Here is a 99166-nt window from a genome sequence, read left to right as displayed (position 1 = left end):
CCCTCGAAAAGCTCTGGGTCCACTGCAACGTCAAACGCATCGGCGGATACGCCGCGTAAGGCGCGACAAGGCCGAGACGTCAAAGCCTTCGGGGGCGACCTCGGAGGCTTTTCTCGTCGGGTATGCGACAAAGCGCGCTGCGGCAGCTTGGCACAACGTGTGCGTGCGCAAATCGTGACCTACTCGTCGGCGGATCGGTTCTCCCACCAGCCCGACAACTGGGCCGATCTTCGGAGCGCCCCCGTCGAGACGGGGGCGTTCTACGTCGGGCTACTTTCGCCGGCGAACGCCGCGGCCAAGGCCGATCTTCTTGGCGAAATCCGAACGGCGGGCGGCGTAGGCCGGCGCGACCATCGGATAGTCGGGCGCGAGTCCCCAGCGGCGGCGGTAGTCATCCGGACTCATGTTGTAGCGAGACCGCAGGTACCGCTTGAGCATCTTCAGCCTCTTCCCGTCTTCCAGGCAGACGATGTAGTCGTGCTGCACCGACCGCCCGATCGGAACGGCGGGTTTAGGGCGCTCCTCGGGTTGAGCGGCGGGCGCCGCGCCGGTGAGCCCGGTCAGGGCCTGATGCACCGTGCGGATGATATCGGGCACAGCGTCGGCGGTGACGGCATTGCGGCTGACATAGGCGGCTACGATTCCCGCGCCTAGGCGCATCAGATCTTCGCCCGAGGGGCCCTCGGAATCGGGTCCTACGCTCATGCTCACCCCTTCTCGATACGCGGAAACGACCGTTGACGCGGCAAGGCGCGGCCGGCCTTTGCCGGAAAACGCGCGGGACGTGAGAACGGTTCCCAGAATTACTGGATGACGGCGCGGTTGGAGGGGGGCTGGATCAGGAGTAAAGGAGGCGCCTTCGCCAGACTCGTCGCCCCAACGAAAGGCCTTGCCCTTGAACCTGCACGTGCAAACCCAGCCCTCCACTGAAGACTTTTTCAAGGCCGGCGTCGGCCAGGCCGATCCGGCGATCGCCGCGATCCTGGACGGGGAGCTGAAGCGCCAGCAGGACCAGATCGAGCTGATCGCCTCGGAGAACATCGTCTCGAAGGCGGTGCTGGAAGCCCAGGGCTCGGTGCTGACGAACAAGTACGCCGAGGGCTATCCGGGCAAGCGCTACTACGGCGGCTGCGAAGTGGTCGACGAGGCCGAGGTCCTGGCCATCGACCGCGCCAAGCAGCTGTTCGGCTGCGAATACGCCAACGTCCAGCCGCACTCGGGCAGCCAGGCGAACCAGGCGGTGTTCATGGTCACCATGAAGCCGGGCGACACCTTCATGGGCATGAACCTGGACCACGGCGGCCACTTGACGCACGGCAAGAGCGTCAACCAGTCGGGCAAGTGGTTCAGCCCCGTGGCTTACGGCGTCCGCGCTCAAGACCACCTGATCGACTACGACGAGGCCCGTGAGGTCGCCAAGGCCAACAATCCGAAGGTGATCATCGCCGGCGGCTCGGCCTATTCGCGCCACATCGACTTCAAGGCGTTCCGCGACATCGCCGACGAGGTCGGGGCGATCCTCATGTGCGACGTCGCCCACTACGCGGGCCTGATCGTGGCGGGGGAATATCCGAACCCGTTCCCGCACGCCCACATCGTCACGACCACAACCCACAAGACCCTGCGCGGCCCGCGTGGCGGCCTGATCCTCACCAACGACAAGAAGCTGGCGACCAAGATCAACAGCGCGGTGTTCCCGGGCCTTCAGGGCGGCCCGCTGATGCACGTGATCGCCGCCAAGGCCGTGGCTTTCGGCGAGGCGTTGCGTCCGGAATTCAAGACCTATGCGAAGCAGGTGATCGAGAACGCGCGGGCGCTCGCCGACAGCCTGCAGGCGGCGGGCTTCAAGATCGTGTCCAACGGCACCGACAGCCATCTGATGCTGGTGGACCTGACGCCAAAGAACGTCTCGGGCGCCCAGGCCGAGATCGCGCTGGAACGCGCCGGGATCACCACCAACAAGAACTCGATCCCGGGCGATCCGCTGCCCGCCATGCAGACGTCCGGCCTGCGGGTCGGCACCCCGGCCGGCACCACCCGAGGCTTCGGCCCAGCCGAGTTCCGGCAAGTCGGCAAGTGGATGGGCGAGGTCCTGGACGCCGTCTCCACCGGCGAAGACTCGACGGCGGTGGAACAGAAGGTGCGCGGCGAGGTCCTGGCGCTGACCGAGAGCTTCCCCATATACGCCTAATAGCGTTAAGTGGCCGGGAAGGGGGCTAGATATGCGGTGCCCGTTCTGTGGCCACGACGAAACCCAGGTGAAGGACAGCCGCCCATCCGAGGATGGCGCGGCGATCCGGCGCCGTCGGCTGTGCCCAGCCTGCGAAGGCCGGTTCACGACCTTCGAGCGCGTGCAGCTTCGTGAACTGACGATCCTGAAGCGCTCGGGCCGCCGCGCGCCGTTCGATCGCGACAAGCTGGCCCGCTCGCTCTCGGTGGCGCTGCGCAAGCGTCCGGTGGAGCCGGAGCGCGTGGAACGGATGATCTCCACGATCACCCGCCAGCTCGAGAGCATGGGCGAGACGGAACTCCCGTCGTCGACCATCGGCGAGCTGATCATGAAGCACCTGAAGCAACTCGATGACGTGGCCTACGTCCGCTACGCCTCGGTCTATCGCGACTTCAAGGAGACCGAGGACTTCGCCCGGTTCCTCGGCGAAGAAGGCTTGGCGGAAGCCGCCGAGGAGCGCTGAGGCGCGCCACCCGCTGCCACGATCGACTTCGGATTGAGTCCGCGGATGCCTGTTCGCCGGTCGAGAGGTGTTGGCGCGTTGCGCCCAGGTCGCTTTTCGATCGGGTGAGGCGGCGTCAAGCTCCGAAAGGGCGGGTTGGTTGGCCTGCGGAACGAGACAGGGGGCTTCCACGATGAGCGAACTGATCATCTGGACCTACGATTGGACGCCGGAGGGGCCCCGTGGGTTTGTCCGCGATCTGCGGTTGCGATGGGCGTGCGAGGAAGCCGGACTAGCCTACGCGGTCCGGACCGTTCCCTTCGACGGTCGCGAGACCAATCACCTCGATCGCCAGCCCTTTGGCCAGGTTCCGTTCCTCGATGATGGGGACCTGCAGATCTTCGAGAGCGGCGCGTGTCTGCTGCATCTGGCGCGGAAGAGTGAGCGGCTGATGCCGCGGGATCCGGTCGGAGAGGCGGAAACGCTGCAATGGACGATCGCAGCGCTCAACTCGATCGAGATGGTCACGGTCCCCTGGTGGTTCCTGAACATCTGCGGCGACGAGGAAAACGGCCTGACCGGTTGGCTGGCCCAGCGCCTCGACCATGTGGAGAGAATCCTCCGCGAACGGGAGTGGCTGGCGGCCGGCCGGTTCACTGTTGCGGACCTCATGATGGCGGACGCCCTACGCGTCCCGAAGGTCCGCGCCTTCGGCGACCGGCCCGCCACCGAGGCCTACGTGGCCCGGGCGACCGCTCGCCCCGCGTTCATCAAGGCGCAGGCCGACCAGCTCCGTCTGTTCGAGGCCGCCGACGCCACGAGACCGGCCTAGGGGACGGACCCAGGCGACGCGGACCGTGAGGCCCTCGAGCGCCTGGGCCGCGCGCCTCAGCGGAAGGCCGGGGCGATCGCTTCGAGCCGGGTGCGGCCCTCCGGGCTGACTTCGCCGAGCGCCTTCAGGAAGCCCTGGTTGGCCAGGGCCGAGCCTAGGAACGTCCAGCGTTGCGCCTGGTGCTGGCGCGCCAGGAACTGCTCGCGATGCGCGCCGGGCAGCCTGCGCCCGATCGCGGCCTCCAGGGACGCCAGGTCCAGCGCCGTCTGCTGGCCGAGACCCCCGTCGATGAAGGCTCCGATCTCGAGGAACTCCTCCACGGCGTGCTTCACCTTCTCCGGCCCGGCCTTCGCGGCCAGTTCGTAGAAAACCAAGGCGTCCAGCTTGGCGTGCTGGGACTCTTCCATCCAGTGGTGCTTGAGCAGGCTCTTGAACTGAGGATCCAAGCCCTCGTCGTCCTGCACGCTCTCCAGCCAATGCTGCTGCGTGGCCCACTCGATGGCGAGCACGAACAGGGCGACGCCCAGCTTGCCGTGGCCTCGGATCGCCGCTCCGATGTCTTCCACCGGTCCGATCACGCCGCAGGTCACGTCGAAGCCCTCGGTGAAGGCCTTTCGGAACTGCACGAACAGCTCGATGTGCTTGGCCTCCTCGGCGGCGAAGTTGTCGAGGGCTGCGGTGCGGTGCGGGTCCTGGCCCGGCTTCGAGGGCGCGTGCTCCTCGATCACGGGCAAGATGCAGCGCTCGACCAGCTCGAACATGGCCAGGTAGCCGAAGCCTCGGATCTGGTTGAGCTTGAGCCGCTCGGCCGTGCTGAGGAACGGCAGCTCCGCCGTCCGGGCAAAACTCTCGGGGAGGAAGGGCTTGGTGAAGTCCATCGGCTTGTCAGGTCCGATGATGTCCTCCACGCGCCAGTTCACGCGCTTCGAGATCTCGAGCAGACGCTCGTAGTTGTGGCCTTGGATCATGTCTTCTCCTCGCGCGGGACCGCGCCCTTCGGGGCGCAGGCCACGAGGGATGAAGGTCCCGCCGCTAGTTGTTGGCGGTTGTCGGGTCGATGATCTGCGGCGTCTCGGTGATGCGCGTCACCGGGAAGCCGCTGAGTTCCGCGTGGGCACGGATCGTGTCCTCGCAGTCCGCGAGGTAGATGCAGTACGTCCGGTCACCGGCGACATAGCTGTGCTGCCACTGGATGGACCCGCCGATCTTGTCGACCGCCTGGTTCGAGGCGCGGGCCACCCCGCATAGTTCGACAATGGACATGCCGCCTATGCCGGGAACCTCCCGCTCGACCAGGAAACGTCTGAGTTGGCCCATGGCGCCGCCCCCTGCATTTCCTCGATGGCTGCAGTGTGGTCGTGGGACCGCCGAGGGACAATCTAAACAATCTGGCGCTGGCTAAAGGTTTTGCTTAGTAAGGCGCATGGTCGCGCCCACCTATCTCCGGTCTCTGCAGGCGCTGGAACTGGCCGTGCGCAAGGGGTCCTTCGTGGGCGCCGCCGAGGTGTTGGGCATCACGCCGGCCGCGGTCGGCCAGCGGGTAAAGGCCCTGGAAGACTATCTGGGCGTCGAACTCCTCTCGCGCGGACGCGCCGGACTGCGCGCGGCGCCGGGCCTGCAGACGGCCTTGCCGCACCTCGCGCGCGCGTTCGTGGAACTGGAAGCCGCCGCGAGAGAGCTGGAACTGCAGCGCGGGCACGAACTGCACGTGGCGGCCGCCTCGGACTTCGTCGAGTTGTGGCTCCGGCCGCGCCTGGAGCGCTTCCGCGCCGAACACCCCAACATCCGCTTCAACATCAACGGCGAGGGGGACGCGCCGCTGCGGCTGGGTCGGGTCGACTGCGAGATCAGCTACGGCGGCCCGCGCGAGGGGGTGAAGGCCGACCTGCTGTTCCGGGATTTCGTGGCGCCGATCACCTCGCCCGTGAACCTGACGCGGACGGCCGGGATCCCGCTGAAACGCCGGCTGGAAGGCTTCCCGCTGGTGCATCTCGACTTCTACAAGGACGACCCCGCCGGCCTGTCCTGGCCGGAGTGGGTGGCGCGCAACGGGATGGACCGAACAGCGCCCGAGCGCGGCATGCGCTTCCGCCGCATCACTGCGGCCCTGGACGCGGTGGCCGCCGATGCCGGCGTGACTCTGTGCGGGCTGGCGCTGATCGGCGACCTGCTGGAAAGCGGCCAAGTCGGCTTGCCCTATCCGCTGTCCATGGGCTGCTGGAGCGAGCATGGCTTCCGCGCCCGCTTCCGGGCCGACATCGACGGCCGCCGGCACGTCCAACGGTTCCGCGACTGGCTGCTGCACGAGAGCCGCGGCACCGCCGAGGCGCTGGCCCGCACCGTCGGCGGCGCACCGGACTAGCGCCGCTTGGCGCCCCGGCGCTTCTCGGCCATGTACGGCGGATAATGACGGTTACCCTCAAACTCGCGACGTCGATGGACGGCCGGATCGCCACCGCGGCCGGGGAAAGCCGCTGGATCACGGGGGAACAGAGTCGGGAGCAGGTTCACCGCCTGCGGGCCGCGCACGACGGGGTCCTGATCGGTATCGAGACCGCCCTGGCCGACGATCCCGAGCTGACCGTGCGCCTTCCCGGCTACAATGGGCGCCAGCCCGCCCGCGTGGTGCTGGATAGCCGCCAGCGGCTGACCCCTGAATGCAAGTTGGTGCGATCGGCGCGCGAGATCCCGACCTATGTGGTCGCCACCGAGGACCCGTCTCGGGCGCTCGTCGAGGCGGGCGTCAAGGTGTTGACCGTCCGCGCGGTCGGTGAAGATCGGCCGGAGCTGAGGTCGGTCGTCCAAGCCCTGGCCGCCGAGGGCCTGTCCGATCTGTTCGTCGAAGGCGGCGGCCAGGTGGCCGGCAGCTTCCTGCGCTGTGGCCTGGTGGACGCGATCGAGTGGTTCCGGGCGCCGATCCTGATCGGCGGGGAAGGCCGGCCGGGCGTGGGCGCCCTGGCGGTTGCGGCCCTGGCCGAGGCGCCCCATTTCCGGCGGGTGGAGGTCAGCCAACTCGGCGAAGACCTCTGGGAACGTTATTCGAGGGGCTAGATGTTCACCGGCATCGTCACCGACGTGGGGCGCGTGCGCGCCGTCCGCGACACCAACCGCGACCGCCGGTTCGAGGTGGAGACCCGCTTCGACCTCTCGACCGTGGACATCGGCGCTTCGATCAGTCACGCGGGGTGCTGCCTGACCGTTGTGGAGAAGGGCGAGGGCTGGTTCGCCGTCGAGGTTTCCGGTGAGACGCTGTCGCTGACCACCCTTTCGGACTGGCATGAGGGGCGCCCGGTGAACCTGGAGCGCGCCGCCAAGGTCGGCGATGAACTCGGAGGACACATCGTCTCCGGCCATGTGGACGGCGTGGGAGAGGTCCTCTCCATCGAGAGCGAGGGCGGGTCGCACCGGGTCAAGATCCGCGCGCCGCGGCCGCTGCACCGGTTCATCGCGCCGAAGGGATCGATCGCGGTGGAAGGCGTCTCCCTGACCGTCAACGAAGTCGAGGATGATGTCTTCGGGATCAACCTGATCCCCCATACCTGGGAGGTTACGACCCTCGGGACGCTTAAGGTGGGCTCTCGGGTCAACCTCGAGATCGACATGCTGGCGCGGTATCTCGCCCGTTGGCGCGAAACGGCCTAAGAGCACCTTCCGACTAGCGAAAGACGACCTATGAGCGACGAGCCCATCCGCATCCTGATCGTGGAGGCGCGCTTCTATGACGACCTGGCCGACGCCCTGCTGGAGGGCGCGACCCAGGCCCTGAGCGCCTTCGGAGCGGAATACGACGTGGTCACGGTGCCGGGCGCTCTGGAGATCCCGGGCGCCATCGCCATGGCCGAAGAAGCGGGCCACAAGCCGACAGGCAAGCACTACGACGGCTATGTGGCGCTCGGCTGCGTGATCCGGGGTGAGACCTATCACTTCGAGATCGTCTCGAACGAAAGCGCCCGCGGGATCATGGACCTGACGGTGAACAAGCGCCTGTGCATCGGCAACGGCGTGCTCACGACCGAGGATGACGAGCAGGCCTGGGCGCGCGCCAGGATCAGCGAGGGCGACAAGGGGGGCGGCGCGGCGCGCGCGGCGCTGACCATGATCGAGCTGAAGCACCAATTCTCGGGCGCCAAGCGATGAGCGCGCACGCGTCTCGGTCCGTCGCGCGCCTGGCCGCCGTGCAGGCGCTCTACCAGATGGAAGTGTCCTCCATCGGCGTGGAAAGCGTGATCCGCGAGTTTACCGACCATCGCTTCGATCGCGCACTGGAGGGCGTGGAGGGGGAGGGCGACACCCTCGCGTCGGCCGACGAGGGGTTCTTCGCCGAACTGGTGCGCGGCGTCGTGGCGGAGCAGAAGAGGGTGGATGCCGCCATCGCCAAGCGCCTCGCCGAAAACTGGCGGCTGGAGCGGGTGGATGCGACGGTCCGCGCCATCCTGCGCGCCGGCGCCTACGAACTCATCTACCGCGCCGATGTCCCGACCGAGGTGGCCATCGATGAGTACGTCGATGTGGCGAAAAGCTTCTTCGAAGGCGCCGAGCCTGGCTTCGTGAACGGCGCGCTGGACGCCGTGGCGCGGGATGTCCGAACCGGCTCCTGACAAGCTCGATGAGTTCGGAGAGATCGCGCGTCTCTTCCGGCCGCTGACCCGCGGCGCCGCCGGCGCGTTTGAACTCAAGGACGACGCGGCGGTCATCCCGCAGCGGCCGGGCTTCGACCTAGTGGTCACCAAGGACGCCATCGTCGAAGGCGTCCATTTCCCTGAGGGGGAAGCGCCCGAAATGGTGGCGCGCAAGCTGGCCCGGGTGAATCTGTCCGATCTCGCCGCCAAGGCCGCCGAACCCTTCGCCGCCTTCCTGGCGGTGGCCTGGCCCGCGAGCTTCACGAGGCGCGACCGTGAACACTTCGCCATGGGGCTGGCCGCCGACCTGGAGGCCTTCGGCGTCGACCTGCTGGGCGGCGACACGGTCAAGACGTCGGGTCCCTTCACCTGCACCCTGACCGCCATGGGATGGGTTCCCGCCGGCCGCATGGTGCGCCGGGCCGGCGCGCGGCCGGGCGACAAGTTGCTGGTCAGCGGGACCATCGGCGACGCGACCCTCGGGCTGGCCGCCGTGAAGGACGAGATCGAGGATCCGGACGGGCGATTGGCCTATCGCTACCGCTTGCCTGAGCCTCGGCTGGACCTCCGCGAGACCCTGCGGCGCCACGCCACCGCGGCCGCCGATGTTTCTGACGGGTTGGTCGCGGACGCCCGGCACATCGCCGAGGCCAGCGGCGTCGGCTTGCTGATCGACCTGGACCGCATTCCGCTTTCCGGCGCAGCCGCCACATGGCTCGAGGGGCAACCGGACCTGGGCGCGGCCCTGCTGCGGCTGGGGAGCGGGGGTGACGATTACGAGGTGGTCTGCACGATGGCCTCGGGGGTTCGAAAGCCGCCCGGGTTCACCGTGATCGGCGAGGTTCGGGAAGGCGAGGGCGTGGACGTGGTCGCCGCCGGCCGCGTCGTCGATCCGGGCGCAGGCGGCTGGCGTCACGGCTGATCCGGGCTTACGTCGACCGGAAGTGGAGACAGCATGCGGCAGCCGAACGTCATCGTCATCCTGGCCGACGATCTGGGCTATGGCGATCTGGGCTGCGACGGCGGCCGGCACATCCGGACGCCGAACCTGGACCGCATGGCGGCGGAAGGCGTGCGGTTCACCGACTTCTATGCCTCGGCCAATGTCTGCACGCCGTCGCGCGCAGGGCTGCTGACCGGGCGCTACGCCATTCGTTCAGGCCTGGCGCACGAGGTGATCCAGCCTGCCGACACAACGGGCCTGCCGCGGAGCGAGATCACCGTCGCGCAGGCGCTGAAGCCCGACTACGCCACGGCCCTGATCGGCAAGTGGCACCTGGGCCACGTGACGCCCCACTGGCCGCCGACGGTCTACGGCTTCGACCGGTTCTATGGACTGCCCTACAGCCACGACATGCGTCCGCTGACGCTCTACGAGGGTCAGGGCGGCGAGGTCTCCGCCCACGATGGCAAGGTCGATTTCGCGACGCTAACCCAGCGATTCTTCGAACAGACGACCGCCTTCGCGGAGGCCAATCGGGATCGTCCCTTCTTCGTCCTGCTGGCCCTCACCGCGCCGCACATCCCGCTGGTACCCAACCCGGCCGATCCGATGGGGTCGCCCGCCGGCTCCTATGGCGAGGTGGTGGAGGAGGTCGACGCCAACGTCGGCCGGCTGCTGGATCGTCTCAAGGCGCTGGGGATCGACGACGACACCCTGGTGATTTTCACCTCGGACAACGGACCCTGGTTCGAAGGTTCGTCAGGGCCGTTCCGCGATCGCAAGGGCGGCTCGGCCTGGGACGGAGGCTTCCGCGTGCCCTTCGTCGCGCGCCAGCCTGGCCGGATCCCGGCGGGCCTGGTGGCGGACGGGCTCTCGAGCAATCTCGACTTGCTGCCGACGATCATGGCCCTGGCCGGCCTGCCGCTGCCCGGCGTGGACCTGGACGGCCGCGACATCTCCGACATGCTGACGACGGGGAGGGGCTCGCCGCACGACGAGATCCTGTTGTTCAACAATAACGATGTGGCGGCGGTGCGGACCGCGCGCTGGAAGCTGGTCGCCCGGTCCTATTACCGGACCTACGACATTCCTCTGGATCGGCTGCCGCTGCTCTTCGACATGACGAACGACCCCGGGGAGACCTACAGCCTGGCCAGCCTTCAGCCCGAGGTGTTGGCGGACATGAGGTCACGGCTGGAGCGCGCGCGCGCCAAGTTCGACCCTATCGGCAAGCAGTTTCCGCCGCACATCGCGCCCGCGAGCGCCGAGGCCCATCCCGACTAGACGAAGTCGAAGCGGACCTGCGAGCGGCCGAAGTCGAGCGCGACCTGTTCGAACTGGCTGAGCAGGTCCATCCCGATCACCAGGGCCGGGCTGTCCTTCAGGCCCCAGATGTCGAAGACGTGCATGTCGGCGTAGGTGACGGGAACATTGCCCAGGTGCAGCCCGCCCAGCCGCAGGAACGGCAGGAAGACCGCCTCGCCGGTGAAGACTTCGCCCGCCAGCGATTCCATCCGCACGTAGCGCGGCGCCTCATGCTGGCCGCTCCGGGCCTCCTGGCTCCGCACGAGGTCGCGGAGTTTCTGGTTGCAGAGGGTGCCCTGGGCGCCGGAATCGATGATGGCGCTGATGCGTTTGCCGCTCAGGTCGGCGTCCACGATGGTGAGCTGGCCGTGGCGCCGACGGGCCGGAACGACCACGACCCTGCCTGGTTCGGCTCGATCCTGTTGCGAGCGGGTGATCTCGAGCTTGCGGGCCTTGAAGTCGAGGACCAGCCGCTGGCCCTTCAGCCAGTCGACCCCCAGCACGCCGTCCACTTCCGGCCCCTTGAGGGGCAGGGCGGGGGCGCGGACCTTGCGCCGATCGCGCGGGCCCACCTGCAGGCGTTCCAGGGTGACGATCGGGCGCTGGCGAACGCCGACGACCGTGTGCACGGGGGCGCTCTCGACCGAGGTGAGCTCCAACCGCTCCATAAGGCGGTGCGAGACGCAGCTGATGTTGGCGCCAGTGTCGAGCAGGAAGTTGAACGGGCCCTGGTCGTTGATGGTGACGGGCGCCAGCATGTGCTCGTACTTGTCCTGGCCGGTGTCCAGCTTGGTCGGCGGGTCGTCCTCGTCGGGCAATTCCAGGGCGGCGACGGCGGCGGCGTTGTCCTGTGCAAAGGCGCGGGCCGCGGGCAGGGCGGCTCCGCCGGCGGCCAGCAGGCCGAGGGCGGCGTGGCGACGGGTCGGAGACATGCTCCGCACTCCTCCCTTTATGTCATTGTTGTGAAGCTATCACCGTTCGCCGAGCATCGCCACGCAACCCGTGGTGAACGGCGTGAACCTTGCGGCAACAGAATGCCGCGATGCTGACCGACATGATTCGCCGCGCCATGCTCGCCGCCGTCTTCCTCTCGCTCGCCGCCGGGGGCGCCTACGCCGCCGAGGGCAAGAAGGAGGGCAATGGGGATGTGGGCCAGTATGTCGACCTGCAGCCGGTGGGCCTGCCGATCGTGAGCGGCGGCCAGCTGGTCAACTACATCTTCGTCTCCGTCCGCATCAATCTGACCAGTCGCGCCAACGCGGCCCTACTGCGCGAGAAGGAGCCATACTTCCGCGACGCCCTGGTGCGCGCGGGCCATCGGACCCCCTTCACCGATCCCAAGAACCTCACGGTGATCAACGCGCCGATGCTTACGGCGACGCTCGGGCGGGAGGCCGCCCGGATCGCGGGGCCGGGCCAGATCCTCTCCGTCGTCGTGACGTCGCAGGCTCCGCGTCGCCGCCTGGGCGTCCACGCGCCCCCCGCCTGACCGCCGAACCGGCTTCCCCTGCGTCGCCGGTTGCACGCCCCTTGAAAACCTGACTACGTTCGCTGGTCTTTCCGGCGGCGCATTCACGCGCCCGGGAACAGGTTGGGGAAACGCGACGGGGGATGGGAGCCACCGACGTACCGCCCGACAGAGGCGGCCGCCGGTCACCCCCGCGATCAATTCGCAAAGGGGCGATTCAATATGAGTTCGGTTCTACTGTTGGTGATCGGCGCAGGCGCGCTGGCGGTGCTTTACGGCATCCTCCAGACGCTCTCGCTCCTGCGCGCCTCGCCGGGTAACGCCCGCATGCAGGAGATCGCCGCGGCGATCCAAGAGGGCGCGCAGGCCTATCTGAACAAGCAATACACCGCCATCGGGATCGTCGGCGTGGTGATCCTGATCGCCGGCTTCTTCCTGCTGGGCGCGTTGCCGGCCGTGGGCTTCGCCATCGGCGCGATCCTGTCCGGACTCGCCGGGTTCGCCGGGATGCTGATCTCGGTTCGCGCCAACGTCCGCACGGCTCAGGCCGCGTCGGAAGGCCTGGGCAAAGGCCTGTCGCTCGCGTTCCGCTCGGGCGCGATCACCGGCATGCTCGTGGCGGGCTTCGCGCTGCTCGGGGTGGCCGGCTACTTCTATGTGCTGACCGTGGGCATGGGGCTCGAAGCCACCAGCCGTGAGGTCGTCGACAGCCTCGTCGCCCTCGGCTTCGGCGCCTCGCTGATCTCCATCTTCGCCCGCCTGGGCGGGGGTATCTTCACCAAGGGCGCCGACGTCGGCGGCGACATGGTGGGCAAGGTCGAGGCCGGGATTCCGGAAGATGACCCGCGAAACGCCGCCACCATCGCGGACAACGTGGGCGACAACGTCGGCGACTGCGCCGGCATGGCCGCCGACCTGTTCGAGACCTACGCGGTGACCACGGTCGCCACCATGGTCCTGGCCGCGATCTTCTTCCGCGCCATGCCTGACGTGGTGGGGCCGATGATGCTGTTGCCGCTGGCCATCTGCGGGGTCTGCATCGTCACCTCGATCCTGGGCACCTTCGCGGTCCGCCTCGGCAAGTCGAACAACATCATGGGCGCGCTCTACCAGGGCCTGATCGTCACCGGCGTCCTGTCGGTCGGCGCGCTCTACTGGGTGATCACCAGCCTCGTGACCTCGGACGTCGAGGTCGCCGGCAAGGTGTTCGGCGCCATGCAGCTGTTCTACTGCGGCCTCGTGGGTCTGGTGGTCACGGCGCTGATCGTGGTCATCACCGAGTACTACACCGGCACGGGCTTCCGGCCGGTGAAGTCGGTGGCCAAGGCCTCGGTTTCCGGTCACGGCACCAACGTCATCCAGGGCCTCGCCATGAGCCTGGAGTCGACGGCGGCGCCGGCGCTGGTCATCATCGCCGGCATCATCGTCACCTACGGACTGGCGGGCCTGTTCGGCATCGCCATCGCCACGACGGCCATGCTGTCGCTGGCGGGCTTCATCGTGGCGCTCGACGCCTTCGGCCCGGTCACGGACAACGCCGGCGGCATTGCCGAAATGGCCGGCCTGCCGCCGGACGTGCGCGTCACCACCGATGCGCTCGACGCAGTGGGCAACACCACCAAGGCGGTGACCAAGGGCTACGCGATCGGCTCGGCCGGCCTGGGCGCCCTCGTGCTCTTCGCCGCCTATACCGAGGACCTGAAGTTCTTCGCCGCCAACGCCGAGCCGGGCTCGTTCTTCGAAGGCCTGGGCGCGGTGACGTTCGACCTCTCCAATCCGTATGTGGTGGTCGGCCTGTTGTTCGGGGGGCTGCTGCCCTACCTGTTCGGCGGCATGTCGATGACCGCCGTCGGGCGGGCGGCCGAGGCGGTCGTCGCGGAGGTGCGCCGTCAGTTCCGGGAGAACCCCGGCATCATGACCGGCGAGGTCAAGCCCGAGTACGGTCGCGCCGTGGGCATTCTCACCACCGCCGCCATCCGGGAAATGATCGTGCCCTCGCTGCTTCCGGTCGTTTCGCCGGTGCTGCTGTTCTTCCTCATCAATGCGATCGCCGGGCCCGTGAACGGCTTCGCCGCCCTGGGCGCCATGCTCATGGGCGTGATCGTGAACGGCCTGTTCGTCGCCATCTCGATGACCTCGGGCGGCGGCGCTTGGGACAACGCCAAGAAGCTGATCGAGGAAGGCCACCACGGCGGCAAGGGCTCGGAGGCTCACAAGGCCGCCGTGACCGGCGACACCGTCGGCGACCCCTACAAGGACACGGCGGGTCCCGCAGTGAACCCGATGATCAAGATCACCAACATCGTGGCGCTGCTGCTGCTGGCGATCCTCGCCCACGGCGCGGTCGGCTAGTCCGCTCCCGCCTCAGGCGCAAAGGAAAGGGCCCCGGAGAGCGATCTCCGGGGCCCTGTTCTTTTCGGCGCCGTGGCCGACTTAGCGGCGATCGCCCGGACGGTTGCCGGGGACGCCCTCGTCGTCCTGCGGAAGCATGGTGCCGCGGCCCACGCTGCCCAGCAGCTGTTCCAGCACCGTCATCTCGCGGCCGCGGGTCGGCGTCTCGCGGTTGTTGTAGGCGATCACCTTGCCGTCCTTGAGGGTGTAGACGTTCACCGTTTCCACCATCTCGGTTTCCTTGTTGAAGGCGATGGCGGTGACGTTGCGTTGGGTGACGCGGGGCCTGCGGAAAGCCACGCGCTCCTTCACCTGGTTCACGTAGAACCAGATGTTGGGATCGAAGGTGGACTGCACCGAGGGCGAACCCAGCTTGGCGCGAACGGTGGACTTGGTGTCCGTCCCCACCTTTACATCCTTGGGATCGCTGTCGATCGCCTGGAAGCCGGAATAGCTGGTGATCGGCGAGCACGCCGAGAGCCCGGCGGCCGTCAGGGACACGGCGGCGAAGGCGGCGAGGGCGGCTTTGCGTGACATCAGGACTCGTTTCTGGGCGCCAAGCGGGCAAGAGCCTTTGACCTATCGCCGGCCGCCCCTTAGTTCAATGCCGCCTTTAGCCGCCCCTTCTGGCGAAATCGAGGCCACGCCATGTTGAAGCGCCTGTTCAAATCCCGGCCGACCCAGGTCGCGGCCGAGGCGCTCTACGCCGCGATGGTCGCCCAGGCTCGCCAGCCGGCGCTCTACGCCAAACTGGGCGCCCCTGACACCGCCGAGGGCCGGTTCGAGATATACACCCTGCACACCTACCTGATCCTGGAACGGCTGAAGGGGCAGGGGCCGCATGCCGCCGATACGGCGCAGGTGCTGTTCGACACCTTCCTGAGCGGCCTGGACCATGGCCTGCGCGAGCTGGGCGTGGGCGACCTGTCCGTCGGCAAGCGGATGCGCAAGCTGGGCGAAGCCTTCTACGGGCGGGTCCATTCGTACGAGGCGGCGCTGGCCGCGCTCCCGGACCGCGCTGAGTTGGAGGCGGTGCTGGCGCGGACTGTCTATGCCAACGCCGACGCGGCGAGGGCGCCGGAACTCGCCACCTACCTGCTGGATCAACGCGAGGCGCTGGCGGCCCAGGACCTCGACCGGCTGAACGCCGGAGAACTCGCGTGGAGGCCGGTGTGAGCTGGAACAAGCCGGTCAAGCTGCACGAGGTCGGCCGCGGGCCGGTCCGGCTGAAACTCGCGCCCGACGAGGCTGAGCGCGCGGCGATCGCCAAGCGCCTGGGTCTGCGCAGCCTTCCAAGGCTGACGGCCGACGTCACGGTGAAGCCGTGGCTGGACGGGGTCGAACTGACGGGGCGCTTCCAGGCGGTCGTGGAACAGGTCTGCGGCGTGTCGCTGGACCCGTTCGAGCAACCGCTGGAGGGCGAAATCGAGGTCCGCGCTGTCCCGGCCGGCAGTCCGCATGCCACTTCGCCCGAGGGTGGCGAACTGGAGCTGGATCCGGACGCGCCCGACCCGCCCGACGTGTTGGAGACCGACGCCGTCGACGTGGCCGGCTATGTGGTCGAGCACCTGGCCCTTGAGATCGATCCGTTTCCGCGAAAGCCGGGCGTGACCTTCGACTATCAGCCGCCGGAGGAGGAAACATCTCCCTTCGCCGCGCTGAAGAAGCTCCAGGAACCAAAGGCCTAGTTTCCAGTCTTCTGCGGGCGGGAGTAAGGTCGCGCCGCGAATCCGGTTCGCCGAGGGACGAAAGCACCTAATTTGACCCAATCCCTGGTGATTTCCGTCGACGCCATGGGCGGCGACCACGGGCCGTCTGTGGTCGTTCCGGCCTGCGCGGCCGCCCTCGACGATCTGCCCGCCGCGGCCCGGCTGCTCATCCACGGCGACGAGGCCGCGATCCGCGGCGAGCTGTCCCGGTGCCGCGTCCCGGAAGGGCGCGTCGATGTGCGCCACGCCGATCGCGTCATCGCCATGGACGAGAAGCCGGCCCAGGCCATGCGCCGAGGGAAGGGCAGTTCCATGTGGAACGCCGTCGAGGCCATCCGCGAGGGTCAGGCGGTCGCCGCCGTCTCGGCCGGCAACACCGGCGCCCTGATGGCGATCTCCAAGCTGATCCTGCGGATGAGCGCCGACCTGGACCGCCCGGCGCTCGTCGCCAGCATTCCGCACGCCCGCGGCGTCACCACCTTCCTGGACGTCGGCGCCAACGTGGACTGCGACGCCGAGCGCTTGGTCGAGTTCGCCATCATGGGCGAGGCCTATCACCGCGCCGCCCACGGCGTGGCCAAGCCCACCGTCGGCCTGCTGAACGTGGGTTCCGAGGAGATGAAAGGTCACGAGGAGGTTCGCGAGGCCAACCGCATCCTCCGCGAAGGCAGGATCGAACTCGACTACAAGGGTTTCGTCGAGGGCGACGACCTCACCCACGGCTCGGTCGACGTCGTGGTCACGGATGGCTTCACCGGCAACGTGGCCCTGAAGGCCATGGAGGGCGCGGCAACCTTCATGTACGGCGAGCTGCGCGCCGCCTTGTCTTCGGGGCCCCTCGCGACCCTGGGCTTCTTGCTGGCGCGGCCGTCGCTGCGGCGCTTCCGCGACAAGATCAGCCCGCCGCCGGCCGCGCCACTGCTCGGGTTGAACGGGCTGGTGCTCAAGTGCCACGGCGGCGCGGACGCCCGCGACTTCGCGAAAGCCATCCGCGCGGCGGCGGATGTGGCGCAAAGCGGGTTTGCCTCGGAGATCGAACGGAATATGAGGCGGCTTCCCGCCGCCCTTGCGCCGGCGAACCCCGCACCCGCGGACGGAGCCGTCTGAATTGTCAAAAGTCCTGCGTAGCGTCGTGACCGGGGTCGGCGGCTATCTGCCCGACCGCATCGTGACGAACGACGAGCTCGCCAAGATCGTCGACACCTCCGATGAATGGATCCGCGAGCGCACCGGCATCCGCCAGCGCCGCCAGGCCGACGACGACACGCCGGTCTCCGACCTTGCCGTCCAGGCCGCGCGTCGGGCCCTGGAGGCCGCGGGCCGCACGCCGGACGATGTCGACCTAATCATCGTCGCCACGACGACGCCGGACCTTACATTCCCGGCGGTCGCCACCATCGTGCAGCGCAAGCTGGGCTGCCCCGTGGGCATCGCCTTCGACATTCAGGCGGTCTGCTCGGGCTTCGTCTACGCGCTGTCGACCGCCGACGGCTTCGTGGCGCGGGGCCGCAGCAAGTGCGCCCTGGTGATCGGCGCCGAGACGATGACGCGTCTCATGGACTGGACCGACCGCGGCACCTGCGTTCTGTTCGGCGACGGCGCCGGTGCGGTCGTGCTGGAGCCGGGCGAGGGCGAGGGGACCACGGCCGACCGTGGCCTACTGGGCTTTGCGCTCCGCGCCGACGGGACCAAGCAGGAGCTGCTCTACGTCGACGGCGGCGTCTCAACGAACCGCCAGACGGGCTATCTGCGCATGCAGGGCAACCAGGTGTTCCGCCACGCCGTGGTGAACATCTCCGAGGCCGTGCGCGCCGCCGCGGCGGACGCCGGCGTCGAGGTGCCGGAGGTGGACTGGTTCATCCCGCACCAGGCCAACCAGCGGATCCTTGAAGGCGTGGCCAAGCGCCTGGGCATCGACGAGCACAAGGTGATCTCCACCGTCGCCGAGCACGCCAACACCTCGGCGGCCTCGATTCCGCTTGCGCTCGACCAGGGCGTGAAGGACGGTCGCATCCAACCGGGGCAGCTGTTGCTGCTTGAGGCGATGGGCGGCGGCCTGACGTGGGGCGCCTGCGTCCTGCGCCTTTGACGGCCAGTTAGGCTTAAGCTGTAAAGCGTGACTTGAAGTCTTTGTGGCAATGGGACAATCAAGGCGCATGAACGACGTTTCTGCGGGGACAATGGCGATCATGAAGGGCGCGACCGTGACGCGGGCCGACCTGTGCGAGTCCGTGCACGAGCAGGTGGGTCTCACCCGTCAGGATTGCTCCGAGCTCGTCGAGCGCGTGCTTGAGCTGATGTGCCAGGCGCTGGAGCGCGGCGAACAGGTCAAGCTCTCCGGCTTCGGCGTGTTCCAGGTGCGGGCCAAGCGCGCCCGTATGGGCCGCAATCCCAAGACCGGCGAGCCCGCCGCCATCGATCCGCGTCGCGTCATCGGCTTCCGTGCGTCGCAGGTGATGAAGGCGCGCGTCGACCGAGCCCTCCAGCGGTGACGGCCGCGTAGCCCGGTGGCCAAGGGGCCCGAAGCCTTCCGGACGATCTCCGAAGCGGCGGACGAGCTTCACGTGCCCCAGCACGTCCTACGGTTCTGGGAGACCAAGTTCAGTTTCATCAAGCCCATGAAGCGGGCCGGCGGCCGGCGCTTCTACCGCCCCGCCGACATCGCGGTGCTGCGCGGCGTGCGCCGCCTGCTCCACGACGAGGGCTACACCATCAAGGGCGTCCAGAAGCTCCACCGCGAGCAGGGGCTGAAGCGCCTTGTGGCGGCGGGCGAGGGCGCGTCCCAGGTCCCGGCCGCTGCGCCGGCTCCCGTTCCCGTCGAGGCGCCGAAGCCGAAAGGCGAGAGCTCGGCGCTGCTCGACGCCCTGCGCGACCTGGAAACGGCCAAGGCCCGATTAGACGGGCTGCTCAAGGACTGAGGGAATTCTCGCCGCCGGCCGCTGGTCGGAGCGACAGGATTTGAACCTGCGACCCCTTGACCCCCAGTCAAGTGCGCTACCAAGCTGCGCCACGCTCCGAAGGGCCAGGCGGCGAGGGGCGTCTTCTAGCGGATAGACGCACGACCGCAAGCGCCAAGTTCAGCCCGCATCGCGATCAGGCCTTGGGCGGCGGCTCGCGGTTCATCCAGCGTATCAACGGGAACAGCGGAACGCCCCAGAGCGTCCCGGCCACGGCGTAGTAGAGCAGGCGCACCGCCCAATGGTCCGGGACGTAGTCCCCCAGTGTGGCGACGGCGGCTACATAGAAGCCGCAGAACGCCAGGATGCCGATCAGGCCGATGAATTTGCGCAGGCGCGGTGACATGGCCGCGTCATAGAGCGCTGGAGGCCCGGGCGGAAGCCGGGTAGACAGCCCGCCAAAGTTCAGCCCAGAAGCTGCGCCACCGCCCATCGATGACTTCCTTCCTGCGTTCCGACCGTTCCAAGCCCGTGGCCATCTGGCTGCTCGTTGTGGCCGCCATGGTGCTGGCCATGGTGATCGTTGGCGGCGCCACGCGCCTCACCGACAGCGGCCTGTCGATCACGCAGTGGAAGCCCGTGACGGGCGCGATCCCGCCGCTGAGCGACGCCGACTGGCGGCGCGAGTTCGCCCTCTACCAGCAGATACCCCAGTACAGCCAGCTCAACGCCGGCATGAGCTTGGCCGCGTTCAAGTCGATCTACTGGTGGGAATGGTCGCACCGCCTGTTGGGCCGCCTCCTGGGCATCGTCTTCTTCGTGCCGTTCGTGGTGTTCGCCATCCGGCGCGAACTGCCGCGCAGGCTGTTCCTGCGCCTGGGCGGCATCTTCGTGCTGGGAGGCCTGCAGGGCGCGGTGGGCTGGTGGATGGTCTCCAGCGGCCTGGCCGAACGGGTTTCGGTGGCGCCGGAGCGGCTCATGGTCCACCTGGGCCTGGCCTTCGCCCTGCTGGGGCTCTTGCTGTGGACCGCGTTCGACGCCTGGTCGGGCGCGGCGCGGCAGACGCTGCCCAGCCCCTGGGGACGGCGGGCCTCGTGGCTGATCGGCCTGATCTATCTGCAGATCCTGCTTGGGGCTCTCGTCGCCGGCAACGACGCGGGGCTGGTCTACAACGACTGGCCGCTGATGAACGGGGCGCTGCTTCCCGATGACTACGGCTCGGGTTCGGGCCTCTGGGCGACGCTGGCCCACGTCCAGGGCGCCGTGCAACTGCATCACCGGCTCGTGGCCTACCTGCTGACCGGCGTGGCCGTGGCGATCGGCGTGGCGGCCTGGCGGTCGAACTATCTGACGCGCGAGTCCAAGCTGCTGGCCGTCGCCGTGGCGGCCGCAGTTGTGGTTCAGGCGCTGTTGGGAATCGGCACTCTGATGATGCACGCGCCGGTCGGCATGAGCATCGTCCACCAGCTCATGGCGGCCCTGGTGCTCAGCCTGGCGGTGGCCTTCGCGTGGCGAGTCCGACGAGTCTGAGCGAAGAAAATAACGGTATCATATTACCGCGTCGACTATGGTATTGTTTTATCGATGCTTTTGGGGAAGTCTGCGGCGTTCTGATTGTTGACTTTCGCCCTCATCGCCTGCATATGCCGCGCCTCACGTCGGGGACGCATCCGCGAACCCGCTTAGGTTCTATTGGATCGTCCCTCATGCTGAAGAGCACCACGGCTTCGCTGAAGCCCGCCGAGGTCGAGAAGAAGTGGATCGTGATCGACGCCCAGGACGCCGTTGTCGGCCGCCTGGCTTCGTTCATCGCCATGCGTCTTCGCGGCAAGCATCGCGCTGATTACACCCCGCACGTCGACTGCGGCGACTTCGTCGTCGTCGTGAACGCTCACAAGGTGAAGTTCACCGGCAAGAAGGCCACCGACGAGGTCTACTACTGGCACACCGGCCACCCGGGCGGCGTGAAGCAGCGGACCCCGGCCCAGATCCTGGCCGGCAAGTATCCCGAGCGCGTCCTGGAAAAGGCCGTCGAGCGCATGCTGCCGAAGGAAAGCCCGCTGGCCCGCAAGCAGATGACGCACCTGCGCATCTACAACAGCGCCGAGCATCCGCACGCCGCTCAGAACCCCGAGACCATCGCGTTCGCCGAGCTGAACGCCAAGAACGTGCGGAGCGCGTAATGAGCGAAGCCAACACGACCGAAGCCACCGGCTTCGACGCCCTGAAGGGCATGGGCACGCAAGCGGCCGAGGAAATCGTCCGCGAGCCCAAGATCGACGCCCAAGGCCGCGCCTATGCCACCGGCAAGCGCAAGAACGCCGTGGCGCGGGTCTGGATCAAGCCGGGCTCCGGCAAGATCACGATCAACGGCCGCGACCAGGAAATCTATTTCGCGCGTCCCGTGCTGCGCATGATGATCGCCCAGCCGATGGAGCTGACCGATCGCGCCGGTCAGTTCGACGTCGACTGCACCGTGGAAGGCTCGGGCCTTTCGGGTCAGGCCGGCGCCGTGCGTCACGCCATCTCCAAGGCCCTGACCTACTATGAGCCGGGCCTGCGCAAGGTCCTGAAGCCGCACGGCCTCCTGACCCGCGACCCGCGCGTCGTGGAGCGCAAGAAGTACGGCAAGGCCAAGGCCCGACGCAGCTTCCAGTTCTCGAAGCGCTAACTCCGACGCTTCAATTTGTTGAATAAAAACAGGCGCCTAACGCAAGTTGGGCGCCTGTTTTGCCATTCACAAATGACTCACAAGCGGTTGTATTTTCCGCAGTTTCCAGTTAGCGTTTTGCACAGTTCCTTCACAGGAATTGGCGAGGCGCGTAATGCCCGGCAGCTTCTATCAAGAGGTCCACCGCCTGCGTGACGGGGCCGTCATGGTCTACCGCCGCGGCGACACCAAGCAGCAGGTCTATCAGGCCCGCCTGAAGGTCCCGGGCGTCAGCGGCTACGTCATCCGCTCCCTCAAGACCCGCGACCTCCCCACCGCCCTCAACCAGGCCGAGGACCTCTTCTACGAGATGCGCGCCGAGCAGAAGCTCGGCATGGACGTGCGCGTTTCCGGGAACCTCAAGTTCAAGGACCTGTGGAAGCGGTTCTACGCGGCCCACGAGAGCGGGCTGTCGGTTCACCGCCAGCGGCTGCACCGGTTCATGGCGGAGAAGTACTTCAACCCGTACTTCGGCGACGCCCGCGTCAACGACATGCCGGACGCCTTCGTGGAGCGGTACTGGGATTGGCGCATCAACTACCACAATCCCGACCGCTGGGACGGCGATGAGGAGATCCCCGCCAACGCCGTCAAGGTTCCCGCGCAGAAGACCCTCGACATGGAAGCCGGCATGCTCCGGCAGATCTTCCGCTGGGGTAAGCGGATCGGCTTCGTCAAGCGCGAGCCCTGGGTCAAGGCCACCAAGGTGAAGCACACCAAGGGCGTGGAGCGCCGGCCGACCTTCGACGAGACCGAGTGGAAGGCGATCTACACGTTCCTACGGGACTGGGTGAAGGAGGACATGGTCTCGGCGGCCGGGGAGGGTGGCGGCCGGCTGCATCGTTCCGGGCCCAACGCCATGCACCGCTATCAGCGCGAGCTGCTGCGGGACTATCTTCTGTTCATGGCGAATTCGGGCCTTCGCCCCAACGAGGCCCGCCAACTCTGCTGGCGGGACCTGCGGATCGAGAAGGACGCCGAGAACAAGCCGGCGCTTGTCGTGGAGGTGGCGCCGACGACGAAGACGGGCGCCCGCACCGTCGTCTGCCGCGAAGGCACGCAGACGTACCTGGACCGGCTGAAGAAGCTGTCGCGGCACAGCGCGCCGGACGACCTCGTGTTCTGCGGCTATGACGGCAAGCCCGTGGAGAACTTCAACAAGACCTTCGCGAGCGTCCTGTCGCGGCTGAAACTCCTGGACGACCGCTGGGGCAAGCGGCGGACGGTCTACAGCCTGCGTCACTTCTATTGCACGCAATGCCTGCTTTCCGGGATTCCGGTCCACGTCCTGGCCAAGAACATGGGGACCTCGATCACCTACATCGAGAAGCACTACAGCCACGTGCTCACCGTGATGCAGGCGAAGGAATTGCGGACCAAGAAGTTCAAGGCCAAGGCGTAGCTCGTTCAGCCGTAGGCGAGGGCGTCAGATGACGCCTCGCCCTCGCCGCCATGAAGATGGCGGCTGTCAGGCGCCGCCCGGAGGGGTGGCGCGGATTGGGCAGGGAGGCCCACTTATGAAACGGCTGCGAGCGCATCAGTCGGCGCGGAAGCAGTGGGACGTGGCGAAGGCGAAGACCTGACTCATTGGCGAAGTTCGGAACGTCCGCTCTCGGTTACGCGCGACCGGGCGTTCGGCATAGCTAGGGGTTCGCGCAACCCTGTGGCTCACAGCGGACCCGGCAATCCCCACTCCGCGGCGAACCAGCGTTGCATCCCCGAAAATGGGCGCTGCGCACGCTGCATGTCGCGCATCTGCCGCTCTACCTGTCGCCGCGTTTCGTCCTGAAGCCGTGGATCGCCCAGCACGTCACGAAAGACCATGAAGGGGGCATAGGCCGCAAACCGGTCGCGCCTGAGAGTCTCGCGGTTCAGACCCAGGTAGGCCTCGGCCGCAGCCACGGCGCGGTCCGCTCGATCACCGCCGGCGGATCGGATCCAGATCTCCTCGTTCGCAGGGTCCACTTCGTAAGAGAAAAGCGGAGCCGGGTCCTCGAAGTAGGGATTGACCAGATTGGCGTCTTCGGGTGCCCACAGTGCGACTAGGTGATCGTCCTGTAGAGTCTCGGCGTCCAGCGTGAGCTGCGCAACAAGCGCGTCGAGGCCCGCGCCGGCGGGCTTCACGGCCGGCAGCGGCGGCGCGGTCGCAGCCACGCCGACCAGCGGGAAGTTGTCGCCCTTATAGGTCTGGTTGCAGAGCTGGCAGGCGAACAGGTAGTTGTCGAAACAGAAGGCCAGCCACCAATAGATTGATTTGGGCCGGAAGTGCTCGACGTCGCCGTGCGCCACCGTCTCGGTGCTGGCCTCGCAATAGGCGCACTTGCTGTGGCTTTCGCGCTTCATCGCACCCTTGGCCGGCTTCCAGGTGCTCGATTTGAAGGCCCACTTCCCGCCATTGGATTGGGCGGCGTAGTAGAGATCGATGAGCGCAAGCGCCTTCTCGCGCAGCTTCGCGCCGCGGAAGCTTGCGGGGATGGCGGTGGCGGAGCGATCCCGCTGAAGCTTGATCACCGGCGGCGAGGGCGCAGCGGCCGCTTCGCCTGGGCCAGGCGCTTGATCGGCTCGGGTTCGTCGGAGCCGGCGAGCTCGCGGGCGACCTTCTCCATGAGTTCGTTGGTGCGCGACATATAGGGCGGCGTCTCGCGCCAGTTCGGCACGTCCGCGAGGGTCGCGGAAATATCCCGAATGCGCCGCTGACTGACCGTGCTGTTGACCTGCGCCACCCCACCAACGCCTTGCAGTTCACGCAGCTCTTGGCGCGCTGCGGCGACCTGGGGCGAGTCCAACGTCTCCAGGCCGAAGATCGGGCTCTGCAGCAACTGGTGGAGCATCAACTTGTTCGGAGCACCCCTGTAGTGCTCCATGACCGTCCCACCCTCCGGTGCGCGGCGCATGATGTGGAGTTCGCCCTCGTCGGCCGAGTGGACCGTCAGCGGGGAATGGGTGGTCAGGACCACCTGAAGGTTGGGCAAGGTCTCGCGCAGGAATTCCACCAGCCGTCGCTGCCAGATGGGGTGCAGGTGCAGGTCGATCTCGTCGATGAGCAGCACGCCGCGCGCCTGCAGCGGATCCTGGTAATTCGCGAAGGTCTCGGTGATCCGATACAGAAGGTCGCCGCACCACGCCGCCATCGCCTGGTAGCCGTCAGAGAGCGCCGCCAGCGGGAGTTCGCCGTCCGGGGTGGCGAACAGGACCTGCCGCCGCTCCCGGTCGATCCGTGCGAAATCGACGTCGGGGAGGAGGGTGTGGAAGGCCCGCTTTACAACGGCCAGACCGCCGTCGCCGCGACGATAGTCAAGGTCCATCGCCCAGCGCTCGAACGAAACCAGGGGCGCCTCACCCGAGAACAGGGTCGCCATGGACTGCGCCCGCGTACTCTCGAAAGGAGAGCCTCGTGAGGTGGAGAGCTTGTCGTTTGAGGCGCGGCGCGTGACGCCGTAGCCCACGACGAAATAGTTGCGATCGGCATGAGCGACGGCCGCATCGATTTCGCGGAGCGCCGCGCGGTTGCGATCGAGGAAGTCGAAGCGCCCCTGGCCCCGCGTGAAATTGAGGGCGGCGTGGCGGGTCTGATTGTTGGCCGTGGCGAAGACGACATCGATCGAGGCCTCCGCCTCGCCAAGCCGGATCCAGTCGTTCGGATCGCCAACTAGCTCGGAGACCGCATCGGCACCGGCCATGACCAGGGCGATGGCGCGCAGCACGGAACTCTTGCCCGTCCCGTTCTCGCCCAGGAGATAGGTCCAGCGCCGGGCCTTGTCACCGTCCGTGAACGTGAGGTCGAGTTCGCGGATGGACCGGAGATTTCGAAGGGTCAGCTGTCGAAGAAACATTCGGCCGAGTGTCCAGTCTGCGCGGTGAGACTACCGGCCCGAGCGCCTGCCGTCTCTGGTCATGTCTGGCCTGCTCACAACGTCCCCGCATGCTATCGCTTGCCGCCTATCCGATAAGGACAGCGAGCTCCTTGTCGATCAGGACCGTGGACGCCTCGGTGTGTAGATCAATCTCCGCGCCCTCCGCGTCGATGGACAGGATCAAAGCGTAGCGACCCGTGTCGGTGTGGCGGCGTTTGCCGAGATGCGTCTTCCACCACCCCACCGCAGGGTGCACGGCGACCGCGTCATGGTCGACGAGGTCGCAAGCCTTTCCACGCCAGATGTCGCAATGGAGAGACCCCGCCGAGACGGCCTTCGGCCCAAGGAGCCAGTTCTGCGTGGCCACGCCCTTCTCCTCAGACTCTTCCTCTCCGAACGGATCCTCCCCGTCGATTTCACCGTCCAGCTGGAGTTGGCTGAGGCGACTACGGAAATCTTCTTCGCTTTCGTTTCGCTTCTTCAAGGTGAACCGCAGCCCGTAGGACCGATAGGTCTCCGGACGCGTGGCGCCCTTCCCGCTGAGGTTGGGTTCGATGAAGTACGATAACGTCACCCGCATCATGACTGCCTTCTCGCCCAGTTCCCGCAGCTTCTCCTTCGGCCACGGCAGGTCATAGAAGTGGACTTCGTTGTACACCGCCGTTCCCGGAGCTGCCCCCGCGGCGAAGGGCTGTATTTCGGCCTGCGCGATCATCGTGAAGTCGTTCTTCGCGGAATTGACGGCCGCTTCCAGCTGAGGGACGCCAAAGCCCACGTGCCGCAGAACGTTCTGCTTTTCGGACTTGGTGCCCGACTTCCAGACCTTGCCGCGCCCGATCAGCCGTCGCCGGATCGGCGTCGGCCACCTGGCGGAGTGGACAGTGAGGGCCCGGTAGGTCTCGGGCCAATACCCGGGCAAGGTCGCCTGCAGCCGGCCAACGAAATGGCCAGCCATCCCCACTGCGGCGCTTGTCGCCCAGAACGGCAGAAGCGGCTCGGCGCTGACATTGCTGCCCGCAGCCAGGAGCGAGAGGGCGGGGTGCCAGTCGCAATAGCCAAGACTGTCGATGGTCATGTTGCCGGCCTCGAACAGCACCTCGGGCTTCAGCGGGAGGAGGTCGGTCGGCAAATCCCGGCTCGAGGAGCTGTACGGACTGACATCATTGGCCTCCGCCATCGGCACCAGGTCCGACAGACCGGCCCCGAGGTTGGTCTTGGCCGTGTAACCGCCGATGGTCAGGGCGTTCCAGCTCTGGGCGGGGTCGGAGAGACAGGCGCCTTCGGCGACCTCCGTCGCCAGGGCTCCGACGACATTGCCGGCGGCGACGAGCACGAGACGCTTGGGCGTCTGGGCCGCCTTGCTGACGCCCTCGCGTTCACCTTCAAGCGCGCCGGCCGCGATCTGGTCGAGGGCGCCGCTCCAAGTCGACGGACGGCTCGGGTCAATCAAGGGCGTGCAGCTCGCCAGGCAGAAGGTCCGCAGAGCGTCGGGTCGCGAGATCTCGACCAGCGACACGGCGGACTGGGTGACGACGCCGTAACTGGGAGGCGGCGTGGGCGCGGCCCCCCGCGGTGGCAGTAATTTCACCGACTCGACCGTGTGGGTGAGCTCGATCACCCGCTGATCGGACATCGCAAACCCGAGGTCGCCATGGAGGGCAAGGCTCGCGACGCTCGTGCCATGCCCACCGAAAGGGTAGTGGTCGTCTGTCCCCCAGCTTGCATCGACCGCCAGCGCGGCCGAGAGGCCGTCCACGAGCAGCGGGTGGGCAGCCGCGATGCCGGTGTCCAATACGCAGACCGTCGGCGCGTTGGATCGGGCCGGGATCGTTCGGCCGGCGAGGTCACCCACGAAGTCGTGCTGGCTGACGCGGTCCGCGCCGAGGGTCAGGAACGGCTCGATGTTGCCCAGACCGTGGCGCACCTCGGCGACAGCACCGGGGATGCGCGACACGAAGGCCAACAAGGGGCGCGCCGCGGCATGGATGAACAGCACCGTGGTGTCGGGGAAAACGAGCGTCTCGGGATGAACATCGAGGTTCAGTGCGGCCGCGGTGCTGCGGACCGAGGCGGGTATTCCTTGAAGGTCGCGGATCCAGAGCTCCCACCACTTCGGCGCGGCGTCGCTCAGGTCAAAGCCCGAAGGGAAGAGCTTGGCGGTCTCCGCCGCCAGGATCCGTTCCACGCGTTCGAACTGGGCGACGTAAGGGCGATCCCGGTTTCCGAGATTGCGCGATCCATATTCGGCCACCCGACGCTTGAGGCCCTCGCGCGCGTCGTCCGGGACGAACACTACGGATTCCTCCCCGCGATCCGCCGTGCGGTGCGAGCGGAGGATGACGATGTCCTGGCTGGGAGACTCGAAGGCCAGGGGAACTTTACTCGGGCCCTTGCGATCTGTGTCCGGCGGGAGGGTCTCGAGGGTGACCAGGACGCCGGGCTTCAGACCAGCGATCGGGAGCCGGGCGTCAGCGTGACCTAAGGGCAGTCGCGGCAAGGCGTCAGAAAGCTGCTGAAGCAGGCGCTCACCATGCGCCGCGTAGTCGCCCCGGAGGGGTTTGGCGTCCATCTTCCGTTTGGGCGCGGCATAGGCGCCGACGCGGCGCACGCCATCGAGGGAGATGTGCGGCGAGGCGCGCAGATTGTAGTCCGGATCAGGCATTGAACGCTTCGCGCGATTCGCGGGAAGGCGATCATCGGCGGTTGTGACGCTTGCCTCAAGCGGGTCTGTGGAACCGCTCCCGGAAGACCTTGCGATCCCGCAGCATCGCCGTGAGATGCTCGACCGAGACCTCGACCTGGTTGTCGAGAATGGCTTCGCGCAACGCCGAGTCCGTGGCGCGAACGATTTCGCCTTGGCTGAGACCGGTCATCTCGTCCCCGAGGGTCTTCAGCGCCCTTGCCGCCACTTTGAACTTTCCGAGGCGGGATTTGAGGATCGCGACGCCTTCCTTAGGCGACGGGAGGGCGTATTCGATCACTTCGTCAAAGCGACGCGCGAGGGCGTGGTCGAGAATCTCGACGTGATTGGTCGCGGCGACCACCACGCTGTCGGTGCTGTTGGGCTCCTCCATGAACGACAGCACCGCGTTCAGGATGCGCCTCATCTCGCCGACGTCGTTCGGGTCGCCGCGCCGGGCGCCGACGGCATCGAATTCGTCGAGAAGATATACTCCACGCACCTGGGCGACCTGGTCGAACAGCAGCCGCAGCTTTGCCGCGGTCTCACCCATGTAGCGACTGAAGACGGCCTCCAGCTTCACTGTAAAAAGCGGGATGCGAAGCTCCGCCGCCAGCGCGGCCGAGGTCATGGTCTTTCCGGTCCCCGGCGGGCCGATCAGGAGGAGCCGGCTGGCCGGAACCTGACCGTGCTCTCGCAGAGTGGCGCGGGCGGATTGCTGGCGTACCACGCGGTTGAGTTTGTCCGCGGTGTCCGCACCCAGGACCATGTTGGCGAGGCGCGTCTTCGGGTAGGTGCTCTCGACGATGCTCTGAAGCTCACCGCGTGGACGAGCCAGCGGGATCGGCGCGGCCGCCGTCGCCGGTTGCCGATGAAGGTCGCGGACCTTTTGGACGGCGTTCTTGAGTGCCTCGGCGTCGTCGCGACGTCCAGCGCGCGCCTCGTTGGCAGCCATCGAGAGGACGATGGAGAGCAGGCGCTCCTCGTCGCCCTCGGCATGAGAGCTTAGGAGGGCGAGGATGTGCTTGATCGTCATCGCAGCGCCTTCCTCGATGATGCGCAAGTTTAGCGCGAGTCGCAGTTAACGACGCGTTCCCGGACGTGTCGCGCGCCCTTAGCCGATTATTGGGTCGCAAACACGAGCCTATAGTGCGCCTGTGTCAAAATTTGTCAGCAGCGGAACCCGGCTCCTGCGCGCGCGCCGCTGCCGCCACATCAACGAGCACGGATAGCCCGGACGGCTGAAGGTCCGGTTCGCGTCGTGATCCAACGACCGCTCCTGGCGCTCACCGTCACAAACAAGGGTTCCCGAGAGACTCTTGCAAGCGACGCCCGTCCACGCAATGCCAAGCTTCTCCTGCGGGGACCGTTGGTGGCATGGTGCGGGATGCCAGCCGCACGCGAGGTCGCCCAGCTAGACCGCCAGTTTTACCTGCACCACGAAGGCGATCCCGGCGACGATCTCGCGTGGGCGGGGCTGCGGCAGCCCGGGCTGGGCTGGGACGACCTCCTCAAGAAATCGCGGGTCGTGGTGCTGGCCGAGGCGGGCTCGGGGAAGTCCACGGAGCTGCGCTCGACCGCGGCGCGCCTGAAGACCGAGGGCCGCACAGCCTTCTTCGTGACGGTGCAGGCGATCGGTCGGCGCGGATTCCGCGGCGCGCTGGGCCGGCAGGGCGCGGCCGACCTCGACGCGTGGCTGACGTCTGATGGCCCGGCTTGGTTCTTCATCGACTCCATCGACGAGGGGAAGTGGGACCAGACGCGCTTCGACGACGCCGTCGCGCAGATCGCCGACGGCGTGGCGGGCGGCGAGGCCCGCTGTCACGTCATCTTCAGCGGTCGCTACCACGACTGGGACTACGCGGTGGACCTGGCCACCCTCGTCGAACAACTGCCCGTCACGCAGGTCGACGTGCCGACGCCGCCCAGCGCCGACGAGATCCTCGAGAAAGCGTTGCGCAACGTCACGGTCGAGCCGCCGAAGCCGCCGCCCGGGCCGGATGTCGTGATCCTGGCGCCGCTCGATGCCGATCGTGCCCGACGCTACGCGCATGCCAAGGGCGTGACCGACCTCGACGACTTCCTGCAGGCGATAGAGGAGGGCGGCCACTGGCCTTTCGCGCGGCGTCCGCTCGACCTTGGGTGGATGGTCGACTTCTGGCAGGACAAGGGCCGGCTGGGTCGGCTGGAGGAGATGCTGGAGGCAAGCCTAACGGCGCGGTTGCGCGACGAGAATCCCGCCTACCGCCCGGGCGATCCGCTCGACGCGGACACGGCCTGGCGCTCTCTGGAGACAATCGGCGCGGCCCTGGTGCTCGGGCAGGAGGTCGCCGTCGCCCTGCCCAGCGAGGAGGTCCAGGCCGGCGGCTCGGGACTGGACCTGCTGGACATCCTGCCCCGCCTTGGCCGGGAGACGATCGCCCGGCTTCTCAGCCGCCCGGCCTTCGAGCCCGGCGCGATCGGCCGCACGCGCCTCCACGGCGACAACGAGGGCGACGTGCGCAGCTACCTCGCCGCGCGCTGGTTGCTCCGCCTGGGTCGCGCCGGTGAGACCACCCGCCCGATCCGCGACCTTCTCTTCGTCACCCAGTACGGCAACGACCTCGTACGGCCGACCCTGCGCGGCGCCGCGGCCTGGATGTCGCTCTGGGACCCGGAGATCGCCCGCGAGATGGCGCGGCGCGATCCGGAGGCGCTGATCCAGCTCGGCGACCCGGCCGGGCTGAGCCTTCCGGTAAAGCGGGAGGTCCTGCACCTCATCCTGGACGACTATCGGCGCACGCCGCCGCGGTTCCGGTTCTTGCGGCACGACGGCCTCGCCCGTTTCGGATCCGACGAGCTTGCCGACGACATCCGCCACGCCTGGCCCGGCACGGCTGGAGCGCCCGATGCGCGCCACTTCCTCCTGCTCCTGATGTGGCGCGGGCGGATCGCGGGATGCGCGGACCTGGCCGAGGCGGCCGCGATCGACGCCGACGCCGACCTGATCACGCGGCAACTGGCGGTGAACGTCGTGGGCGAAGTGGGAACCGAGTCCCAGCGCCAGCTCGTCGCCGATGCGGTGCTTGGCGATGCGGCCTCGCCGCCGTCGCTCGTGTGGCATTCGGTGGAGGACTTCTTCCCTGCTCACGTCAGCGTGGCGCAGCTGGCCCAGGTGATCGAGACCATACCGGCTGCCGAAACCTATGGGTTTCGCCTCCAGGGACGCAAGCTCATGGAGCGCGCGGAAAGGACCGACGATCTCGTCCCGCTCCTGACGGCGGCGCTCGCGGCGGCCGGAGATCCCGACGACGACCCCGACGAGTATGCGTTGCCGACGGAAGGCGGCCGCGATGGCCTGGTCGCCGGCCTGACCCGCCTCATGCAGCGCGTTCCGGAGGATGAGCTTCCCCCGGTCGCCGTCGCCGTCTACCGCTACCTCAACCGCGGTCGCTTCTTCAGCTCGGACCGAGGCGAGGAGCTCGCCGAGCTCGACGCCCAGATGGCGCGCACCAGCGCGCGGCGGCGCGCGCTTTTCTGGGCCTTCGTCGACGAGCGACGGGCGAGCGCGCCAGGCCAGGCGCCCAGCAACACGCTGCAACTGCAGATTCTCGGCTGGCGCCAGGCCCTGGAGCAGACAGACATCGCGTGGCTCCTAGCGGATGGGCTCGCGCGCGCGGAACCGGACGACGCCCGATTGGCGACGTCCGCGGCGATCGAAACGTGGCGCGCTGTCGACTCCCCGCTGGAGGTCTTGGCTCGAATCCAGGCCGCGGCGGCGGAGCGGGGGGAAATGGCGGCGGTCGTCGAGGCGCAGCTCGCGCCGTGCGTAGAGGACCCGGCGCTCAGTGCGCAGCTCGCCGAGATGGAGGCGACGCGCCAGAAGTGGGCGGCGTCCCGGCACGAGCAGCTTGCCTCGTGGCGGGGCGAGATCGCCGAGGTGCAGGCGGACCCCAACGCCATTCTGCAAAGGGCGGATGACGGTGGGATCAGCCGCAGCTTCTGGCTGATGTGGCGGCTGGCGAGCGGACTGGTCCCCAGTTCCAACCGCTTCGCCATCTCCGACTTCAGTCCTGCGGCCCCGGCGATAGGCGAGATCGTGGTCGACGTCCTGGAGCAGGCGCTCATCGCCAACTGGCGCACCTTCGAGCCGCACCTGCGGAGCACCCGTGACGCCGACACCATCAATTCGATTTTCGACTACGACCGGATGGCGATCGCGGGCATCACGGTGGACGCGCATCGGACGTCCGGCTGGCCGAACGCCCTGAGCCCCGGTGAGGTCCGCAAGGCCACCGGCTTCGCGACGCTGGAACTGAACGGGCTGCCAAAGTGGATGGCGAGCCTGGCGAGCACATGGCCCGAACCTGTGGCTGAGGTCCTACTAGGCGAATTGCGCGCCTATCTCGCCGCAGCCTCGGAAGACGCCTTCGGCCTGCCGCAGGTTCTGGCGTCCGCGCCCATCGAGGTCCAGCGCGCGGTCGCCCCGGGCGTGTTCGAGATCATCCGCGATGAGCCGCCCCTGGCGAAGGCGCAGCTGCGGCCGCTGCTGTCTCTCTTGACCGCCGACCACGAACGCTTCGCCGCTGGGCTGGCGACCCTCCTGGCCGAACGCGCCTCGTCCGCCACTGACCTCGAGATCGCGGCGATCTACTATCGGGCGTGGTTCGTCGTCGCCCCCGACGACAGCCTCGCGCCATTCCTCGAAAGACTCGACGCGCTTGAGCCCGAGATTCAAACGAACCTCGTCGTCCTGGTGCTGCCCGGCGTGCTGGGCGATGCCTTCGGCGCGCGCTCAGAAGGTTTGCCTCTGCCGTTCCAAGTGCTCGTGCAGCTGGTCCTGACCATCTTCGGCGCTGTGCGGCTGGAGGACGACAACCACCGGCCGTCCGGCGAGGTGTTCACGCCGGACCCCCGCGACCATGCCGAGCAGGCGCGGAGCGGCGCGCTGACCCGGCTATGCGACGTCCCGGGGCGGGCAACCTATGAGACGCTTCTGCGGTTCGCCGACGAGAACCTGATCGCGATCCCGCCCGACCGGCTTCGCGACATGGCGCTCGACCGCGCGCTGAAGGACGGTGACATCGCGCGCTGGCCCGCGCGCGCCATCCCGGATTTCGAGCGCCTGCACGAGCACGCGCCGACCAATCCCGCAGATCTCCAAACGCTCGCACTCCAGCGCATGGAGGACATGCAGGCGAGCCTGTTCAAGGACGAGTTCGCCCAAGGGGTGGCCTTTCGGCAGCTGCAGACCGAGGAACTGGTGCAGCTGTGGATCGCTGAGCGCCTGCGGCTGAAGCAGTCGGAGAGCTACTCGGTCGAGCGCGAGTCGGAGCGCGCCACGCGCAAGTCGCCGGACATCACGCTGCGAGCCCGCGCCGTCGCCAATGTCGCTGTGCCCATCGAGATCAAGGTGGTCGACGATATGAGCCTGAGCGAGGTCATCGACGCCCTGCGCGTGCAGCTCTGCGCCAAGTACCTGCCAGGCCCGCCAACTCGGCACGGCGTGCTGTTGCTGGTCCACCAGGCACCGCGTGCGCGAGGATGGACCCATGAGGGCGCGATCCTCGACCTACACGGCATGCTCTCGGTCGTCCAGGCGGAGGCGGTTGCCATCTCTGGCGAGACGGACCTTTCACCCCAGCCCGCCGTGGCCGTCATCGATGTCAGCGCCATCCCGCTGGGCGGTCCTCTCCCGGCGTGACCAAGCCGGCGACCGCGAGGCTCAGCGCGCCAGGGTGTTCGACGTCGCGTCCTCGAGCGGCTTGAGCAGCCTGAACCGCACCAGACGCACTAGCGTGGGTCGTGGGCGTCTCAAGTTCGAGTTGCATCCTCGCGCCCCGGGGCGCGCGGCCCCCGATCATCCTCAGAACGGGTACGGCGTCGGCGCCCAACCAACGGCCTCGTCATAGGGGTAGATGTAGACGTCTGCAGGTGCCCATCTCGGTAGGCCATCGAAGGTGAAGCGGTCCGAAAGCTCGGTTCGCTGGCCAAGGCCATAGGGCGAGCCATATTGGGCGACCACCATTACAACCACCGCAAATACAGCGCTGATCGCGTGCTCCAGGGTGGCGGCGGAGAAGGCTGTTTCGCGGTCGTGCTTGGTGCGGTTGTAGGCCTCGTACCAGCCGAGCGATTGCGTTGGCGCCGCGGGGGCCCAGCTCGCGAACGGCGCGATCCCTTGAAGCCAGGGATAGGCAGTCAACCGGACCCGATAGGCCGCCAGCCGCATTGGCGTCAGTAGTTTCACGTAGTCGATCGTCGTGAAGCGGTCGGACGTCACGCCGTTCGCCGCCAAGATGCCTTTCCACTGAGCTTCTGCCTCCATTGCGGCCAGGATCAGCAAGTTGCGGATGTCGTGCCCAAAGACAGCCAAGTTCTCGCGGCTAGGGTGTACAGTCTCGCAGATGCGGTCGAGTGCTCGCACCAGCACTGCGAGCTGGACGCGCGTCATCGCCAGCGCATCGTGGTCGTGCCGCAGGTCAGGATAGAAGCCGGGCGACTCTAAGGGGTGCTGGTCGTGGGGGCGCGCCATGCGGGGATAGAACTGGCCGGGCGCGAGTGTGACCTCGTGAAAAGGGCTCTCTCCATTCGGTCCAAACCAGCCGTCCGCGCCGCGCCGGATCGCCGCGAAAACGTCCTCGCTGGGTTCCGCGCGAAAATAGCAGCCCGGCCCTTGTTGTGGGTTACTGATGCCCAGTCGGACGGCCTCTGTGGTGGAGATGCGCCAGACGCCCAGCGCTTTGCCAGCTCCGTCGAGGCGCAGGTAGTGGCGCAAGCTGCAGTGCCTCGCTGTTCCTAGGCCCAAGCATGGCGGAAAGGCCGGCCAGCGGATAGTGGCGGCGACAGGCTGGACAATCCCCTCTTCCGGACCGGGTGATAAGTCAGTTGACGCTGCCGTGAAGATTTCCGGATCGAAGGACGATCTCCACGTTCGGAGGTAAAGTATCGCTATGGACTAAGATTTAGGAGCGGCGAGGCGTCTTTCTGGCGTCTCAGGCCAGCTGAGCTCGGCCGAGGTGGCGGGGGCGCGTTGCCTGGGAGGCGAAGCGAGGGCGCGTCCGGGCGGTCCCGATGTGGGGCCGTCTCCGGGAGCGCTCGCCATGTCCTGCCTTCTGCCCGTCGTCGTGGGCGCCGCTTCGGCGCCGGAGCTTTTTCAGAGGTTATCCGCGTCCGGTCCGGAGGGCTTGGACGACGCCGAGGCGCTGCAGTTGGCCAGCGGGGCGTCGCGGGAGCAGGTCCGGGCGCTCCTCGACGAGTTCGGCTCGCTCCCGCAGGTGCTGTCCGCGTCGCCGGCGGCGCTGCGCCGGTTCGTGCGGCCGGCGGCGGCGGCTCGCCTGGCGCTGGCGCGGGACCTTGCACAACGGCTGCTGCGGGCGCCGCTCCGCGAGCGGCCCGTGCTCGGCAGCTGGTCGGCGCTGATGGACTATCTCCGGGCCGGCCTGGCCGGCCGGTCGCGTGAACGGTTCCACGTCCTCTACCTCGACAAGAAGAACCGGCTGATCCGCGACGAGATCGAGGGGGAGGGCACGGTGGACCACGCCCCGGTCTATCCGCGAGAGATCCTGCGTCGCGCGCTGGAGCTCGACGCCAGCGCATTGATCCTGGCCCATAACCATCCCGCCGGGGATCCGACGCCGTCGAGTGCAGACGTCGACATGACCCGGCAAGTGGTCGAGGCGGCGCGGGCGCTCCGGATCAGCGTGCACGACCACGTCGTGGTCGGCGGCGAGGGCGTCGCCAGCTTCCGCGCCCTTGGGCTGCTGTGAGCCGCGGCGGCCTGGCGGCGATCGTGCGGGCGCTGGGCGGCGACCTGTACGCAGACGGCGGCCGCGCCAATGTGCCGGGACCGGGACACAGCGCCGCCGACCGGTCGGTGTCGCTGGTGCTGAGCGACGGTCGGGTGATCGCGCACAGCTTCGCAGGCGACGGCTGGCGCGCGGTGCTCGAAGATCTGGTCGACCGGGGCCTAATCGACCGTGACGGTCGCCTCATGGGCGCCGGCGTCGTATCCGCAGCATCCGGCCCCTCGGCGCGGGCGCGCCGGGCGATCGCGCAGGGTCTGTGGGCGGAGGGCCGTCCGATCATGGGGACCCTGTCGGAGACCCATCTGCGGCGGCGCGGCGTGGTGAGTGCTTCGCCGGCGCTCCGGCATCATCCGGGCGTGCCCGCGGCCGTCTATGCGGCGCGCGGGCTTCGGCGACCCGCGCTGCTGGCGGCCATCACGGCGCCGGCGGGTGAGGTGACCGGCGTGGAGGTGACGTACCTCGCGCCGAATGGCGAGCGGGCCCGCATGAGCTTGGCGCGGAAGACCATCGGCGTGCGGGCGCCGGGCGCGGCCGTCCGGCTGGACCCGCCGGCGCCGCGGATGCTGGTGGGGGAGGGGGTGGCGACCAGCCTGAGCGCGGCGGCGCGCTTCGGCCTGCCGGCCTGGGCGCTGCTGTCCACAGGCAATCTGCGCGCCTGGCGGCCGCCGCCGGGGGTCGAATTCGTGGTGATCGCCGCGGATCGCGGGCGGGACGGCGAGCGATCGGCCCTGGTCCTGGCGGCCGCGCTGCGGGCGATGGGCGTACGGGGTGCGATCCGCTTGCCGCCGGCGCCGTTCGGGGACTGGAACGAGGCGTGGGTGGCGAGCCGGGAGGGGAAGTGAGGTCAGGCCGGGGCGGGCGCGGCGGACGGGTGGTCCGGGCCGCCGGCCCGGAGCGCCTGCCATGACCCCTGTTCCTGTCGATGACACCGGCCTGGTCCTGATCCCCGACGACCTGCGCCCGACCCTGATCGCCAACGGTCTGCGTGACGGCGACCCCGTCCCGGTCCTGAAGCTGTTCAATCCGGTGGGGCCCGGGACCTGGCTGATCACCGAGCTCGGCGATGACGGCGACACCCTGTTCGGGCTCTGCGACCTCGACATGGGCTTCCCGGAGCTGGGCTCCGTCAGCCTGTCGGAGATCAACTCGGTGAAGCTGCCGCTCGGCCTGACCATCGAGCGCGACGTCAGCTTCCAGGGCCGCGTGCCGATCTCGCGGTGGATGGAGCTCGCCCGCAGCGCCGGCTCGATCCGCGCCGCCGAAGCGGTGGTGCGCGCGCTGCCCGCGATCAACGGGACCGCCACGTCCTGACATCGAATTCGCCGGGCTTGTCCCGGCGATCCGCGGTTCGGCGCCGCCCGGCCGCGACCCGCGCCATCCCGGCGCAAGAGCCCTCGCCGTTGTCCCGCTTAGAGCGTGGGTGGCGAGGGCCGACTCACACCCCTGACCCCCAGGAGTCCGACCATGAGACTGGCCTTTGCCGATCCTCGCAACCTGCACCTTTCGCCCCTCAACATGCACCATGGGCGTCCCGACCCGGACGTCTCCGACATCCTGCCCTCGGTGCGCCGGCGCGGCGTGCTGCTCGCCCTCCTGGTGCTGGAGACCATCGCCGACGGCGCGGTGGTCCCGGACCACTACGATGTGGTCGCCGGCCGGCGCCGCTGGACGGCGGCGCTGGCGGCCCTCGCCGAGGGCGTCGAGCTCGACCCCGTGCCGGTCGCCATCCTTGAGCCCGGCGACGACGCCGCGGCGATCGAGGCCTCGCTGATCGAGAACCTCAATCGCCTGCCGCCGGACGAGGTGGCGTGCTGGGAAACCTTCGCGCGCCTGACCAAGGCCGGCCGCACCGTCGAGGCGATCGCCGCCACCTTCGGGATGTCCGAGGCGGTGGTGAGGCGGACCCTGGCGCTGGGCGCGCTGCTGCCGCGGATCCGCGCCCTCTACCGGAACGAAGCGATCGACGTAGCGACGGTGCGGTGCCTCACCCTGGCCAGCAAGGCGCAGCAGAAGGCGTGGCTGGCGCTGTTCGACGATCCGGAGCAGCGAGCGCCGACCGGCGCCCAGCTCAAGGCCTGGCTGTTCGGCGGGGCGTCGATCCCGACCAAACACGCGTTGTTCGCCCTGGACGACTACCCCGGCGAGGTTGTCGCCGACCTGTTCGGGGAGGACAGTTACTTCGCCGACCTCGACCTCTTCTGGACGCACCAGAACGCGGCCATCGCGGCCCGAGTCGAGGCGCTGCAGGCGGCCGGCTGGAGCGAGGTGGTCGTGCTGGACGTCGGGGACCGCTTCGCCACCTGGACGCACCAGCAGGTCGGCAAGCGCGCCGCCGGCAAGGTGTTCATCGAGGTGAGCGGACGCGGTGAGGTCACCGTGCACGAGGGCTGGCTCACGACCAGGGAGGCCCGCAAGGTCCGCGCGGCGGCCGAGAAGGCGGCGCGGGGCGAGGCTGGGGTGACCCCGCCGGCCGTGGTGCGGGCGGAGGTCACCAACGCCCAGGAGACCTACATCGACCTGCACAGGCTGGCGGCCGTGCGGGTCGCCCTGACCGAGGCGCCGGGAGTGGCGCTCCGCCTCCTGGTGGCGCACGCTCTGGTGGGGTCCGCGCACTGGCGGGTGGAGGCGGACGGGCGGCAGGGCGACGCCGCGCTCTCGGCCAGCCTCGCCGCCAACACCGCCACCGCCGCCTTCGCCGGGCGCCGGCAGGCCGTGGCCCGGAGCCTGGGTCTCGATCCGGACCGGCGGGCGCTCGTGGGCCAGCGCCCGGAAGGCGGGGTCAGCAGCGCATTCGTCCGCCTGCTGGCGATGCCGGACGACGAGGTGCTGGGTATCGCGGCGATGGTGATGGCCGAGACCCTGGCGGCCGGCAGCGCCGAGGTGGAGGCCGCCGGCGCCTGGCTCAAGGTCGAGATCGCCCGGTTCTGGTCGCCCGACGAGGCCTTCTTCGACCTGATCCGTGACCGTGAAGCGGTCAACGCCATGCTGCGGGAGGTGGGCGGCAAGAGGGTCGCGGACGGCAACCTCACCGAACGGGTCAAGACCCAGAAGGCGATCATCCGCGACCACCTGGAGGGCGCTCATGACCGGCCAAAGGTCGAGGCGTGGACGCCCCGCTGGATGGCGTTCCCGCCCACCGCCTACACCAAGCGGCCGTTCGCGCCGGCAGCGCGGGCCAGGTCGGTGGCGCTGTTGCTACGGCGGGTGCGGCCGCCCGTCGATCCGACGGCGATCGCCGCCGAATAGCCACGGCCAGATGGCGAGGCCCCCGCGCTGGCGCGGGGGCTTTGTCGTGCTGGCGTGCCGGAGGCGGAGGCAGGGCCGCGGGCGGGCGAGCCGGCCCGTGGTGGGCCGGCGCTGGAGCCCTGCCATGACCGCTTCTGCCCGCGCCGCCCGTTCGCCCGGCGCCTGGACTGACGACGCCGTCGAGACCCTGACCCGGCTGTGGCGTCCGGGCGACCTCAGCGCCGCGATGATCGCCCGCCGGCTCGGCGTCACCCGCAACGCCGTCCTCGGCAAGATCCATCGCCTGGGCTTGTCGCAGCCCCGGCGTCCGCGACCGCCCGCGATCGCGCCGCCACCCCGGCCGGCGAAGCCCAGGCCGGTCGCATCGGCTCGCCGGGCGCCCGCCTCGGCGCCGGTTCGGACGTCGCCGCAGCAGACGGGTGCCGAGATCGGGCCGGGTCTGGTCGCGCGGCTGGAGGACCTGTCGACACGGGCCTGCCACTGGCCGCTCGGCGATCCGCAGGCGGCGGACTTCGCGTTCTGCGGCCGGCGGGCCGAGACGGGGCCGTACTGCCCGGCGCACGCGGGCGTGGCCTACCGCGGCCGGGGCGTCGATGGGGCGGCGCTGTCGCGGCTGTTGCGGCGCTGAGCGGGGCTCTTAGGACCGGCCGAAGCGGAGGGTCGCGACGGAGCGCCACCGCGGCCCGCCGCCGGCAAGGGTGCGCTGGCGCCGCCTGACGGCGCCCTGGCCTGCGCCGGCTCCGCGGCGGCCGGAGGTCGCGAGCTTCGGCTCGGACCCTTTGAGGAGCCCCCCATGCGCACCGCACCTTCCTTCTTCAACACCGCCGACCTCGACGGCTTCGACGCCCGGACCGCCGCCCTGCAGGATCCCAGGCCACATCCCACCGAGCCGCAGCTCGTCCAGCTCGGCCGCAGCGTGGTGACCGAGGTCCTGGACGTGGTCCTGGCGAGCGCGCTCGAGGATCACACGTCCACGATCTGCGAGACCCTGATCGGCGGACTGCACGCCGGCGTGCAGCGGCTCGAGCGCGACGCGGACCGCGAGCGCGAGGCGCTGGCCAACCTGTTGCACGACTTCGACGGCTCGGAAGTGGCCGACGTCGACCTGCAGGAGGCCAAGATGCGGGGCGACGCCCTGGACGTGGCCGCAGCCGCCCTGGAGTTCGTGCGCGATGCCGCGGCCGAGACCTACGCCTCGGCGAGCGGCGAGGTCTGGAGCCCGTGGCGCGGGAGCGTGCGGGGCGGATCCACGAGCGCCGCGCAGATCGATGCGCAGTCGGCGCTCAGGTCGCGGGAGGCCCGGCGGCGTTCGCAGACCGATCCGGGCGACGCCGTGGTGGCGTTCCGGGCCTCGCCGCGGAGCGACGCGCCGGAGGACGCGCGGCGGATCTTCGACGCCCTCAACTGGGCGCGCGCCGAGTGGCCCGACATGAGCCTGGCGCTGACCGACGCCAAGGGCGGCGAGCGGCTGGCCAAGCGCTGGGCGCAGCAGAAGGGCGTGCGCCTCGTGCTCGCCAAGCCGGACTTCGCCCGCTTCGGACGGGCGGCCCCGTTCCGCGCCAACGACCAGCTGCTGGCGCTGCGGCCCGTCTGCGTCCTCGTGCTGCCGGAGAGCCTGGGCCGGGCGGCCGAGGCCGGCGCGCCGCCGTTCGGGCCGGCCATGAACCTGGCCGACGAGGCGCGCCGCCGGGGCCTGCGCTGCGTGCGGATCACTGCTCACCGAAGCTGAGGCCAGATCGCATTCTGGGCTGACAGATCCATGCGAAGGGCTCAGCCTCGCCGGACGAAGAGGTTTTCGCATGCGAGTTGCTCAGTACGTCCGCATGTCCACGGACCATCAGGACTGCTCGATCGCCTACCAAGTGGCGCACAACGCATCTGCGGCGGCTGAGACGGGGTGCGAGATCGTCGAAACCATCGCGGAGGAGGGTATTTCCGGTCTGGAGCTGGAACCCGCGAGGGCCTTCGAAAACTGATTGAGCGGCTCACGGATAGCTCGGCGCGCTTCTTATCGATCCTCGTCTATGACGTCAGCCGCTAGGGGCACTTTCAGACCCCGACAAAGGCACCTACTACGAGTTCCTCTGCGCGCGCGCCGGCAAGGCACCTGAAGGGGGGGACCACCGCCCTGGCGGTGGTCGTTGTGCAAGGCTCCCGTAGGCATGAAGAGTCGTGACTCTGAAGGGACCCTGGGAACGTCCCCATGTGTCAAATTCAAACTCAAACTATGAGTTTGACATTCATAGCTTATCTACAAACGCCTCAAGATGATCCAATGATTCCTTATAGTTTGATTTGGGAATATGGACATCCATGCCGTCGGGCATCTTGTAGGTGGTGTGTTGAGGTAACTTGTGCAGTGGAATGCCCAGGCTCGACGACACTTTACCGGCAGTGTGAAAATCCTTCACATTTGACATAAATATTTCTTCCCACTCCTCGTTATCTGATGGAAGGGTGTTCAGAGACGCAAATACACTTGGATCCGCCTGGTACTGTTGCCAAGCAAAAGCTGATATTTCATTCTTTATCGACGCGTATGCATTGGCCACGCCCAGATTGGCTGTGAAATTGTTGAACGGAAGTTCAAAAATTGTTGGCAAACTTAAGCCAAAATTCTGAATTTGCTTATTGAACGTGAGAACCTTGTCCGCATATGTCTTGGCGGCAGATGAAGGATATTTGCCGTACAGAAGCATCATGATGCCCTTGATGCCTTCGAGCGAGCTATAGTCAGCCATTACCGGAATGACGATCTGATCGGACGATACGAGGGCCATCTGTGTATAGACTGAGAAGCTAGGATTACAGTCGACAAAGACTGTCATTTCTTCGAAGTCAGTTCTTGCGAGCTCAGCTTCGCACAGTCGTCTGATCGCCGTGACGTACTCCGACCACGCATTCACATTGCCTGGGTTCATCGTTGCGAAGTTTAACGCTAGAGACAGAGACTCTAAGAACGAGTCGCCGGCAATCAGATAGAGATTTTCGGCAATTTGACGATTGTATCGCGATACGTGCGTCATGTAGCTGGCGGGGATGCTGGTGAACCCGGAGTTCCCGCCCAGCAGCCAGTCCATGAATCCTACAATATTTCTCCTAGTAGCTTGTGATTGAAGTCGTTGATTTTCGGCATAACCATTCTTTCCGCCTCCCAAAAAGAATTGGGAGATGTTGGCCTGTGGGCAAAGGTCTATAACTAAGATGAGCCTATCGGGGTGTTGCTCCGCGTACAGACTGGCAGCATTCTGGCATAGAGTTGTCTTCCCGACGCCACCCTTGTTGTTGTAAAATGCATATATTACGTTTGACATCGTTCACTTCCCCAACTTTCGTTGATACGATGGCCAAGTAGCAGTCCGATGGCAACCGCCGAGCCGCGAGAGGTTCGTCATGCTCATTGACGCACCCGGTCAGCAGGCGCGGCCGCGCTGCGTTTAGCGCGTCGCCGGGAGCGTTCCGAGGAATCCCACCAGCGCCGATTGCTGCGCGCGCGGCAGCCGGCCGTAGGTCTTCAGCAGCTCCAGCGCGCCGGGTGCGCCCAGCAGGTCGGCGAGCTCGTCCGTGAGGCCGCTCGCGGCGGCGTCGGTCCCGAAGAGCTCGGACACCGAAACCTGCAGGAACGCGGCGATCTCGGCCAGTTTCGAGGCGCTCACCCGGTTGGCGCCGCGCTCGTACTTCTGGATCTGCTGGAAGGTGAGGCCGACCGCCTCGGCGAGCGCCTGCTGGCTGACGCCGCGCGCCTTGCGGGTCAGGCGGATGCGGGCGCCGACGGCCATGTCGACGGGGTGGCGTGGGGTTTCCGGCTTCAGGGGCATGGTCTCATATCGGATTGTGCGCACGGCGCACGCAAGGGTCCGGCCAGCGGTGTGGCGGTCGCTGGGCGAGGTTCACCAGAGGGCCTTGAGGTCGCGGACGGCGGTGTGGAGGAGGCCGTAGATGACCGGGAAGTCCTGCACGAACAGCTCCGCCAGCACCACCTCGAACTTCAGCAGCACGCCTTCGCGTGTGGTCGCCGTAGCCAGGGGAAGGCTGGGGGCGAGCGCCTCGCGTTCGACGTGCAGCTGGTCGAGCCGGGCGTCGATGGCCCGCAGGGGCGCGGCCTGCGGTCCCGCCATCAGGGCGGCGCCCGCGGGCGTGGGGGCCTGGAGCCGCAGCAGCTCGGCCTCGATATCACCCCAGCGTTCCAGGAGGCGCATCGTCTCGGCCTTGTTCGCCAGCCAGGTTCGGCAGAGGGCGACGCTGTCGGCGTCGGCCGGAGCGGGAAGGCCGGGCGCCGCGAGCCCGGCGGCCGGGGCGCCGAGCACGGCCCGCCGCGACAGGCGGGGCGGGCGGAGGTGAGGATCGTCGGTCATCTGCGTCCTCGAGGTTCAGCAATCGCGGTCACGGACGAGGGTGAGATAGGCCTCGGCGGCGGCCAGGGCGCATCGCGGGTCCGGCAGCGGCCAGGACAGGAGCGCCGGGTAGCGGAAGGCCTGGGCGTGGTGCGGACGGCTGAGCTGGCGGATGACGCCGTCGACCGCGCTGGCGCCGGGGACCTCGAAGCCGGCGTCCGGCAGGGTCACGCGCCAGGCCCAGTCGAGGTCGTGGCCCAGCCACATCAGGCGCTCGTCGTCCCAGCCCGCGCGAGCGGCGACACTCTTCAGGGCGAGCTCCATGCCGTGGCCCAGGAGGCCATAGAAGGGCAGCCGCACCTGTTCGAAATCGGGCGCAGCCAGGACGCCGCGCGCCGCCGAGATATAGGCTTCGCCCAGCCGGAGGTAGCGGGCCGCCCGCGTGTTGCCTTGTGGCGTCATCGCCGGTCTAGCGTCATGGGGCCGCCGCTCATCGCGGGGTGTAGATGCGCCAGGGGCCGGCGCAGTGCTGGCGAATGAACTCGCCGACGTGATCCAGGGCGACCAGCTCGTCGTCGTCGCCATTGTTCTTCATGAGCCAGCGCAGGTAGCCGAACTTGGCCCGGATCGCCGGTTCGTCGGTGGACGGCGTGAGCAGGATCAGCCGGTCCAGTTCGTCCACGCGCCGGAAGAGCTGGTCCCGGAGTCCCTCCGGGTCTTCCGGCAGGCTCCAGGCGAGGTCCATGGCGGCGTAGGCCTCGGCGACCCAGCGGTCGAAGGGGTGGGGCAGGGCGCCCACATCCGGAGCGGGCAGGAGCGGTGCGGCCGAGACGCCGGCGAGAACCCCGCGACGGTTCAGGTTGAAAGGCGCTTTCCTGGACTCGCGCGTCATCATACGTCTCCTCTACCTGGACCCGCACAGCGCGGGCCCGGGAACGTGAGGCCGATAGTCGGTACGTTGAGGGCATTGTTGATGTCATTGAGCGCGGAAGTCAACGCCATGAGTGCGTTTTGAGCATTCCATGCTGACCCCGCTGCAAGTCAAGCTCGGCCGGACGGCGGTCGGCCTGGGCCTGCGCGACCTCGCGAAGGCGGCCGGCGTCGCGCCGTCGACGATCACCCGTTTCGAGAACGGCCGGGGCGGCATGCACAGCGGCACGATGGACCGCGTGCAGCAGGTGCTCGAAGACGCCGGCGTGATCTTCATCCGCGCCGACGCCGAGGGCGGGGCCGGTGTTCGGCTGAAGCTGTAGGCCAGGCCCGGCAGAGCCTCCCACACCGCAGGCCGCTGGGATCGAAGGGCCAATCCTCCGGAGCGGCGGCAAGACGTGTTGCGGTCGGGTGACGGCGTGGCGCTTCCGGCGCCGTGCATAGGGGTGGCTGGGCGAAGGCTCCAAGCCCTGGCGGTCGGGCTCATGCCGCGGGCTGGGCTGGGCAGACGTCGCGGGACGGCGCGTTCGGCCGTGGGGGCCATCGGCGCTTCTGGAGACCGGTGGGCGCCGGGCGCGGCTCCGGGTGTCGGCTCGGCCTGCGCGGCCTCTCGTTGGCGAAGGGGTTCAAGGTCCGGCCGGCGGCGCAACGGCGTCCGGCGGCTTTCTTCCCCTGGGCTGACGCCCATTCCTCGCGCCCAAGAAAGCCGCCGGCCGCCATCCTCCGCTGACGCTGCGGGCCTTCGGCTGCGCCGCCCGCCGGCCCTCGACTCCAGGTCCGCCATCGAGGCCACGGCAGGCGCGGCCCGAAACTCAGAGGAGACTTCCCATGGCGACCATCGGCACCTTCATGAAGAGCGGCGACGGCAGCTACAACGGCGCGATCCGGACCCTCAGCCTCAACGTCAAGCAAGCGCAGCTGAAGCCCGTAGCCAAGGAGAGCGAGAACGCCCCGGACTTCCGCATCTTCGCCGCCGGCACCGAGTTCGGGGCGGCCTGGAAGAAGACCAGCCGCGAGAACCGCGACTACCTCTCGGTCAAGCTCGACGACCCCAGCTTCCCGGCGCCGATCTACGCCAACCTGGTGGACGCGGAGGAGGGCTACAGCCTGGTCTGGTCCCGCAACACCCGCCCGGCGAACTGAGGCCTCAGGCGGCGGCGCTTCCGGCGCCGCCGCCGATCTCCGAGCCGGAGCCGCGACGGGCCGCGGGTGCGAGGCGCCGGGGCGGCGATGGGTTGTCGATACGTATGAGTGTACGTATATTGGGCGCAGGGTTCGCCAGCCCTGAAGCGGAGAACACATGTCCACCAGGCCTACGCAGCGGTCCACGTCCCGTGGGGGCGCGACCGGACGTTTCATGGCTCGCGCGCCGGCGGCGGGCGGGATGGACGTTCGCGCCTACAAGGGGAAGGTCACCACGACCGGGAGCTCCAAGGCGGTGCGCCTGGGCAAGCAGTTCTTCACCGACCACCCCGAGTTCGAGGTGAGCGCCGAGGTGAGGGTCCGCTCGGTGTCCCCCGGCTACGTGCTGATGGCCGTCGAGGCGCCGAATTCCACCGGCCGGAAGACCGATGAGCTCGACCCGGTCGTGGGCGCCTTCCTGTCGTTCATGGAAGCCGACCTGAAGGCCAATCCGCACAAGGTACAGCCGCTGGACCTCTCCCGCGTGGCGGCGCTGGTCGAGGGCGTCACGCCGCTCCGCGACGATGAGGATCTGCCCGCCGACTTCACGCTCTGACGATGGGGCAGGGCGCGGCGCCGGTTCGGAACGGCTGGACCCTGCTGGCCACCGAGGAGTTCAACCGGCAGCTCGCGAGCCTCGCCGCCGACGTCGAGGCGCTGCGGGCCGCCGATCCGAACGGGTGGCAGAATCACCCGAAGGCCAAGTTCCTGGCGCGGGTGGTCGACATCCTGCTGAACGAGGCGCCCGCCGATCCGGCGCACAAGGCCTTCCGGCAGGGCGCGACCTTGGGGGACAGCTACAAGCACTGGTTCCGGGTCAAGTTCCTGAGCCGGTTTCGCCTGTTCTTCCGCTGGGACGGCAAGGCGAAGGTGATCATCTACTGCTGGCTGAACGACGAGACGACGCTGCGCAAGGCCGGGTCGAAGACCGATCCCTATGCGATCTTCACCAAGCGCCTGCAGAGCGGCGATCCGCCCGACAGCTGGGCGGATCTGCTCAAGGCGGCGAAGCCGCTGGAGCCTTGAAGGCGCCACTCCGTCGGGCCACGGCACTGGCCGATGAACCAGTCAGGTAGCGGATCAAGTGAACTTCTGCAGGGCGTGGGGAGCGGACTCTGCTTCCCGAGCTAATCGACGCCGACGCCGCGCTCGCGCAGCACCTGCCGAACTAGGGTCGCGTGACCGCCATTGGCTACGAGCCGCCTGCCGGTCGACATCACCTCGCCTCTGAGTCCCGCAAGAAGATCGTCTGTTGAGAGCTTCCGCAGCCACTCAAGGCGGGCAGCCTGCTCGTCGCGTCGCACAAATCTGGTCATTCAGCGCCTTGCGGCTTTGCGCTCGTGTCGGAAGACACTCCTGATGAATTGGAGTGCAGGAGCTGGGCACGCAGCGTGTCCCGCTCTTGCTTCACACCTTCATCGATTGCCGATGGATCATTCGGCGGATTCTTGAATGCGACGGCGAACAGAACATTTCGCAGGGCGGCAATCGGCGCGATCATCACGGTGAATATCAAAGCCGTGGCGGGTTCTTCGCCCAACGCCGCCATGAACGCGAGGCACACCGCGGGGAGCCACGCCAGGTCGGCCAGATAGTCGCGCAGGTAGCTAACCGGGAGGCGACGTATGCGCAACCACGCCACTACACCGGCCAAACTGGCGAGAACCGCCTCTACCCAAGTAAGCCAATGCGGTGACGCCATAGCTAAGGTTCGTCCATCTGCGTAGCGTCCGCAACGGGTCTGAAACCGGAAATCGTTGCCACGCCTCAGATCGGACGCTCGCTGGCCTTTCCGGAAACCAGACCGCGCGAATGTCAGCGCGGGGTGGAAAGGCGACAGCAGTTGAGCTACCCGCCACCCATGGAAACGCCGACCTTCAAGAAGCTCAACGATGGGTGGAACGCCGAACCCAATGATCCAGGCGAGCACGTTGCCGTCGAAGATGAGAGGGTGGAGCTGTCCTTCCGGCTAAATCCTTGGGCGCATGCAGCGGAGGAAGGCGACGTCGCCCGGTTGCTGTTCGACGGCTGCTCGCGATGGAGGCTAGGTCCCACAAATGATGAGGGGTGGTATCGCGGCCGGTGCCGATACAGCAAGACCGCGCCAGGATGGGGCGAGTTCTACGAACTTGAAGGTCCCGACCCGCTAGCTGACCAACCGGACGACTGGCAGGAGCCGCATCCCGCTGGGCGCGGAAGCCGACATTTTATCTTCTATCTAAGGGACTCGACCTTCGAATGCTTTGCAGCCGACTGGTCGTTCAGCCGCTGAAAAGACGTGCCCGAGGGTCCGCAACGGGTCGAAGCGGACGCTGGCGCGTCTGCCGAAACCGGACGTTCGAGGTGTGCGCCTGAAAGCGGACGCGGTGAACTTCCGAGAAGGGTGGAAAGGGGTCCTTCAGCGAGGCAAGCTATACAGGATGATGCGGCCACTTCTCTTGCTGGGTGTGGCGGGGTGCGCGGCACTCCTCGGAGGATGCGTCCTCGAGCTCCGGATTAAGGCCGAGATGCCGGGCGGCGAGCTGACCTTCTATTCCTCTCAGAAGGAACGCCGCCACTGGTGCTTGGACAGACTCACCGTCGCAGATCGGGAGAGCGGGGTGGTGATGTGGCAGATGGAGCCGCACCCGGCGAAGGACCAGCAGCAGTTCTGCGAGACGGACTTCCCGTTGCGCTATGGCCATGCTCCACCGTGGCTAGTCACGACGGTTGGACCGAGGCCTCTCTCGATGAAGCGCGTGTATGTCGTCGAAGGCTGGAGCGGCAACCACTTGCGCGGTGCATTCAGCCTTGAAGGCGCGACCGTAAAGAACGTCCGCTGAGGGTCGGAAGCCCGCATTAGCATGTGATCCAGAAGCGGACGCCTATCTGGCCACAGGTGGATCGCGAAACGGGCGGCGAGTGGACGGGGGGTAGCCGATCACAGCGTACTGCTCAAACGTCGAACAGCCCGGCAAACTCTTGGTCGGCGTAGTGGCGGACCTTGCCGGCGAGGAGCGGGTCGCGGCCGGGGCGTAGCACCAGCATCATGTGGTCGGGGAGTCGGATGACTTCGTCGGGCGTCAGCAGGTCGCGGCGGACCCGCTGCTCGCTCCAGGACTCGCCGTCGCCTGAAGAGCTCGAGCCGCCCTTCAGCGACGTGGTCGAGCCGGCGTTCATCGACGTGCCGTGGGCGATGAAGGTCTCGGTGGTGACGCCGAGCGTGCGCGAGACCCACTGGGCCGTGTCGATGTCCGCGACGTTGAACACCTGGGTGACGGCGGCGTTGGCGAGGAAGGTCCCGTGCCGTTCGCCGTACAGCGCCTTCAGCTGGTGCAGGTCCTGCAGGATGGCCCACAGCTGCACGCCATAGCCGGCCATCAGGCCATAGGCCTGGGCGAGCGGCTCCAGCCGCCCCAGCGTCGCGAACTCGTCCAGCAGGAAGAGGACCGGGGAGGGCTTCGCGCCGCCGCGCGTGGGTCCGCGGGCCAGGCTGTGCAGGGCCTGCGCGACGAGCAGGCGCAGCCAGCGGGCATGCGTGCCGAGCCGTTCGGGCGGCAGCACCAGGAAGACGCTGGCGCGCTGGTCGCGCAGGTCCTCGAAGGCGAAGTCGGCGCGGGCCAGGCTGTCGGTGATGCGGCGGCTGTCGAGGAAATGGGTATGGCGCTGCGCGGCCGAGAGCACACCGGTGGCCTCGCGGTCCGCCTTGCCGAGATGGCGGTTGGCGGCGCGGGCGACGAGGCCGTCGGCGGCGGGGCTGGCTTGCATGGCCTTCAGGGTGGCGGCGAAACGCGCGGGCGCCGCCGTCAGCAGATCACGCACCGCCGCCAGCGTCGCGCCTTCCGGGGGCGGGTGTGTGACGACGTGCATGATCACGCCGGCGATGAGCGCCTTGGCTTCCTCGTTCCAGTGCGCCTCGCTCACCTGCTCCGGTGGATCGTAGACCAGCGCTTCGGCGATCAGCGCGGCGTCTTCGGCCAGGTCGAGGCCGAACGGATCCAGGGCGGCAAGGGGATTGTAGCTCGCGCTCGGCTGGCCCGACGCTTCAATGGGGTCGAGCACGTGCACGGGCCCGAAGCGCGCCCGCGCGCGCGCCGCGATGCGCGCGTTCTCACCCTTGGGATCGACGCAGAGGATCGCGTGGTCGGACGTCAGCAGGTTGGGAAGGACGACGCCGACGCCCTTGCCCGATCGGGTCGGCGCGAAGGTCAGGAGGTGGCCAGGCCCGTCGTAGCGCATGAGCCAGCCGCCGGCGGCGCGGCCGATGATCAGGCCGACCGATCCGCCGAGCGCGCCGCGGGCGCGGCGCTCGTCGGCGAACTGGGCGCTGCCGTGGGTGGTCACCGGACCCGTGGGCCCGTAGCGCCCCAACCAAAGCAGGTAGCCCCACGCGCCGCCCGCGAGCGTCGCCGTCAGTGGGATCACCCATTCGGCGAGAAGGTCGGGCAGGCCGAAGTGATCCCGCACGATCAGGAAGGGAAGGTTGGCGACGACATTTCCCCAGAACGCGCCGACCAGCGTCGGCCAGATCGCGCCGAGTGCGAGCCTCATTCGACGCGTTCCGCTTCGCTGGCGAAGGCGCGCTGGCCGCGCCGCCGCCACAGCAGCTTCGTGCCGTCACCGTCCGGCGCCTGCAGCCGGTCGGCGAGATCCAGAAAGGCGCCATAGAGCGCGGCGCGATCGTCTTGCGTGAGATCGACGAGGCCGGCCTTGGCGACCAGGCCGCCGAGCTCGATCAGCTGATGGGTCCGTTCACGGCGCTGCACGACCCAGGCCCTCGTGTCCGACCTTGCCTGCGCCGCCTCAAGCCGGTGGCGCGCCGCCGCCATCCGCCGAGCGGCCGTGGCCGCTGCGACCAGCGCCGCCGCCAGTCCGGCTCTGTCCCTGAAAGAAGCTGGCGCCGGCGCGCCGCCAGGCCTCCCGCGTGGACGCGTCGGCCTTGGCGGCGGCGACGAGCGCCCCGGCCAGTTCTTCGACGGAAAGGTGGTCGGCGCCGGTGGCGATCACCAGCTCGCCGAACTGCGTGACCCGCCGGCCCTTCAGCGCCTTGGCGCGCTGCTGCAGGGCCTGAAGTTCTGCGTCGAGGTCGCGCGGCTTCTTCATGACGTTGCCTCCGTGCAAACGGAGACCGAACCCTGCGCGGCCGTTTTTCCGGGCGCTATGGGTAAGCTTACGCATGGCGGTCCCGTCACTCACGGCCGAAGGTCTGAGTGCGCGCTTATACGTCGTGACCGACGTCCTTGGGCGCGACGGGCTCGAAGGGCGGAGCGCCGCGATGGCGATCTACCATTTCTCGGCGAAGGTGATCTCGCGGGCCAGGGGCTCGTCGGCCGTCGCCGCGGCTGCCTATCGGTCGGCCTCACGGCTGCATGACGAACGTCTCGATCGCGCCCACGACTTCTCGGCCAAGGCGGGCGTCGTGCATTCGGAGGTCATGCTGCCCGCTGGCGCGCCGGAGCGCTGGCGCGATCGCGAGACGCTCTGGAACGAGGTGGAGGCGAAGGAAGGCCGCAAGGATGCGCAGCTCGCGAGGGAGGTGGAGTTCGCGTTGCCGCGGGAGCTCTCGCAGCGCGACGGCCTCGAGCTCGCCCGCTCGTTCGTGCAGCGCGAGTTCGTGGGCAAGGGCATGGTCGCCGACCTCAATGTGCATTGGGATGTCGGCGCCGACGGCGAGCCCAAGCCGCATGCACACGTCATGCTCGCGTTGCGCTCGGCGGGGCCGGAAGGGTTTGGCGGCAAGGTGCGCGACTGGAACGCCACGGACCAGCTGGTCGCGTGGCGGGAGGCGTGGGCGGACCATGCCAACCGCCGGCTCGCCGAACTTGGCATCGACACGCGGATCGATGCGCGCGCCCTCAAGGACCAGGGCATCGATCTGGAGCCGCAGAACAAGATCGGCGCGTCGGGCGCGCGGCGCGAGATCCATGGCGAGGCCGCTGAGCGTGCGGAAGATCATCGCGCGATCGCGCGGCGCAACGGCGAGCGGATCCTGGCCGAGCCCGAGATCGCGCTGTCGGCCATCACCCACCAGCAGGCGACGTTCACCGACCATGACCTTGCCCGGTTCGTGCACCGGCACACGGACGGCAAGGCGCAGTTCGACGCCGCGCTCGCCAAGGTGCGGGCGAGTTCCGAGACCGTCCGGCTGGGACGGGACGGTCAGGGTCGCGAACGCTTCACCAGCCGCGAGATGCTGCGCGTCGAGCGCGGTCTCGAGCGTGATGCCGACCAGATGGCTGAACGGCCAGGACATGCCGTGACGGGGCGCGACAAGGACGCGGCGCTGGCGCGCTCCTCCGCCGCTGGGCTCGACCTCTCCACCGCGCAGCGCGACGCCGTGGACCACGTCACCCGTCGTGGCGATCTCGCGCTGCTGGTGGGCTATGCGGGCACGGGCAAGAGCGCGCTCCTGGGCGTCGCGCGCGAGGCCTGGGAGGCGCAAGGCTATCGTGTCCGCGGCGCGGCGTTGTCGGGTATGGCCGCCGAGAGTCTCGAAGGGGGCTCCGGGATCCCGTCGCGGACCCTGGCGAGCCTTGAGCATGCGTGGGCGCGGGATCGCGAGACGCTGGGCCCGCGGGACGTGCTGGTGGTGGACGAGGCGGGGCTCGTCGGATCGCGTCAGCTCGCCCGCGTGATGGCGCACGCCCAGGCGTCCGGCGCGAAGGTGGTGATGGTCGGCGACGCCGAGCAACTGCAGGCCATCGAGGCGGGCGCCGCGTTCCGGGCGCTCGCGGAGCGCCACGGCGCCTACGAGCTCACCGAGGTGCGGCGACAGCAGGTCGACTGGCAGCGCGATGCGACACGCCAGCTTGCCACCGGCCGGACCGCGCAGGCCCTTGGAGCTTATGCCGCTGGGGGCGCCGTGCACGGGCACGAGGATGCCGCGGCTGCGCGGGAGGCCGTGGTGGCAGGCTGGTGGGCGGCCAAGCAGGCAGCGCCGGAGACCTCGCAGGTCATGCTGGCCTACACGCGCGACGACGTCTCCGCCCTCAACGGCTTGGCGCGCGAGCGCATGCAGGCGGCCGGAGCGTTCGGACCGGATCACACGGTCGAGACCACCCGCGGCGCACGGTTCTTCGCAGTGGGCGAACGGGTCGTCTTCCTGCGCAATGAGCGCGAGCTCGGCGTAAAGAACGGGACGCTGGGCACGGTCGAGCAACTTGGCGAGACGCGCATGAGCGTGCGCCTGGACGACGGGCGGCGTTTGGCCTTCGACCACAAGGCCTACACGGACCTAGATCACGGCTACGCGACGACGATCCACAAGTCGCAGGGTGTGACGGTCGATCGCGCCCATGTGCTGGCTGGCGGCTACATGGACCGGCACGCGACCTACGTCGCCTTGTCGCGGCATCGCCAGAGTGTGGCGTTGCACTACGACCGCGAGACCTTCGCCGATCAGGCCGAACTCGGGCGGGCGTTGTCGCGGGAGCGGGCCAAGGACTCCACCCTCGACTACCCGGAGCTCTTCACCGAGCGCCGAGGTCTCGCGCAAGTCGCTGGCCGCGCGTTCGAGGCGTTTCGGTCGCACGGATCGGGCCCGGCCGCCGGACCTGAAGTCCGGCAGGACGAACTGGCGCGCGTCCAGGCCTTCGCGCGGGCCTGGCAGGACGGCGTGCGGATCCGCATCGCCGGCCATGATCTGCTCGCCCATCAGCGGGTGGCGTTGGACCGAGCGGCCGGTGCGCTGGACAGGGCGAGCCCTGGTCTGGCCGCGAAGGTGGCTGCGGCGCTGGAGCGCGACCCTGCGCTGGCCGCGCCTGCCGCCCGTGGGCGGCCCCAGGCCTTGCTGCGGGCCGCCGAGCGAACCTCTACCCCGGACCTGCAGCAGGCGCGGGACATCGGGCGCGAGACGAGCCGTGATCGCGGATGGGAGCGATGAGCCTGCAGCCCGGCGATCTGGCGGCGGCCGCCTTCGAGCGTTTGCGAAGCGAGGTGGCGCTCCTTCGGCGCGCGGTCGAGAGTTTGGCCGCAAGTGCGCAAGACGCGTCCGTCGACTACAGCCCGACCCTCGCGGAGCTCTCCGAAGCGATCGCGGCCGTCAGCGCTCAAGCCATGGCGCTGGGCGAGCGCCCGCTCCTGGCCCTCGCCCCGGACCAGCTCGGGTCATTGTTCCAGATCGCCGCGGCCAAGGTGCTGGCGAAGCCGGTGGCGGAGCTCGAACGTGAGCGTATAACCCTCCGCCAGGCAGGGGAGGCGCTCCGCGCGGCTCGTGAGGCTGATCTGGCGAAGTCGCGGTCCTGGCGCCGGACCGCGAGCCTGCTAGGCGGTGGGGCCTTGGCGGGCATTGTTCTGTGGAGCCTCCTCCTGGGGCCGGTCGCCCGCATGCTCCCGGCCAGTTGGGGGACTCCCGAGCGCCTGGCCGCTGCCACCTTGAACCTGCCGATGGCGCCGGCCGGAGACCGGTTGCTTCGGCGCGGCGACCCGCAGGGCTGGACAGCCGTGGAGGTCGCTCGCCGGGTGCCGCGCGAGGAGCTTCTGGCGCTCCACGACTGCATCTCCCGTTCGCGGAAGACATGCACCGTGAAGGTCGGCCGCCAGTAAATGGCGGATTGCGCGCCAAGAAGTTGCGGACAGTCCGCTGGTTTGTGTCGCTCGTGGGTTGTGTTTGTTGAATTGTAGTTCTTGAGGTAGCTTCATCCTGGAGTTGCAAGCGCGCGGTGCGTCATGCGTATGCTTAAGCTTGAAGATGTTGAAGTCAGCCTCAGTCCTCGTCAGCTCGAATGCTTAAGCTGGGCTGAGGCAGGAAAGAGCGCACGGGACATCGGCCAGATCTTGGGAATTTCCCAGCGTACCGTGGAGAAGCATCTCGAACAGGCCTGTGCTTCGCTGGGCGTCCGGACGCGCATACAGGCGGTGGTCGCGGCCCGTGACCTCGGACTGCTCGCCTGAGTGCGAGGTGGGGACGCCTGGTGCGGACCTAAGGGCCACCTCCCGCAACGCTAGGGCGTAGCCGGAAACTCCAATCGATAGGTCCTTCTGGCCAGCCGGATGTCGCCCCGCGGCATGCAGGCGGCGATCGCCGCGAGGGCATTCGCCTCGGACTTCAGTCTCGGTTCGCTGAGCAGGGCGCTGCTGGCGCGGATCACGCTGGGAGGACCGCGGAGCTTGCCGCCGCTGTCGAGCGGCACGTCAATGGTGACGGGCACCTGGCCGCGAAAGCCAAGGTTACGCCAGCAGGGTTCGATCGCGCCCCAAAGGGCTCCGGTGGAGGCGGTCCCGGCGGTCTCACCGTCGGTTCCTTCATCGGTCCTGGCCTTGTTGCGGCGGGCTTCCGACCATCGGTTGGGATCTGGAACGTGGGCTCCGCCTTGCGACGCTGCGGGCGGCGCGGAACGCGAGGTGGGAGACGCGCTTCCCGGGCCCGAGAGACGCGCAGCCAGGTCGGAAAACCGGCGCGCATCGTCGCTTGCGAGCACGGGCACGCCATCCGGCCGCGCCGTGGGGCGAAGCCGCAGGAGGAGTGGCGCGGCGCCGGATGAGTCCGCCGTCGAGGTTTCAGCGACCGACATGGGTGGCCGCACCAGCGTCACCGCAAACACCGGGCCCACCGGCCCACCGCCGGAATCGCCGGCCGAGACAAGCTCTCCGCCGGCGCGGCTGAAGGCGGCGAAGAACAGGCCGATGTGGAAGACGATCGAGGCGGCGAAGACCAAAGCACGCCGCCGCCTTTCCCGATCCGACACTGCCATCCCCATTTGTCGCAACCTAATGATCTAACCGGAGGTTGCGGGTCCGCGTCCATATGCTAACGCTCAAGCTTCAGCGCTTTGGGGGAGTGGCGTTTGAGTTTCGGCGTGTCGCGTCCGCCTTTACCGCGGCCCCTTGTGCGGGGCCCGCAGGCGCCTGCCCCGGAGGCGGGCCATGCCTTGGCGGACGCCTTGGTGGCGATGTTGATCCTGTCCACGACGCTGATCCTGAGCCTTGCCGCTCTCGGTCAGGCGCGCGATGTCGCGACCGTGGCGTTGGAGACTCGTCGTGCTCAGAGCCTGCTGACCTGGCTCTTTGTGTCGCAATCAGCGAGCTTCACGCGCAGCGATGGCATGAGCGATGGCTTCGCCTGGTCGGTGGAGACGAGCACGACCGGGGCAGAACGTCCGATCGAAGTGTGCCGGCGCGCAGTAGCGCTCACCAACCTTCAGAGCGGGCGGGCCTACCAAGCCGCCACGCTCGAACCGTGTCCGCTGGAAGCCGCCCCGTGAGCGAGGCCGGCTACACCCTCACCGAGACTCTGGCGGCCATGGCCGTCATTGGCCTGGGCCTCGGTGGCTTCGGCCTCGGCATGCAGGTCCATGCCGCGCAGCAAGGCGCCGTTGGGGCCGTCGTCTTGCAGGCGCAGACGCCGCGGGCGGTCGAGCAGTGGCTTGAGGGGCGCCTCGAGGAAAACGGTCCCTTCATCGCGGGCCAGGGCGAACGCCTGACGGGCGATCCTTCGGGTCTCCAGTTCGACTGCGAGGGCGAGAGCGTTTGCTCGGCGCGCCTCGAGGGAGAAGATGGCCAGCGCATGCTCAGGCTGGTCAGTGGGAACGAGGCGCCGCTCGTCTATCGCCTGGTCGGCAAGCGAGATCCGCGGTTCGTCTATGATACAGGCGGCGGCCCGACGGATCGGTGGCCACCCTCCGGCGAGGGCGCTCGCCAGCCCCTGAGGTCGGTATACTTGGTCGAGGGTGAGCCATCGTCGCCCGCGCCGATCCTCGTCGCGAGGCTCCACGCCGAACAGCCGCAGGGCTGTCGCTTCGACCCGATCGCGCAGGCCTGCCGGTGAACCTGCCGCTCAGAGAGCTCGATGAGGCGCCGCTGGACTCTCGTCCGGACCCGAAGGTCTTCGTCCGCGCGCTGACCACGCCCCCCGGGGCGCCGTGGGAACAGGCGCGCGCCGCGCGGCTCGACGCGCGCCACGGGGCGCCGCTACCGCTTGCGGAGCTGTTGCATCAGGTCCGGCGGTTGGATCGCTGGGCGCCGGGCCGGCCGGGCCGCTACGCGGCGTTCTACGTGCGCAGGCGGGAGGTGTCGGGAGCTTTCGAGACGACGGCCGAGGTGGACGGCGCCACGCTCACTGTGCGCTTCGGCCAATCGGCGCTCGACCTCGGACGCTTGCGCGGCCCCGCCGCCGCGCTCGCCCTGCTCGTGCTTTCCGGCGCGCTGTTGGGTGGCGGCGCCATGTTGGCGCTCGGCGCGCGCAGTGAGGCGGAGGCCCGGCTCGCGGCCGATGAGACGCTTGCGGCTTCGAAGCTTCGGCTGGCCCAGAAGGTGCGCGATCGGGCCAACCAAGCCCGCGACCTGCGGGCCCTCGTAGGACAGGGTCGCCCGGTGAGCGACGTGGTGGCCGACCTTACCTGGATCGCGACGTCCAAGACGCCCGAAGCGCGGATCGTGGGCGTCCACTGGGAGCAGGGCTTGCTGGCGGTCGAGGCGCGAGGGGAACAGCCGCCGTTCCTGACTACGGATCGCGCAGTCGAGAGATCGGCCAAGCCCCTGCGCGCGGGCGTGTGGCTCTGGGCCATCGGGCGGCCGGACGCTGGCGCGCGTCGTCCGGGCCCGCTCGCTGCGGAGCTCGGACCCTGATGCCGCGGCCAAGCCTGAAGCCCTTTGATGTCGCGGCCGCGATCGGCGTGGGCGCCGGCGCGGCGCTGATCTTTGGAGTCGTCTTGGCAAGCTTGGCGACGCCGAACGACTTCGAGGGGCGGCTGGGCGCGCTCACGGGTGCGGCGGATCGATCGGAAGCGCTCCTAAAGCCGGTACGAGACCGCGGTCCGTTCGGCGCCGAGGCGCTGTGCTCGCGCGATCCGATGGCCCAGGCGAACGATCTGCGCGAGCGGGTGTCCGCACAGGTCACGCAGGCGGGCCTGGTGCTCGACAGCCTGGAGACCCGCGTCGAGCCCACGCCGGACGCGGATACGCGTGTCGTCCCGGTGCGGCTGCGCTTCTCCGTCACCGGCCCGTACGAGGGCGCTGTCGGCGTGCTGGCGCTGCTGTCGCGCGAGCGGCCGCAGCTCTTCGTCGACAGCCTCGACCTGACGCCGAAGGTGTCCAGCGTCACCCTTTCCTTCTCGGGGCGTGTGTTTTGCGGCGTTTAGATCTCATCGGCGCGGCCGCGCCACTCGGTCTCGCCACCGGCCTGGCAGCTTGGCTGCTGGCCGGCGGGATGTCGGTGAAGGCCAACGCGCTCGACGAGGCGCACGCGCGCCTCCTCGGTCTCAAAGCCCCGACGGCCGGCGCCGTAAGGGGCGGCGAGGCGAGCGCCTCGGCCTTGCTGGGCTCGCCGCTCTTCGCCCTCACGACGGGCCCCGGCGCCGTCCGCGAGCCCGCGATCCGGCTCGACGGGGTCTCGGTCTCGCGGCGGCGGCTCGCGGCGCTCGTCTCGATCGACGCCCGGCCCGCCGAATGGCTGGCGGTGGGCGAGATGCGCGATGGCGTGACGCTGCAGGCGGTGACTGCGTCCGGCATCACGCTCGAGACCGCCCTCGGGCCGAAGACCCTGAACCTCGGCGAACAATCGGCCGCCAGTTCGCCCGCGCCCGGGGGCGGCGCGCTCGCGGCCGCGACGCCGACGGTCGAGGATCGAATGCCGCCGGGCTTCCGCGGCCCACCGGAACCGGCGAGTGCACCGGCGGTCGCCCGCTGATGGTCCTGTGCAGATTTCCCACCGCTCTGGTCGCGGGCGTGTTGCTCGCCACAGCGGCGGCGCCCGCAGCCTTGGCGCAGGGCAGGGCCACGGAGTCTTACGCCTTCGCGTTCCAGAATGCGGAGATCGCCCTCGTCGTCCAGGAAGTCCTGGGTCAAGCCGGACAGCCCTACGTCCTCGACCCGGCCGTCAGCGGCAAGATCACGTTCCGCATCGAGCAGCGGCTGACCCGTGACCAGCTCTTGGCGGCGCTCGAGGCGGCGCTGGCGGCCAACAATGTCGCCATGGTGCGCAACGGCGACCAGCTGACGATCACGCCGCAGGCCAAGGCGCGAACCGCCGCGCCCATCCAGCGGAGCGCGGCCGGCTTGCGCGGCGCGGGCTACGAGATGATCGCCGTGCCCCTCGGCTATGCCCAACCGAGCGAGGTGGCGCGCGCGCTGGAGGCGATCGCCGCCGGCGACACGGTCCTCTATTCGAACGACAAGCTGGGTTTGCTGCTGCTCGGCGGTTCCGGCGGCCAGCTAACCGCGGCACTCGAGACGCTCAAAGTCTTCGACCAGAGCGCCTTCCAAGACTCCAAGATCCGCTGGCACGAACTCACGCAGGCGCAGGCGACCACGGTCGCAGGCGAAGTCGACCGGATCGTCCAGGGGGCGGGACTCATCGGGGTGACGATCGTGCCGCTCAAGCGCCTGAACGGCCTCATCGTCTTCGGCCGCTCAGGTGAGGCGCTGGACGAGATCGGTAAGTGGGTGCGCCGCCTGGATACCCCCGGGAACGACCGGTCCTCGACGCTCTTCGTGTACCGGCCGCAGTTCGCTTCCGCCGAAGCCCTGGCGCGGACCCTGGGCAGCGTCGTGGGTGGCGGCGCGGGCGGTCAGGGTCTGGCGCCGCCTACCTCGACATCTACCGCGGGGCGGGAGGTCCAAGGCTCCGCGGCCATGCCCCCGGCGCCCGCGATGGCGCCGATCGGAGGCGGCGCGAGCGGCGGCGACGAAGACGCGCTGCGCGTCGGCCTCGACCGCGAGTCCAACACGCTGCTGGTGTTCGCCTCACCGTCGAAGTGGGTGCAGGTCCAGCGGATCCTGTCCGAGATCGACCGCCCGCAGCGCCAGATCATGATCGAGGCCTCGATCGTCGAGGTGACGCTCGGCAAGACCTTCCAGTTCGGCGTCGACTGGAACGTTTTTTCCGGCGACCTGCGGATCGGCGCGGTGAACAACGGTTCGAGCGCCACGATCGGCCAGTCCTTTCCGGGCTTCTCGGTCAGCTACATCAACAGCGACATCGCCGCCGCGCTGAGCGCGCTCGGCACGCGGACCTCGATCGAGGTAGTCTCGGCGCCCAAGATCATCACCCTCGACAATCGTCCCGCCCGCCTGCAGGTGGGCGACCAGGTGCCAATCGTGACCCAAAGGGCCCAGAGCCGCTCGAGCGACGACGCCCAGCTGATCAACTCCATCGACTATCGCAACACCGGCGTGATCCTCAACGTGACGCCGCGCATCGCCGGCGACGACAGGCTCGTGCTCGACGTCTCCCAGGAAGTGAGTTCGGTAGGGCGCACCAACACCTCCGGCATCGACTCGCCGACCATCCAGCAGCGGCGGTTCGAGAGCACCCTGGTGCTGGAGGACGGCGGCACGGTCGCGCTCGGCGGCCTGATCAGCTCCACGACCTCGGCTGGCGATACCGGGGTCCCGTACCTCAAGGACATTCCCGGCGTGGGATCCCTGTTCCGCAGCAGCAACAAGGACCGTACCCGCAGCGAGCTCATCGTGTTGTTGAGCGCGCGCATCATCGCCGACAAGCCGTCGGCTCAACGCGCCATGGCTGACCTAGCGCGCGACATGCATGAGCTGCAGGCCCGTGGCCGACTGCCCCAGCCCTGACCCCAATGCGGGCTATGCGACCCCGGCCGCGCTCGTCCTGGCGCTGGGCCTTTCGTTGGTGGCGACCGCGATGGTGGCCCGCAGCGTCATGATGCTGCGCCTCGCCAAGGCCGACCTCGCCCGCCGTCAGGTCGAATATGTCCTGGACGGAGCCCACCTCGCCGCAGCGGCGACGATCGTCCGCGCCGGCGACGGCGGTCCCTACCGGTGGGCGCTGCCGACCGACGCCGGCTTTGCCGAGGCGCTTGCCGAGAGCGAGGCCGAAAAGCTTGCCCCAGCCGAGGCCGCGGCGCTGCGGGAGGAGGCCTATGCCGAGATGGGCGTCTCGGACCTGGCCGCGCTCAAGGCGCGCCTGGCGGCGCTGCCGACGCCGGGCTTCGCCGACGTCGCCGGGCTCGACGCCGCGCCGCTCTGGCGGGAGTGCGCGCCGTCCCTGATCTCGCCTCTGGGCCGGGCCACCGAGCCGCCGCGTGCGCCCCAGGAGCCGCGGGCGCGACCGGAGACGCCGGACTGGCGGATCGGCGAGACGTGGCGGGTGCGGGTCACAACCGCAGCGGGTTGGCGCGATGATCGGATTGTGAGATTTACCGGAGACGCGCGCCATCCTGTGGCGGTGGTGCACCGGAAGTTGTCGCGAAGCGACGGGGGGCAGGGGCGATGCGACGCAGTAGAGGCCGCGGCCACCTAGGCCGCGACGCAGGCTATACGCTGACCGAGATCCTCGTGGTGATGGCGATCATCGGCCTGATCGCCGCTGTCCTGACCCCCAACCTCGTGGGTCAGCTCGGCCGCTCCCGCGCCAAGACCGCACAGGTCCAACTCGAGACCGTCGCTGCCGCTGTCGAGATGTTCCGGGCCGACGTGGGCCGCTATCCGACCCAGGCGGAAGGCCTCCAGGCCCTGGTCAGCCAGCCCGCGGATGGGGAAGGTTGGACGGGGCCCTACGTCAAGAATGCGCGGACCTTGCAGGACCCCTGGGGTAACGCCCTCGACTATCGCCGGGCCGAGGACGGGCGCACCTTCGCCGTGGTGAGCTTGGGCGCCGATGGCGTGGCCGAGGGGCAGGGCCTCAACCGAGACCTGAGCGCGCCGGCCGTACGATGATGCCGTCGCTCGCCGCTCTCGCCGTGGCGGCTGTGGCGGGGCTCGCGCTCGGCAGTTTCGCGGTGACCCATGGCCTGCGCGTGAGCCGCGGGGGGACCGCGATTGCGGGACGCTCTCGGTGCGACGGCTGCGGTCAGCCGTTGTCCTTTGCCGCCACCATCCCGCTGCTCGCCTACGCGCGCTTCCGCGGCGCCTGTGCGGCGTGCGGCGGCCGCATCGATCCGCTGCATCTGGCGGGCGAGGCGGGGGGCGCAATCGTTGTCGCCGGCGCCTGCCTAGCGGGCGATCCGATCCGGGCGGTGCTCATCGCCACCCTTGGCTTGGTCCTGATCGCGGCCGCTACGGTCGACCTGAAGGTGAAGCGCCTGCCCGACGCCCTGACAGGGCTCGTGGCGCTCCTCGCGCTCGGCCTTGCCGCGAGCCGATCCGCTGAGGCCCTACTCGCCGGCCTCGCGGCCGCCGCCGTGAGTATCGCGATCCTCCTGGGCCTCCGTGCGGCCGGACAGGCGCGCCGCGGCGAACCGGGCCTGGGTCTGGGCGACGTGAAGCTGGTCGGCGCCGCGAGCCTGTGGCTGGGCGTGTCGACGCCCTGGGCGATCGTCATCTCCGCTCTGCTGGGTCTGGTGACGATGGCGGTGCTGCGCCCGAAGGACGGGCGCGCGCCGTTCGGGCCGGCCCTGGCCGCGGGATTCTGGTTCACCGGCACAACCCTGGAGGCCTGGTCGTGGCCGACGACGATGTGAGCGCCGCCTTCACGCAGGCGGCCCGCTCGCGCCGTGACCAGGTGCGGGATCGGCTGTTGGATCAGGGCATCGTCGATGCCTCCGCGATCGCCCGCGCGGAGATCGTGGCGGCTCGGACGCGCCAGCCGCTCGAGCAGGTGTTGAACCAGCTGGGCGCGCTCTCCGACGACGATCTCGTCGAGGCCTATGCCGCGGTGTGTGGCTGCGAGGTGTGGGAGCCCAGCCGCGCGCCGGCGCAACTGCAGCTGGCCGACGTCGGCGTCTCGGCGGACTTCCTGCGCCGCGCGCGCGTTCTGCCGCTGCGGCGCGAGGGAGGATCGCTCGTGTGCGCGAGCTGCGATCCGCTCGATGACGAGGGTCTGGCGGGGCTCATCTTCGCCACCAGTGCGGACCTGACCATCCTGTCTGCGCGCCCGACGGACTGGGCGCGCGAGTTCGAGAGAGCGTTCGGGGCGCCGCGGGAGATCGCGGCGCGGCCCGACGAGCGCCGGCTGGAGCGCGAGATCGACCTGGTCTCGGACCGTTCGACGGAAGGCGCCGGCGCCCGGATCGTCGCGGCCGCCTTCGAGGCGGCGATCGCGTCCGGCGCCTCCGACATCCACTTCGAGCCGACCCGCAACGACCTGCGCATCCGGCTGCGGGTGGACGGACGGCTTGTGGATCACCAGGTGGTCTCGGCCGACTTGGCGGCGCCGGCGGTCTCGCGCGTGAAGGTGATCGCCAACCTAAACCTCGGCGAGCGACGGCTGCCGCAGGATGGACGCACCACCTTCGTCGTCGAGGGGCGGTCGGTGGATGTCCGCGTCGCGACCTCGCCCACCGTGTTCGGGGAATCCGCCGTGTTGCGGATCCTCAACCGCGATGCGGTGCCGCTCGACATGGACAAGCTCGGTCTCACCTCGGCCGTGGCCGCCGTTCTGGGTCGCGCGGCGCGGACCGCCCACGGGCTCTTCCTGATCACCGGGCCGACAGGGAGCGGCAAGACCACCACCCTCTATGCTCTGCTCCAGGCCTTCGTAGGGTCCGGCAAGAAGGTGCTCTCGGTCGAGGATCCGGTCGAATACCACTTCGAGCACGTCTCGCAGACTCAAGTCGCCGCTCATCTCGGGCTTACCTTCGCCGCGGCGCTGCGGTCGTTTCTGCGGCAAGACCCGGACGTGATCCTGGTGGGCGAGATCCGCGATCCGGAGACGGCCGCCGTCGCGGTGCAGGCCGCCATGACCGGCCACCTCGTGCTCGCATCGGTCCATGCCAACGATGCGCTGGCCGTCCTGCCGCGGCTCCGCGACATGGGCGTCGAACCCTACCAACTGGCGGCCGGCTTCCGCGGCGCCGCCGCCCAGCGGCTGGTCCGACGCCTATGCGGGCGATGCGTGGTCGAGGCCCCGCCGAACGAGGCGGAGCAGCAGTTCGCGCGTGCGCTCGGGCGCGTGCTTCCGCAGACCGTGCGCCATCCTGTCGGCTGCACCTATTGCCGGCGTTCCGGCTTCAAGGGCCGCATCCCCATCAGCGAGGCGTTCCTAGCCAACGACGTTTTGCTGCGCGCCGTGGCGGACCGGGCGTCCGCGCGCGAGATCGAGGCCCTGGCGCGCGAGGCCGGCCTGCGGGGCATGGCGGAGAACGGCTTCGATCTCGCTGTGGAGGGCGCCACGACCCTCGAGGAAGTGGCGGCCGCGATCCATGGCTGACCTGCAGTTCAGCTATGTGGCTGTCGACCGCGAGGGGCGCCGCGTCCGCGGGACCCTGGCGGCCGGCGACGAGGCGGCGGCCTTCGACGCCCTTCGCCGCGACGGCTTCTCCCCGGTCTCCTTGAAGGGGCGGGCGATGCGCCGGCCGAAGGTGCGCGCTCAGCCGTTGCGGGCGCGCGAGACCGCGGAGTTCCTGTCGGGCCTGGCGGACCTGCTCCGTGCGGGTGCCGATATCCGCACCGCACTCAGCATCCTGGGCGCGCGCGTGGAGAGATCGGCCCTCAAGCGGGTGGGCGAGGATCTTTCGTCCGACATCGCTGGCGGCGAGCCCCTAGACAGGGCTTTCGCCCGCGCGTTCCAAGCCTCGCAGCCGTTCGTGGCGCCCATGGTCGCCGCGGGCGAAGCGGCGGGCGACTTGCCGGGCGGGTTGCAGCGGGCGGCGGAGGTTATCAGCGCGCGCCTGAAGCTGCGTGACCAGCTGGTCGGCGTGCTGGCCTATCCCGCCTTCGTGCTGGCGAGCGCCGTCGCAGCTCTCTTCGTGATCCTGCTTTATATCGTCCCCTCGATCGCCCCGCTCGCCAGCGAGCTGGGGTCCGAGCCGCCGCTCAGCCTGCGTCTGATGATCGCTGCGAGCGACGTCCTCCGCGGCAACCTTCGCAACTTGGCGATGGGCCTCGCCAGCATCCTCCTGGGCCTGCTCCTCGCTGGGCGCGCCGGCCTGCTGTCCGGCCCGCTGGACCGTCTGCTGTTGGATGGCCCGCTGCGGCGGACGGTGGCCGGCGTGGTGTTCGGAGGTTTCGCGCAGTCCTTGGGGGCGATGATATCCGCCGGCGCGCCGATTGCCGAGGCGCTGCGGCTGGCGGGCCGCACCGTCGCCGTGAAGGGCGCCCGGACGCGCCTCGAGCCGGTGACCCAGGCCGTGCGGCAGGGGGAGTTCCTCTCGACGGCGTTGGGCGAGGTCCGCGCCTTCCCGTCTGCCATCGTGCGTCTGACCGCCGTCGGCGAGGCGTCGAACAGCCTGGGCCCGATGCTCCAACGCAGCGGACGCATGGAGGAGGAGGCCGCGCTGCGGCGCATCGAGGCGGCCGGCCGCATCGCCGGGCCTGCCCTCATCGTGCTGTTGGGCGCGGTCCTGGGCGTGCTCATGGCCGGGCTGTTGACCGGCGTCAGTCAGATGGGCCAGTCGGCCCTGGAGTAGGGAGGGTTTGCGATGATCTCGATGCGCGGGGGATTCTTGGCCACCGTAATCGCTGCTGCGGCTGCAAGCCCAGTGGCCGCGGCGGAGCCTGAGTCGCTGCTGGTCGCGGCCTATGTCCGCCAGCTGGCCGAGCAGTGCGGCCCCCTTCCGCAAGGCGCCGCCGCGCCGAATTCCGTCGAGCGCATCGATCTCAACGGCGACGGCAAGGCGGAGTGGGTCATCGACGCCGCGCGCTACCCCTGTGGGCGGAAGTCTCCCATGGCGTCTGAGGTGGGCGAGCAGCTCACGGTCTTCGCGGAACAGCAGGGTTCCGTCGTCCCGGTCTTCCAGCGGTTCGCCTTCGGGGTGCGTACCCAGCGCACGGGCCCCGGCGCGCCATTCCTCGTCATCACCCTGGGCGGCCCGGATTGCGGTGGCGCGGATCGCGCGGCGCGCTGCGAGCAGCGCCTCGCCTGGCGATCTGCGGAGAAGCGCTTCCAGCTTGAGAGCCTCTCCGCCAAGCCACCGCGATGACCATTCGCCACGTAAGCCAGCGCCGTGGTGATCGTAGGCCCAGCGGCCCCGGGAGCGCGCAAAGCGCGGCAGGTCATTGCCTGGGTTGACGGCTCACAATCATCTGCGATGGAACGCAGCATTGGGGCAGTGGGATAGGAATGGACGTTGGCAAGCATCAATCCCGTGGCCTACGCCAGAGAACTCGTCGAGCAGCGTCGACATCTCGACGCTACCTATCTCCTCGAGGCGACATTGCTCGTTAATGCGGATGACCACAGCGCTCGTCTGCTGCTCGCAAGGCTCTACATCGTTCTGAAGGAAAATCACTATCGCGCCCGAGCTCGCGTGCATCTCGAGCGACTGGTGAATAGCGGCGCCCCGACCGAGATCGCGAAGGCGGCGGCTGGTTTCCTCATCAAGAACGTCTATCTGACGAACGGGCCAATCGAGAGGGCGCGACCACTGCTCGAGGCGCACCCCGGCTATTTTTCACCGGAAGACGCCATTGGAATTGCAAATAAGATCGACGAGATCGACAAGTACTTGAAGGCGCCGGCCAAAGGGCGCCGGAGATCCGCGCCGCCGGTCTATCCCGCCCAGGTCGCGAATCTCGACGTGGCATTGAAGGGGTTCATCTTCAAAGAATTTGAAGCCCAGGTCGCGGGTAAGGACACTCGCGGAAGCTACTTCACCTTTGGCAGTTGCTTTGCGGGCAATGTCGCGCGCGCGATGAGCGCGGCGGGTGTGAGCGTCGAGAGTTTTTGGGTCGGGGAGGAGGTCAACACCACATTCTCAAACGTAAATCTCCTCCGGTTTATCCTCGGCGAGGAGGTCGAGTATAATGAATACTATCGTAGTGTTCTGGCTGGGCATGACGTGGGAAGGCTCCGCAGCTCCCTCGTGACGGCGCAAAATGTCATCTACACGCTGGGTGTCGCCCTCGCATTCTTTGAAGATGGCGCCCGATATCTTCCGCACACGCCGGCAAATCTACGAACACTTCTGAAAAGCGAAGCGGCTATCTATCGGTTCTCGACGGTTGAGGAGAACGTTCGCGAACTGGAGACGATGGGCGACCTCATACGTAAACACACGCACGTGCGGAACGTCTTCCTCACCGTCTCGCCGGTCCCATTGGCGGCGTCGCTTCAGTCTGCGGCCGCCGCTGTCGACGACTCGGAGAGCAAGGGCATCCTGAGGACCGCCGCGGGTGTCATGTGTCGGAAGGACGCCGAACTCTTCACCTACTTCCCGAGTTTCGAGGCCTTCCGTTGGCTGCCGTCCTTCCGCGGGGAGGCCGCATTCGGGCGCGACGACGGAAGCTTGAGACACGTCAACAGCGACATGGTGGATCGGGTTGTAGCGGCCTTCATGACCAGCGCGAGGGTGTTGCCAAACGTCGCCTGAGACCAGCCTGCAAGCCCGGTGGCGCAGTCCTGGCCATGCCTCGCTCGCCTGTAAGCCCGGTTATCCAGGAACTCTCGGAGCCGACCCTCGGTTGGCGAGCCCGGAGACGGCCACCGGCGGACCTCATGGCGCGAGTCGACCAGCCGCGGTTGCTGGTGCACGCGCTGAAGCGGGGGCCGAGCTTGTCCGACGCCATCCTGTGAGGCGCGGCGGCGAGCGACCTAAGAACTCCATCCGGCGTTGAAGCCCGCCGGCGGCGTACCGACGAACGAAGCTCCCCCGAAGTTGGCGGTGCCCTGGTCGGCCTTCGATGCTCCCGCCGAAGGATAGACCACCGTCGAGCCGCCGAGCGCCACAGGGATGTTGAGTCCTCCCGTGTTCGAGGCGGGATCGGCGGAGCTGTTGTTGTTCCAGTTGGCTCCGCCGACGCTCACGCGCTTGAACCAGACCTTGTCGTTGTCGAGGTCTACCGCCACGCCAATGGTCACGCCCGCACCGGCCGCGCTAGCCGCACCGGTGCTGCCCGAGGTGCCGTCGATGTTGTTGTAGATGTTGCCGTCGCCACTGAAGTAGCCATATTGGAAGGCTGTTCCGGGAACGCCATTGCCCAGTGGGCCGACGCTCATGGTCCCATTGCCCAGGCCCACGACCTGACCGTCGCCCATGGCGTTGAATGTCACTTCAAAATACCATTTCCCACTGCTCTTCCCGAGGACAGCCTGGACGTACTGCCAGTTGTAGGAACCGAAGTTGGTTCCGAGGTAGGTCTTGTCGCCGTTGCTCAGGGTGATCGAAGACGCCTTGCGCGACGCGTTCCACACGGTCGGCGTCGTGGCGGCCGCCACGGTAAGGTTCACCGTGCCCGTCGCGGTGCCGCCACGTCCATCACTTACCGTGTAAGTGAAGCTGTCGGAGCCGCTGTAGGCGCTGTTTGGAGTGTAGGTGACCGATGCGCCGCCCGAGGCCACGCTGACCGCCCCGTGACTCGGCGTGCTGGCGCCCGTCACGACCAGCGGATCGCCATCGACGTCCGTGTCGTTGGCCTGCGGTGTGATCACTTTGGCGACGCCGTAAGCGACGCTCACCGTGTCGATTACGGCCACAGGCGATGAGTTCGGCGGCGGTCCGCCGCTGGTCGAGAAGGTTCCACTGCTCGAGAAGGTATGGATGGTGTAGCCGCCTGACCAGGTGATGGTCCCGCCGAGCCCAGTATAGGCTCCGGTTGGATAGCGGATGATCACGGACCCCGATCCGCCGTTGCTGGTCCACACACCGCCGCCGCCGCGGCCGGGAACAGCGGCGGTCCCGCCGACGACCGCTGCGCCAGCGCCGGACGCGCCGGCAAACACCTGGGTGAAGATGCCATTCGCTTCCCAGGGATTGCCCCCGGCGCCGGACCCGTAGATGAGCATGGTCCCGCTGATATCGCTGGCGATCCCCGACCCGCCGTCGCCACTCTTGACGGTGCCGCCCCAGCCGCCGGGGCCGCCTGCGCCGCCGCCGCCGCCATAGGCGTAGCGGTAGCGTGTGCCGCCGCCGGTGTAGCCCTGGCCGGGCGTGCCGGCGCCACCGGGCACGAAACCGAAGGCCACGAAGGGATTGTCCGGCGGGACGCCGCCGCCGCCGGCTCCGCCCGGCTTGCCGGGCATGCCCGCCGCGCCACCGCCGATCGCCACGATCGGCCCAAGGGCGCTGTCCTGGCCGTTCGTGGCCGGCGCCCCTGTGACACCCCCGGCGCCCACGGTGACGGACAGGCTTCCGAACGCCAGAGATAGCTTTCCAGTACGTACACCGCCGCCGCCGCCGCCGGCATAACCGCCGCCGCCGCCGCCGGCCACGACCAGATATTCGAATGCAGGCCCGGGCGTCACGGTCACATTCACCGTCGCGGTCGACGAGGCGAGGCCATCGGATACCGTGTAGGAGAAGCTGTCGCTGCCGGTGTAGCCCGCATTCGCCGTATAGATGATCGACTGGCCGCCGAGATTTATGGCCGTGGTCCCGTGAGCAGGAGCGCCCACGCTCGCCACCCGCAGCACATCGCCGTTCGGGTCGGAATCGTTTATCCGCGGATCGAGGATCGCGCTGGCTCCCGAGGTGGCTGCCAGGGTGTCGTTCACCGCGACGGGTGCAGCATTGTTCGCGGTGGTCGTGAGTGTCCCCGCCGCAGTAAACTTATGAACCGTGAAACCGCCGACTTGGGTGATCACGCCTCCCGTCGCGCGCGGAGGGCCGGCATAACGCAAGACGACGACCCCGGAACCGCCCGCGCCGCCGGGGGCGGCGTAGTCGTCCCATTCCAAGAATGCACCGCCGCCGCCGCCGCCGCCGCGGCCTGCAGGTGCTGAATCGCCCGTGTAGGTCGTGCCCGCTCCAGCGCTGGAATCACCGCCCGGCGCGCCCTGGATCATTGGGCTGCCGTTCAGTCCCGTGGCCCCACCTCCGCCACCCGCGGCATAGGAAACGGGTGCGCCCGTCAGGTCGCTGACGATCCCCTGCCCACCGACCCCGGCAATTGCGGACTGTATCTGACCCCCGGGGGCGCCCGCACCGCCGCCCCCACCACTGAGGCCCGTCCCGCCGCTGTTGCCCTGGCCCGAGGTTGCCGCGCCAGCAGGAGCGCCCCCACCACCCGATCCTCCGGCCTTCGGAGAGCCCAGGAAGCCGCCGCCGCCCCCACCGCCAATCGCGGTAAGGGCCCCGAACGACGAGTCCCCACCATTCTTGCCGGCCATGTCCTCAGCCACGTAGAGAGTGCCCCCAGCGCCGCCGCTGCCGACCGAGATCGCGCGTGCAGTCGCCATCGGAAGTACGGCCGTACCCCGCAGAACGCCCCCCCCACCACCGCCGCCGCCGCCGTAAGGGTAGCCGCGGCCGCCGCCGCCGCCGCCCGCCACGACCAGGTAGTCGATAGGCAGGGCGTTAACGGCGACGGTCGCCGAAGCGGTCGCGCCCTCGTCGTCGGCGACTGTGTAGATGAAACTGTCGTCGCCGGTGTATCCCGGCGACGGGGTATAGGTGACCGTGTGCCCGCCGGCGGCCATCGAGACGGCGCCATGGGACGGCTGGGTGATCGCCGTGATGATCAGCGGATCGCCGTCGGGGTCTGTATCGTTGGCCAGGGGATCGAGGGTCACCGCGGATCCACTCGCCGAGAGCGCGTCGCTGACCGGCGTGGGGGGGGTGTTCGCGGAAATCGTGACCGATACTGTGCCGGCCGCGGTGGCGCCGCGAGCGTCGGTGAGGGTGTAGCTGAACGCGTCCCGGCCGGCTCCGCCGGAATTGGCGGTGTAGGTGATTGTCTGGTTGGCATTGAGGACCGCGACGCCCTTGGCGGGCGACGTTGCGATCGCGGTGACGGTGATGGCGTCGCCGTTGGGATCGGCGTCATTGAGCCGCGGATCGAAGGTGATCGGCGAGGTCCGTTGCGGCCAGATGGTGTCGGCTCCCGCAAGCGGCGGCGCGTTTGAGAGCGTGAGGTTGACGGTCGCGGTATCGGAACCGCCCCGGCCATCGGAAATGGTGTAGGTGAAGCTGTCGACGCCCGAATAGCTGACCGTCGGAACGTACTCGATCACATTGCCGCCGACGATGCTGACCGTCCCGTGGGCGGGATTGGTCTTGGCGGTGATGGTGAGGACGTCGCCGTCCGCGTCTAGGTCGTTCGCGGTGGGTCGCAAGCTGTTCAGACCGTCGACGAGCGCTGTCACCCGGTCGGAGACCGTGAAGGTATCGGCGACGGCGTCAGGCGTATGATTCGCGCTTGGCCGGACGAGAACGCTGACGCGGGCGCTTGCGACGCCGTTGTGCCCATCGGCGACGGTGTAGAGAAAGCTGTCGGCGCCCAGGTAGCCGGGATCGGGCGTGTAGGTGACCGACGCCCCGCCGTTGATAACGGCGGCACCGTGCGGTGGGTCTTCCACGCTGCTGATGGTGAAGGCGTAGCCGTCGAGGTCCTGGTCGTTCGCACGCGGATCGAAGGTCACCGCTAATCCCGACGTCGCGATATTGTCGGGCTGGGCGATGAGTGGGCTGTTGGCGACGGCGGCGGAAAAGAACCTGAGGTCGCCCACCGCAACCTGTCCGGAGAGCGCGCGGCGGATGCGGATGTACCGCGCTGTGACGCCGCCCAGCGCCACGGAGCGCGATGCACCCGGCGAAACGGCGTTTATCGTCGGGCCAGCCGACCACTTCGTCCCGTCGATCGAATACTCGACGACGGTGTCGTTCAGATCGTCCAGTGTCGCGCCCACCGCCGAAGCGATCGCCGGCGCCACGTCGATATGATTGACGGTCTGGGCGCTCCCGAGGTCGGCCCGGATCCACGCGTTCGCCTCGTTGGCCGTGGCGTGGATGGACGCGAGCGCGTTGAAGTCGCCGTCCTTCAACGCCCCGGCGGTCGCGAGACCCGTCGTTCCGGCATTTGACGAGGCCGACCAGGCGGTCGGGGTGATTTCCTGGAACTCGGCGCCGTTGCTCACCCGGGTGCGGTTGCCGGTCCCGTCATAACTGTAGACGACCTTCCGGCCGTTGGCATCGATGGCGGAGAGCACCCGGCCGAGGGCGTCGTAGGTATATTGAGTCGACTGAGCGCCGAGGGCGGAAGCCGGGAACACGAGAGCCGTGGTCGCCAAGAGGACGCGCGCCAGCCCGACACCCACACGCCGCATTTCGTTCCCCCCGTCGCGCACGCAAGCTTGGCCATAGAAGCCGGGGCCGGCGCCCAATTGCAAGAGGCCGATCGGCAACTTTGCGTCGATCAACGAAAGATTTTGTCGGCGGCAGAACGACGATTGACGGTTGTTCAAGCTTGGCCATAGGGTCGCCGCGGAGTCCATGGTCACGACGATCCTTGGGGGGATGGGGATGGTGTCAGGAGCAGTGGTCCGCGCGTGCGTGGCGGGCCTGGCAGCGACCTTCCTCTGGGCGACGGCGCAGGCGGCGCCCTCCACCAAGATTGGCGCCGCGCCGCTCGTCTCGCCGGCCGCGGCGGATGGCTACTTCGGCAGTGCGACGACGGCCACCAACGGGACGGGCGCCAGCGGGCGCGCCAAGGAAGTGGTCGAGCTGGCTCGGGCGCTCAAGGGCGATCCGGACCTGATCTACGAACACGTGCGCAACAACATGGCGATCAGCTGGACCTATGGCCTCTCGAAGGGCGCGGTCGGTGTGATCGTGGATCGCTCCGGCACTGCCTTCGACCAGGCTCAGCTGATGATCGAGCTCCTGCGCCAGTCCGGCTATACGGCCGACTACAAGCTGGGCACGATTACGCTCTCTGGAGCCCAGTTCGAGGCCTGGAGCGGGATCACCTCAGCCAAGGCAGCCTGCCAGCTGCTGTCGTCAGGCGGCATCCCGGCGATCGTCAACGGGAGCACGACGGCGGACTGTTCTTATGGCGCTGCCACGGTCAGCTCGGTCACCCTCAGCCACGCGTGGGTGAGCGTCGTCATCTCCGGCGTCAGCTACCTCTACGATCCCGCCTACAAGGACCACACCTTCAAGGCCGGCGTGGATCTGGCCACCGCCACCGGGCTCAGCGCAGGCATGGCCATGGGCCAGACGGCGACCACCTCCACCCTGTCGGGCGTGCCGTCACTCACGAGCTACAACGCCACCGGTCTCAATACGGCTCTGGCCACGGCGGCCACTGCCCTTGAGACCTACATCGACGCCAACGTCGCCTCGGGCGGCGTGGCGGACGTGGTCGGCGGAAGGTCCATCAACGCCCAAACCATCCCCCCTGGCGGCCTGCGGCAGGTGTCGCTGCCCTACACGACGAACGTCCTGCGCACGATCACCGGGGCGATGCCCGACCAGTATCGGGCGAAGCTGACGATCAGCCTCACCAAGGCCCGCCCGAGCGCGGGACCCGACACGATCGTCAGCAACAGGGTGGTTTACGGCGACGAGGTCTACGGGCGCCGGCTCACCTTCGAACCCAATTTCGACACCTCAGGCGCCAGCTTCACGGCGGCACTGAAGCTCACGGGAGACCTGGGCGAGGCCCTGACCCTTGCGAGCTTCTCGAATAGCGACAATCCAAGCTTCAGCCGTGGCGCCATCACGTTGGCGTTGAACTTGCCCTATGCGGCGAACAGCGGCGGCTACATGGATGCGACCGTCGTGCGCAACGTCGGCTACGCCCTGCCATTCACTATCGTCACGGGTTTCGGCGACACCGGCCGTGGCCTGATCGACAAATGGGGCCAGCGGCGGGACACCCCCCTGCCGTCGCCGCCGGACGCAGCCTGCCCGGTCTGCCAAGTTACCTACAAGGCGTGGAAGGGTGACGGCCGGCGAGAGACCATCGCGGCCGCATGGCTGGCGCAGGCTGCCCGGGCCGGGCAGCTGCACGCCGCCATCGGCAAGGGCGTCTTCGCCCAGCACTACGCGCTCGGCGTCTCCGCCGCGGATACCGTGGTGCACCAGACCCCGAACGGCAGCTACTGGATCACCGACAGCTTTGACCGGGTTGACGCCGAAAGCGGCCTTAGTTTCACCAGCGTCACCGCCGACGCCGCCTCGCGGCGCGGCGCGGTCTTCGCCACGGTCAGCACCATCGCCGCCCTGAAAGGCTCGGTCCCGGCCCAGGTCGCGGACCTGCCGGACGTCGGCAGCGTCGCCAGCCGCTTCGCCTGGGGCAATGCCCCGCCGGCCGCAGAGGACCCATACGCGCCGGGCGCGCGGGCCTTCCTGGAGTATTCGAACACCACCCAGGCGGGGCAAGCCTTCGCGCTGTCTCGGACCGAAGGGTTCGACACCGCCCCGACCACGGGGATCGACTACCCGGACCGCATGCCGATCGGTCCCGCCGAGACAACTGCGCGCCGGCAGGCCGTCGCCGACGCGGTCTCGGCCTATGTGGCCGACGGCTTCACGGTGGTCGCCTCGAGAGAAGGCTTCCTCGGCCCCGGGCAGCGCGCCGGCGGCCTCATCCCTGAGGCGGGCGGCAAGGTCTCACACGGCTTGTCGCCGCAGCGGGGCGGGGCTCTGGTGGCCATCAAGTATGACGCGGGGGGCGATCCGATCGAGGTAGCTGATCTCCTGGTCAATCCCAATGGTTATGCCGACGCCGGCGGCGGCGGCGCGCAAATCTACCATCAGGCACAGTACGACCCGGCCACCTCAGCGGATGTCGTGAAAGGCCGCCTTGAGCGCGGGGCGGTGGGAGCGGTGCTTGTGGCGAGCCCGGCGGCGACGAGTGTCGGCCAGGGCGCGTTCCCCTTTTCCCTATCGGCCAACCTCACCTGGCGGGGTAGTACGCCGCGCGACCAGACCTTCGAGACGGGGGCGCACCGCGAGCCGCAGGGCGGCTGGATCACCCCGTTCACCAACACCCTGACCGTCTCCAGCTCCGGCCTCGAAGCCATGGGCGAGACCGACGTGCGCGCCGCAACCGGGACCATCGCCGCCTTCTTCGCCGCCCAGGACGCGTACAGGTCGTCGCCCGGCCTCAAGCGCGAGGTGGCGGGCCAGGTGATTACCGCCTGGTGGCTTAAGACCCTCGCCCAGAACGTGGCCATGGCGGCCGTGGGAAACGAGACCCGACAGTGGATCCGCAAGCCGGGGGGGACCTGGTTGACGCCGGGCGCGGCGACCTACGGAACCTTGACCCAGACAGGCGCCGCCAGCGTGAGCGCTTGGCATCCGCAGAACAGCCCCACCTGTCCGGGCATCAACACTGTCTACGCCCAGACCCGCGGCTACTGGATGCGGGACGTGAGCTTCAAGGTGACCAACGGGTCGGGCGACGAGCAAACCTTCGCCCACTGGGTGAATCCGATCGCCGAGGCCGGCAGCCCGCCGAAGTGCGCCGAACAGCATGGCTTCCGGCTCACCACCTGGGCCTGGCCAGGCGGCGCAAGCCTTACCTTCACCTATGAGCGCGTGGGCGGCGACCAGACGAAGATCGAGGTCCTGTCGAGTGTGGGCAACAACCTCGGCCTCTGGGTCAACTTCACCGACGGAGGTCTCAGCGGCTTGTCGGTGAGGAAGGGCCTCTACGGGTCCGCGATGATGCCGGTCACCGTGACGCAAAGCGGCGCCCAGGTCACGCATACGGACGCCGGCGGGGCGGCGACCAAGTTCGAGATGGCGACTCTCGGGACAGGGGACTTCGCGAAGACTGTCGTCGATAAGATCTACGCCGCCGACGACGCAGGCGCCGCGGCCACGCAGTATGTCTACGACGCCCTTGGGCGCGTCGCGCAGATCAAGGACCGCCTTGTCTTGGCGGGCTCGCGCGCGCCCACGCAATATTTTCTGGCCGATGGCCTGCGCAGCGAGATTCTGAACGCCGCGGGGTATAGCGGCACCATCTATGCCGACGCACAGGGCCGGCCCCTACGCACGATCGGCGGGGCGGGCGCGGTCAGCACCGTCGCCTATGATGGGCGCGGTCGCCCGACCCTGACCACCTCGCCCGACGGGGATCGCACGAGCCTAGAGTACAATCTCCGCAACCTGGTCACCAAGACCACCCGCCTAGCCCGCGCGGGCTCGGCGGAGGCGGGCCAGACTCTGGTCACCGAAGCCGCTTGGCACGCGACCTACAACCACCCCATCTGGACCAAGGACGCGCGGGGCGCACAGACCGACTACACGTTGGGCGGCGGGGTCGTGACGAAGGTGGAGCTTCCGCCGGCGACGACGGGCGCGACGCGCCTTCAGGCCAACCAGTACTTCTATGGCAGCGGCCTGCCCATGTCATGGGTGTCGCCCACCGGTTTCACGCGATCCGCCACGTATTCCGAGGGAGGCATCTGGGACACCCTGACCAACGTCATCTCGTACGGGACCCTGCAGGGCGACGAGCCCGACGTCTCCGGCAATCCCGGCCGACTTCGCCGACCCCGGGGCGGCATGCAGAAGATTGTCTACGACGCTGTGCGCCGCCCGACACTGATCACCGAGCCGCAAGCGACCCCAGGCACCTATTGCTCGCATGAATACAATCCCGGTCACTGCCAATCGACGCCCGACCCGGTTCACTGGGACTGGAGCCTTCCGGCCGGCGTTTCGCGGGCCGCCCGGCGGCTGACCTACGATCCGGTCGGCCGGGTCACCAAGGTGGAGCGGGGCACATATGTCGGCACGGCCTTTACGCCGTTCGAGACCTACACCTCAGAATACGATGCGGTCGGCAACCGCATCAAACAGGTGGGCCCCGCGAATGTCGTGCAAATAAGCTACGACGCCCTGAACCGGCCCGTCTGCACCGCGATCCGCATGAACCCGGCGGTCTACGACGCCCTGCCGGCGGATGCCTGCCAGCCTTCCGCGTCGGGCCGCTTCGGTTCCGACCGAATCTCCCGCGTGAACTACGACGCCGCCGGCCGCGTGGTCAGCGAGGAAGGCGGAGTAGGCTCGCCCCTGCAACAGGTGACTGCGCGCTACGCCTTCTCCTCTGGGGGCCAGCGCCTGTCGCTCACTGACGCTAGCGGCAATACCTCGGGGTTCGAATACGATGGGTTCGGGCGGCTCAAGCGCCTGCGCTATCCGGCAGCGCCGCGGGGATCCGGCCAGATCTCGACGACCGACTATGAGGAGTACGGTTACGACCCCAACGGCAACCGCACGTCCTGGCGCAAGCGCAGCGGGACGACGATCACCTACGCCTACGACGCCCTGAACCGCGCCACGAGCATCGACCTGCCGGGGACGGCCGACGACGTCTACTACACCTACGTGGACGCCGACCGGAAGGTGGAGGGCCGGGTGGGGTCGTCCACCGCGACGTCCTTCACCTACCAGAAGCTCGACGAGGCGGGGCGGCTGGTCGAAGACACCCTGGTGAACCCGCACCCCTACGCGTCGAGCATCGCCGGGACCGTCACTTACGATGTGGAGGGCAACCGGACGGCCAACGCCACCTTCGACCTCGCCAACCGCTTGCAGGCGGTGCAATGGCGGCGGAACATGTACACGCCGATCCTGACGATCGCATCCGCGACCTACGACCCGCTGTCCCGCCTTGCCCGGATCGACCGCGAGAACGGTGTCGCCACGACCTACACCTATGACGGGGCGAGCCGGCTTGTATCGCTGTCGCATGCCTCTGCGGAGAACCCTACCGACGGCTCGCACCAGACCTTCGCCTATAACCCCGCCGGCCAGCTTATCGGCCAGCAGCAGGTCTCGGACTCTTCCGTCTGGAGCGGCCAACCCACCACGACGTTGAACACGACCCATGATCAGCTCAATCGCGACGCCGCGATCGCGGCGGTCTCAGGGTATGACGCCGACGGAAACCTGCTCTCTGATGGAACGCGCACTTTCACCTACGACGCGCTGAACCGGCTGCGCAGCGTCACCGGCGGCCCGTCAGCCGTGACCTTGACCTATGATGCCTGGGGCCGGCTGGCGAGCACCACGGCGAACGGGGCGACGACGAGCTTCCGCTACTTCGGCCCGACGCTGGTGGAGGAGAACGACTACGGCCTGCCGGGCGCCGAGAAACGCATCCGCGCCTATCTGCTCGGCCCTAACGACGAGCCCCTGGCCGCCATGGATGCGGCCTTCACGCACCCGCAGTACTGGTTCCATCAGGACCGGCTGGGTTCGGTGATCGCCACTTCAGATCATGGTGGCCGGATGACCCCGCTCACTTATGGCCCGTATGGCGAGCCGCAAAGCTGGTCGGGCTCCCGCTTCCGCTACACTGGCCAGATGGCCATCCCCGAGGCCCAACTCTATCACTACAGAGCGCGGGCCTTTGATCCGGTGCTGGGACGGTTCCTCCAAACCGACCCCATCGGGTACGACGACGGGCCCAACATCTACGCCTATGTAAAGGGCGATCCAGTCAACGCGACCGATCCGTCTGGCACAGAGGATTCGACTTTGCCATTGGAGGTCTTCGGCGGCAGCGCTCTTGGCTCCTGGCCAGTCTTTGTTACGGGGGGCCAATTGCCGGTGGCTCTCGAGCCTCAATTTGTACTTCCAGATAGTTTCGAGATTGCTGGACTAGACACCAAGGCGATTGCGAAGTCCGCCTGCGCTGCGGCAACCAATGCACTGAGGGACAACATAAAATATGTTGGCAGTTACCAACTCGAGAATCGTTGGGACGACATCGCTAAGTTGGAGTACGATCTAAGCAGATACACGGTGGCTGCAGAAGTAGAGGATTATCTTTCGAAATGGGGGGAGGTGACAAGCTTGTTTTCCGGCGGGTCAGCGGCTGCTCTTAATCTTGGAAAGAGGGCCGCAACTGCGCTCGGACTTGGTGTGTTCACAGCTTCAGAATTCTTAGATAAGTTCGCAAATTCTCAAAATAAGGCAGACGCTACCTCGGCGCGCCTCAATCAGCTTAAATATTGCGAAGGCAAGGGGATGGGATGAATAGGTTTGTGCGACTAATATTCTATGAGATGGTGATAAACGTAGCATTGTATTTGATTTTGTTTAGGCTCAGCGTGCCACCTGCTGAGGTCGTTTTTTGGCTATTACCTTTCTTTGTGGCTGCATCGGCCCTACCGGCGATTTGGTATTTTCGCGGGCGCAAAGCGTCGAAAAGGCTCCCCGGCGGACAATTGCCAAGTTCGCCTCGCTCTAAAGATCGTTAGCATGTGGCAGTTAGTGGCCGACGGGTGGGTTTTGCCGGTTGACCGCCTTGGGCCGCGCAGATCACTCCCAGTCGGGTCACGCGGTGGCGCGCCCAGACCACCTTGACCACGTCCGTGAAACAGCCCCCGAGTTCATGACCGCAAGCTCCTCGGCACGACGAGCCAGACAGTGGCGTCGGCGCGGCCTCCACAACCGCTCGCGCGACGGCCCAGGAGTTGATCGCAGCCGCAGCCCACGGCCACGACGTGGGTGGCAACGACGCTCCTCGGCCCAGGTTGCCAGGGATGGTGCGACCCTTCCAACCCACTCAATCGGGCGACAGCCAGCCAGATCGCATGGAGTCCTAGCCGCATCCGCAGCAGGCACCGGAGCGAATCAAATTGATCGCGAGGCGTTGGGCGGGGTGTAGCACCGCGGAGAGGTGGGGACGGCTTCGGATTCTCGGCGCTTTGGTGAAATTTCGGGTGGGACGTGGAGTCAGGCGGCACGCTTCTCGACGCGTTGGATCGTGGCGCGCGAAACGCCGAACTCCTTCACCAGGGCGACAAGGTGCCGCCTCCTACTGAGGATTTCAACCTGATCGGACGGCGGGAGGGCAGATGGTCGCCCAAGCTTGCACCCCTCCGCCTCGCCACGGGTGAGGTCAGCCTGGCCGCCTTCCACCGGCAGGTCGCGTTCAATCTTCACCACAGCGGCGTTAAGCTTTGCGCAACGCGCCGATCGCGACTCGCGCGCGTCGCCGGCATCGAAACCGCGCCGATCGGCCGCTCAAGACCGCACCATCAGAGGTCAGACCGGGGCCTCGAATCTGCGCGACCGTGCGCGCCAACAGGCTCTCTTAGCCGCCTTCTATCTTGCGCCGCAAACCGCGTCAGGGGACAAAGAACTGTACGCCGAGTGGCACCGGGACGGTGCTGGATAACGGCCTGGGGTGCCTCGGGATTTTCGCCGAATGCATTCAGGACCTTGGTGGGGTGCTCTGTTGCCCCAGAGGGTTCGGACTTCGTTGGTCCGCTCATCGGGAAGTCCGGTTTCCGGCCAAGTGGAGAGTTCGCGGAAGCAGTCGGGAGTCGCTGCCAAGGGTTCGTCGATGAGCCGATGTGGCAGCGCAGCGATTGGAGGCTAGGGTGAGCGTCCGCCTACTGCAACATCATCCGCCGCGCGTTGACGTTTTCGCGACGGCCGTGCATGGGCACATAGAGACCTTTGCTGAGCAGCCGCGTGCACCACCGCACCGGCAGCGTTGGTGTGGCTTCAATTTGCCAGGCGGAACCAAAGGCGAGCTGAAAATGCGCTTCACAGATCGTACACAGGAAATCGTTGGCGGAAATTTCCGATGAATAACAATAAGTTATCGAGCTTCCAGTTCTCGAAGCGCTAACCGCGCGCGACAACTCGCGTTTGCGGAAGGGCGCTTCGGGCAACCGAGGCGCCCTTTCTCTTTTCCGGTCTGTTCTTACCTGGGGACCACCATGGCTCACACAGTCTTCATCGATGGCGAAGCCGGCACCACCGGGCTGCAGATCCGCGATCGGCTGGCGAACCGCTCGGACCTGGAGGTCCTTTCGATCGACCCCGCCCGGCGCAAGGACGCCGAAGCCCGCGCCGAGCTGCTGAACGCTGCCGACGCCGTGGTTCTTTGCCTGCCGGACGACGCGTCCCGCGAGGCGGTGTCGTTGATCACCTCGAACAGCGTGAAGGTGGTGGACGCCTCGACGGCGTTCCGCACCGCGCCGGGCTGGACCTACGGCTTCCCAGAGATGTCGCCGACCCAGCGCGACGAGATCCGGGCGTCGAACCGCGTGTCGAACCCCGGTTGCTATCCCACGGGCTTCATCGGCCTGGTGCGGCCGCTGGTGGCCGCGGGCCTGATCCCGGCCGACTTCCCGCTCACCGTAAACGCCATCTCCGGCTATTCCGGGGGCGGCAAGGGTCTGATCGCCGAGTTCGAGGATCAGCCCGCGCCGGCCGGGACCCGTGACGCGTTCCGCGCGTATGGCCTGACGCTGGCGCACAAGCATCTTCCGGAGATGCAGATCCATACGGGCCTCAGCCATCCTCCGGTGTTCGCACCATCGGTCGGCCGCTATGCCCAGGGCATGCTGGTCGAGGCGCCGCTTCAACTCTGGGCCCTGCCTGGCAAGCCCTCGCCCGCCGACCTGCATGTGGCGTTGGAGGCGGCCTACGCGGGCGAGGCGTTCGTCGAGGTGGCCAGCGGCGCGGAATGCGCCGAGCTGCAGAAGGTCCGTTCAGGCGCGGCCGGTTACGTGCAGGCCCTGGATCCGGAGGCGTTGAACGGCACGAACCGGATGCGTCTGTTCGTCTTCGGCAATGCCGACGGCAGCCAGGCGCGCCTCGTGGCGCTGCTGGACAACCTCGGGAAGGGCGCGTCCGGCGCCGCCGTGCAGAACCTGAACCTGATGCTGGGCTTGGCGGAGGGGGAGGGGCTCTGAATCCGCGCGACGGGGGCTTGTAACTTTCGCCGCGGGACGCACGTATTTGCAGGTATGAGCAACATGTCCCTCGATCGTCGCCGCCTCGTGATGGCCACCGCCATCGCCGCCCTCGCCCCTTCGCTGGCGCTGGCCGCCAGCAAGGACGCCTACGCCAACTCACCCTTCCGCAAGATCACCGACGCCGAATGGAAGCAACGCCTCCAGCCGGCCAGCTACCAGGTGCTGCGGCGCGAGGACACCGAGCGGCCGGGCACGAGCCCGCTGCTGAAGGAGCATCGCAAGGGCACGTTCGCCTGTCTGGGCTGCGGCCTGCCGCTGTTCAGCTCGACGACGAAGTTCGAGAGCGGCACGGGCTGGCCCAGCTTCTACCGGGCGCTGCCCGGCGCGGTGGCCACGAAGACCGACTACAAGATCGGCGTTGCGCGGACCGAGTACCATTGCGCGCAATGCCTGGGCCACCAGGGCCACGTCTTCGACGACGGCCCGCGCCCGACCGGCCTGCGCTACTGCAACAACGGCCTGGCGCTGAAATTCATCCCCGCCTGACGCGAAGCCTCCGAGAAAGGACGGCCCGGGACGGCGCAGGGTCCCGGGCCGCCAGTGACAGCCTTAGAGCTTGGAGCTCTTCGGGCTGGGAGACGGTGATGCTGACGGTGAAGGCGAAGGCGACGGGCTGATCGACGGCTCGCCCTGCCGAATGCGGCCCGCGCCGCTGACGTCGGTCTCGAGCCGCCCGGGGTTCGTCAGGAGGCGCACGTCGCTGGCTCCGGAGATGTCCAGCCTGGCCCAGTCGGTCGGCGCGATGGTGGCCTCCGCTGCGCCGGAGATGTCGACGTCTGCGCCTTTCGCTTTGAGCTTGGCGAGGTCCGCCTCGCCCTTGCCGGACATATCGATCTCGACCTCGTCGACCTCGCCAGCCGCGGTGACCTCGGCGACGCCCGAGACGTGAATGCCGAGGTTCCTCTGGCGGTAGTTCTCGATGGCCAGGCTGTTGGCGCCCGAGACATCAAACCGGCTGATATCGGGCGCGCGCACCACGATGGTCAGCTTCGGACGCCAGTGGGCCCCATGATGATCGTAGCGGATGCTGTCCCCGCGGACGATCACCTCGTCGACTGCGCGCTTCGGCCCGGTGATGACCACGCTGGCCGCTCCGGCCTGCTGGATGTAGCGGACGTCCGCCGGCAGATCGATGTCCAGGCTGTCGGCGCCGCTCCACGCCAGCGTGCGCGTGCCTTCCGGGCCGAAGTCCGCCGAGCGGCCGCGGCCGTGCTCATCCCAGCCCCAGTCCCAGTCGGCGTCCCAGTGCTTGCTGCCCAGCATCCAGCCGCCGCGCGTGATGGCCTCGGGGCCGCCGATGGCGACCGCTGCGGCCAGGGAGCCGACCGAGAGCACGAAGCCCGCGATGGCGATCATGAAGAGAACGCGGATCATGACGACGGCCTCACGCTTGCGGTTCGAGGGCCGGCTTCAGCAGCCGGTAGTGGAGGCGCCCGTACCAGACGAGCGCATTCATCAGGCCGATCGAGACGATCGTCAGCAGCGCGCCGGCCGAGGTGGAGCCGGCCATGACCCCCAGGCCGCCGAGCAGCGCGGTGGCAGGTCCCCCGGGCGGATCCATGAACGGACCCGCGGCGAAGACGAAGGCGCCGGCGAAGAAGCAGACGATCGCGGCCACGAAGAGCCCGACGATCGCACTGGCCACGCCCATCAGGATCGGAAGCAGGACCAGGATGTCGATGGCGCCCAGGCCCAGGACCGCGAAGACGGCGGCGGCGGCCGACGAAGGGCTGCGTTCCTCGCGCCAGCGGGTGACCGTGCTTTCGGCGCGGATCTCGCGGGCCAGACGCTCGGGCGACCCGAGCGCGGCGGCCACCTCGGCCTCGGTGCGGCCCGCGGCCTCGCCGTCGGTGAAGTGCGCCTCATAGTCGGCGACGATATCGGCCACGGTTTGCGGGGGCAGGCCGCGCAGGCCCTCCCGCAGCCGGGCCATGAAAGCCTGGCGTGTCATTGCGCCCCTCCAAGAATGGTGTCGACGGCGGCCGAGAACGACTTCCAGGCCGCCGACTGCGAGTTGAAGCTCTTCTTTCCGGCCTCGCTCAGCCGGTAGTACTTGCGCGGCGGACCGGCCGAGCTCTCGACGAGATAGGTTTCGACGAGGCCGTCCGACTGAAGCCGGCGCATCAGCGGATAGATCGTGCCTTCACCCATGCCGATAGCGTCGGCGAGCCGGCTGGCGATCTCGTAGGCGTAACTGTCGTGCTGGTGGAGCAGGGCCAGAACGCAGAGTTCGAGCGCCCCCTTCTTCAGCTGGATTTCGATGGCTTCGGGCACCCGACTGGTCCCTCCTTGCTGACTCATTGAGTACGGCAAGGTAGTGAGTGGTGCAAGGTAGCTTGTATTAAACGTTAGTAATGCATCGTCAGTTCGCCGGGCGGGCCGTGGCGATCAGTCCTTGTGCCCGCCGCATCCCATGTCGCCCTCGGCGCAATCGAGCTCGGCCTGCAACGCCTTGGTCCGGGCGTCGGTGATCTCTTCCAGGCACAGGGACAGCGAGGCCGGATAGAACGAGCCGCCGCGGGAGCCCGCGCGGGCGGCGCAGTCGAGGTCGCGGAAGGTGATCCACGCCCGCTGGGCAGCCCGCAGGCGCTTGGCGCCGTCGGGCGAGGCCTGGGCCATCAGCCTCGCGTAGGTCTGGTTCAGCTCGCGATCGGCGATCGCGCGGCGCCGGTCCGCCTGGGCGTTGATGTCGCGCTGGGTCGGCCCGTCCAGGTCCGGCCGCGTCCCGGCGAGAACCGGGGAGGCGGCCAGTGTCAATGCGGCCGCCGCGGCGAGGAGCCGTGTGCCCACCGCGCTAGCTCTTCACCTTCACATACTCGCCGGGCGCGTCGCCCAACGGGGCCAACGGACCTTTGGCGGGGTCGCGCGCGGGAACCTTCTTGCCGGACCGGGCCTGCAGCCAGGCCAGCCAGTGCGGCCACCACGAGCCGGGATGCTCCACCGCGCCGGCCTGCCACTCCTCCAGCGAGGCGGGCAAAGCGTCGTTGGTCCAGTGCTGGTACTTGCTGGCCGCGGGCGCGTTGATCACGCCGGCGATGTGGCCGGACCCGGCCATGGTGAAGGTGGTGGGGCCGCCGAACAGCTTGGCCCCCTTGTAGACCGAGCGGGCAGGGGCGATGTGGTCTTCCTTGGAAGACTGGACGTAGACTGGGACCTTCACCTTGCCGAGGTCGATCTTCACGCCGTCGAGGGTCAGTTCACCCTTGGCCATGGCGTTCTCGCCGTAGAGCCGGCGCAGGTAGAAGGTGTGCAGCGTCTTGGGCATGCGGGTCTGGTCTGAGTTCCAGAACAGCAGGTCGAACGGCTTGGGCTCCTTGCCCAGCAGGTAGTTGTTCACGAAGAACGACCAGATCAGATCGTTCCCGCGCAGGGCGTTGAACGTGTCGGCCATGGTCTGGCCGGACAGCACGCCGCCCCCCTGGTCCATCTTGGCCTCGAGGTCCTTCAGCCAATCCTCGTTGGTGAAGAGCAGGAGGTCGCCGGCTTCCGAGAAGTCCTGTTGCGCGGCGAAGAAGGTGGCCGAGCCGATGGAAGCATCTCCCTTCGCCGCCATGTGGGCCAGCGTGGCCGAGAGCAGGGTCCCGCCGATGCAGTAGCCCACGGTGTTCACGTGATCGACGTCGGCCTGCTTCCGCGCGGCGGCCACGCCCTCGTAGATCCCCTGGCGCATGTAGTCTTCGAAGGTCTTGGTCGCGAGCGCGGCGTCGGGATTGACCCACGAGGCCACGAAAACCGTGATCCCCTGGCTGGCCAGCCATCGGATCATGGAATTCTCGGGCCGGAGGTCGAGGATGTAGAACTTGTTGATCCAGGGCGGGAAGATCACCAGCGGGATCTCGAACACCTGCTCCGTGGCGGGTGAGAACTGGAGCAGTTCGATGATCTCGTTGCGGAACACCACCTTGCCGGGCGCGGTGGCGACGTTCTCACCGATCTTGAACAGGTCGTAGTCGGTCTGGGCGATCGAGAGCTGGCCGCCGCCGCGCTGCAGGTCGGCCTGGAAGTTCTCCATGCCCTTCACGAGACTGGCGCCGCCGGTCGCCATGACCTCCTTCAGCGCCGCGGGATTCGAGGCGAGGAAGTTCGAGGGCGAGAAGGCGTCGGTCAGCATCTTCATGAAGAATTCGACCCGACGCTTCTCCAGCGGGTCGACGCCGTCCACCTCCGCCACGAGGTCGTTCAGGAAGTTCGCGGTCAGCAGGTACGACTGCTTGATGACGTCGAAGACGGGGTTCTCCGACCAATCGGGGTCGTTGAAGCGCTTGTCCCCCTTGGCGGGGGTGACCACGGGCGCCGGCGTCTCGCCGCCCGCGCGCCGGGCGGTGCTCTGCCAGAGATCGAGATAGCGGGCGAACAGGTCGGACTGGGCCCGCATCATCCGGTCGGGCTGGGCGGCGAGGCGGCTCATGACCTGGGTGAGGGCAGGCGCGACGTGGAAGGGGTCGGGCGAGAGGGCGGCCGGCCGATCGGCCTGGCGCAGCGCCATCTCGGCGATCGCGCCCTGGGCGGTGATCGCGGCCCGGGCCAGGTTCATCGACAGCAGTTCGAGCTGGGCGCGCTGGTCGGCCGTGAACGCCGCTGGGTCGAACGCGGGCTGGAAGGAAGGTGACGCCGGTTGCGGTGGAGGCGTCGCGGCTTCAGGCTTGAACGTCTTGGCCTCGACGGTGGCCTTCGCCGACTTTTTAGCGCCCTTCTTGGAGCCTGCTTTCTTCGAGCCCTTTGCGGGGGCCGAGGTCTGCTCGCTCATCCTGTCGTTCTCCCGAATGGCGCGATCTGAAGCCGCGCTCTTCCGCATGCGTCGATCATCGCATAAGACCTTGGCGCAAATGAATGCGTCGCGCCCGCTTTTTCCGACTAGCCCTGGTGTCGCCAGGGGGCTCGCCATCGCGGCGGGCTGCGTGATCCTAAGCGGCTGTGTCGGCAATCCGTTCAAGGACACCAAGGTGGATCCGGCCTCGCCAGTGGCCGCCGACGTAGCCCGGATGACCCGTCAGTCGGGCAAATTCCCGACCTTCGCCGGCATTCCCAAGAAGCCGACCGACCTGCGACCCGTGGCGCAGTACGGACAGGACGCGCGCGCTGTCCTCGCGCAGGGCGAAGCGCTGACCCAGGCCACGGCGCCCGGAACCTGGACGCTCCAGGGCACCGATGACTTCGCGGCGAAGGCCCGCAGGGACGCCGGCCCGCAGATCGAGCCGCCCAAGCCCGGCGACGCGGAGGCCTTCGCCCGTGAGCTGCGGGAGCGAGCTACCCCGCCTCCGCCGCGCTGACCTGCACGGATCAGGCGCCGCGAGAGGCACAAAAAACCCCACAGCCGGCTTGGCGGACTCCCGCCCGGAGTCTATCGAAGCCTGACGTCAGCTCGCAGATCGGCCGCATGGGCGAACCGCGGCGAAAGAGCTTAACTATGACACCCGAATTCCACCGCATCCGCCGCCTCCCGCCCTACGTGTTCGAGGAGGTGAACCGCATCAAGGCCCGGCTGCGCGGCCAGGGCACGGACATCATCGACTTCGGCATGGGCAACCCCGACATGCCGACCCCGAAGCATATCGTCGACAAGCTGGTCGAAACCGCACGCGACCCGAAGGCCGGCCGCTATTCGGCTTCCAAGGGGATCGCCGGCCTGCGCAAGGCGATGGCCGGCTACTATGCCCGCCGCTTCGGCGTGAAGCTGGACCCCGATCGTGAGGTGATCTCGACGCTGGGGTCGAAGGAGGGCTTCGCCAACCTGGCCCAGGCCCTCACCGCGCCGGGTGACGTGATCATCTGCCCCAACCCAGCCTATCCGATCCACGCCTACGGCTTCATCATGGCCGGCGGCGTGATCCGCCACGTGCCCGCGGGCAGCCCAGAGGAGTATCTGTCGGGCATCAGCCGCGCCGTGAAGCATTCGGCCCCGCCGCCCAGCGTGCTGATCGTCAGCTATCCGTCGAACCCGACGGCCCAGTGGGTCGACCTCGACTTCTATAAGGAAGTCGTCGCCCTGGCCCGCAAGCACGACCTGCTGGTGCTGAGCGACATCGCTTATTCCGAGATCTACTTCGACGACAACCCGCCGCCGTCGCTGCTGCAGGTGGAAGGGGCCAAGGACATCGCCGTCGAGGTCAATTCGCTCAGCAAGACCTTCGCCATGGCCGGCTGGCGCGTCGGCATGGTGGTGGGCAACGAGCGGATGTGCGCGGCCCTAGCGCGGGTGAAGTCATACCTGGACTACGGCGCCTACACCCCGATCCAGGTGGCCGCCGCCGCGGCGCTCAACGGGCCGACCGACTGCATCGATGAGATCCGCGGCATCTACAAGTCGCGCCGCGACACCCTGGTGGAATCCATGAAGCGCGCCGGCTGGGACATCCCCGCGCCGCCCGCCTCGATGTTCGCCTGGGCCAAGCTGCCGCCGCAGTACGAGGAAGCCGGCTCGATGCTGTTCTCCAAGCTGCTGATCGAAGAGGCCGGCGTCGCCGTGGCTCCTGGCATCGCGTTCGGTGAGTACGGCGAAGGCTATGTCCGCATCGGCCTGGTCGAAAACGAGCACCGCATTCGCCAGGCCGCGCGCAGCGTGAAGAAGTTCCTGGCCAACTCCAACGAAATCCTTGGGCGGGCGCACAACGCCCTGGCGGCGCAATGACCCTCCTTCGCCAAGGCTTCGGAGGGCGGAGCGTAAGGGGGCTATCCTTCGAAGCTCCGCAAGGAGCGAAGTAGGATGAGCGATCGAAAAACCTGGCGCGTCGGCGTTGCCGGCCTCGGCACTGTCGGCGCGGGTCTCCTGACCTTTCTCTCCGAGCATCCTGACTTCGCGCCGGCCGGCGGACGGGCGGTGGTCACCGGCGTTTCGGCACGTTCGCGCTCGCGCCCGCGGCCCTTCGACATTTCCAACCTGCCTTGGTTCGACGATCCCGTGGCGCTGGCCAACTCGCCCGAGGTCGACCTGTTCGTCGAGCTGATCGGCGGCTCCGACGGTCCGGCCAAGGCCGCGGTCGAGGCGGCGCTGAGCGCCGGCAAGCCCGTGGTGACGGCCAACAAGGCGCTGATCGCCGAGCATGGCGCGGAGCTCGCCGTCTTGGCGGAGTCCAAGGGCGCGCCGCTACTGTTCGAAGCCGCGGTCATGGGCGGCGTCCCGGCCGTGAAGATGGTCCGCGAAGCGCTGGTCGGCGACGAAATCAAGTCGGTGGCCGGTATCCTGAACGGCACCTGCAATTACATCCTGACCGAGATGGAGACGACTGGCCGCTCGTTCGCCGAGGTCCTGGCCGAGGCGCAGCGCCTGGGCTACGCCGAGGCCGATCCGACCATGGACGTCGGTGGGTTCGACGCGGCGCACAAGATCTCGATCCTGGCCGCCCTGGCCTTCGGTTGCGCGCCGAACTTCCCGGCCGCCGAGATCGAGGGCATCGATCAGGTCGACTTGCTCGACATCCGCATGGCCAAGGACCTGGGCTACCGCATCAAGCTGGTGGCGTCGGCCGAGCGTTCCGCCGATGGGGTCCTGGTGCGGGTGCATCCGTCGCTTGCGCCGCTGAACCATCCGCTGGCCCAGGCGGGCGGGGCGCTGAACGCGCTGTTCATCGAGGGCGCACGGACCGGCCGGATCTTCGTCCAGGGCCCAGGGGCCGGGGCGGGTCCGACGGCCGCGGCGGTGGCCGCTGACATCGCCGACGTCATGACCGGCGCCGTCCGCCCGGTCTTCCAGGCGCCCGCGGCCTCGCTGAAGCCGTTCGATCCCATCGATCCGTCCAGGATGATGGGGCGCGCCTACCTCCGCTTCCTCGTGCGCGACGAGCCGGGCGTCATCGCCGCCGTGTCGGAGACCCTGGCGGAGGCGGGCGTCTCGATCGAGAGCTTCCTGCAGAAGCCGACCGAGGGTGCCGAGGGGGTGCCGATCGTGCTCACGACGCACGCCGTGGCCGAGTCCGCCCTGGCGGCGGCTGTTGAACGTATCGCAGGACTTCCAGCCGTACTGGATCGTCCTCACCTGTTGCGGATAGCTCGCATCTAGGGTCAAACGCGCCTCGAAAGATCGGCGCTCGCTGGGGTTGGAGACGAGATGGGTTCTGAAGTTCTGGAACGCGGGTTGGTGCTGGACGCGGTCCGCGTCACCGAGATCGCCGCGATCGCCGCCTGGAAGCTGGTCGGGCGTGGTGACGAGAAGGCGGCCGACCAGGCCGCGGTCGACGCCATGCGCACAGCGCTGAACGATCTCGACATCGACGGGGAGATCGTGATCGGCGAAGGCGAGCGCGACGAGGCGCCGATGCTCTACATCGGCGAGAAGGTCGGCAAGGGGAAAGGCGCGAAGATCGATATCGCGCTGGACCCGCTGGAAGGCACGACCCTGACGGCGAAGGCGATGGCGAACGCGTGCGCCGTGATGGCCTGGGCGCCGAAGGGCACGATGCTGAACGCCCCCGACACCTACATGGACAAGATCGCCTGTGGCCCCGGCTATCCGGCGGGCGTCATCGACCTGGACAAGAGTCCCGCGGACAACATCAAGTCGCTGGCGAAGGCCAAGGGCGTCGAGCCCGAGGCGATCACGGTCTGCATCCTGGACCGTCCGCGACACGCCGACATCATCGCCTCGGCCCGTTCGGTGGGCGCCCGCGTTCATCTGATCACCGACGGCGACGTCGCCGGCGTGATCAATACGACTGATCCGGAAACCGGCATCGACCTCTACGTCGGTTCGGGCGGCGCTCCGGAAGGTGTGCTGGCCTGCGCCGCGCTAAAGTGCGTGGGCGGCCAGTTTCAGGGCCGGCTCGTGTTCCGCAACGCCGACGAGCGCGCCCGCGCTGCCCGCGTCGGGATCACCGATCTCGACAAGAAGTACGACCTTCACGAGATGGTGCGCGCCGACGCGATCTTCGCGGCCACCGGCGTCACCAAGGGCGCACTGCTGGACGGGGTCACCTACTCCGGCGGCTTCGTCCACACCCACACCCTGGTCATGAACTCCGCCACCCGCACGGTGCGCGAGGTGCGGATGAAGCGCCCCGTCTGACGACCGGCGCCGTCGCGAATTCAGACGCCGCCTGGGCTGTCCCGGGCGGCGTCTTCGTCTCTGCACGTCCGCTTTTGTCGGAGGACGCGGCTAGGGCGATTGGTCACTGGCGACTCGTGGGGCAGGGGCCGATAGTGCCCCCTTGCGACGGAGCGGAGACGGATGGCGGACGGCAACGCGCCGGTAGGATTCCTGGGGGTCACGCGATCCCTGAGCGGTCGACTATGGCGCCAGCGCGCGGCGGATCCCGAGGTCACACGCCGCCATCAGCTGAACCACGCGCTTTCCGAGCCGCTGGCGCGCGCACTGGCGTCGCGCGGCGTGACGGTCGAGGCCGGCGCCGACTTCCTCAATCCGACCCTGAAGGCGCTGTTTCCGGACCCGTCGTCGTTCGCCGACATGGACCGCGCGGCCGCGATCCTGGTGGACGCCCTGGAGGCGAAACGTCGTGTCGTCGTCTTCGCCGACTACGATGTGGACGGCGCGTCGTCGGCCTCCCTGGTCGTGCGGTGGTTCCGAGCCATGGGGCTGGAGCTGTCGATCTATGTTCCCGACCGGATCAACGAGGGGTACGGCCCGTCGCCTGCCGCCTTCCGCCGCCTGAAGGCCGAAGGCGCCGAACTGGTCGTCACCGTGGACTGTGGCGCCGCGGCGCATGACGCCCTGGCCTGCGCAGCCGAGATCGGCCTTCCAGTCGTGGTGATCGACCACCACCTGATGCGGCCGGGAGAGATGCCCGCGGTGGCGGCGCTGGTGAATCCGAATCGACCCGATTGCGCTTCGGGGCAAGGACATCTCGCGGCGGCGGGGGTGGCCTTCGTCCTGCTTGCCGCCCTCAATCGCGAGGCGCGCCGGCGCGGCCTGTTCAGCGGTGCTGAGCCGGACCTGCGGGCCTGGCTGGACCTGGCGGCCATGGGCGCCGTCTGCGACGTCACCCAACTCACCGGCTTCAACCGCGCCCTGGCGGCCCAGGGGCTCAAGGTGATGTCCGCCTGGGGCAACCCGGGTCTCAAGGCGCTGATGGAGGTGGCCAAGGCCCAGGGACCGGCCTCGGTCTTCCATGTCGGCTTCCTGCTCGGGCCGCGCATCAACGCCGGCGGCCGCATCGGCCGGTCGGACCTGGGCGCGCGCCTGCTGTCGACCGACGATCCGGCGGAGGCGGCCAGTCTCGCCGCCGAGCTCGACGAACTCAACGCCTCGCGCAAGCAGGTGGAGGCCGAGGTGCAGGAGGCGGCCGTCCGCCATATCGAGCGCGAGAGCAATCAGGCCGACGCGCCGTGCCTGGTGGTGGCCGACGACGGTTGGCACCCTGGTGTGATCGGCATCGTCGCAGGGCGCCTGCGCGAGCGGTACCGCAAGCCGGTGATCGTCATCGGCATCGACCGGCCGGCGGGCGTGGGCAAGGGCTCGGGCCGTTCGCAGCCGGGCGTGAACCTGGGCCGTGCGGTACAGGCCGCCTATGAGGAAGGGCTGCTGCTGGCGGGCGGCGGCCACGCCATGGCGGCGGGCCTCTCAGTGCGGCCCGACACGATCCCAGAACTGAGGGCCTTCCTCTGCGAGCGGATGGCGGTGGAGGCCGGGATCGCGGCGGCCGAGGATGGCCTGGAGATCGACGCCCTCGTGACCGCCCGTGGCGCCGACCGCGCTCTGTGGAGCGAATTCCAGCGCCTGGCCCCGTTCGGGCCCGGGAACCCGGAGCCGACGTTCGCCGCCGGCGACGTGCGAATCGAGCGCCCCATGGCCCTGCGCGGCGGACACGTCCGCTGCACCCTGACCGACGGTTCGGGCGGCCGACTCAAGGCCGTCGCCTGGCGGGTCGAGGACACCGAGGCGGGGCGCCGCCTCCTGCAGGAAGGGGGCGCGGTCCACGTCGCCGGCCGCCTCAAACCCGACGACTGGCAGGGGCGGGAAGGGGTGGAACTCGAGATCGAAGACGTGGCCGATCCGCGTCGCACATAAGGTGTCGCAGGCCGCTTGCGCCCCCAAAGGAAGGTCGCTATAGAGCCGCCTCTCGCGCACGCGGTCCCTTCGTCTATCGGTTAGGACGCCAGGTTTTCAACCTGGAGAGAGGGGTTCGACTCCCCTAGGGACTGCCACGCGGAATTCTCCTGTCAGGTATGGGCGCTTGCAGCGCACGGATTCGCGGAACGCGAATCACCATTGACGGCGGATATGTTACAAGAACAGTGTTATAGTCGGCTCCGATCCAATGTGTCGGGAGGGTAGCGGGCCGAGGGGCGAATGGCTGGTTACGAATTCGAGCAGATCGATGCGCCGCCGCCGGTGCGGATCTCAGGTCGCGTGAAGTGGTTCGACGCGGGCAAGGGCTACGGCTTCATTGTTCCGGACGATCCAAGTCTTACCGACCTCAAGGATGTGTTGCTCCACGTCACCAGCCTCAGGACCTCGGGCCGTGAAAGCTGCCTCGAAGGCTCGATGATCACCTGCGACGTGGTCCGCCGTCCCAAGGGCTGGCAGGTGGCTGAGGTGGTGCTGGTCGACGAAAGCTCCGCGACACCCGTGGAACGCCGCCCCGACGCCGTCCGCACGCGCCCCGAGGGTCTAAGCCGTCCGCCGCGCCGGCTATTGCAGGCCACCGGCCCACTCGAAGAGGCCAAGGTGAAGTGGTTCAACCGCGCCAAGGGCTACGGCTTCGTGGTGCGCGACAACGAACCGGGCGACATCTTCGTCCACATCGAGACGCTGCGGCGGTCGGGCATGGAAGACCTCCAGCCGGGCGAGGCGGTCATGGTTCGGTTCGCCGAGGGTCCCAAGGGGCTTGTGGTCGCCGAGATCGAGGCGTCTAACGTCGCCTAGGGACGACGCGTTTCGGAGCTGACCTTCGTGTTGCATGACTTGATGGGGCGAACCCTCGCGGGCGCGCTTGCGCTCAGCTTGTTGGCGACCGTCCCAGCCCTCGCCCAGTTGCCGCGCCAGGACCCCAAGTCCTGCAAGGGCCAGCCCGAGATCAAGCCGCTCGAGCCGCTGCAGATTCGCACCGACAAGGGCGTGCAGTCGTTCCAGGTGGAGATCGCCGACAGTGACATGGAGCGCGAGTACGGGCTGATGTGCCGCAGGAGCCTGGCGGCGGATCGCGGCATGCTGTTCCTGTTCCCTCGCGCCGGGCCGCAGATGTTCTGGATGCGGAACACGCTGATCCCGCTCGACATCATCTACATCGGAGAGAACGGCCGCGTGGTGTCGATCAGCCGCAACGTCCAGCCGCTGGACGAGAGCGGCGCGCCGTCGGCCGGCCCTGCCAAGTTCGTGCTGGAACTCGCCGCTGGCCGCGCCGCGCAGATCGGCCTCCTGCCGGGCGACAGGGTGCTGCACAGGGCCCTGCCGCGTGGCTGAGGAGATCCCCGAGCCGCCGGCCGGCTTTGTCCGCTCGCAGGGGCGCGGCCAGTTCTCGACCCACAACGGGCCGTACTTCCATCGGGTCACCGAGGGCAGCGAGCTCGTGGAGCAGGCGTTCTACGCCCTGCCGCGGCACGTGAACGGCATCGGCCTGGTGCACGGCGGCATGCTGTCGGCCTTCACTGATGGCCTGCTGGCCATGGCGGTAGGGCGGGGCACGCAGAAGGTGGCCGTTACCATCCACCTCTCGATCGACTTCCTGCACATGGCCCGCCAGGGTGACTGGATCATCGGCGAGGCGAAGATGAGCCGCGCCACCAAGGATGTGGCCTTCGCGGATGGACGCCTGCACGCGCGCGGCGTGGACATTGTCCGGGCGTCGGGCGTCTTCAAGGTCATGAGCCGGCACGGTTAGGTTTGCTCAAACGGCGAAACGCCCATATTGACGGGCCTCCGGCGCCCTCGGGGCGTAGCGCAGCCTGGTAGCGCATCTGCTTTGGGAGCAGAGGGTCGGGAGTTCGAATCTCTCCGCCCCGACCACGCCGGCGAACTTTTGAGGGTCTAAACGAGCATGCTCGCGCGCATCTTCCGTCCATCCAAGACCGCCATGCAGTCGGGTCGCGCCAAGGCCGCCGCCTGGGTGCTGGAATTCGAGCCGAAGGACGCGCGGCGTCCCGACCCGCTGATGGGCTGGACGGTCACCAGCGATACGGAATCGAGCCAGGTGCGCCTGAGCTTCGACACCAAGGAAGAGGCGGTCCGCTACGCCGAAGCGCACGGCATCGCCTTCCAACTGATCGACCCCGCGCCGGCGAAGCGGATCATCAAGGCCTACGCCGACAACTTCGCGTTCGGCAGACGCATTCCCTGGACGCACTAAGGTTCGGCCCCCGAGCGCCCGTAGCTCAACCGGATAGAGCATCCGCCTTCTAAGCGGACGGTTGCAGGTTCGAGTCCTGCCGGGCGCGCCAACCGGCTAAGCCGCGACCATCAACCTCCGCAGGTGATCGGCGCAGGCGACCAGCGCGGCGGGCGTCTGCTCAGCCTTGGCGATAGACATGGCCCCGGAAAATAGCGCCACCACGACGTCGGCGAAGGCCTCGGGGCTGGGCTGGGCAAAGGCCGCGCCGTCGGTCGCCAGCCGTTCGGCGATCGCCTGGCGCCACGCTGTGTACTCGGCTGCCAGGGCCCCGCGAACGTCCTCGTCTGCCAGCGACAGCTCCAATGCGAGGTTGCCCAGCGGACACCCGGTCACCGAGCCCTTGGCTGCGATATAGGCGACCGTGTCGTCGAACACCTTCAGGATGCCGCCAGCGACGGTCGGGGCGCGGCGCACGGTCTCGATCCAGGTAGACGCCACCTCGGCGGAGACGCGCTCCGAGATCACGGCCAGGGCCAAGGCCTTCTTGGATGGGAAGTGGTGGTGCAGCGCGCCGCCTGTCACGCCGGCGTGCCGGACCACGTCGTGAACGCTCGTGCCCGCATAGCCCGCCGTCTGGAAGAGCTCGGCGGCGACGTCGAGCACCCGGCTCCGAAGCCCGGCGGGATCGTTGGTGCGGCGGGCGGGCTTGCGCGGCATGGCGTCCTTGCTCGGCTCTTGATAGCAGCGTTGACAAAACCGGACAACCGGTCTGTTTGTTGGTGATTGGGAGGCTGCGTGATGCTGGGCAGAAGAACGATCATGACTGGACTCGCCGCACTGGCCGCTGCGCCGACCGCGGTGGCCGAAACGGCAACGCCGCATGGAGTGCTGGAACTTCGCCAGTACAAGATCTTACCGGGCCGTCGCGACGACATGATCGCGCTGTTCGAGCGCGAGTTCGTGGAAAGCCAGGAGGCCCTCGGCATGCGGCTCGTGGGCCAGTTCCGCGATCTGGACGACCCGAACCGCTTCACCTGGCTGCGCAGCTTCACCGACATGGCGGCGCGGGAGAAGCAGCTCAACGCCTTCTACTTCGGCCCCGTCTGGCAGGCCCATCGCGGCGAGGCCAATCCGCTGCTCGAAGACAATGACAACGTCCTCCTGCTCAGGCCCGCGACCCTGGCGCTGGCCTTCGCGCCACCCGTCCGGCCACGCGGGGAGGGGCCGTCGGGCGTGATCGTGGCGACGATCCACTACCTCTGGAAGGATCCCGCGGAGGGCTTCGACAGGTTCTTCGTTGAGCGCATGACGCCCGAGTTGATGGCGGTGGGCCTGCCAGTGCTGGCGGCCTATACGGCCGAGAACGCCCCCAACACCTTCCCGCGGTTGCCGGTGCGGCAGAACGAGAAGGTCTTCGTCTGGTTCACCCGCGCCACGAGCGTCGCCGCCCACGCCGCCGCGCACCGTCGCCTCAGGGCGCGCCCGACCTGGCGAAGCGGCGTCGCGCCCGCGCTCGCGGACTACGAAGAACGCGAAGCGCAGGTGCTGCGACTGGCGCCCACGCCGCGTTCGGCGCTGCGTTAGGGCCTTGGCCGCGGCGGTATCGCGCCGCGGATCGTCGGTTGATGAAAAGTCATGAACGTATAGGTGCTCCCAGAGGGACCGCGGTATGCGCCCGATGCCTCGGCCACGTGGCATGCCAGGGCCGTGAACTGCCAAGCTTCGTGCTCGGTGCAGTGGATCATTCGCTGCGCGAGGCGGAACAGGCCGTGCCGCTGGCCAAAGTCGCGGACGAGGCGGGCATCACGCGCAAGGGCCTCATCGACCGAGGGGTGATCCCATGCCCAAAGCCATGATCCATCCTGCGAATCGTAAGTGCCGATGACCTGCAGTGGCGCGACCACCAGCAGCCCGGGACTGCTGAAGCTCAGCACGCCTTCCTCCAGGTCCGCGTGCCAACGTTCCGTCGATCCGAAGCCCCAGGCGTCGATGTGGGACTGGGTCTTGAGCTCGAGGTGTTCCAGGCTTCGGGCCAGTATCGCCTCGACATCCATGGCCTCCCCCATCCGCAGTCCCTCCCCACGCATCTCGCGCGACAACTGTAGCTGTAGCCCGGACGCGTGTAAGGACCACGGATGTCCTGGACCAAGACCTATGACGAGGCCGAGCCCCAGCGGGTGAACAAATGGCTGGCGCAGAGCGGCGTCTGTTCGCGGCGCGAGGCCGAGGCGCTGATCGGTGAGGGCCTGGTCTATATCGACGGGGAGCGTGTCGACGACGCCGGCCGCAAGATCCAGCCCGGCCAGACCCTGACCCTGACCGACAAGGCGGAGGGGCGCCTCGAAGGCTTCACCGCCGTTCTGAACAAGCCGACCGGCTATGTCTCGGGCCAGCCGGAGCCCGGCTATACGCCGGCCGTGCGCTTGCTGACCCGCAACGCGCTCGAGGGCGAGAGCCCGCTCATCCCCGATGCGAAGATGAGTCTGCCGCCGCTGGGACGCCTCGACCTGGACAGCCACGGCCTGCTGATTCTTTCCAACGACGGGGTGCTGGCGAAGGCCGTGATCGGGCCGCAGTCCGAACTCGACAAGGAATACGTCGTGCGCGTCGCCGGTCGGGTCGACGAGCCCACGCTGGCGAGACTGCGCCATGGCCTGGAGCTCGATGGCCGGAAGCTACGGCCCGCCAAGGTCGACGTGATCCAGGGACAGGTGCTGCGCTTCGTGCTCACCGAAGGCCGCAACCGCCAGATCCGGCGGATGTGCGAGCTGGTGGGCCTGCGGGTCATGGACCTGAAGCGCGTCCGCATCGGGCCGCTGGAGTTGGGCGAGCTGCCCGAGGGCAGGTGGCGGCTGCTCACCGCGGCCGAGCGCGAGGCGATGATCAGGTCGTCAAAGGGACCGGCGTCCGGTCCGGCCTGAGGGGGACGACCCAGTCCGCGCGGGCCGGCATCTCCTCCAGGATCCAGCGGGTGAGCCGCTCGTAGTACTGGATGAACTGGCCCACTTCGGCGTCGGACATGCCGCGCCCCGTGCGCGCGCGCAGCTTCTGCTCCTGTTCCGTCCGCCAGGCGCGAACAACTTCGAAGCCGGGGGCCTGCAACAGCACAAGCCGGTCGAGGCGACCGAACAGCGCCTGATAGCTCTCCGTCAGCGCCCGGTTGACGTAGCTGCGCCAAGCCGCGGTGGGGTCGTCGCGTCGTTCCAGAGCATTGATAGGCGCCTTCAAGCGCGTCACGGGTTCAGGCCGCGCGCCCACGCACCAGCCTTCGAGGATGACCACGTCAACGGGCCCCTCGACCGTGCGCCAGCGGCTCTTCGGCTGGCGCTCGTCGGCGGACTTGTCGAACGCCGGCAGCGGCGTCGTCCCGCGCGCGCGCAGGTGATCCAGCACCGTGCAGGCCAGGGCCACGTCGTGGGTGCCCGGGGGACCACGCACATTCAGGAGCCGATGCACGCGCCCGGCCAGCCATCTCCTCGCGTCGCGGCCGAGGTAGAAGTCGTCCAACGAGATCGCTACGACGTTCAGGCCGTGGTGGTTCAGGTACTTGGCCGTCGTTGCGGCGATCGTCGACTTGCCGGACCCCTGGACGCCGCAGAGGCCGATGACCGCCGTACGGCCGAAGTCGGCGCGCCAGTCCACCGCCCGGTCGGCCAGCGGCTTGCAGACCTCTTCGAACGCCAGCCGGAAGCTCTCCGGCAGACGCTCCTCGGCCATGAAATCGGCCAGCCAATCGTCCAAGCGATCCCCGTCCGAGAGCCTAATAGCCGCCGATGATCGGCAGGATCTCTCCGGTGATGTAGCTTGAGGTCTGCGGCGACGCCAGGAAGACGAAGGCGGGGGCAATCTCCTCCGGCTGCGCAGGGCGGCCCATCGGCGTCTTGCCGCCGAACTGCTGGAGGTCTTCGCCCGTCTTGTCGGCGGGATTCAGCGGCGTCCAGACCGGGCCCGGCGCCACGGCGTTCACCCGCACGCCCTTCTTGATCAACGATCCCGCCAGCGAGCGCGTGAAGGCGTGGATGCCGCCCTTGGTCATGGAATAGTCCAGCAGTTCCTTCGCCCCCTCCAGGCCGGTGACCGATCCGGTGTTGATGATCGCGGAGCCGGGCTTGAGGTGGGGAGCGGCCGCCTTGGCCATGTTGAAGTAGCCATAGAGGTTGGTCTTCAGCGTGCGGTCGAAGTGCTCGTAGGTGAGATCCTCGATGGACTTGGTGTGCTCCTGGAAGGCGGCGTTGTTCACCAGGATATCCAGCCCGCCCAGCGCCTCCAGCGTCTTCGCCACCGCCGCTTCGGCGTATTCCGGGTCGGCGACATCCCCCGGAATGAGGATCGCCTTGCGGCCCTCCTTCTCGACTGCGGCCTTGGTCTGCTTGGCGTCCTCGTCCTCCTCCAGGTACGCGATGGCGACGTCGCAGCCCTCGCGGGCGAAGAGGACGGCGACAGCGCGGCCGATGCCGCTGTCGGCGCCGGTGATCAGGGCCACCTTGTCCTTGAGCTTTTCCGAGCCCTTGTAGAACGGCGCGTCCCACATCGGCTTCAAGGTGAGGTCGGCTTCGAGGCCAGGCTTCTCGAGGTGTTTGCCCGGCAGCGGCGGCACGGGGTATTCGCGTGCGCCGGTCTGCGGCGGGGTCTCGTCCTTGCTTTTCGGCTCGAAGGAGCGCGCCTCCTTCGCGTCGACCTCGTCCTGGATCTTGCGCTCCTCGTCCGCGACGCGTTCGGCGCGCGACTCGAAGCCTTGCTGCGTATTGGCCATGGCCGGTCCCTTTCGTGCTCGCCGAGCAAGCGCCGGGGGACCGGGGAGGTTCCGGTCAGGCTCCTTTGAAGGCGTCCAGGCCGCGACGGAGGTCGGCGATCAAGTCGTCCGGGCTTTCCAGGCCGACATGCAGGCGCATGAGCGGCCCGCCGTAGTCCGTGGCGAACCGCCGGACCTTGAGCTGAGGATCGCACGAGATCGCCAGGCTTTCGAACCCGCCCCAGGAGAAGCCCAGGCCGAACAGTTTCAAGCGATCCAGGAAGGCGTTCACGGCCGCTTCCGGCGCGGGTCGCAGGACGAACCCGAACAGGCCGCAGCCGCCGATGAAGTCACGCTTCCACACTTCGTGGTCGGGCGCGCCGGGGAGGGCGGGGTGCAGCACCTCGACCACCTCCGGTTGCGCGCGCAGCCATGCG

The 99166-nt window shown here is 68.2% G+C and carries 100 protein-coding genes and 4 tRNA genes (1 of these 104 only partly in view); 69 read left to right on the top strand and 35 right to left on the bottom strand.

Going from position 1 to position 99166, the window contains the following annotated elements; translation table 11 throughout:
• Window positions 1-270: 270 nt before the first annotated feature.
• Window positions 271-705 carry a Ros/MucR family transcriptional regulator gene (locus ACODSY_RS09410; RefSeq protein ID WP_488951452.1) on the bottom strand — a complete coding sequence of 145 codons (435 nt, stop codon included), beginning with the start codon at window positions 703-705 and terminating at the stop codon, window positions 271-273.
• 196 nt (window positions 706-901) lie between these two features.
• Between ACODSY_RS09410 and glyA the strand changes: the two genes are divergently transcribed.
• From glyA to ACODSY_RS09395, 3 genes are all read left to right on the top strand, one after another.
• On the top strand, window positions 902-2191 hold the full coding sequence (gene glyA / locus ACODSY_RS09405) for a serine hydroxymethyltransferase (protein WP_488951462.1): 1290 nt from the start codon (window positions 902-904) through the stop codon (window positions 2189-2191).
• Window positions 2192-2222: 31 nt separating this feature from the next.
• Window positions 2223-2693 (top strand): transcriptional regulator NrdR, encoded by a 471-nt coding sequence (nrdR, locus tag ACODSY_RS09400; protein WP_488951451.1) that lies wholly within the window; start codon window positions 2223-2225, stop codon window positions 2691-2693.
• A gap of 172 nt (window positions 2694-2865) precedes the next feature.
• Complete coding sequence (locus ACODSY_RS09395) at window positions 2866-3504, top strand: glutathione S-transferase family protein (RefSeq protein ID WP_488951450.1); 639 nt, start codon at window positions 2866-2868, stop codon at window positions 3502-3504.
• 56 nt (window positions 3505-3560) lie between these two features.
• Here the strand turns inward: ACODSY_RS09395 and ACODSY_RS09390 are convergent, their stop codons facing one another.
• Complete coding sequence (locus ACODSY_RS09390) at window positions 3561-4472, bottom strand: hypothetical protein (protein ID WP_488951449.1); 912 nt, start codon at window positions 4470-4472, stop codon at window positions 3561-3563.
• Between the two features lie 64 nt (window positions 4473-4536).
• Window positions 4537-4821 (bottom strand): DUF4242 domain-containing protein, encoded by a 285-nt coding sequence (locus ACODSY_RS09385; protein WP_488951448.1) that lies wholly within the window; start codon window positions 4819-4821, stop codon window positions 4537-4539.
• A 106-nt stretch (window positions 4822-4927) separates the two neighbouring features.
• Between ACODSY_RS09385 and ACODSY_RS09380 the strand changes: the two genes are divergently transcribed.
• From ACODSY_RS09380 to ACODSY_RS09350, 7 genes are read left to right on the top strand one after another with little or no spacing between them, the layout of a single operon-like run.
• A complete protein-coding gene (locus ACODSY_RS09380) occupies window positions 4928-5866 on the top strand; it encodes a LysR substrate-binding domain-containing protein (RefSeq protein ID WP_488951447.1) in 939 nt (312 codons plus the stop codon).
• A 44-nt stretch (window positions 5867-5910) separates the two neighbouring features.
• Entirely contained in the window at window positions 5911-6555 is a 645-nt protein-coding gene (locus ACODSY_RS09375) for a RibD family protein (protein WP_488951446.1), read from the top strand.
• On the top strand, window positions 6556-7146 hold the full coding sequence (locus tag ACODSY_RS09370; RefSeq protein WP_488951445.1) for a riboflavin synthase: 591 nt from the start codon (window positions 6556-6558) through the stop codon (window positions 7144-7146).
• A 30-nt stretch (window positions 7147-7176) separates the two neighbouring features.
• Window positions 7177-7641, top strand: a complete 465-nt coding sequence (locus ACODSY_RS09365; RefSeq protein ID WP_488951444.1) for a 6,7-dimethyl-8-ribityllumazine synthase — start codon at window positions 7177-7179, stop codon at window positions 7639-7641.
• A complete protein-coding gene (gene nusB, locus ACODSY_RS09360; RefSeq protein ID WP_488951443.1) occupies window positions 7638-8102 on the top strand; it encodes a transcription antitermination factor NusB in 465 nt (154 codons plus the stop codon). The genes ACODSY_RS09365 and nusB overlap by 4 nt, the downstream gene beginning before the upstream one ends.
• Entirely contained in the window at window positions 8083-9045 is a 963-nt protein-coding gene (thiL, locus tag ACODSY_RS09355; RefSeq protein WP_488951442.1) for a thiamine-phosphate kinase, read from the top strand. Before nusB ends, thiL begins: the two co-directional genes overlap by 20 nt.
• A 33-nt stretch (window positions 9046-9078) precedes the next feature.
• A complete protein-coding gene (locus ACODSY_RS09350; RefSeq protein ID WP_488951441.1) occupies window positions 9079-10350 on the top strand; it encodes a sulfatase family protein in 1272 nt (423 codons plus the stop codon).
• Here the strand turns inward: ACODSY_RS09350 and ACODSY_RS09345 are convergent.
• A complete protein-coding gene (locus tag ACODSY_RS09345; RefSeq protein ID WP_488951440.1) occupies window positions 10347-11303 on the bottom strand; it encodes a retroviral-like aspartic protease family protein in 957 nt (318 codons plus the stop codon). The genes ACODSY_RS09350 and ACODSY_RS09345 overlap by 4 nt on opposite strands.
• 110 nt (window positions 11304-11413) lie before the next feature.
• Here ACODSY_RS09345 and ACODSY_RS09340 point away from each other — a divergent pair, with 110 nt between their 5' ends.
• On the top strand, window positions 11414-11860 hold the full coding sequence (locus ACODSY_RS09340; protein WP_488951439.1) for a hypothetical protein: 447 nt from the start codon (window positions 11414-11416) through the stop codon (window positions 11858-11860).
• A 201-nt stretch (window positions 11861-12061) separates the two neighbouring features.
• Window positions 12062-14191, top strand: coding sequence for a sodium-translocating pyrophosphatase (locus tag ACODSY_RS09335; RefSeq protein ID WP_488951438.1), 2130 nt, complete (start codon window positions 12062-12064; stop codon window positions 14189-14191).
• A gap of 81 nt (window positions 14192-14272) precedes the next feature.
• Here ACODSY_RS09335 and ACODSY_RS09330 read toward each other — a convergent pair whose 3' ends face one another.
• Entirely contained in the window at window positions 14273-14767 is a 495-nt protein-coding gene (locus ACODSY_RS09330; protein ID WP_488951437.1) for an outer membrane protein assembly factor BamE, read from the bottom strand.
• A gap of 111 nt (window positions 14768-14878) precedes the next feature.
• On the opposite strand from ACODSY_RS09330, the gene ACODSY_RS09325 reads away from it, so the two are divergent.
• The 6 genes from ACODSY_RS09325 to ACODSY_RS09300 all read left to right on the top strand — a co-directional run bounded on the left by ACODSY_RS09325 (window position 14879) and on the right by ACODSY_RS09300 (window position 18857).
• A complete protein-coding gene (locus tag ACODSY_RS09325; RefSeq protein WP_488951436.1) occupies window positions 14879-15406 on the top strand; it encodes a ubiquinol-cytochrome C chaperone family protein in 528 nt (175 codons plus the stop codon).
• Entirely contained in the window at window positions 15403-15918 is a 516-nt protein-coding gene (locus tag ACODSY_RS09320) for a YceD family protein (protein WP_488951435.1), read from the top strand. The genes ACODSY_RS09325 and ACODSY_RS09320 overlap by 4 nt, the downstream gene beginning before the upstream one ends.
• A 72-nt stretch (window positions 15919-15990) precedes the next feature.
• Window positions 15991-17046 carry a phosphate acyltransferase PlsX gene (gene plsX / locus ACODSY_RS09315; protein WP_488951434.1) on the top strand — a complete coding sequence of 352 codons (1056 nt, stop codon included), beginning with the start codon at window positions 15991-15993 and terminating at the stop codon, window positions 17044-17046.
• A gap of 1 nt (window position 17047) precedes the next feature.
• Window positions 17048-18028 (top strand): beta-ketoacyl-ACP synthase III, encoded by a 981-nt coding sequence (locus tag ACODSY_RS09310; protein WP_488951433.1) that lies wholly within the window; start codon window positions 17048-17050, stop codon window positions 18026-18028.
• Between the two features lie 100 nt (window positions 18029-18128).
• Window positions 18129-18431: an integration host factor subunit alpha gene (locus tag ACODSY_RS09305; RefSeq protein WP_488951461.1), complete on the top strand. Its 303-nt coding sequence runs from the start codon at window positions 18129-18131 to the stop codon at window positions 18429-18431.
• 15 nt (window positions 18432-18446) lie between these two features.
• On the top strand, window positions 18447-18857 hold the full coding sequence (locus ACODSY_RS09300; RefSeq protein ID WP_488951432.1) for a MerR family transcriptional regulator: 411 nt from the start codon (window positions 18447-18449) through the stop codon (window positions 18855-18857).
• Between the two features lie 22 nt (window positions 18858-18879).
• On the opposite strand, the gene ACODSY_RS09295 is transcribed toward ACODSY_RS09300, so the two are convergent.
• Together ACODSY_RS09295 and ACODSY_RS09290 are read right to left on the bottom strand one after the other, a co-directional pair.
• Window positions 18880-18956 (bottom strand) — tRNA-Pro (locus ACODSY_RS09295).
• Window positions 18957-19032: 76 nt separating this feature from the next.
• On the bottom strand, window positions 19033-19242 hold the full coding sequence (locus ACODSY_RS09290) for a DUF2842 domain-containing protein (protein ID WP_488951431.1): 210 nt from the start codon (window positions 19240-19242) through the stop codon (window positions 19033-19035).
• Between the two features lie 89 nt (window positions 19243-19331).
• On the opposite strand from ACODSY_RS09290, the gene ACODSY_RS09285 reads away from it, so the two are divergent.
• The 4 genes from ACODSY_RS09285 to ACODSY_RS09270 all read left to right on the top strand — a co-directional run bounded on the left by ACODSY_RS09285 (window position 19332) and on the right by ACODSY_RS09270 (window position 22948).
• Window positions 19332-20366, top strand: a complete 1035-nt coding sequence (locus ACODSY_RS09285; protein ID WP_488951430.1) for a COX15/CtaA family protein — start codon at window positions 19332-19334, stop codon at window positions 20364-20366.
• A gap of 179 nt (window positions 20367-20545) precedes the next feature.
• Complete coding sequence (rplM, locus tag ACODSY_RS09280; RefSeq protein ID WP_488951460.1) at window positions 20546-21019, top strand: 50S ribosomal protein L13; 474 nt, start codon at window positions 20546-20548, stop codon at window positions 21017-21019.
• Window positions 21019-21507 (top strand): 30S ribosomal protein S9, encoded by a 489-nt coding sequence (gene rpsI / locus ACODSY_RS09275; protein ID WP_488951429.1) that lies wholly within the window; start codon window positions 21019-21021, stop codon window positions 21505-21507. Before rplM ends, rpsI begins: the two co-directional genes overlap by 1 nt.
• 154 nt (window positions 21508-21661) lie before the next feature.
• Entirely contained in the window at window positions 21662-22948 is a 1287-nt protein-coding gene (locus tag ACODSY_RS09270; RefSeq protein WP_488951428.1) for a tyrosine-type recombinase/integrase, read from the top strand.
• A 266-nt stretch (window positions 22949-23214) separates the two neighbouring features.
• Here ACODSY_RS09270 and ACODSY_RS09265 read toward each other — a convergent pair whose 3' ends face one another.
• The 4 genes from ACODSY_RS09265 to ACODSY_RS09250 all read right to left on the bottom strand — a co-directional run bounded on the left by ACODSY_RS09265 (window position 23215) and on the right by ACODSY_RS09250 (window position 29143).
• Entirely contained in the window at window positions 23215-24057 is an 843-nt protein-coding gene (locus ACODSY_RS09265; protein ID WP_488951427.1) for an HNH endonuclease family protein, read from the bottom strand.
• A complete protein-coding gene (locus ACODSY_RS09260) occupies window positions 24054-25379 on the bottom strand; it encodes an AAA family ATPase (protein ID WP_488951426.1) in 1326 nt (441 codons plus the stop codon). The genes ACODSY_RS09265 and ACODSY_RS09260 overlap by 4 nt, the downstream gene beginning before the upstream one ends.
• A 106-nt stretch (window positions 25380-25485) precedes the next feature.
• Window positions 25486-28062: a S8 family peptidase gene (locus tag ACODSY_RS09255; protein ID WP_488951425.1), complete on the bottom strand. Its 2577-nt coding sequence runs from the start codon at window positions 28060-28062 to the stop codon at window positions 25486-25488.
• A gap of 55 nt (window positions 28063-28117) precedes the next feature.
• The gene (locus ACODSY_RS09250) at window positions 28118-29143 is read right to left on the bottom strand and encodes an AAA family ATPase (protein WP_488951424.1); all 1026 of its coding nucleotides are present in this window, start codon (window positions 29141-29143) and stop codon (window positions 28118-28120) included.
• Window positions 29144-29467: 324 nt separating this feature from the next.
• On the opposite strand from ACODSY_RS09250, the gene ACODSY_RS09245 reads away from it, so the two are divergent.
• Window positions 29468-33763 carry an NACHT domain-containing protein gene (locus ACODSY_RS09245; RefSeq protein ID WP_488951423.1) on the top strand — a complete coding sequence of 1432 codons (4296 nt, stop codon included), beginning with the start codon at window positions 29468-29470 and terminating at the stop codon, window positions 33761-33763.
• Between the two features lie 162 nt (window positions 33764-33925).
• Here the strand turns inward: ACODSY_RS09245 and ACODSY_RS09240 are convergent, their stop codons facing one another.
• The gene (locus tag ACODSY_RS09240; protein WP_488951422.1) at window positions 33926-34837 is read right to left on the bottom strand and encodes a hypothetical protein; all 912 of its coding nucleotides are present in this window, start codon (window positions 34835-34837) and stop codon (window positions 33926-33928) included.
• A gap of 325 nt (window positions 34838-35162) precedes the next feature.
• Here ACODSY_RS09240 and radC point away from each other — a divergent pair, with 325 nt between their 5' ends.
• From radC to ACODSY_RS09205, 7 genes are all read left to right on the top strand, one after another.
• Window positions 35163-35828 carry a RadC family protein gene (gene radC / locus ACODSY_RS09235; protein ID WP_488951421.1) on the top strand — a complete coding sequence of 222 codons (666 nt, stop codon included), beginning with the start codon at window positions 35163-35165 and terminating at the stop codon, window positions 35826-35828.
• Window positions 35825-36709, top strand: coding sequence for a DUF7146 domain-containing protein (locus ACODSY_RS09230; RefSeq protein ID WP_488951420.1), 885 nt, complete (start codon window positions 35825-35827; stop codon window positions 36707-36709). Before radC ends, ACODSY_RS09230 begins: the two co-directional genes overlap by 4 nt.
• 61 nt (window positions 36710-36770) lie before the next feature.
• Window positions 36771-37178, top strand: coding sequence for a DUF2958 domain-containing protein (locus ACODSY_RS09225; RefSeq protein ID WP_488951419.1), 408 nt, complete (start codon window positions 36771-36773; stop codon window positions 37176-37178).
• A 153-nt stretch (window positions 37179-37331) separates the two neighbouring features.
• Entirely contained in the window at window positions 37332-39113 is a 1782-nt protein-coding gene (locus tag ACODSY_RS09220; protein ID WP_488951418.1) for a ParB/RepB/Spo0J family partition protein, read from the top strand.
• Window positions 39114-39237: 124 nt separating this feature from the next.
• Entirely contained in the window at window positions 39238-39741 is a 504-nt protein-coding gene (locus ACODSY_RS09215) for a GcrA family cell cycle regulator (protein ID WP_488951417.1), read from the top strand.
• Between the two features lie 165 nt (window positions 39742-39906).
• Window positions 39907-40842: a DUF2493 domain-containing protein gene (locus tag ACODSY_RS09210; protein WP_488951416.1), complete on the top strand. Its 936-nt coding sequence runs from the start codon at window positions 39907-39909 to the stop codon at window positions 40840-40842.
• Window positions 40843-40912: 70 nt separating this feature from the next.
• The gene (locus ACODSY_RS09205; RefSeq protein ID WP_488951415.1) at window positions 40913-41089 is read left to right on the top strand and encodes a recombinase family protein; all 177 of its coding nucleotides are present in this window, start codon (window positions 40913-40915) and stop codon (window positions 41087-41089) included.
• 264 nt (window positions 41090-41353) lie between these two features.
• On the opposite strand, the gene ACODSY_RS09200 is transcribed toward ACODSY_RS09205, so the two are convergent.
• From ACODSY_RS09200 to ACODSY_RS09180, 5 genes are all read right to left on the bottom strand, one after another.
• Entirely contained in the window at window positions 41354-42427 is a 1074-nt protein-coding gene (locus ACODSY_RS09200; RefSeq protein ID WP_488951414.1) for a ParA family protein, read from the bottom strand.
• Between the two features lie 123 nt (window positions 42428-42550).
• Window positions 42551-42931: a helix-turn-helix domain-containing protein gene (locus ACODSY_RS09195; protein WP_488951413.1), complete on the bottom strand. Its 381-nt coding sequence runs from the start codon at window positions 42929-42931 to the stop codon at window positions 42551-42553.
• 72 nt (window positions 42932-43003) lie between these two features.
• A complete protein-coding gene (locus ACODSY_RS09190; protein WP_488951412.1) occupies window positions 43004-43468 on the bottom strand; it encodes a hypothetical protein in 465 nt (154 codons plus the stop codon).
• Window positions 43469-43483: 15 nt separating this feature from the next.
• The gene (locus tag ACODSY_RS09185) at window positions 43484-43909 is read right to left on the bottom strand and encodes a hypothetical protein (protein ID WP_488951411.1); all 426 of its coding nucleotides are present in this window, start codon (window positions 43907-43909) and stop codon (window positions 43484-43486) included.
• 28 nt (window positions 43910-43937) lie between these two features.
• Window positions 43938-44339 (bottom strand): hypothetical protein, encoded by a 402-nt coding sequence (locus ACODSY_RS09180; protein WP_488951410.1) that lies wholly within the window; start codon window positions 44337-44339, stop codon window positions 43938-43940.
• Window positions 44340-44469: 130 nt separating this feature from the next.
• Between ACODSY_RS09180 and ACODSY_RS09175 the strand changes: the two genes are divergently transcribed.
• From ACODSY_RS09175 to ACODSY_RS09160, 4 genes are all read left to right on the top strand, one after another.
• Window positions 44470-44700: a helix-turn-helix domain-containing protein gene (locus tag ACODSY_RS09175; protein WP_488951409.1), complete on the top strand. Its 231-nt coding sequence runs from the start codon at window positions 44470-44472 to the stop codon at window positions 44698-44700.
• 505 nt (window positions 44701-45205) lie between these two features.
• Window positions 45206-45520, top strand: a complete 315-nt coding sequence (locus tag ACODSY_RS09170) for a DUF736 domain-containing protein (protein ID WP_488951408.1) — start codon at window positions 45206-45208, stop codon at window positions 45518-45520.
• A 214-nt stretch (window positions 45521-45734) separates the two neighbouring features.
• Window positions 45735-46115, top strand: coding sequence for an AbrB/MazE/SpoVT family DNA-binding domain-containing protein (locus ACODSY_RS09165; protein ID WP_488951407.1), 381 nt, complete (start codon window positions 45735-45737; stop codon window positions 46113-46115).
• Window positions 46116-46117: 2 nt separating this feature from the next.
• Complete coding sequence (locus ACODSY_RS09160) at window positions 46118-46585, top strand: type II toxin-antitoxin system YhaV family toxin (protein WP_488951406.1); 468 nt, start codon at window positions 46118-46120, stop codon at window positions 46583-46585.
• 286 nt (window positions 46586-46871) lie between these two features.
• On the opposite strand, the gene ACODSY_RS09155 is transcribed toward ACODSY_RS09160, so the two are convergent.
• Window positions 46872-47213, bottom strand: coding sequence for a hypothetical protein (locus ACODSY_RS09155; RefSeq protein ID WP_488951405.1), 342 nt, complete (start codon window positions 47211-47213; stop codon window positions 46872-46874).
• 207 nt (window positions 47214-47420) lie between these two features.
• Between ACODSY_RS09155 and ACODSY_RS09150 the strand changes: the two genes are divergently transcribed.
• Both ACODSY_RS09150 and ACODSY_RS09145 read left to right on the top strand, forming a co-directional pair.
• Entirely contained in the window at window positions 47421-47831 is a 411-nt protein-coding gene (locus tag ACODSY_RS09150) for a hypothetical protein (protein ID WP_488951404.1), read from the top strand.
• 235 nt (window positions 47832-48066) lie between these two features.
• Window positions 48067-48381, top strand: coding sequence for a hypothetical protein (locus ACODSY_RS09145; protein ID WP_488951403.1), 315 nt, complete (start codon window positions 48067-48069; stop codon window positions 48379-48381).
• Between the two features lie 112 nt (window positions 48382-48493).
• Here ACODSY_RS09145 and ACODSY_RS09140 read toward each other — a convergent pair whose 3' ends face one another.
• The 3 genes from ACODSY_RS09140 to ACODSY_RS09130 are packed head-to-tail and all read right to left on the bottom strand — an operon-like array spanning window position 48494 to window position 50641.
• Entirely contained in the window at window positions 48494-50089 is a 1596-nt protein-coding gene (locus tag ACODSY_RS09140; protein WP_488951402.1) for a type IV secretory system conjugative DNA transfer family protein, read from the bottom strand.
• Complete coding sequence (locus ACODSY_RS09135) at window positions 50086-50367, bottom strand: conjugal transfer protein TraD (protein WP_488951401.1); 282 nt, start codon at window positions 50365-50367, stop codon at window positions 50086-50088. The genes ACODSY_RS09140 and ACODSY_RS09135 overlap by 4 nt, the downstream gene beginning before the upstream one ends.
• Complete coding sequence (locus ACODSY_RS09130; RefSeq protein WP_488951400.1) at window positions 50342-50641, bottom strand: conjugal transfer protein TraD; 300 nt, start codon at window positions 50639-50641, stop codon at window positions 50342-50344. Before ACODSY_RS09130 ends, ACODSY_RS09135 begins: the two co-directional genes overlap by 26 nt.
• A gap of 172 nt (window positions 50642-50813) precedes the next feature.
• Here ACODSY_RS09130 and traA point away from each other — a divergent pair, with 172 nt between their 5' ends.
• The 3 genes from traA (at window position 50814) to ACODSY_RS09115 (ending at window position 54430) form a co-directional block, all read left to right on the top strand.
• The gene (traA, locus tag ACODSY_RS09125) at window positions 50814-53420 is read left to right on the top strand and encodes a Ti-type conjugative transfer relaxase TraA (RefSeq protein ID WP_488951399.1); all 2607 of its coding nucleotides are present in this window, start codon (window positions 50814-50816) and stop codon (window positions 53418-53420) included.
• Window positions 53417-54082 carry a DUF6118 family protein gene (locus tag ACODSY_RS09120; RefSeq protein WP_488951398.1) on the top strand — a complete coding sequence of 222 codons (666 nt, stop codon included), beginning with the start codon at window positions 53417-53419 and terminating at the stop codon, window positions 54080-54082. The genes traA and ACODSY_RS09120 overlap by 4 nt, the downstream gene beginning before the upstream one ends.
• Window positions 54083-54205: 123 nt before the next feature.
• Window positions 54206-54430 (top strand): LuxR C-terminal-related transcriptional regulator, encoded by a 225-nt coding sequence (locus ACODSY_RS09115; RefSeq protein ID WP_488951397.1) that lies wholly within the window; start codon window positions 54206-54208, stop codon window positions 54428-54430.
• Window positions 54431-54480: 50 nt separating this feature from the next.
• Here the strand turns inward: ACODSY_RS09115 and ACODSY_RS09110 are convergent, their stop codons facing one another.
• Window positions 54481-55194: a hypothetical protein gene (locus ACODSY_RS09110; protein ID WP_488951396.1), complete on the bottom strand. Its 714-nt coding sequence runs from the start codon at window positions 55192-55194 to the stop codon at window positions 54481-54483.
• 213 nt (window positions 55195-55407) lie between these two features.
• Between ACODSY_RS09110 and ACODSY_RS09105 the strand changes: the two genes are divergently transcribed.
• The 13 genes from ACODSY_RS09105 to ACODSY_RS09045 all read left to right on the top strand — a co-directional run bounded on the left by ACODSY_RS09105 (window position 55408) and on the right by ACODSY_RS09045 (window position 66693).
• Window positions 55408-55740: a hypothetical protein gene (locus ACODSY_RS09105; RefSeq protein ID WP_488951395.1), complete on the top strand. Its 333-nt coding sequence runs from the start codon at window positions 55408-55410 to the stop codon at window positions 55738-55740.
• Entirely contained in the window at window positions 55737-56303 is a 567-nt protein-coding gene (locus ACODSY_RS09100) for a prepilin-type N-terminal cleavage/methylation domain-containing protein (RefSeq protein WP_488951394.1), read from the top strand. Before ACODSY_RS09105 ends, ACODSY_RS09100 begins: the two co-directional genes overlap by 4 nt.
• A complete protein-coding gene (locus tag ACODSY_RS09095) occupies window positions 56300-57103 on the top strand; it encodes a hypothetical protein (protein WP_488951393.1) in 804 nt (267 codons plus the stop codon). The genes ACODSY_RS09100 and ACODSY_RS09095 overlap by 4 nt, the downstream gene beginning before the upstream one ends.
• Window positions 57103-57615, top strand: coding sequence for a GspMb/PilO family protein (locus ACODSY_RS09090; protein ID WP_488951392.1), 513 nt, complete (start codon window positions 57103-57105; stop codon window positions 57613-57615). Before ACODSY_RS09095 ends, ACODSY_RS09090 begins: the two co-directional genes overlap by 1 nt.
• On the top strand, window positions 57603-58163 hold the full coding sequence (locus ACODSY_RS09085; RefSeq protein ID WP_488951391.1) for a hypothetical protein: 561 nt from the start codon (window positions 57603-57605) through the stop codon (window positions 58161-58163). The genes ACODSY_RS09090 and ACODSY_RS09085 overlap by 13 nt, the downstream gene beginning before the upstream one ends.
• A 38-nt stretch (window positions 58164-58201) precedes the next feature.
• Window positions 58202-60058 carry a type II secretion system secretin GspD gene (gspD, locus tag ACODSY_RS09080; protein ID WP_488951390.1) on the top strand — a complete coding sequence of 619 codons (1857 nt, stop codon included), beginning with the start codon at window positions 58202-58204 and terminating at the stop codon, window positions 60056-60058.
• On the top strand, window positions 60021-60746 hold the full coding sequence (locus tag ACODSY_RS09075) for a hypothetical protein (RefSeq protein ID WP_488951389.1): 726 nt from the start codon (window positions 60021-60023) through the stop codon (window positions 60744-60746). Before gspD ends, ACODSY_RS09075 begins: the two co-directional genes overlap by 38 nt.
• Window positions 60716-61162, top strand: a complete 447-nt coding sequence (gene gspG / locus ACODSY_RS09070) for a type II secretion system major pseudopilin GspG (RefSeq protein ID WP_488951388.1) — start codon at window positions 60716-60718, stop codon at window positions 61160-61162. Before ACODSY_RS09075 ends, gspG begins: the two co-directional genes overlap by 31 nt.
• Window positions 61159-61905, top strand: a complete 747-nt coding sequence (locus ACODSY_RS09065) for a prepilin peptidase (protein WP_488951387.1) — start codon at window positions 61159-61161, stop codon at window positions 61903-61905. Before gspG ends, ACODSY_RS09065 begins: the two co-directional genes overlap by 4 nt.
• Entirely contained in the window at window positions 61887-63593 is a 1707-nt protein-coding gene (locus ACODSY_RS09060; protein WP_488951386.1) for a GspE/PulE family protein, read from the top strand. The genes ACODSY_RS09065 and ACODSY_RS09060 overlap by 19 nt, the downstream gene beginning before the upstream one ends.
• A complete protein-coding gene (locus tag ACODSY_RS09055) occupies window positions 63586-64791 on the top strand; it encodes a type II secretion system F family protein (RefSeq protein ID WP_488951385.1) in 1206 nt (401 codons plus the stop codon). Before ACODSY_RS09060 ends, ACODSY_RS09055 begins: the two co-directional genes overlap by 8 nt.
• Window positions 64792-64803: 12 nt before the next feature.
• Window positions 64804-65304: a hypothetical protein gene (locus ACODSY_RS09050; protein ID WP_488951384.1), complete on the top strand. Its 501-nt coding sequence runs from the start codon at window positions 64804-64806 to the stop codon at window positions 65302-65304.
• Between the two features lie 147 nt (window positions 65305-65451).
• A complete protein-coding gene (locus tag ACODSY_RS09045; RefSeq protein WP_488951383.1) occupies window positions 65452-66693 on the top strand; it encodes a GSCFA domain-containing protein in 1242 nt (413 codons plus the stop codon).
• 221 nt (window positions 66694-66914) lie between these two features.
• On the opposite strand, the gene ACODSY_RS09040 is transcribed toward ACODSY_RS09045, so the two are convergent.
• Complete coding sequence (locus ACODSY_RS09040) at window positions 66915-71501, bottom strand: Ig-like domain-containing protein (protein WP_488951382.1); 4587 nt, start codon at window positions 71499-71501, stop codon at window positions 66915-66917.
• A 28-nt stretch (window positions 71502-71529) separates the two neighbouring features.
• On the opposite strand from ACODSY_RS09040, the gene ACODSY_RS09035 reads away from it, so the two are divergent.
• Window positions 71530-78039: an RHS repeat domain-containing protein gene (locus ACODSY_RS09035; protein WP_488951381.1), complete on the top strand. Its 6510-nt coding sequence runs from the start codon at window positions 71530-71532 to the stop codon at window positions 78037-78039.
• Between the two features lie 702 nt (window positions 78040-78741).
• On the opposite strand, the gene ACODSY_RS09030 is transcribed toward ACODSY_RS09035, so the two are convergent.
• Window positions 78742-78951: a hypothetical protein gene (locus ACODSY_RS09030; RefSeq protein ID WP_488951380.1), complete on the bottom strand. Its 210-nt coding sequence runs from the start codon at window positions 78949-78951 to the stop codon at window positions 78742-78744.
• 452 nt (window positions 78952-79403) lie between these two features.
• Window positions 79404-79688 (bottom strand): hypothetical protein, encoded by a 285-nt coding sequence (locus ACODSY_RS09025; protein WP_488951379.1) that lies wholly within the window; start codon window positions 79686-79688, stop codon window positions 79404-79406.
• A gap of 48 nt (window positions 79689-79736) precedes the next feature.
• On the opposite strand from ACODSY_RS09025, the gene argC reads away from it, so the two are divergent.
• The gene (argC, locus tag ACODSY_RS09020; RefSeq protein WP_488951378.1) at window positions 79737-80717 is read left to right on the top strand and encodes an N-acetyl-gamma-glutamyl-phosphate reductase; all 981 of its coding nucleotides are present in this window, start codon (window positions 79737-79739) and stop codon (window positions 80715-80717) included.
• Window positions 80718-80780: 63 nt separating this feature from the next.
• On the top strand, window positions 80781-81266 hold the full coding sequence (gene msrB / locus ACODSY_RS09015) for a peptide-methionine (R)-S-oxide reductase MsrB (protein WP_488951377.1): 486 nt from the start codon (window positions 80781-80783) through the stop codon (window positions 81264-81266).
• A gap of 63 nt (window positions 81267-81329) precedes the next feature.
• Here the strand turns inward: msrB and ACODSY_RS09010 are convergent, their stop codons facing one another.
• From ACODSY_RS09010 to phaC, 5 genes are all read right to left on the bottom strand, one after another.
• Entirely contained in the window at window positions 81330-82154 is an 825-nt protein-coding gene (locus tag ACODSY_RS09010; protein ID WP_488951376.1) for a GIN domain-containing protein, read from the bottom strand.
• Between the two features lie 10 nt (window positions 82155-82164).
• A complete protein-coding gene (locus tag ACODSY_RS09005) occupies window positions 82165-82731 on the bottom strand; it encodes a DUF1700 domain-containing protein (protein ID WP_488951375.1) in 567 nt (188 codons plus the stop codon).
• The gene (locus tag ACODSY_RS09000) at window positions 82728-83054 is read right to left on the bottom strand and encodes a PadR family transcriptional regulator (protein ID WP_488951374.1); all 327 of its coding nucleotides are present in this window, start codon (window positions 83052-83054) and stop codon (window positions 82728-82730) included. The genes ACODSY_RS09005 and ACODSY_RS09000 overlap by 4 nt, the downstream gene beginning before the upstream one ends.
• 114 nt (window positions 83055-83168) lie before the next feature.
• Window positions 83169-83570 carry a lysozyme inhibitor LprI family protein gene (locus tag ACODSY_RS08995; RefSeq protein ID WP_488951373.1) on the bottom strand — a complete coding sequence of 134 codons (402 nt, stop codon included), beginning with the start codon at window positions 83568-83570 and terminating at the stop codon, window positions 83169-83171.
• 4 nt (window positions 83571-83574) lie between these two features.
• On the bottom strand, window positions 83575-85527 hold the full coding sequence (gene phaC, locus ACODSY_RS08990; RefSeq protein WP_488951372.1) for a class I poly(R)-hydroxyalkanoic acid synthase: 1953 nt from the start codon (window positions 85525-85527) through the stop codon (window positions 83575-83577).
• Window positions 85528-85678: 151 nt separating this feature from the next.
• Between phaC and ACODSY_RS08985 the strand changes: the two genes are divergently transcribed.
• From ACODSY_RS08985 to ACODSY_RS08930, 12 genes are all read left to right on the top strand, one after another.
• Window positions 85679-86050 (top strand): hypothetical protein, encoded by a 372-nt coding sequence (locus ACODSY_RS08985; RefSeq protein ID WP_488951371.1) that lies wholly within the window; start codon window positions 85679-85681, stop codon window positions 86048-86050.
• A 137-nt stretch (window positions 86051-86187) separates the two neighbouring features.
• Window positions 86188-87408 (top strand): LL-diaminopimelate aminotransferase, encoded by a 1221-nt coding sequence (locus tag ACODSY_RS08980; RefSeq protein ID WP_488951370.1) that lies wholly within the window; start codon window positions 86188-86190, stop codon window positions 87406-87408.
• Window positions 87409-87483: 75 nt separating this feature from the next.
• The gene (locus tag ACODSY_RS08975) at window positions 87484-88776 is read left to right on the top strand and encodes a homoserine dehydrogenase (protein WP_488951369.1); all 1293 of its coding nucleotides are present in this window, start codon (window positions 87484-87486) and stop codon (window positions 88774-88776) included.
• A 48-nt stretch (window positions 88777-88824) separates the two neighbouring features.
• Window positions 88825-89778: a class II fructose-bisphosphatase gene (gene glpX / locus ACODSY_RS08970; RefSeq protein ID WP_488951368.1), complete on the top strand. Its 954-nt coding sequence runs from the start codon at window positions 88825-88827 to the stop codon at window positions 89776-89778.
• Window positions 89779-89940: 162 nt separating this feature from the next.
• Window positions 89941-91737 (top strand): single-stranded-DNA-specific exonuclease RecJ, encoded by a 1797-nt coding sequence (recJ, locus tag ACODSY_RS08965; RefSeq protein WP_488951367.1) that lies wholly within the window; start codon window positions 89941-89943, stop codon window positions 91735-91737.
• Between the two features lie 62 nt (window positions 91738-91799).
• Window positions 91800-91874 (top strand) — tRNA-Glu (locus tag ACODSY_RS08960).
• A 145-nt stretch (window positions 91875-92019) separates the two neighbouring features.
• Window positions 92020-92595, top strand: a complete 576-nt coding sequence (locus tag ACODSY_RS08955) for a cold-shock protein (RefSeq protein WP_488951366.1) — start codon at window positions 92020-92022, stop codon at window positions 92593-92595.
• Window positions 92596-92676: 81 nt separating this feature from the next.
• On the top strand, window positions 92677-93132 hold the full coding sequence (locus tag ACODSY_RS08950) for a DUF192 domain-containing protein (RefSeq protein WP_488951365.1): 456 nt from the start codon (window positions 92677-92679) through the stop codon (window positions 93130-93132).
• Entirely contained in the window at window positions 93125-93550 is a 426-nt protein-coding gene (locus tag ACODSY_RS08945) for a PaaI family thioesterase (protein ID WP_488951364.1), read from the top strand. Before ACODSY_RS08950 ends, ACODSY_RS08945 begins: the two co-directional genes overlap by 8 nt.
• A gap of 48 nt (window positions 93551-93598) precedes the next feature.
• Window positions 93599-93675 (top strand) — tRNA-Pro (locus ACODSY_RS08940).
• Window positions 93676-93706: 31 nt separating this feature from the next.
• Window positions 93707-94015, top strand: a complete 309-nt coding sequence (locus ACODSY_RS08935) for an ETC complex I subunit (RefSeq protein WP_488951363.1) — start codon at window positions 93707-93709, stop codon at window positions 94013-94015.
• 14 nt (window positions 94016-94029) lie between these two features.
• A tRNA-Arg gene (locus ACODSY_RS08930) sits at window positions 94030-94106 on the top strand.
• 5 nt (window positions 94107-94111) lie between these two features.
• Here ACODSY_RS08930 and ACODSY_RS08925 read toward each other — a convergent pair.
• Window positions 94112-94714, bottom strand: coding sequence for an LmrA/YxaF family transcription factor (locus tag ACODSY_RS08925; protein ID WP_488951362.1), 603 nt, complete (start codon window positions 94712-94714; stop codon window positions 94112-94114).
• A 102-nt stretch (window positions 94715-94816) separates the two neighbouring features.
• Here ACODSY_RS08925 and ACODSY_RS08920 point away from each other — a divergent pair, with 102 nt between their 5' ends.
• A complete protein-coding gene (locus tag ACODSY_RS08920) occupies window positions 94817-95581 on the top strand; it encodes an NIPSNAP family protein (protein ID WP_488951361.1) in 765 nt (254 codons plus the stop codon).
• On the opposite strand, the gene ACODSY_RS08915 is transcribed toward ACODSY_RS08920, so the two are convergent.
• Complete coding sequence (locus ACODSY_RS08915) at window positions 95578-96051, bottom strand: DUF6882 domain-containing protein (protein WP_488951360.1); 474 nt, start codon at window positions 96049-96051, stop codon at window positions 95578-95580. The two genes, ACODSY_RS08920 and ACODSY_RS08915, sit on opposite strands and share 4 nt — an antisense overlap.
• An 81-nt stretch (window positions 96052-96132) precedes the next feature.
• Here ACODSY_RS08915 and ACODSY_RS08910 point away from each other — a divergent pair, with 81 nt between their 5' ends.
• Window positions 96133-96918, top strand: a complete 786-nt coding sequence (locus ACODSY_RS08910; protein ID WP_488951359.1) for a pseudouridine synthase — start codon at window positions 96133-96135, stop codon at window positions 96916-96918.
• Here the strand turns inward: ACODSY_RS08910 and ACODSY_RS08905 are convergent.
• The 3 genes in view from ACODSY_RS08905 to metC are tightly spaced (at most 55 nt apart) and all read right to left on the bottom strand, a layout consistent with a single transcriptional unit that may run on beyond the window.
• Window positions 96881-97738, bottom strand: a complete 858-nt coding sequence (locus ACODSY_RS08905) for a kinase (protein ID WP_488951358.1) — start codon at window positions 97736-97738, stop codon at window positions 96881-96883. The genes ACODSY_RS08910 and ACODSY_RS08905 overlap by 38 nt on opposite strands.
• Before the next feature lie 19 nt (window positions 97739-97757).
• A complete protein-coding gene (locus tag ACODSY_RS08900; protein ID WP_488951357.1) occupies window positions 97758-98750 on the bottom strand; it encodes an SDR family oxidoreductase in 993 nt (330 codons plus the stop codon).
• A gap of 55 nt (window positions 98751-98805) precedes the next feature.
• On the bottom strand, window positions 98806-99166 hold the final stretch of the coding sequence (gene metC / locus ACODSY_RS08895; RefSeq protein WP_488951356.1) for a cystathionine beta-lyase. The gene runs 797 nt beyond the window's last position; 361 of the gene's 1158 nt are visible here — the last part of the coding sequence; its start codon lies off the right edge, out of view; the stop codon is at window positions 98806-98808.

This window comes from Phenylobacterium sp. FG114, from assembly GCF_057809855.1.
The sequence above is the reverse complement of the archived record's forward strand: the minus strand, read 5'-3'. Positions and strand labels throughout refer to the sequence as shown.

What these genes read in the sequence shown, in the direction of transcription:
- ACODSY_RS09410 (WP_488951452.1), bottom strand. Translation starts at nt 705, where the DNA reads ATGAGCGTAGGACCCGATTCCGAGGGCCCCTCGGGCGAAGATCTGATG.
- nrdR (WP_488951451.1), top strand. Translation starts at nt 2,223, where the DNA reads ATGCGGTGCCCGTTCTGTGGCCACGACGAAACCCAGGTGAAGGACAGC.
- ACODSY_RS09395 (WP_488951450.1), top strand. Translation starts at nt 2,866, where the DNA reads ATGAGCGAACTGATCATCTGGACCTACGATTGGACGCCGGAGGGGCCC.
- ACODSY_RS09390 (WP_488951449.1), bottom strand. Translation starts at nt 4,472, where the DNA reads ATGATCCAAGGCCACAACTACGAGCGTCTGCTCGAGATCTCGAAGCGC.
- ACODSY_RS09385 (WP_488951448.1), bottom strand. Translation starts at nt 4,821, where the DNA reads ATGGGCCAACTCAGACGTTTCCTGGTCGAGCGGGAGGTTCCCGGCATA.
- ACODSY_RS09380 (WP_488951447.1), top strand. Translation starts at nt 4,928, where the DNA reads ATGGTCGCGCCCACCTATCTCCGGTCTCTGCAGGCGCTGGAACTGGCC.
- ACODSY_RS09375 (WP_488951446.1), top strand. Translation starts at nt 5,911, where the DNA reads ATGACGGTTACCCTCAAACTCGCGACGTCGATGGACGGCCGGATCGCC.
- ACODSY_RS09370 (WP_488951445.1), top strand. Translation starts at nt 6,556, where the DNA reads ATGTTCACCGGCATCGTCACCGACGTGGGGCGCGTGCGCGCCGTCCGC.
- ACODSY_RS09365 (WP_488951444.1), top strand. Translation starts at nt 7,177, where the DNA reads ATGAGCGACGAGCCCATCCGCATCCTGATCGTGGAGGCGCGCTTCTAT.
- nusB (WP_488951443.1), top strand. Translation starts at nt 7,638, where the DNA reads ATGAGCGCGCACGCGTCTCGGTCCGTCGCGCGCCTGGCCGCCGTGCAG.
- thiL (WP_488951442.1), top strand. Translation starts at nt 8,083, where the DNA reads ATGTCCGAACCGGCTCCTGACAAGCTCGATGAGTTCGGAGAGATCGCG.
- ACODSY_RS09350 (WP_488951441.1), top strand. Translation starts at nt 9,079, where the DNA reads ATGCGGCAGCCGAACGTCATCGTCATCCTGGCCGACGATCTGGGCTAT.
- ACODSY_RS09345 (WP_488951440.1), bottom strand. Translation starts at nt 11,303, where the DNA reads ATGTCTCCGACCCGTCGCCACGCCGCCCTCGGCCTGCTGGCCGCCGGC.
- ACODSY_RS09340 (WP_488951439.1), top strand. Translation starts at nt 11,414, where the DNA reads ATGCTGACCGACATGATTCGCCGCGCCATGCTCGCCGCCGTCTTCCTC.
- ACODSY_RS09335 (WP_488951438.1), top strand. Translation starts at nt 12,062, where the DNA reads ATGAGTTCGGTTCTACTGTTGGTGATCGGCGCAGGCGCGCTGGCGGTG.
- ACODSY_RS09330 (WP_488951437.1), bottom strand. Translation starts at nt 14,767, where the DNA reads ATGTCACGCAAAGCCGCCCTCGCCGCCTTCGCCGCCGTGTCCCTGACG.
- ACODSY_RS09325 (WP_488951436.1), top strand. Translation starts at nt 14,879, where the DNA reads ATGTTGAAGCGCCTGTTCAAATCCCGGCCGACCCAGGTCGCGGCCGAG.
- ACODSY_RS09305 (WP_488951461.1), top strand. Translation starts at nt 18,129, where the DNA reads ATGAAGGGCGCGACCGTGACGCGGGCCGACCTGTGCGAGTCCGTGCAC.
- ACODSY_RS09290 (WP_488951431.1), bottom strand. Translation starts at nt 19,242, where the DNA reads ATGTCACCGCGCCTGCGCAAATTCATCGGCCTGATCGGCATCCTGGCG.
- ACODSY_RS09285 (WP_488951430.1), top strand. Translation starts at nt 19,332, where the DNA reads ATGACTTCCTTCCTGCGTTCCGACCGTTCCAAGCCCGTGGCCATCTGG.
- rpsI (WP_488951429.1), top strand. Translation starts at nt 21,019, where the DNA reads ATGAGCGAAGCCAACACGACCGAAGCCACCGGCTTCGACGCCCTGAAG.
- ACODSY_RS09270 (WP_488951428.1), top strand. Translation starts at nt 21,662, where the DNA reads ATGCCCGGCAGCTTCTATCAAGAGGTCCACCGCCTGCGTGACGGGGCC.
- ACODSY_RS09260 (WP_488951426.1), bottom strand. Translation starts at nt 25,379, where the DNA reads ATGTTTCTTCGACAGCTGACCCTTCGAAATCTCCGGTCCATCCGCGAA.
- ACODSY_RS09255 (WP_488951425.1), bottom strand. Translation starts at nt 28,062, where the DNA reads ATGCCTGATCCGGACTACAATCTGCGCGCCTCGCCGCACATCTCCCTC.
- ACODSY_RS09245 (WP_488951423.1), top strand. Translation starts at nt 29,468, where the DNA reads ATGCCAGCCGCACGCGAGGTCGCCCAGCTAGACCGCCAGTTTTACCTG.
- radC (WP_488951421.1), top strand. Translation starts at nt 35,163, where the DNA reads ATGTCCTGCCTTCTGCCCGTCGTCGTGGGCGCCGCTTCGGCGCCGGAG.
- ACODSY_RS09225 (WP_488951419.1), top strand. Translation starts at nt 36,771, where the DNA reads ATGACCCCTGTTCCTGTCGATGACACCGGCCTGGTCCTGATCCCCGAC.
- ACODSY_RS09220 (WP_488951418.1), top strand. Translation starts at nt 37,332, where the DNA reads ATGAGACTGGCCTTTGCCGATCCTCGCAACCTGCACCTTTCGCCCCTC.
- ACODSY_RS09215 (WP_488951417.1), top strand. Translation starts at nt 39,238, where the DNA reads ATGACCGCTTCTGCCCGCGCCGCCCGTTCGCCCGGCGCCTGGACTGAC.
- ACODSY_RS09210 (WP_488951416.1), top strand. Translation starts at nt 39,907, where the DNA reads ATGCGCACCGCACCTTCCTTCTTCAACACCGCCGACCTCGACGGCTTC.
- ACODSY_RS09205 (WP_488951415.1), top strand. Translation starts at nt 40,913, where the DNA reads ATGCGAGTTGCTCAGTACGTCCGCATGTCCACGGACCATCAGGACTGC.
- ACODSY_RS09200 (WP_488951414.1), bottom strand. Translation starts at nt 42,427, where the DNA reads ATGTCAAACGTAATATATGCATTTTACAACAACAAGGGTGGCGTCGGG.
- ACODSY_RS09195 (WP_488951413.1), bottom strand. Translation starts at nt 42,931, where the DNA reads ATGCCCCTGAAGCCGGAAACCCCACGCCACCCCGTCGACATGGCCGTC.
- ACODSY_RS09190 (WP_488951412.1), bottom strand. Translation starts at nt 43,468, where the DNA reads ATGACCGACGATCCTCACCTCCGCCCGCCCCGCCTGTCGCGGCGGGCC.
- ACODSY_RS09185 (WP_488951411.1), bottom strand. Translation starts at nt 43,909, where the DNA reads ATGACGCCACAAGGCAACACGCGGGCGGCCCGCTACCTCCGGCTGGGC.
- ACODSY_RS09180 (WP_488951410.1), bottom strand. Translation starts at nt 44,339, where the DNA reads ATGACGCGCGAGTCCAGGAAAGCGCCTTTCAACCTGAACCGTCGCGGG.
- ACODSY_RS09175 (WP_488951409.1), top strand. Translation starts at nt 44,470, where the DNA reads ATGCTGACCCCGCTGCAAGTCAAGCTCGGCCGGACGGCGGTCGGCCTG.
- ACODSY_RS09170 (WP_488951408.1), top strand. Translation starts at nt 45,206, where the DNA reads ATGGCGACCATCGGCACCTTCATGAAGAGCGGCGACGGCAGCTACAAC.
- ACODSY_RS09165 (WP_488951407.1), top strand. Translation starts at nt 45,735, where the DNA reads ATGGCTCGCGCGCCGGCGGCGGGCGGGATGGACGTTCGCGCCTACAAG.
- ACODSY_RS09160 (WP_488951406.1), top strand. Translation starts at nt 46,118, where the DNA reads ATGGGGCAGGGCGCGGCGCCGGTTCGGAACGGCTGGACCCTGCTGGCC.
- ACODSY_RS09150 (WP_488951404.1), top strand. Translation starts at nt 47,421, where the DNA reads ATGGAAACGCCGACCTTCAAGAAGCTCAACGATGGGTGGAACGCCGAA.
- ACODSY_RS09145 (WP_488951403.1), top strand. Translation starts at nt 48,067, where the DNA reads ATGCCGGGCGGCGAGCTGACCTTCTATTCCTCTCAGAAGGAACGCCGC.
- ACODSY_RS09140 (WP_488951402.1), bottom strand. Translation starts at nt 50,089, where the DNA reads ATGAGGCTCGCACTCGGCGCGATCTGGCCGACGCTGGTCGGCGCGTTC.
- ACODSY_RS09135 (WP_488951401.1), bottom strand. Translation starts at nt 50,367, where the DNA reads ATGGCGGCGGCGCGCCACCGGCTTGAGGCGGCGCAGGCAAGGTCGGAC.
- ACODSY_RS09130 (WP_488951400.1), bottom strand. Translation starts at nt 50,641, where the DNA reads ATGAAGAAGCCGCGCGACCTCGACGCAGAACTTCAGGCCCTGCAGCAG.
- traA (WP_488951399.1), top strand. Translation starts at nt 50,814, where the DNA reads ATGGCGATCTACCATTTCTCGGCGAAGGTGATCTCGCGGGCCAGGGGC.
- ACODSY_RS09120 (WP_488951398.1), top strand. Translation starts at nt 53,417, where the DNA reads ATGAGCCTGCAGCCCGGCGATCTGGCGGCGGCCGCCTTCGAGCGTTTG.
- ACODSY_RS09115 (WP_488951397.1), top strand. Translation starts at nt 54,206, where the DNA reads ATGCGTATGCTTAAGCTTGAAGATGTTGAAGTCAGCCTCAGTCCTCGT.
- ACODSY_RS09090 (WP_488951392.1), top strand. Translation starts at nt 57,103, where the DNA reads ATGCCGCGGCCAAGCCTGAAGCCCTTTGATGTCGCGGCCGCGATCGGC.
- ACODSY_RS09075 (WP_488951389.1), top strand. Translation starts at nt 60,021, where the DNA reads ATGAGCTGCAGGCCCGTGGCCGACTGCCCCAGCCCTGACCCCAATGCG.
- gspG (WP_488951388.1), top strand. Translation starts at nt 60,716, where the DNA reads ATGCGACGCAGTAGAGGCCGCGGCCACCTAGGCCGCGACGCAGGCTAT.
- ACODSY_RS09065 (WP_488951387.1), top strand. Translation starts at nt 61,159, where the DNA reads ATGATGCCGTCGCTCGCCGCTCTCGCCGTGGCGGCTGTGGCGGGGCTC.
- ACODSY_RS09055 (WP_488951385.1), top strand. Translation starts at nt 63,586, where the DNA reads ATGGCTGACCTGCAGTTCAGCTATGTGGCTGTCGACCGCGAGGGGCGC.
- ACODSY_RS09050 (WP_488951384.1), top strand. Translation starts at nt 64,804, where the DNA reads ATGATCTCGATGCGCGGGGGATTCTTGGCCACCGTAATCGCTGCTGCG.
- ACODSY_RS09035 (WP_488951381.1), top strand. Translation starts at nt 71,530, where the DNA reads ATGGTCACGACGATCCTTGGGGGGATGGGGATGGTGTCAGGAGCAGTG.
- argC (WP_488951378.1), top strand. Translation starts at nt 79,737, where the DNA reads ATGGCTCACACAGTCTTCATCGATGGCGAAGCCGGCACCACCGGGCTG.
- msrB (WP_488951377.1), top strand. Translation starts at nt 80,781, where the DNA reads ATGTCCCTCGATCGTCGCCGCCTCGTGATGGCCACCGCCATCGCCGCC.
- ACODSY_RS09010 (WP_488951376.1), bottom strand. Translation starts at nt 82,154, where the DNA reads ATGATCCGCGTTCTCTTCATGATCGCCATCGCGGGCTTCGTGCTCTCG.
- ACODSY_RS09005 (WP_488951375.1), bottom strand. Translation starts at nt 82,731, where the DNA reads ATGACACGCCAGGCTTTCATGGCCCGGCTGCGGGAGGGCCTGCGCGGC.
- phaC (WP_488951372.1), bottom strand. Translation starts at nt 85,527, where the DNA reads ATGAGCGAGCAGACCTCGGCCCCCGCAAAGGGCTCGAAGAAAGCAGGC.
- ACODSY_RS08980 (WP_488951370.1), top strand. Translation starts at nt 86,188, where the DNA reads ATGACACCCGAATTCCACCGCATCCGCCGCCTCCCGCCCTACGTGTTC.
- ACODSY_RS08975 (WP_488951369.1), top strand. Translation starts at nt 87,484, where the DNA reads ATGAGCGATCGAAAAACCTGGCGCGTCGGCGTTGCCGGCCTCGGCACT.
- glpX (WP_488951368.1), top strand. Translation starts at nt 88,825, where the DNA reads ATGGGTTCTGAAGTTCTGGAACGCGGGTTGGTGCTGGACGCGGTCCGC.
- recJ (WP_488951367.1), top strand. Translation starts at nt 89,941, where the DNA reads ATGGCGGACGGCAACGCGCCGGTAGGATTCCTGGGGGTCACGCGATCC.
- ACODSY_RS08955 (WP_488951366.1), top strand. Translation starts at nt 92,020, where the DNA reads ATGGCTGGTTACGAATTCGAGCAGATCGATGCGCCGCCGCCGGTGCGG.
- ACODSY_RS08935 (WP_488951363.1), top strand. Translation starts at nt 93,707, where the DNA reads ATGCTCGCGCGCATCTTCCGTCCATCCAAGACCGCCATGCAGTCGGGT.
- ACODSY_RS08925 (WP_488951362.1), bottom strand. Translation starts at nt 94,714, where the DNA reads ATGCCGCGCAAGCCCGCCCGCCGCACCAACGATCCCGCCGGGCTTCGG.
- ACODSY_RS08920 (WP_488951361.1), top strand. Translation starts at nt 94,817, where the DNA reads ATGACTGGACTCGCCGCACTGGCCGCTGCGCCGACCGCGGTGGCCGAA.
- ACODSY_RS08915 (WP_488951360.1), bottom strand. Translation starts at nt 96,051, where the DNA reads ATGGATGTCGAGGCGATACTGGCCCGAAGCCTGGAACACCTCGAGCTC.
- ACODSY_RS08910 (WP_488951359.1), top strand. Translation starts at nt 96,133, where the DNA reads ATGTCCTGGACCAAGACCTATGACGAGGCCGAGCCCCAGCGGGTGAAC.
- ACODSY_RS08900 (WP_488951357.1), bottom strand. Translation starts at nt 98,750, where the DNA reads ATGGCCAATACGCAGCAAGGCTTCGAGTCGCGCGCCGAACGCGTCGCG.